The 112,423-nt window shown below is 68.8% G+C and carries 94 protein-coding genes, 27 pseudogenes and 1 riboswitch (2 of these 122 only partly in view); of the genes and pseudogenes, 65 read left to right on the top strand and 56 right to left on the bottom strand.

Going from position 1 to position 112,423, the window contains the following annotated elements; all coding sequences use genetic code 11:
- Positions 1-346: the 3' portion of a lactoylglutathione lyase gene (gene gloA, locus ACFJGX_RS12180; protein WP_382321056.1), read on the top strand. Its footprint begins 65 nt before the window's first position; only the last 346 of its 411 coding nucleotides appear in the window; the start codon falls outside the window, past its left edge; its stop codon occupies positions 344-346.
- Between the two features lie 66 nt (positions 347-412).
- Here gloA and ACFJGX_RS12175 read toward each other — a convergent pair.
- Positions 413-938: pseudogene (locus tag ACFJGX_RS12175) on the bottom strand (OmpA family protein).
- Between the two features lie 51 nt (positions 939-989).
- On the opposite strand from ACFJGX_RS12175, the gene ACFJGX_RS12170 reads away from it, so the two are divergent.
- Together ACFJGX_RS12170 and pdxH are read left to right on the top strand one after the other, a co-directional pair.
- Positions 990-1,610 (top strand): gamma-glutamylcyclotransferase, encoded by a 621-nt coding sequence (locus ACFJGX_RS12170; protein ID WP_382321060.1) that lies wholly within the window; start codon positions 990-992, stop codon positions 1,608-1,610.
- 44 nt (positions 1,611-1,654) lie between these two features.
- Positions 1,655-2,290, top strand: coding sequence for a pyridoxamine 5'-phosphate oxidase (gene pdxH / locus ACFJGX_RS12165; protein WP_382328465.1), 636 nt, complete (start codon positions 1,655-1,657; stop codon positions 2,288-2,290).
- Positions 2,291-2,302: 12 nt separating this feature from the next.
- Here pdxH and ACFJGX_RS12160 read toward each other — a convergent pair whose 3' ends face one another.
- The 7 genes and pseudogenes from ACFJGX_RS12160 to ACFJGX_RS12130 form a co-directional block, all read right to left on the bottom strand.
- Positions 2,303-2,845, bottom strand: a complete 543-nt coding sequence (locus ACFJGX_RS12160; RefSeq protein ID WP_382321063.1) for an RNA polymerase sigma factor — start codon at positions 2,843-2,845, stop codon at positions 2,303-2,305.
- 2 nt (positions 2,846-2,847) lie between these two features.
- Positions 2,848-3,057 (bottom strand): DUF2892 domain-containing protein, encoded by a 210-nt coding sequence (locus tag ACFJGX_RS12155; RefSeq protein ID WP_382328463.1) that lies wholly within the window; start codon positions 3,055-3,057, stop codon positions 2,848-2,850.
- Between the two features lie 109 nt (positions 3,058-3,166).
- Positions 3,167-3,667, bottom strand: a complete 501-nt coding sequence (gene folK, locus ACFJGX_RS12150; RefSeq protein ID WP_382325685.1) for a 2-amino-4-hydroxy-6-hydroxymethyldihydropteridine diphosphokinase — start codon at positions 3,665-3,667, stop codon at positions 3,167-3,169.
- A 20-nt stretch (positions 3,668-3,687) separates the two neighbouring features.
- Entirely contained in the window at positions 3,688-5,337 is a 1,650-nt protein-coding gene (gene pcnB, locus ACFJGX_RS12145) for a polynucleotide adenylyltransferase PcnB (RefSeq protein WP_382321067.1), read from the bottom strand.
- Positions 5,334-6,003: pseudogene (locus ACFJGX_RS12140) on the bottom strand (HAD family hydrolase). The gene pcnB and the pseudogene ACFJGX_RS12140 overlap by 4 nt, the downstream one beginning before the upstream one ends.
- Entirely contained in the window at positions 6,000-6,686 is a 687-nt protein-coding gene (hda, locus tag ACFJGX_RS12135) for a DnaA regulatory inactivator Hda (protein WP_382163911.1), read from the bottom strand. The pseudogene ACFJGX_RS12140 and the gene hda overlap by 4 nt, the downstream one beginning before the upstream one ends.
- Positions 6,687-6,709: 23 nt before the next feature.
- On the bottom strand, positions 6,710-7,807 hold the full coding sequence (locus ACFJGX_RS12130) for an AI-2E family transporter (protein WP_382321069.1): 1,098 nt from the start codon (positions 7,805-7,807) through the stop codon (positions 6,710-6,712).
- 159 nt (positions 7,808-7,966) lie between these two features.
- Between ACFJGX_RS12130 and purM the strand changes: the two genes are divergently transcribed.
- Positions 7,967-9,004, top strand: a complete 1,038-nt coding sequence (gene purM, locus ACFJGX_RS12125) for a phosphoribosylformylglycinamidine cyclo-ligase (RefSeq protein ID WP_382321071.1) — start codon at positions 7,967-7,969, stop codon at positions 9,002-9,004.
- Positions 9,005-9,103: 99 nt separating this feature from the next.
- Here the strand turns inward: purM and ACFJGX_RS12120 are convergent, their stop codons facing one another.
- The 10 genes and pseudogenes from ACFJGX_RS12120 to murJ form a co-directional block, all read right to left on the bottom strand.
- The gene (locus tag ACFJGX_RS12120; RefSeq protein ID WP_382321073.1) at positions 9,104-9,877 is read right to left on the bottom strand and encodes an ABC transporter ATP-binding protein; all 774 of its coding nucleotides are present in this window, start codon (positions 9,875-9,877) and stop codon (positions 9,104-9,106) included.
- The gene (locus ACFJGX_RS12115; RefSeq protein ID WP_382321075.1) at positions 9,877-10,632 is read right to left on the bottom strand and encodes an ABC transporter permease; all 756 of its coding nucleotides are present in this window, start codon (positions 10,630-10,632) and stop codon (positions 9,877-9,879) included. The genes ACFJGX_RS12120 and ACFJGX_RS12115 overlap by 1 nt, the downstream gene beginning before the upstream one ends.
- The gene (locus tag ACFJGX_RS12110; protein WP_382321077.1) at positions 10,625-11,470 is read right to left on the bottom strand and encodes an ABC transporter permease; all 846 of its coding nucleotides are present in this window, start codon (positions 11,468-11,470) and stop codon (positions 10,625-10,627) included. The genes ACFJGX_RS12115 and ACFJGX_RS12110 overlap by 8 nt, the downstream gene beginning before the upstream one ends.
- Positions 11,471-11,479: 9 nt before the next feature.
- On the bottom strand, positions 11,480-12,529 hold the full coding sequence (locus ACFJGX_RS12105) for an ABC transporter substrate-binding protein (RefSeq protein ID WP_382328461.1): 1,050 nt from the start codon (positions 12,527-12,529) through the stop codon (positions 11,480-11,482).
- 27 nt (positions 12,530-12,556) lie between these two features.
- Positions 12,557-12,886 (bottom strand): 4Fe-4S binding protein, encoded by a 330-nt coding sequence (locus ACFJGX_RS12100; RefSeq protein ID WP_382156127.1) that lies wholly within the window; start codon positions 12,884-12,886, stop codon positions 12,557-12,559.
- A 12-nt stretch (positions 12,887-12,898) separates the two neighbouring features.
- Positions 12,899-13,708, bottom strand: coding sequence for a hypothetical protein (locus ACFJGX_RS12095; protein WP_382328459.1), 810 nt, complete (start codon positions 13,706-13,708; stop codon positions 12,899-12,901).
- Between the two features lie 187 nt (positions 13,709-13,895).
- Positions 13,896-14,375, bottom strand: a pseudogene (locus tag ACFJGX_RS12090) (FAD-binding protein); the annotation flags it as partial.
- 267 nt (positions 14,376-14,642) lie between these two features.
- Entirely contained in the window at positions 14,643-15,275 is a 633-nt protein-coding gene (locus tag ACFJGX_RS12085; protein WP_382321081.1) for an NAD-dependent epimerase/dehydratase family protein, read from the bottom strand.
- Between the two features lie 120 nt (positions 15,276-15,395).
- Positions 15,396-16,253 carry a SirB1 family protein gene (locus ACFJGX_RS12080; protein ID WP_291120952.1) on the bottom strand — a complete coding sequence of 286 codons (858 nt, stop codon included), beginning with the start codon at positions 16,251-16,253 and terminating at the stop codon, positions 15,396-15,398.
- 29 nt (positions 16,254-16,282) lie between these two features.
- Positions 16,283-17,843, bottom strand: a pseudogene (murJ, locus tag ACFJGX_RS12075) (murein biosynthesis integral membrane protein MurJ).
- 126 nt (positions 17,844-17,969) lie between these two features.
- Here murJ and rpsT point away from each other — a divergent pair.
- Complete coding sequence (gene rpsT / locus ACFJGX_RS12070) at positions 17,970-18,269, top strand: 30S ribosomal protein S20 (protein ID WP_291120948.1); 300 nt, start codon at positions 17,970-17,972, stop codon at positions 18,267-18,269.
- A 137-nt stretch (positions 18,270-18,406) separates the two neighbouring features.
- Here the strand turns inward: rpsT and ACFJGX_RS12065 are convergent, their stop codons facing one another.
- Complete coding sequence (locus ACFJGX_RS12065; protein WP_382156119.1) at positions 18,407-18,727, bottom strand: DUF3579 domain-containing protein; 321 nt, start codon at positions 18,725-18,727, stop codon at positions 18,407-18,409.
- Between the two features lie 268 nt (positions 18,728-18,995).
- Between ACFJGX_RS12065 and ACFJGX_RS12060 the strand changes: the two are divergent.
- The 7 genes and pseudogenes from ACFJGX_RS12060 to kynA all read left to right on the top strand — a co-directional run bounded on the left by ACFJGX_RS12060 (position 18,996) and on the right by kynA (position 25,221).
- Positions 18,996-20,196: pseudogene (locus ACFJGX_RS12060) on the top strand (aspartate aminotransferase family protein).
- Positions 20,193-21,134: an ornithine carbamoyltransferase gene (gene argF, locus ACFJGX_RS12055; RefSeq protein ID WP_382328457.1), complete on the top strand. Its 942-nt coding sequence runs from the start codon at positions 20,193-20,195 to the stop codon at positions 21,132-21,134. Before ACFJGX_RS12060 ends, argF begins: the two are co-directional and overlap by 4 nt.
- Positions 21,134-22,063 carry a class I SAM-dependent methyltransferase gene (locus ACFJGX_RS12050; protein WP_382328455.1) on the top strand — a complete coding sequence of 310 codons (930 nt, stop codon included), beginning with the start codon at positions 21,134-21,136 and terminating at the stop codon, positions 22,061-22,063. Before argF ends, ACFJGX_RS12050 begins: the two co-directional genes overlap by 1 nt.
- Positions 22,060-22,365 carry a YkgJ family cysteine cluster protein gene (locus ACFJGX_RS12045; RefSeq protein ID WP_382321089.1) on the top strand — a complete coding sequence of 102 codons (306 nt, stop codon included), beginning with the start codon at positions 22,060-22,062 and terminating at the stop codon, positions 22,363-22,365. The genes ACFJGX_RS12050 and ACFJGX_RS12045 overlap by 4 nt, the downstream gene beginning before the upstream one ends.
- A gap of 80 nt (positions 22,366-22,445) precedes the next feature.
- Positions 22,446-23,075, top strand: coding sequence for an arylformamidase (kynB, locus tag ACFJGX_RS12040; RefSeq protein WP_382321091.1), 630 nt, complete (start codon positions 22,446-22,448; stop codon positions 23,073-23,075).
- Entirely contained in the window at positions 23,072-24,355 is a 1,284-nt protein-coding gene (gene kynU, locus ACFJGX_RS12035; protein ID WP_382328453.1) for a kynureninase, read from the top strand. Before kynB ends, kynU begins: the two co-directional genes overlap by 4 nt.
- 2 nt (positions 24,356-24,357) lie before the next feature.
- The gene (gene kynA, locus ACFJGX_RS12030; RefSeq protein ID WP_382321093.1) at positions 24,358-25,221 is read left to right on the top strand and encodes a tryptophan 2,3-dioxygenase; all 864 of its coding nucleotides are present in this window, start codon (positions 24,358-24,360) and stop codon (positions 25,219-25,221) included.
- 10 nt (positions 25,222-25,231) lie between these two features.
- Here kynA and ACFJGX_RS12025 read toward each other — a convergent pair whose 3' ends face one another.
- The 5 genes and pseudogenes from ACFJGX_RS12025 to ACFJGX_RS12005 all read right to left on the bottom strand — a co-directional run.
- Positions 25,232-26,341, bottom strand: coding sequence for a Rieske 2Fe-2S domain-containing protein (locus ACFJGX_RS12025; protein WP_382328451.1), 1,110 nt, complete (start codon positions 26,339-26,341; stop codon positions 25,232-25,234).
- Positions 26,342-26,359: 18 nt separating this feature from the next.
- Complete coding sequence (locus ACFJGX_RS12020; protein ID WP_382321096.1) at positions 26,360-27,337, bottom strand: PDR/VanB family oxidoreductase; 978 nt, start codon at positions 27,335-27,337, stop codon at positions 26,360-26,362.
- A 10-nt stretch (positions 27,338-27,347) separates the two neighbouring features.
- Positions 27,348-27,494, bottom strand: coding sequence for a hypothetical protein (locus ACFJGX_RS12015; RefSeq protein WP_382328678.1), 147 nt, complete (start codon positions 27,492-27,494; stop codon positions 27,348-27,350).
- A 118-nt stretch (positions 27,495-27,612) separates the two neighbouring features.
- A pseudogene (locus tag ACFJGX_RS12010) lies at positions 27,613-27,690 on the bottom strand (hypothetical protein); the annotation flags it as partial.
- Positions 27,691-27,905: 215 nt separating this feature from the next.
- Positions 27,906-28,334 (bottom strand): annotated as a pseudogene (locus ACFJGX_RS12005) (Bug family tripartite tricarboxylate transporter substrate binding protein); the annotation flags it as partial.
- 101 nt (positions 28,335-28,435) lie between these two features.
- Between ACFJGX_RS12005 and ACFJGX_RS12000 the strand changes: the two are divergent.
- Positions 28,436-28,603 carry a LysR family transcriptional regulator gene (locus ACFJGX_RS12000; protein WP_382328449.1) on the top strand — a complete coding sequence of 56 codons (168 nt, stop codon included), beginning with the start codon at positions 28,436-28,438 and terminating at the stop codon, positions 28,601-28,603.
- Positions 28,543-29,322, top strand: a complete 780-nt coding sequence (locus tag ACFJGX_RS11995) for a LysR family transcriptional regulator (RefSeq protein ID WP_382328676.1) — start codon at positions 28,543-28,545, stop codon at positions 29,320-29,322. The genes ACFJGX_RS12000 and ACFJGX_RS11995 overlap by 61 nt, the downstream gene beginning before the upstream one ends.
- On the opposite strand, the gene ACFJGX_RS11990 is transcribed toward ACFJGX_RS11995, so the two are convergent.
- Together ACFJGX_RS11990 and ACFJGX_RS11985 are read right to left on the bottom strand one after the other, a co-directional pair.
- On the bottom strand, positions 29,292-29,849 hold the full coding sequence (locus ACFJGX_RS11990; RefSeq protein ID WP_382321100.1) for an NYN domain-containing protein: 558 nt from the start codon (positions 29,847-29,849) through the stop codon (positions 29,292-29,294). The two genes, ACFJGX_RS11995 and ACFJGX_RS11990, sit on opposite strands and share 31 nt — an antisense overlap.
- A 228-nt stretch (positions 29,850-30,077) precedes the next feature.
- Complete coding sequence (locus ACFJGX_RS11985; protein ID WP_382328447.1) at positions 30,078-31,112, bottom strand: AraC family transcriptional regulator ligand-binding domain-containing protein; 1,035 nt, start codon at positions 31,110-31,112, stop codon at positions 30,078-30,080.
- Positions 31,113-31,220: 108 nt separating this feature from the next.
- Here ACFJGX_RS11985 and ACFJGX_RS11980 point away from each other — a divergent pair.
- The 19 genes and pseudogenes from ACFJGX_RS11980 to ACFJGX_RS11890 all read left to right on the top strand — a co-directional run bounded on the left by ACFJGX_RS11980 (position 31,221) and on the right by ACFJGX_RS11890 (position 48,614).
- Positions 31,221-32,412: pseudogene (locus ACFJGX_RS11980) on the top strand (lipid-transfer protein).
- The gene (locus ACFJGX_RS11975; protein WP_382321106.1) at positions 32,409-32,849 is read left to right on the top strand and encodes a MaoC family dehydratase N-terminal domain-containing protein; all 441 of its coding nucleotides are present in this window, start codon (positions 32,409-32,411) and stop codon (positions 32,847-32,849) included. The pseudogene ACFJGX_RS11980 and the gene ACFJGX_RS11975 overlap by 4 nt, the downstream one beginning before the upstream one ends.
- 16 nt (positions 32,850-32,865) lie before the next feature.
- Positions 32,866-33,273, top strand: a complete 408-nt coding sequence (locus tag ACFJGX_RS11970) for a MaoC family dehydratase (RefSeq protein ID WP_297397169.1) — start codon at positions 32,866-32,868, stop codon at positions 33,271-33,273.
- A gap of 35 nt (positions 33,274-33,308) precedes the next feature.
- The gene (locus tag ACFJGX_RS11965) at positions 33,309-34,139 is read left to right on the top strand and encodes an SDR family NAD(P)-dependent oxidoreductase (RefSeq protein WP_382321109.1); all 831 of its coding nucleotides are present in this window, start codon (positions 33,309-33,311) and stop codon (positions 34,137-34,139) included.
- Positions 34,140-34,141: 2 nt separating this feature from the next.
- Positions 34,142-35,293: an acyl-CoA dehydrogenase family protein gene (locus ACFJGX_RS11960; protein WP_382321111.1), complete on the top strand. Its 1,152-nt coding sequence runs from the start codon at positions 34,142-34,144 to the stop codon at positions 35,291-35,293.
- Complete coding sequence (locus tag ACFJGX_RS11955) at positions 35,293-36,345, top strand: CaiB/BaiF CoA transferase family protein (RefSeq protein WP_382328445.1); 1,053 nt, start codon at positions 35,293-35,295, stop codon at positions 36,343-36,345. Before ACFJGX_RS11960 ends, ACFJGX_RS11955 begins: the two co-directional genes overlap by 1 nt.
- On the top strand, positions 36,338-37,126 hold the full coding sequence (locus ACFJGX_RS11950) for an ABC transporter ATP-binding protein (protein WP_382321113.1): 789 nt from the start codon (positions 36,338-36,340) through the stop codon (positions 37,124-37,126). The genes ACFJGX_RS11955 and ACFJGX_RS11950 overlap by 8 nt, the downstream gene beginning before the upstream one ends.
- Positions 37,123-39,063, top strand: coding sequence for an AMP-dependent synthetase/ligase (locus tag ACFJGX_RS11945; protein ID WP_382321115.1), 1,941 nt, complete (start codon positions 37,123-37,125; stop codon positions 39,061-39,063). Before ACFJGX_RS11950 ends, ACFJGX_RS11945 begins: the two co-directional genes overlap by 4 nt.
- A gap of 4 nt (positions 39,064-39,067) precedes the next feature.
- The gene (locus ACFJGX_RS11940; protein ID WP_382321118.1) at positions 39,068-39,952 is read left to right on the top strand and encodes a branched-chain amino acid ABC transporter permease; all 885 of its coding nucleotides are present in this window, start codon (positions 39,068-39,070) and stop codon (positions 39,950-39,952) included.
- A 168-nt stretch (positions 39,953-40,120) separates the two neighbouring features.
- Positions 40,121-41,002, top strand: a complete 882-nt coding sequence (locus ACFJGX_RS11935) for a branched-chain amino acid ABC transporter permease (protein ID WP_382321120.1) — start codon at positions 40,121-40,123, stop codon at positions 41,000-41,002.
- Positions 41,003-41,042: 40 nt separating this feature from the next.
- Positions 41,043-42,077, top strand: a complete 1,035-nt coding sequence (locus ACFJGX_RS11930; RefSeq protein ID WP_382328443.1) for an ABC transporter substrate-binding protein — start codon at positions 41,043-41,045, stop codon at positions 42,075-42,077.
- Positions 42,001-42,318, top strand: coding sequence for a hypothetical protein (locus ACFJGX_RS11925; protein ID WP_382328441.1), 318 nt, complete (start codon positions 42,001-42,003; stop codon positions 42,316-42,318). The genes ACFJGX_RS11930 and ACFJGX_RS11925 overlap by 77 nt, the downstream gene beginning before the upstream one ends.
- Positions 42,315-43,547 (top strand): ABC transporter substrate-binding protein, encoded by a 1,233-nt coding sequence (locus ACFJGX_RS11920; protein WP_382328439.1) that lies wholly within the window; start codon positions 42,315-42,317, stop codon positions 43,545-43,547. The genes ACFJGX_RS11925 and ACFJGX_RS11920 overlap by 4 nt, the downstream gene beginning before the upstream one ends.
- A complete protein-coding gene (locus ACFJGX_RS11915; RefSeq protein ID WP_382321127.1) occupies positions 43,544-44,365 on the top strand; it encodes an ABC transporter ATP-binding protein in 822 nt (273 codons plus the stop codon). Before ACFJGX_RS11920 ends, ACFJGX_RS11915 begins: the two co-directional genes overlap by 4 nt.
- A gap of 144 nt (positions 44,366-44,509) precedes the next feature.
- Positions 44,510-45,460 carry an enoyl-CoA hydratase-related protein gene (locus tag ACFJGX_RS11910; protein ID WP_382328437.1) on the top strand — a complete coding sequence of 317 codons (951 nt, stop codon included), beginning with the start codon at positions 44,510-44,512 and terminating at the stop codon, positions 45,458-45,460.
- 215 nt (positions 45,461-45,675) lie between these two features.
- Entirely contained in the window at positions 45,676-46,287 is a 612-nt protein-coding gene (locus tag ACFJGX_RS11905) for an NAD(P)H-dependent flavin oxidoreductase (RefSeq protein WP_382328435.1), read from the top strand.
- Between the two features lie 9 nt (positions 46,288-46,296).
- Positions 46,297-47,145, top strand: a pseudogene (locus ACFJGX_RS11900) (class I adenylate-forming enzyme family protein); the annotation flags it as partial.
- Between the two features lie 82 nt (positions 47,146-47,227).
- On the top strand, positions 47,228-47,770 hold the full coding sequence (locus ACFJGX_RS11895) for an AMP-binding protein (RefSeq protein WP_382328433.1): 543 nt from the start codon (positions 47,228-47,230) through the stop codon (positions 47,768-47,770).
- A gap of 115 nt (positions 47,771-47,885) precedes the next feature.
- Positions 47,886-48,614 (top strand): sulfite exporter TauE/SafE family protein, encoded by a 729-nt coding sequence (locus tag ACFJGX_RS11890; protein WP_382328674.1) that lies wholly within the window; start codon positions 47,886-47,888, stop codon positions 48,612-48,614.
- Between the two features lie 7 nt (positions 48,615-48,621).
- Here the strand turns inward: ACFJGX_RS11890 and ACFJGX_RS11885 are convergent, their stop codons facing one another.
- Entirely contained in the window at positions 48,622-49,515 is an 894-nt protein-coding gene (locus tag ACFJGX_RS11885; RefSeq protein WP_382321136.1) for a LysR substrate-binding domain-containing protein, read from the bottom strand.
- Between the two features lie 114 nt (positions 49,516-49,629).
- Here ACFJGX_RS11885 and phnA point away from each other — a divergent pair, with 114 nt between their 5' ends.
- From phnA to ACFJGX_RS11850, 7 genes and pseudogenes are all read left to right on the top strand, one after another.
- Positions 49,630-50,853: a phosphonoacetate hydrolase gene (gene phnA, locus ACFJGX_RS11880; protein ID WP_382321138.1), complete on the top strand. Its 1,224-nt coding sequence runs from the start codon at positions 49,630-49,632 to the stop codon at positions 50,851-50,853.
- Between the two features lie 50 nt (positions 50,854-50,903).
- A complete protein-coding gene (locus tag ACFJGX_RS11875; RefSeq protein WP_382328432.1) occupies positions 50,904-51,869 on the top strand; it encodes a Bug family tripartite tricarboxylate transporter substrate binding protein in 966 nt (321 codons plus the stop codon).
- 20 nt (positions 51,870-51,889) lie between these two features.
- Positions 51,890-53,586: pseudogene (locus ACFJGX_RS11870) on the top strand (Na/Pi cotransporter family protein).
- A gap of 30 nt (positions 53,587-53,616) precedes the next feature.
- Positions 53,617-53,886: riboswitch (cobalamin riboswitch) on the top strand.
- 136 nt (positions 53,887-54,022) lie between these two features.
- Positions 54,023-55,567: pseudogene (locus ACFJGX_RS11865) on the top strand (TonB-dependent siderophore receptor); the annotation flags it as partial.
- A gap of 76 nt (positions 55,568-55,643) precedes the next feature.
- Positions 55,644-56,198, top strand: a complete 555-nt coding sequence (locus tag ACFJGX_RS11860) for a TonB-dependent siderophore receptor (RefSeq protein WP_382328430.1) — start codon at positions 55,644-55,646, stop codon at positions 56,196-56,198.
- A 6-nt stretch (positions 56,199-56,204) separates the two neighbouring features.
- Complete coding sequence (gene fhuF, locus ACFJGX_RS11855) at positions 56,205-56,951, top strand: siderophore-iron reductase FhuF (RefSeq protein WP_382321144.1); 747 nt, start codon at positions 56,205-56,207, stop codon at positions 56,949-56,951.
- The gene (locus ACFJGX_RS11850) at positions 56,948-58,663 is read left to right on the top strand and encodes an ABC transporter ATP-binding protein/permease (protein ID WP_382328428.1); all 1,716 of its coding nucleotides are present in this window, start codon (positions 56,948-56,950) and stop codon (positions 58,661-58,663) included. The genes fhuF and ACFJGX_RS11850 overlap by 4 nt, the downstream gene beginning before the upstream one ends.
- Here ACFJGX_RS11850 and ACFJGX_RS11845 read toward each other — a convergent pair.
- A pseudogene (locus ACFJGX_RS11845) lies at positions 58,632-59,521 on the bottom strand (LysR family transcriptional regulator). The gene ACFJGX_RS11850 and the pseudogene ACFJGX_RS11845 sit on opposite strands and share 32 nt — an antisense overlap.
- 110 nt (positions 59,522-59,631) lie before the next feature.
- Between ACFJGX_RS11845 and metE the strand changes: the two are divergent.
- Positions 59,632-61,924: pseudogene (metE, locus tag ACFJGX_RS11840) on the top strand (5-methyltetrahydropteroyltriglutamate--homocysteine S-methyltransferase).
- Positions 61,925-61,944: 20 nt separating this feature from the next.
- On the opposite strand, the gene ACFJGX_RS11835 reads toward metE, so the two are convergent.
- From ACFJGX_RS11835 to ACFJGX_RS11825, 3 genes and pseudogenes are all read right to left on the bottom strand, one after another.
- Positions 61,945-63,120, bottom strand: coding sequence for an acyltransferase family protein (locus ACFJGX_RS11835; RefSeq protein WP_382156041.1), 1,176 nt, complete (start codon positions 63,118-63,120; stop codon positions 61,945-61,947).
- Between the two features lie 77 nt (positions 63,121-63,197).
- A pseudogene (locus ACFJGX_RS11830) lies at positions 63,198-64,189 on the bottom strand (Bug family tripartite tricarboxylate transporter substrate binding protein).
- Between the two features lie 191 nt (positions 64,190-64,380).
- A pseudogene (locus tag ACFJGX_RS11825) lies at positions 64,381-65,582 on the bottom strand (FAD-dependent monooxygenase).
- Positions 65,583-65,685: 103 nt separating this feature from the next.
- On the opposite strand from ACFJGX_RS11825, the gene ACFJGX_RS11820 reads away from it, so the two are divergent.
- Entirely contained in the window at positions 65,686-66,393 is a 708-nt protein-coding gene (locus ACFJGX_RS11820; protein WP_382321154.1) for a DUF899 family protein, read from the top strand.
- 27 nt (positions 66,394-66,420) lie between these two features.
- On the opposite strand, the gene ACFJGX_RS11815 is transcribed toward ACFJGX_RS11820, so the two are convergent.
- From ACFJGX_RS11815 to ACFJGX_RS11735, 17 genes and pseudogenes are all read right to left on the bottom strand, one after another.
- The gene (locus ACFJGX_RS11815; RefSeq protein ID WP_382321157.1) at positions 66,421-66,945 is read right to left on the bottom strand and encodes a DNA-binding protein; all 525 of its coding nucleotides are present in this window, start codon (positions 66,943-66,945) and stop codon (positions 66,421-66,423) included.
- A gap of 15 nt (positions 66,946-66,960) precedes the next feature.
- On the bottom strand, positions 66,961-67,287 hold the full coding sequence (locus tag ACFJGX_RS11810) for a hypothetical protein (protein ID WP_382321159.1): 327 nt from the start codon (positions 67,285-67,287) through the stop codon (positions 66,961-66,963).
- A 15-nt stretch (positions 67,288-67,302) separates the two neighbouring features.
- Positions 67,303-67,983, bottom strand: a complete 681-nt coding sequence (locus ACFJGX_RS11805; protein ID WP_382328426.1) for an orotate phosphoribosyltransferase — start codon at positions 67,981-67,983, stop codon at positions 67,303-67,305.
- The gene (locus ACFJGX_RS11800; RefSeq protein ID WP_382321165.1) at positions 67,983-68,903 is read right to left on the bottom strand and encodes a helix-turn-helix domain-containing protein; all 921 of its coding nucleotides are present in this window, start codon (positions 68,901-68,903) and stop codon (positions 67,983-67,985) included. The genes ACFJGX_RS11805 and ACFJGX_RS11800 overlap by 1 nt, the downstream gene beginning before the upstream one ends.
- Before the next feature lie 7 nt (positions 68,904-68,910).
- Positions 68,911-69,048, bottom strand: a complete 138-nt coding sequence (locus ACFJGX_RS11795) for a hypothetical protein (RefSeq protein WP_382328424.1) — start codon at positions 69,046-69,048, stop codon at positions 68,911-68,913.
- Positions 69,049-69,095: 47 nt separating this feature from the next.
- Positions 69,096-70,146, bottom strand: a pseudogene (gene pyrC, locus ACFJGX_RS11790) (dihydroorotase).
- A gap of 11 nt (positions 70,147-70,157) precedes the next feature.
- The gene (locus ACFJGX_RS11785) at positions 70,158-71,414 is read right to left on the bottom strand and encodes a hydantoinase/carbamoylase family amidase (protein WP_382328422.1); all 1,257 of its coding nucleotides are present in this window, start codon (positions 71,412-71,414) and stop codon (positions 70,158-70,160) included.
- A 21-nt stretch (positions 71,415-71,435) separates the two neighbouring features.
- Positions 71,436-72,387 (bottom strand): annotated as a pseudogene (locus tag ACFJGX_RS11780) (dihydroorotate dehydrogenase).
- Positions 72,380-73,279: a dihydroorotate dehydrogenase electron transfer subunit gene (locus ACFJGX_RS11775; protein ID WP_382321176.1), complete on the bottom strand. Its 900-nt coding sequence runs from the start codon at positions 73,277-73,279 to the stop codon at positions 72,380-72,382. Before ACFJGX_RS11775 ends, ACFJGX_RS11780 begins: the two are co-directional and overlap by 8 nt.
- Positions 73,276-74,487, bottom strand: a complete 1,212-nt coding sequence (locus ACFJGX_RS11770) for an MFS transporter (protein ID WP_382321178.1) — start codon at positions 74,485-74,487, stop codon at positions 73,276-73,278. The genes ACFJGX_RS11775 and ACFJGX_RS11770 overlap by 4 nt, the downstream gene beginning before the upstream one ends.
- A gap of 348 nt (positions 74,488-74,835) precedes the next feature.
- Entirely contained in the window at positions 74,836-75,903 is a 1,068-nt protein-coding gene (locus ACFJGX_RS11765) for a VWA domain-containing protein (protein ID WP_382156004.1), read from the bottom strand.
- Positions 75,900-76,970, bottom strand: a complete 1,071-nt coding sequence (locus tag ACFJGX_RS11760) for a DUF58 domain-containing protein (RefSeq protein ID WP_382321181.1) — start codon at positions 76,968-76,970, stop codon at positions 75,900-75,902. Before ACFJGX_RS11760 ends, ACFJGX_RS11765 begins: the two co-directional genes overlap by 4 nt.
- Position 76,971: 1 nt before the next feature.
- Positions 76,972-77,974, bottom strand: a pseudogene (locus tag ACFJGX_RS11755) (AAA family ATPase).
- Positions 77,975-78,001: 27 nt separating this feature from the next.
- Positions 78,002-78,931: a S1C family serine protease gene (locus tag ACFJGX_RS11750; protein ID WP_382321184.1), complete on the bottom strand. Its 930-nt coding sequence runs from the start codon at positions 78,929-78,931 to the stop codon at positions 78,002-78,004.
- Positions 78,932-78,986: 55 nt separating this feature from the next.
- Positions 78,987-81,853 (bottom strand): annotated as a pseudogene (locus ACFJGX_RS11745) (aconitate hydratase).
- Between the two features lie 82 nt (positions 81,854-81,935).
- Positions 81,936-82,094 carry a DUF3309 family protein gene (locus ACFJGX_RS11740; RefSeq protein WP_297403479.1) on the bottom strand — a complete coding sequence of 53 codons (159 nt, stop codon included), beginning with the start codon at positions 82,092-82,094 and terminating at the stop codon, positions 81,936-81,938.
- A gap of 115 nt (positions 82,095-82,209) precedes the next feature.
- Positions 82,210-82,623, bottom strand: a complete 414-nt coding sequence (locus ACFJGX_RS11735; RefSeq protein WP_382321185.1) for a hypothetical protein — start codon at positions 82,621-82,623, stop codon at positions 82,210-82,212.
- A 134-nt stretch (positions 82,624-82,757) separates the two neighbouring features.
- Between ACFJGX_RS11735 and ACFJGX_RS11730 the strand changes: the two genes are divergently transcribed.
- Positions 82,758-83,564: a helix-turn-helix domain-containing protein gene (locus ACFJGX_RS11730; RefSeq protein WP_382321187.1), complete on the top strand. Its 807-nt coding sequence runs from the start codon at positions 82,758-82,760 to the stop codon at positions 83,562-83,564.
- Positions 83,565-83,681: 117 nt separating this feature from the next.
- Here the strand turns inward: ACFJGX_RS11730 and acnB are convergent.
- The 3 genes and pseudogenes from acnB to ACFJGX_RS11715 form a co-directional block, all read right to left on the bottom strand.
- Positions 83,682-86,284 (bottom strand): annotated as a pseudogene (gene acnB, locus ACFJGX_RS11725) (bifunctional aconitate hydratase 2/2-methylisocitrate dehydratase).
- A 67-nt stretch (positions 86,285-86,351) separates the two neighbouring features.
- Positions 86,352-87,356 (bottom strand): HpcH/HpaI aldolase/citrate lyase family protein, encoded by a 1,005-nt coding sequence (locus tag ACFJGX_RS11720; RefSeq protein WP_382321189.1) that lies wholly within the window; start codon positions 87,354-87,356, stop codon positions 86,352-86,354.
- 18 nt (positions 87,357-87,374) lie between these two features.
- Entirely contained in the window at positions 87,375-88,361 is a 987-nt protein-coding gene (locus tag ACFJGX_RS11715) for a malate dehydrogenase (protein WP_297403047.1), read from the bottom strand.
- 139 nt (positions 88,362-88,500) lie between these two features.
- Between ACFJGX_RS11715 and ACFJGX_RS11710 the strand changes: the two genes are divergently transcribed.
- From ACFJGX_RS11710 to ACFJGX_RS11605, 22 genes and pseudogenes are all read left to right on the top strand, one after another.
- Positions 88,501-89,331 (top strand): GntR family transcriptional regulator, encoded by an 831-nt coding sequence (locus ACFJGX_RS11710; RefSeq protein ID WP_382328420.1) that lies wholly within the window; start codon positions 88,501-88,503, stop codon positions 89,329-89,331.
- A gap of 154 nt (positions 89,332-89,485) precedes the next feature.
- Complete coding sequence (sdhC, locus tag ACFJGX_RS11705; RefSeq protein ID WP_382321192.1) at positions 89,486-89,917, top strand: succinate dehydrogenase, cytochrome b556 subunit; 432 nt, start codon at positions 89,486-89,488, stop codon at positions 89,915-89,917.
- Positions 89,918-89,937: 20 nt separating this feature from the next.
- Positions 89,938-90,303 carry a succinate dehydrogenase, hydrophobic membrane anchor protein gene (gene sdhD, locus ACFJGX_RS11700; protein ID WP_291119976.1) on the top strand — a complete coding sequence of 122 codons (366 nt, stop codon included), beginning with the start codon at positions 89,938-89,940 and terminating at the stop codon, positions 90,301-90,303.
- 4 nt (positions 90,304-90,307) lie between these two features.
- Positions 90,308-91,472, top strand: a pseudogene (locus ACFJGX_RS11695) (FAD-dependent oxidoreductase); the annotation flags it as partial.
- Positions 91,473-91,715: 243 nt separating this feature from the next.
- Positions 91,716-92,114, top strand: coding sequence for a hypothetical protein (locus ACFJGX_RS11690; protein ID WP_382328672.1), 399 nt, complete (start codon positions 91,716-91,718; stop codon positions 92,112-92,114).
- 40 nt (positions 92,115-92,154) lie between these two features.
- A complete protein-coding gene (locus tag ACFJGX_RS11685) occupies positions 92,155-92,859 on the top strand; it encodes a succinate dehydrogenase iron-sulfur subunit (RefSeq protein ID WP_291119971.1) in 705 nt (234 codons plus the stop codon).
- 19 nt (positions 92,860-92,878) lie between these two features.
- On the top strand, positions 92,879-93,190 hold the full coding sequence (locus ACFJGX_RS11680; protein ID WP_291119968.1) for a succinate dehydrogenase assembly factor 2: 312 nt from the start codon (positions 92,879-92,881) through the stop codon (positions 93,188-93,190).
- Complete coding sequence (locus ACFJGX_RS11675) at positions 93,187-94,497, top strand: citrate synthase (RefSeq protein WP_382328418.1); 1,311 nt, start codon at positions 93,187-93,189, stop codon at positions 94,495-94,497. Before ACFJGX_RS11680 ends, ACFJGX_RS11675 begins: the two co-directional genes overlap by 4 nt.
- 159 nt (positions 94,498-94,656) lie before the next feature.
- Positions 94,657-95,584 (top strand): annotated as a pseudogene (locus ACFJGX_RS11670) (LysR family transcriptional regulator).
- Between the two features lie 29 nt (positions 95,585-95,613).
- A pseudogene (leuC, locus tag ACFJGX_RS11665) lies at positions 95,614-97,036 on the top strand (3-isopropylmalate dehydratase large subunit).
- A gap of 40 nt (positions 97,037-97,076) precedes the next feature.
- Positions 97,077-97,238 (top strand): entericidin EcnAB, encoded by a 162-nt coding sequence (locus tag ACFJGX_RS11660; protein ID WP_291114172.1) that lies wholly within the window; start codon positions 97,077-97,079, stop codon positions 97,236-97,238.
- A 15-nt stretch (positions 97,239-97,253) separates the two neighbouring features.
- Entirely contained in the window at positions 97,254-97,904 is a 651-nt protein-coding gene (gene leuD, locus ACFJGX_RS11655) for a 3-isopropylmalate dehydratase small subunit (protein ID WP_382321201.1), read from the top strand.
- A gap of 30 nt (positions 97,905-97,934) precedes the next feature.
- The gene (leuB, locus tag ACFJGX_RS11650; protein ID WP_382155946.1) at positions 97,935-99,023 is read left to right on the top strand and encodes a 3-isopropylmalate dehydrogenase; all 1,089 of its coding nucleotides are present in this window, start codon (positions 97,935-97,937) and stop codon (positions 99,021-99,023) included.
- 77 nt (positions 99,024-99,100) lie between these two features.
- On the top strand, positions 99,101-100,228 hold the full coding sequence (gene asd / locus ACFJGX_RS11645) for an aspartate-semialdehyde dehydrogenase (RefSeq protein WP_382321203.1): 1,128 nt from the start codon (positions 99,101-99,103) through the stop codon (positions 100,226-100,228).
- 614 nt (positions 100,229-100,842) lie between these two features.
- Positions 100,843-101,292 (top strand): annotated as a pseudogene (locus tag ACFJGX_RS11640) (FimV/HubP family polar landmark protein); the annotation flags it as partial.
- A 1,039-nt stretch (positions 101,293-102,331) separates the two neighbouring features.
- Positions 102,332-103,162: a FimV/HubP family polar landmark protein gene (locus ACFJGX_RS11635; RefSeq protein WP_382325691.1), complete on the top strand. Its 831-nt coding sequence runs from the start codon at positions 102,332-102,334 to the stop codon at positions 103,160-103,162.
- 20 nt (positions 103,163-103,182) lie between these two features.
- Complete coding sequence (truA, locus tag ACFJGX_RS11630; RefSeq protein ID WP_382325693.1) at positions 103,183-104,001, top strand: tRNA pseudouridine(38-40) synthase TruA; 819 nt, start codon at positions 103,183-103,185, stop codon at positions 103,999-104,001.
- Entirely contained in the window at positions 103,998-104,678 is a 681-nt protein-coding gene (locus tag ACFJGX_RS11625) for a phosphoribosylanthranilate isomerase (protein ID WP_382321205.1), read from the top strand. Before truA ends, ACFJGX_RS11625 begins: the two co-directional genes overlap by 4 nt.
- Positions 104,679-104,721: 43 nt before the next feature.
- The gene (gene trpB, locus ACFJGX_RS11620) at positions 104,722-105,993 is read left to right on the top strand and encodes a tryptophan synthase subunit beta (RefSeq protein ID WP_382328416.1); all 1,272 of its coding nucleotides are present in this window, start codon (positions 104,722-104,724) and stop codon (positions 105,991-105,993) included.
- Positions 105,990-106,799 carry a tryptophan synthase subunit alpha gene (gene trpA / locus ACFJGX_RS11615; protein WP_382328414.1) on the top strand — a complete coding sequence of 270 codons (810 nt, stop codon included), beginning with the start codon at positions 105,990-105,992 and terminating at the stop codon, positions 106,797-106,799. The genes trpB and trpA overlap by 4 nt, the downstream gene beginning before the upstream one ends.
- Before the next feature lie 139 nt (positions 106,800-106,938).
- Positions 106,939-107,816 (top strand): annotated as a pseudogene (gene accD / locus ACFJGX_RS11610) (acetyl-CoA carboxylase, carboxyltransferase subunit beta).
- Positions 107,813-108,497: pseudogene (locus tag ACFJGX_RS11605) on the top strand (LON peptidase substrate-binding domain-containing protein). Before accD ends, ACFJGX_RS11605 begins: the two co-directional pseudogenes overlap by 4 nt.
- Here the strand turns inward: ACFJGX_RS11605 and nagZ are convergent.
- From nagZ to era, 5 genes and pseudogenes are all read right to left on the bottom strand, one after another.
- Positions 108,498-109,594 (bottom strand): annotated as a pseudogene (nagZ, locus tag ACFJGX_RS11600) (beta-N-acetylhexosaminidase). It abuts the pseudogene before it with no gap.
- Between the two features lie 19 nt (positions 109,595-109,613).
- Positions 109,614-110,006 (bottom strand): holo-ACP synthase, encoded by a 393-nt coding sequence (gene acpS, locus ACFJGX_RS11595; RefSeq protein WP_382328412.1) that lies wholly within the window; start codon positions 110,004-110,006, stop codon positions 109,614-109,616.
- On the bottom strand, positions 110,003-110,776 hold the full coding sequence (locus ACFJGX_RS11590) for a pyridoxine 5'-phosphate synthase (RefSeq protein WP_382321212.1): 774 nt from the start codon (positions 110,774-110,776) through the stop codon (positions 110,003-110,005). Before ACFJGX_RS11590 ends, acpS begins: the two co-directional genes overlap by 4 nt.
- On the bottom strand, positions 110,773-111,585 hold the full coding sequence (gene recO / locus ACFJGX_RS11585; RefSeq protein ID WP_382328410.1) for a DNA repair protein RecO: 813 nt from the start codon (positions 111,583-111,585) through the stop codon (positions 110,773-110,775). The genes ACFJGX_RS11590 and recO overlap by 4 nt, the downstream gene beginning before the upstream one ends.
- A 45-nt stretch (positions 111,586-111,630) precedes the next feature.
- Positions 111,631-112,423: the 3' portion of a GTPase Era gene (gene era / locus ACFJGX_RS11580; RefSeq protein WP_382321214.1), read on the bottom strand. The gene runs 236 nt beyond the window's last position; 793 of the gene's 1,029 nt are visible here — the last part of the coding sequence; the start codon falls outside the window, past its right edge; its stop codon occupies positions 111,631-111,633.

Here is a 112,423-nt window from a genome sequence, read left to right as displayed (position 1 = left end):
GGTGCTGGGCATGCAATTGCTGCGCACCTCCGAGAACCCCGAGTACAAGTACTCGCTGGCCTTCGTGGGCTACGAAGGCAACCCGGCCCAGGCCGAGATCGAACTCACCTACAACTGGGGCACCGAGAGCTACGAACTCGACACGGCCTACGGCCACATCGCCCTGGGCGTGCCCGACGCCTACGCGGCCTGCGAGAAGATCAAGGCGGCCGGCGGCAACGTGACGCGCGAGGCCGGCCCGGTCAAGGGCGGCACCACGGTGATCGCTTTCGTGACCGACCCCGACGGCTACAAGATCGAGCTGATCCAGCGCGCGGAGAAGGAAGCGGGCCAGGGCCTGCGTTGAACGCCTGCCGGGCGTGGACGAAAAAAGCCCGGCATGCCGGGCTTTTTTGTGGGCGCTCAGGCCAGCTCAACGCACGATCAGCACTTCCACACGGCGCGCTTCGGCGTTGTTGCCGGTGCCGGCGGTCTGCTCGGGCTTCTTCAGCTCCACCGCGCCTTCGGCCACGCCCGCGCCCACCAGGGCACTGCGCACGGCGATGGCGCGCTGCTTTGGCCAGCTCGGCGTTGAAAGCCGGGTCGCCGGTCAGGTCGTGAAAGCCCGACAGCACCAGCTTCTTGCCGGCCTTGGCCGCGGCGATCGCTTCGCCCAGCGCATCGAGCGCGCCGGCGGCCAGGTCGGCCTTGCCAGACGCGAAGTAGAACTTGACCACGCCGTTTTCCACCACCACGCTGGCGTCGTCGCCCACCGGAGTGACCGTGGTCACAGCCACAACGGCCGCGACCGGAACCACTGCCGCCGGGCCGGCACTGGGCGCGGACTGGCGCGACTTGTAAATGCCCATGCCCAAGGCAAGGCCTACCGCCAACAGGATCGCGCTGATCAGCACCACCGCCACAACGCGGTACTCGGGTTCGTCATCCTGAGAGGACATGGGGAAACACTCCGTGAAGAATAATGGGAAAGAACTCGACAAAGATTGTAAATGGCCGACCGTGACACCCCGAGGACGCGCGCGCTCCACGACCCTGCCCTGAGAAACGGCGCGCAGATGATGGCCCATACGCTGGCGCAATGGCGCGCGCAGGGGCCGCGTCCAGACCTCTGGGTGTTCGCCTACGCCTCGCTGGTCTGGCGCCCCGAGTTCGAGGCCGCCGAGCAGCGCCCGGCGCGCGTGCGCGGCTACCACCGCTGCCTGCAGATGTGGAGCCGCGTCAACCGGGGCACGTATGAATGCCCGGGCCTGGTGTTCGCGCTGATGCCCGGCGGCAGCTGCGCCGGCCTGGCGCTGCGCGTGCCGCACGAGCAGGTGGAAGCCCTCATGCCGGTGCTGTGGGCGCGCGAGATGCCCAACCCGGTCTACGACCCGAGGTGGCTACATTGCGACACGCCCCAGGGCCCGGTGCGCGCGCTGGCCTTCACGCTCTCGCGCCAGAGCCCCAGCTACACCGGCACGCTGAGCGACGAGCGCTACCGCGAGATCTTTGCCCGCTCCTGCGGGCGCTATGGCACCACGCTGGACTACGCGCGCCAGACCTTCGAGGGCCTGCTGCACCACGGCATCCACGACCGGGCACTGCAGAAGCTGCTGGCGCTCGCCGATTGACCCGACACAAGGCCCCGCCGGGGCCTCGCTCCTATACTGCCCGCATGAACATCGCCGACCTGCGCAAGAGCTACGAAAAGGCCGAACTCAGCGAGTCCGCCTCGCACGCCGACCCGCTGCAACAGTTCGACCAGTGGCTCAACGAAGCCATCCGTGGTGAGGTACCTGAACCCAACGCCATGACGCTGCGCACCGTGGGCTCGGACCTGCGCCCGAGCACGCGCATCGTGCTCATCAAGGGCTGCGACGAACGCGGCATCGTCTGGTACACCAACTACCAGAGCCGCAAGGGCCGCGAGCTCGCGGGCAACCCGTTCGCCGCGCTGCAGTTCCACTGGGTCGAGCTCGAGCGCGTGGTGCGCATCGAGGGCACGGTGGAAAAGGTGAGCGACGAAGAGAGCGACGCGTACTTCCACAGCCGCCCGCTGGACAGCCGCATCGGCGCCTGGGCCAGCCCGCAGAGCGAGGTGATCGAGAGCCGCACGGTGCTCGTGACCAACGCCGCGAAGTACGGCGCGCAGTTCCTGCTGAAACCGCCGCGCCCGCCGCACTGGGGCGGCTACCGACTCAAGCCCGACACCTGGCAGTTCTGGCAGGGCCGCAAGAGCCGCCTGCACGACCGGCTGCGCTACACCGCGCAGGCCGACGGCGGCTGGCTGCGCGAGCGGCTCGCCCCCTGAGGCCCGGCACGCTCAGCTTTTGGCGGGCGCGTCAGCGCCGAGCAGGTACTCGCGCACCAGTTCGCGGGCGCGGTGCAGGCGGCTCTTGACCGCGCCGGGCGGCTCGCTCAACCGTTGAGCCATCTCCGCGATGGTCAGTTCCTCGAAATCGCGCAGCAGCACCACCTCGAGGTAGTGGGCTGGCAGCGACTCCAGGGCATGGGCCAGGTCGATCCGCAGCGCACCATCCGGTCGGTCCAGCATCTGCGCTTCGGCGATGTCGTCGGTCAAGGGTTCATACCGGAACAGGCTGCGCGACAGTTTGCGGCACTCGCGCTGGATCACCGTGAACAGCCACGACGAGAACGCCGCGGCCGCCCGGAGACTTTGGACCTTTCGCGAGACCACCAGCAAGGATTCCTGGACCGCATCATCGACGTCGCTGGCGTGGCAGTGCTTGTGGGCATAGCGGCGCGCATCCGTCTGGCACAGGGCCAGCAGGCGGGCGATGGCGGCCGGGTCGCCGGTCTGTGCCACCAGGATGAGGTGGTCGCGGTCCGCCACGCTGTCCGCCATGCTCAGGCCCTCTTGTCGAGCTGGCGGCCCAACATCGCGCACATCGGGCAGAAGCCGACCAGGCCGCTCAGGGCCAGCACGGCGCCCATGACGCCGGCCCCCACGGCGACGTTCGAGACGCCCCAGTTGACCACCGCGAAAGCGATGGCAATGGCGCCCATGACCACCCGCACCACGCGCTCCCAGTTCGGGACATTCTTGACATAGATCACCATGCACTCCTTGTTGGCCGAGGAAGACCCTCAAACCCTAAGAGGCGGCAACGGAGGCAAACGGTTCGCGCCGGTGGCAAAAAAAACGCGCCATCGGGCCCCGGCTCCTTCAAGGCCGGACGCCCACCTCGATCGGCCCCGCGCGCTCGATGCGCTGGCCCGCCACCGCCCGCAGCGCGGCGGCGCTCACGAGTTGCGGCGCGATCTCCGCCAGAGGCACCTGCACGAAGGCGCGCTCGCCCATGCGGGGATGCGGCACGGTGAGCCGCGTTGAGTGAATGCGGGCCTCGCCGTACAGCAGCAGATCCAGGTCCAGCGTGCGCGGCGCGTTGCGGTAGGGCCGCTCGCGGCCTGCCGCCTGCTCGATGGCCTGCAGCGCGTCGAGCAAGGCGGGCGCGGTGAGCGTGGTGGCGACCTCGGCCACGGCGTTGAGGTAGTCCGGCCCGCTGGAATCCACCGGTGCCGTGCGGTACAGGCTGGAGGCGCGCTGCACCCGCACACCAGGAACGGCATCCAGGGCCGCAAGCGCCTCGCGCAAGGCCTTCCCGGCGTCCCCGAGGTTGGCGCCCAGGGCCACATGGGCCGTGACCTCGGCGCGCGGCGCGGCCATCACGGTGGTGTCAGCAGACCTCAGCCGCCGGCCTCGTCCGAGCCACCACCGCCACCTTCGACCGGTCCCGCGCCGTTGGGCTTGCGGCGGCGACGGCGGCGCTTCTTGGCCGGTGCCGAACCCTCGTCCAGCGGGGTGTCGTCCGACGGCGCATCCCCACCCTCGTCGCCTTCGACGGGGCGGAAACGCGGATCGACTTCGTTCGGTTCGGCAGCGGCCGCCGCCGGGTGGTCCGCGTCCGTGCGCTTGACGCGCCGGGCCTTGCTGGCGCCCGGCTTCGCCAGGTTCTCGCGGCGCTGCGCGTCCACCATGTCCTCGCGCATGGCGTCGCTCGCCGTGCTGAAGGTTTCCCACCAGTGCGCGAGTTCTTCCTCGACCTCACCGACCTGCCCGCGCAGGCGCAGGAAGTCGAAGCCAGCACGGAAACGCGGCTGCTCGACCAGGCTGAACGGGGAGGTGCCCACGCGCTTGTCGAAGCGCGGCTGCATCATCCAGATCTCGCGCATGTCCGCGCCGAGCTTGCCGCGGCCCGACACGTCGCCGATGCGGGCCTCGAAGGCGTCGTCCACCGCCGCCTGCAGGGCCGCGAAGGGCGCGGGCGGGCGCTGGTTCGGGCGCGGCGTGAGGTGCTGGTTCCAGGCCTTGCGCACGTCGGCCCAGAGCACGCAGGCCAACAGGAAGCTCGGCGCCACCGGCTTGCCTTCGCTCACGCGGCGGTCAGTGTCCTGCAGGGCCAGCTTCACGAAGTCGTCGTCGGCGCGCTGCACGACGATGTCGAGCAAGGGGTAGATGCCCGTGCCCAGGCCCACGGCCTTGAGCTGCTCGATGCTGGCCAGCGCGTGGCCGGTCTGCAGCAGCTTGAGCATTTCGTCGAACAGGCGGCTCTGAGGCACATCGGCCAGCAGCGTGTGCGACGAGGCCAGCGGCGCCAGCGTCTTGGCGTCGAAGGTGAAACCCAGGCCGCTGAGCTTGGCGGCGAAACGCACGGCGCGGATGATGCGCACCGGGTCTTCGCGGTAGCGCGTGGCGGCGTCGCCGATCATGCGCAGCGTGCGCTTCTTGGCGTCGCGGATGCCGTGGTGGAAGTCGACCACGGTCTGCGTCTCCGGGTCGTAGTACATCGCGTTGATGCTGAAGTCGCGCCGGGCCGCGTCCTGCTCGATCGGGCCCCAGACGTTGTCGCGCAGCACGCGCCCGCTGGCGTCCACCGCGTGCTTCATGCCCGCGAGTTCGCCCTTGCTGGTGCGTTCGTTGCCCGCCACCTGCTCGGCCGCGGCGTTGTCCATGTAGGCGCGGAAGGTCGAGACCTCGATGACCTCGTGCTCGCGCCCCCGGCCGTAGATCACGTGCACGATGCGGAAGCGCCGGCCGATGATGAAGGCGCGGCGGAACAGGCCCTTGACCTGCTCGGGCGTGGCGCTGGTGGCGACGTCGAAGTCCTTGGGCCGCAGGCCCAGCAGCAGGTCGCGCACCGCGCCGCCCACCAGGTAGGCCTCGAAACCGGCCTGCTTGAGGGTGTGCACCACGTCCAGCGCGCGCTGGTCCACCAGCGAACGGTCGATGCCGTGCACGCTGGCCGGCACGTCTTCGCGCTTGCCGAAGGGGTTGGCACGGCGGCCGGCAGGGGCGCTGGACTTGCCCAGCAGCCGATCGATGAATTTCTTGATCATTCGAATAGGTTCAGTGTGCGCCAGCCCCGCTCGAGGGCAATGGCGCGGAGCCGGGCATCCGGGTTGGTTGCGCACGGGCTCGTTGACTTTTTCCAGCAGCGGCAGGTCGTTGATGGAGTCGCTGTAGAAAGTGCTGTGCTGCACGCGCGACCAGTCCAGTCCCCGTGCGGCCAGCCATTGTTCCACACGGGCGATCTTGCCCTCGCGGAACGACGGCGTGCCCCGGATGGCCCCGGTGGGTTCGCCGCGCGCGTCGCGCTCGAGTTCGATCGCGATCAGTTCGTCCACCCCGAAGGCCCGGGCGATCGGGCGGGTGACGAATTCGTTGGTGGCGGTGACGATGACCACCGTGTCGCCGGCGGCCTGGTGGCGCCGCAGCAGCGCGCGCGCGGGCTCGTGCATGGCGGGCTCGATCACCTCGCGCATGAAGCGCTCGTGCGCCTTCTGCGACACCGCCATGCCGTGCTCGCGCACCGCCTCGATGGCGAAGCGCACGTAGTGGTGGATGTCGAGCGTGCCGGCCTTGTAGTCGGCGTAGAAGCCGGCGTTGGCCTGGGAGAAACCTTGGGCATCGCGCCAGCCAAGCGAGACGGTGAACTCGCCCCAGGCGTAATCGGAATCGAGCGGGATCAGGGTGTGATCCAGGTCGAAGAGAGCCAATCTCATTCGTTTTCCAGCATGGATTTGATCAGGGGAATGGTGATGGCGCGCTGCGTGCGCAGCGCATAGGCGTCGAGCTGGTCGAGCAGCATCATCAGGCTGGAGAGATCGCGCGAGAAGCGGCGCAGCATGAAGTCCATCACCTCGTCGCTCAGGAACACGCCGCGGTCGTCCGCCGCGCGGCGCAGCACGGCGCGGCGTTCGGTTTCGCTCAGCGCCTGCAGCTGGAACACGTGGCCCCAGCCCAGGCGGGTGCGCAGGTCCTCGCGCAGGCGCAGGTCGGCCGGCGGGCAGGTCGCCGCCGCCAGCACCCAGCGCGAGGCGCCGTGCGCCGGGCTCTGCGCGTTGACGAACCAGTTGAAGGCCGCGGCCTGCTGGGCCGCGGTGTAGAGGTGGCAATCGTCGAGCAGCACCGCGTCCCACTGGTCGTCGAACTCGGTCGGGTCCAGCACGGTGGCGTCCAGCCAGCCCACGCGGCCGCCTTGCTCGCGCAGCGCCTCGCGCACCGCGCGCAGCAGGTGCGTCTTGCCGCTGCCGCTCTCGCCCCACAGGAAGGTGGGCACCGGCGAGCGCAGGGGGTTGTTGGTCCACAGGCGCAGGTGCTCGATGGCGGCCTCGTTGCCGGCCCCCACGAAGTTGGTCAGGGTGGGCAGCGGCGCGAAGCCGATGTCCAGCGCCATCTGGCGCATGGGGGGTGTGGGTCCGGCGGTGCTCATGCCTCGGGGCTTTCCGGCACCGCCGCGCGCGGGCCTTCCAGGTACAGCGCGCTGGCCATGTAGCTGCGGCGCAGGCGGCGGATCGCCACCAGCAGCACCGCGCTGGCGGGCAGCGCGATCAGCACGCCCACGAAGCCGAACAGGTGGCGAAAGGCCAGCAGCGCGAAGATGACGGCGATCGGGTGCAGGCCGATGCGCTCGCCCAACAGGCGCGGCGTGAGGTAGAGGCTTTCCACCACCTGGCCTACGCCGTACACGGCGGCCACCAGGGCCACGCCCAGCACGGTCTGGAATTCGAGCAGCGCGGCCAGCAGGGCCAGCACCAGGCCCAGGCCGAAGCCCAGGTAGGGCACGAACACGGCCAGGCCGGTGAACACGCCGATGGGCAGCGCCAGGTCGAGGCCCACGAGCGCCAGTGCCACGGTGTAGAACACCGCCAGCACGCCCATCACCAGCAGTTGCCCGCGCAGGTACTGGCCCAGCACCGCATCGGTCTCGTCCAGGAAGCTCTGCACGCTGGCGCGCCAGCGCGGCGGGATCAGCGACTTGGTGCGCTCGACCAGGTTGTCCCAGTCCAGCAGCAGGTAGTAGGCCACGATGGGCATGAGAAACAGGTTGCCGAACACAGCGGCCAGCGCGCTGCCGCCGATGCGCAGGGACGCCAGCAGGCTCTCCAGGATCTCGCCTTCGTGACCGGACACCAGCTTGGTCAGCCAGCCGCGCACCAGGCTCACGTCCACCGACAGGCTCACGCCAAAGCGCCCGGCCAGCGGCGTGAGCCAGGCGTTGAGCCGGTTGAGCAGCTCGGGCACCTGCTCGCGCAGCAGCGGCACCTGCTTGGTGATGACGGGCACGATCAGCAGCAGCACCGCCAGCAGCACCAGCATCAGCAGGGTGATCGCCAGCCCCGCGCCCAGCCAGCGCGGCACGCCCTTGCCGTGCAGGCGCTCCACCAGCGGGTGCAGCGCATAGGCCAGCACCGCGGCCAGCAGAAAGGGCATCAGCACGGGGGCCAGCAGCGAAAGCAGCAGCCAGATGACGACCGCGATCGAGGCCCACAGCAGGGCTCGGATCTGGTTGGAGGTCAGGGGCATGGGGCGGGGGTTGGGCGGGGTGGGCAAGGGATGCGGGAGAGCAAACCCTTAAAATCAGGGGCAAATTCTATCGGGCCACCCCCCAGGGTACCCGAAAGTCCCCTCCCACCCGCGTCCAGCCCATCGACCCGCCCCGCCCTGCGCCGGGGCCGACCGCCCATGACCACCCCCTCCACCCCTCTTTCGTACAAAGACGCCGGCGTTGACATCGACGCGGGCGACGCCCTGGTCGAGCGCATCAAGCCGCTGGCCAAGAAGACCATGCGCGAAGGCGTGCTGGCCGGCATCGGCGGTTTCGGCGCCCTGTTCGAGGTGCCCAAGCGTTACAAGGAACCGGTGCTGGTCTCCGGCACCGACGGCGTGGGCACCAAGCTCAAGCTGGCGTTCGAATGGAACATGCACGACACCGTGGGCATCGACCTGGTCGGCATGAGCGTGAACGACGTGCTGGTGCAAGGCGCCGAACCCCTGTTTTTCCTGGACTACTTCGCCTGCGGCAAGCTCGACGTGGACACGGCCGCGGCCGTGGTCGGTGGCATCGCCAAGGGCTGCGAGCTCAGCGGCTGCGCGCTGATCGGCGGTGAAACCGCCGAAATGCCCGGCATGTACCCGGCCGGCGAGTACGACCTGGCCGGTTTCTGCGTGGGCGCGGTCGAAAAATCCAAGATCCTCACCGGCCAGAGCGTGCAAGCCGGCGACGTGGTGCTCGGCCTGGCCTCGCACGGCGTGCATTCCAACGGCTTCTCGCTGGTGCGCAAGTGCCTGGAGCGCGCGGGCGCGAACCTGCCCGCCACGCTGGACGGCCAGCCGTTCCGCGAAGCGATCATGAAGCCGACCCGGCTCTACGTGAAGAACGTGCTGGCCGCGCTGGCCGCGCACCCCATCAAGGCGCTGGCCCACATCACCGGCGGCGGCCTGCTGGAGAACATCCCCCGCGTGTTGCCCGAAGGCACGGCCGCCCACCTGGTAAAGGGCAGCTGGCCGCAGACCGAGCTGTTCGCCTGGCTGCAGAAGACCGCCGGCATCGACGACATCGAGATGAACCGCACCTTCAACAACGGCATCGGCATGGTGGTGGTGATCGCCGCCGACCAGGCCGCCGCCTGCGCCGCCACGCTGCGCGGCCTCGGTGAAACCGTGCACGAGATCGGCAAGATCGCGGCACGCGGCGAAGGCGCCGCCGTGGTCGTGGCCTGAGTCCCGCCTTCCAGAGACACCGAGGGTCCGGCTTCGCCGGCCCAAGGTGTCGCCCCCCTTCAGGGGGGAGCGGCGAAGCCGCGCAGGGGGTGCTCCGTTTCAGCGCTTGAGCTGCCCGAGCACGCGCTGCTTGATCTGATTGAAGGCCGTGCCCGTGCGCTCGCGCGGGCGTGGCAGGTCCACCTCGATCACGCTCTGCACCCGGCCCGGCCGGGGCTCCATCACCGCCACGCGGTCGCCCAGGAACACAGCCTCGTCCACGTCGTGCGTGACGATCACCACGGTGATGCGCCGCTCGCGCCAGATGCGCAGCAGTTCTTCCTGCATGTGAGCCCGGGTGATCGAATCGAGCGCACCGAAGGGCTCGTCCATCAGCAGGATGTCCGGCCGCGAGACCAGCGCGCGAGCGATGGCCGCGCGCTGCGCCATGCCGCCCGAGAGCTGGTGCGGCCAGGCTTGCGCGAACCCCGTGAGGCCCACGAGTTCGAGCTGTTCGCGGATGCGCGCCTCGCGCTCGCGCCGGCTCAGGTCCAGGCTGTCGAGCCCCAGGCCGATGTTGTCCGTGACGTTGAGCCAGGGAAACAGGCGGTGGTCCTGGAACACCAGGCTGCGCTCCACGCCCGGCCCGGCCACCGGTTCGCCATCGATCAGGATGTCGCCATCGAAGCGGTCGTCCAGCCCCGCGATCAGGCGCAGCAGCGTGGACTTGCCACAGCCCGAGGCACCGACGATGCCCAGGAACTCGCCGCGCGCGATCTCCAGGCCGATGCGCTGCAGCACCGGCAGGTCCTGCCCCTCGATCCGGTAGGTCTTGCCCACGTTGCGCAGGCTCAGGGCGGTGGGGGCGACCGCCTCCAGGGTGGGGGTGCTCATCAGCGGGTTCTCCAGGGAATGAGGCGCAGGAAAAGAAGCTGCGCGACGCGGCTCAGGCCGTAACCCACCAGGGCCATCACCAGCACACCGATCAGCACCAGGTCCATGCGGAACACGTCGCGCGCGGTGGCGAGGTAGGCGCCGATGCCCCGGCCGGTGCCGATCGCGTATTCGGAACCCACGGTGCCGATCCAGGCCGTCAGCAGCGCGAGCTCCACGCCGGTCAGCACCGAGGGCAGGATCGCGGGCAGCACCAGCCGGCGCAGCCGCAGCCAGGGCCCAAGCCGCACGATCGCGGCCACCTCGCGGTAGGCCGGCGCGATGCCGCGCACGCCCTGCTCGGTGTTGAGGAAGACCGGGAAGAAGGTGGAGATCGAGATGAACACGATCTTCACCAGATCGCCGTTGCCGAACCAGGCGGTGAGCAAGGGAATCCAGGCGAACAGCGCGACCTGGCGCAGGCCGTGCACGGTGGGCGCGACGGCCAGTTGCGCCGGTCGCGACAGACCGACGGCCACGCCCACGGCGATGCCCAGGCTGGCGCCGATGAGAAAGCCCAGTGCCACGCGCACCAGGCTGCTGGCGGCGGCCGACCAGATCTGGCGGCCCTGTTCGTCGAAAAACGGCGCGGCCAGCACCTCGTGCAGCGGCACCATCAGCGGGTGGGCAATGGCACCGGTGTCGACCAGCAGCAGCCAGGCCGCGCCGATGGCAAGCGGCAGCCAGGCGCCCGGGGGGATGCGGGTCTCAGCCATGGCCGGGCGCCCAGCGGCTCAGGCCGCGTTCGAGCCGGCGCAGCAGCAGGTCCAGCGCATAGCCCGCCACCCCCACGACCACGATGCCGACGATCACGATGTCGAGCTGGAACAGCTTGCGGCCCCAGACCATCATGTAGCCGATGCCTTCGGTGGCCGCGAGCATCTCCACCACGATGAGCGCGATGAAGGCATGGCTCAGGCCCAAGCGGAAACCGCTGAACACGGTGGGCAGGCAGGCCGGCAGCGTGAGGCGGGTCAGGCGCGTCCAGGGCCGCAGGCGCAGCACGCGCGCGGCTTCGAGGTAGGCCACCGGAATGTTCCGGATGCCGCGCGAGGTGTTGAGCACCACGGGCACCATCACGGCCTTGGCGATCACGATGACCTTGAGCGCCTCGTCGATGCCGAAGATCAGGATGAGGATGGGAATCCAGCCCAGCGTGGGCACGGCGAACAGCGCGCGCAGCGTGGGCTCCAGGTGGCTGCGCGCGCGCGCCGACACGCCCAGCCAGATGCCCAGCGCCAGCCCCAGCGGCCCGCCGAGGGCCAGGCCCGAGCCGATGCGCTGCAGGCTGATGAGGAAGCCGTCGAGCAGTTCACCGCCGCGCGCCAGTTCCAGGAAGGTGTCCCAGACCAGCGCGGGCGCCGGCAGGATCTGTGGCGGCACCCAGCCCCGCACCGCCGCCCACTGCCAGAGCGCGACGATGGCGGCCGGCAGGGCCAGCGCCAGCAGCAGGCGCCGCAGCGGGGCCGGCAACGCGGTGCGCCAGGGCCAAGCCGCGGTGCGCGGCAGCGGCGAGGCGCCGACCCCGTCGGCCAGGTGTTCGAGGGCCGCCATGGATCGGCCTCAGCGGCGCGCCACGAGGGCAGCGCGGTTCGTCCAGTAGGTCTGCAGGCCCTGGGCGCGCAGCGCGTTCTCCACGTACTGCGGTGCGGCCCACTTCGCCACGTCGATGTCGTTGCGGATCAGCTTGTTGTCCTTGGTGAAGTCGATCGCGTCGTCGTACTGGCTGAGCAGGAAGGCGTCCACGCGCGGGTTGAAGGCTTCCTTGAGCGAGACGCCGTCGTAGTCGTCCTTGAAGGCCTGGTAGGGCATGCCCGAGAGCGTCCAGATGCGGTAGGCCTCGTCGCGGTTGGCCTCCTGGCCCAGCCAGTGGGCGGCTTTCACCAGGCCGTTGGCGATGCGCTGCGTGGCGTCGGGGTACTGCTTCTCGAAGGTCTCGCTCACCAGGATGCCGCCGAAGCCCGAGGCTTTCGCGCCCTGGTCCTTGGACGAATAGAACACCTTGCCCACGCCCTTGTCGCGCAGGGTCAGCAGGCTGCTGGAGCCCACCGCCGCGTCCACGCTGCCGGCGCTCAGGGCCGCGAGCTGGTCGGCGGTCTTGAGGTCGACCAGCTGGATGTCGCGCAGCGTCAGGCCGTTGTCCTGCAGGGCCTTGAGCAGCGCCCAGTGCAGCACCGTGCCCTTGGCCACCGCCACCTTGCGGCCCTTGAGGTCCTTGAACGAGTTGACCTCCAGGTCCTTGCGGGCCAGCCCGAAGACGGTGGTGTAGCCGTAGGACGCGAGGATGCGCGTGGGCAGGCCGCCGGCCTTGCCGATGATGTTGGGCAGCGAGCCGTACTGCGCGACGTCGAGCCGGTTGTTGGCGATGGCCTCGTTGATCGCAGGACCGGTGCCGGTGAAATACTCGAAGCTGAGCTTCACGGGCGTGCCCTTGAACTCGTCGGCGATGAAGCCCTTGCCCTGCGCGATGGCGAGCAAGGCCACGCCGTGGGGCTGGCCGAAGCCCTGGCCGAAACCGCCGAAGCGGATGGTCTCGGGCTGGGCCTGCGCGTGGGCGCCGAAAGCGGCGGTGGCGGCGAGCGCGAAGGCCGCCAGGTGTTTCCAGAAAGTCATGGTGGGTTCTCGTGGGATAGGGAAGATTCAGTGCGCGCGCCGCAGCAGTTCAAAACTCGCATCGAGCGCGGCGGTGGGCTGGCGGTCCTTGCCCCAGCCGACGGCGCGGCGGTAGCTGCCGATCCATTGCCGCACCTCGGTGCCCTCCTCGGCCACGGTGACGGCGTGGTCCGCCACCGGCGCGACGTACAGCGCATCGGTCGGGCAGTACAGCTCGCACATGAAGCAGGTCTGGCAGTCCGACTGGCGCGCGATGCGCGGGATGCCGCCGGGCACCGCCTCGAACACCTGCGTGGGGCAGGCGCTCACACAGATGTTGCAGCCGGTGCAGCGTTCGGGGCTGACGATTTCGATCATGCGGCGAGCCTTTCAAGGTCCAGATTGACCGGTTGGCGAACGGTTTGCGGGCGCACCCAGACCTCGTCCAGGCCGCCGCTGACGAGACGGTGCCGCTGGCCCAGGTCCAGGCCGGCGTGGTCCTGCCGGCGGGCCATGCCGCGCGTCTCGGTGCGCTGCAGGGCGCTGCGGTACATCCAGCGCGAGGTGCGCAGCATTGCGCACGGCCTCGCGTGCGCGCACCGCCTGCTGCAGGCTCGGCGCGCTGGCGTGGCGCACGCGCGCCCACTGGGCGTCGAGCCGCTGCAGCGAGTCTTCCAGCAGGTCGGCGCGGCGCGTCCAGTTGCGTTCGTAGGGGAACACCTCGGCCTGCACCGCGCGCACCAGTTCTTCCGGGTCCCAGGCCGGGGCCCCGCCTTCCTGGATACCGGCGGTGCCCGCACGGTGCAGGCGGCGCCTGGCCAGGCTGCGCGCGCCATGGCTGAAATCGGCCGCGCCCGCGCCGGCCCAGAAACCGGACGACATGGCCCAGGCCGCGTTGTGGCTGCCGCCGCCGGTGAAGGCGCCGCAGATCAGCTCGCGAGTGGCGGCGTCGCCGGCCGCGTACAGGCCGGGCACCGAGGTCGCGCAGTCGTCGCCGATCACGTGCAGGCCGCCGGTGCCGCGCACCGTGCCTTCCAGCCGCAGGGCCACCGGAAAGTGGTCCTTGAACGGGTCGATGCCCTGGCGGTCGAAGGACACGAAGAAATTGGGCTGCGCGTGGCGCATCCAGGCGCGGATCTCGGCGTCGGCCCGGTCCAGACAGGCGAACACCGGCTGCGTCTGCAGCGTGCGCGCGATCACGCTGCGGCCGCGCGACGAGCCCGCGCCCTCGATGCGCAGCGCCGTCGCGGTCGTAAAAGGTGGCCCAGTTGTAGAACAGGGACTTGGTGACGGAGGAGAACGAAGGCCCCAGACCGTAGGCGTTGGAGAACTCCATGCCCGAGAGCTCGGCGCCGACTTCGGCGCCCATCAGGTAACCGTCGCCGGTGAGCACGTTGCAGCCCAGCGCCCGGCTCAGGAAGGCGCAGCCGCCGGTGGTGATCACCACCGCGCCGGCCCGCGCCACCCAGGTCTCACCCGTGGTGCGCGTGAGGCCGGTGGCGCCGGCCACATCGCCGTTCTCGTCGGTCAGCAGCTCCAGCGCCGGGCTGTGGTCGAGGACGCGGGCACCCGACTCCTTCACCTTCTTGCGCATCAGGCGCATGTACTCCGGCCCCTGCAGCGAGGTGCGCTGCAGCTGGCCTTCGGTGTCGATCGGGAAGGGGTAGCCCCATTCCGTGAGCGTCTCGGTGTTGAGCCAGGTTTGTTCGAGCACACGGTCCATCCAGGCGTGCTCGGCCAGTTCACCGCCCATGGCGTAGCGGCTGGCCTTGGCCTTCTCGCGCGCGGCCGCGTCGCGCGGCACGTGCCACAGGCCGGTGCCCGAGGGCGCGGTGGCGCCGGAGGTGCCGCAGAAGCCCTTCTCCACCAGGGTCACGCTGGCGCCGCGCGCGGGCGGCCGCGATGGCCGCCCAGGCGCCCGCCGGCCCGCCCCCGATCACCAGGACATCGGTCTCGATCTGCTGCTGCCCGGCGGCATCGCTCAACAGCGGGGGAAGAAAGGCCACGTTGCGCCATCGTCTGCTCTCCAACAAATGTGTTCAGAGGAGGCAGTCTAGGAACGGGTCAGCGCATCAACAACGATCGATTCCGAGTTTCCATATGCGAAAAAAAGCAGCCGCGCCGCGGCCGCCGCTCAGATCAGCGCTTCGGACGGCAGCACGTGCACGCCCGGCGCCGCCGCCAGCGCGGCCTGCAGCAGGTGGTGCGCGATGCGCTCGGCCGGCACCACGCGGTAGCGCCGCGGCAGCAGGGGCTGCACGCCACGCGAGACCAGCACCGCCAGCCGCTCCAGAGGCCGGCTCTGCGCCCGCTGGCCGTCGATCAGACCCGGGCGCACCAGCGTGAGCGAGGGGTAGCCCACGGCCTGCAGGTCGCGCTCGACCTCGCCCTTGGTGCGCGAATAGAACACGCGCGAACGCGCATCGGCCCCCAGCGCGGAGTTCAGGGCGAAGGCCCGCGCGCCATGGCGGCGCGCGAGGTAGGCCACCTCCAGCGGGTGGTCGTGGTCCACCTTGTAGAAAGCGGCCTGCGAGCCCGCCGCGCGGATGGTGGTGCCCAGGGTGCAGATCACCGCATCCACCCGCCACCACTCGGCGTCTTCGGGCAGGCGCTCGAAGTCCACCACGGGGTTGAGCAGTTTGGGGTGTGGGGCCAGCGGCTGGCGGGTCGGCGCGACCACGCGTTCCACGGCGGGGTCGGCCAGGGCCTGTCGCAGCACATGGCTGCCCACCAGACCGGTGGCGCCCACCAGCATCAGTTGTTTCATACCGTCGTTTTTCTTGTCGCCGGATCGGCGGGGGTTGGCGCGCATGGTCCCTGCGCGGCCCGCTCGCGTCAAACGGAATTACATGGCGACACATCCCCGCCCCCGCGGGCGGGCGGCGGCTCAGTTGAGCGCGCGGCGCAGTTCCTGCAGGCGCTGGGCGATGGCGTCGCGGTCCAGCGTGTCGTCGGCGTGTTCCACGTAGGTTTCCAGGTCGCCCACGGCCAGGCGCACGTCGCCCATCTCGGCCCAGGCCAGGCCCCGGTCGCGGTACTCGATCCAGGCGTCGGGCAACAGGATGAGCAGGCGGTCCAGCACGGCGATCAGGCGCAGCCAGTCTTCCTGCGTGCGGTGGATTTCCTTGAGGTTGCGCAGCAGGCGCGCCAGGATCTCGCGCGGCGTGGCGGCCTGCAGGTACAGGCCCACCGGCACGTCGAAGTCGTCCACCAGGCCGTTGCGGCGCTTGTAGGGCTCCAGCCGTTCCGAGAGGTCCTCGCGGCTGAGCGACTGGCCGGTGAAGGGGTCGATCACCACCTGGCCATTGGGCAGGTTGACCTTGACCATGAAGTGGCCGGGAAAGTTGACGCCACGCGCCTTCAGGCCCAGGCCCTGGGCCAGCTCCAGCCAGAGCACGGCCAGCGTGATGGGAATGCCCCGGCGCGTGCGCAGCACGGCGTTGAGAAAGCTGTTGTCGGGGTCGTAGTAGTTGTTGACGTTACCGCCGAACCCCATGTCGCGGAAGAAGAACTGGTTGAGCGTGCGCAGCCGCTGCAGCGGCCCGGCGTCGGCGGCGCAGCGCCGGCGCACGCGCGCGAGCATCTGATCCACATCGCCCAGCACCTGCTGCACGTCGAGGTCGGGGTATTCGTCCTGGGCCACGGCCGTGGCCGCCTCGAACAGGGGCAAAGCCTCGTCGTCGCCCACCAGGGCGGCAAAGTAGCCCAGGGGGGTCGGCGCGGGGTATTCGTACGCGGTCGGCATGGTGGGGAATCCGGTTTCCGCAGATTACGTCATTTTCTGACGAACTGCCTCAGGTTCAACCCCGCCAGCAGCAGCGTGAGGAAATAGACCAACATCCCCGCCCAGCACGCACAGCGTGAGCAGGCCCACGCGCTGCAGGGCCTGGCCTTCGAAGCCCAGCCAGTTGAAGCGCGCCGCCACCCACATCAGGAACACCGCCAGCAAGGCGCTGGCCGCCAGCACCTGCATGCCGAAGCGGGCCCAGCCCGGTGACGGTTTGTAAGCGCCCCGGCGGATCAGCCCCACCAGCAGGAACAGGGCATTGACCATGGCGCCGATGCCGATCGCCAGCGCCAGCCCGGCGTGGGCCAGCCGGGGCACCAGCAGGACGTTGAGCACCTGGGTGAGCACCAGCACGCCAATGGCGATCTTCACCGGCGTGCGGATGTCCTGCCGCGCGTAGAAGCCCGGCGCCAGCACCTTGATCGCGACCAGGCCGATCAGGCCGGCGCCGTAGCCCATCAGGGCGGTGGCGGTGCGCTGCACGTCGGCACCGGTGAACGCCCCGTAGTGGTACAGCACGGCCACCAGGGGGTGGGCGAAGGTGAGCAGCGCCACCGCGCAGGGCACGGCCAGCAGCACCACCAGGCGCAGGCCCCAGTCGAGCAGGCCGCTGTAGCGGTCCGCGTCGTCGGACGCCTTGGCCGCCGCCAGCTGCGGCAGCAGCACCACGCCCAGCGCCACGCCCAGCATGGCGGTGGGGAATTCCATCAGGCGGTCGGCGTAGGTCAGCCAGCTCACGCTGCCGGCGCCCAGGTGCGAGGCGATCTGGGTGTTGATCAGCAGGGAGATCTGCGCCACGCTCACGCCCAGCAGCGCCGGCAGCATGAGGGTGGTCACCCGGCGGGTGCCGGGGTGGTGCCAGGCGGTTTTCAGCGCCGACCAGCGCAGGCTCACGCGCGGCAGCAGGCCCAGCCGGCGCAACGCCGGGATCTGCGCGCCCAGCTGCAGGGTGCCGCCCAGCAGCACGCCCCCGGCCATGGCGTAGATGGGCTCGATGCCCAGCGAAGCGAACCAGGGCGCGCCCCAGCCGGCGGCGGCGATCATGGCCACGTTGAGCAGCACCGGCGTGGCCGCCGGCACCGCGAAACGTTTCCAGGTGTTCAGAATGCCGGCCGACAGCGCCACGAAGGACATGAAGGCGATGTAGGGGAACATCCAGCGCGTCATGAACACGGCGGCGTCGAAGCCGGGGTCGTCCAGGCCGCTGGCCATGGCCCAGACCAGCACCGGCGCGCCCACCACGCCCAGCACGCAAGTGGCGGTGAGCGCCCAGGCCAGCACGGTGGCGATCTGGTTCACCAGCACCCGGGTGGCGTCGTCGCCCTCTTTTTCCCGCACGCCGGCCAGCACCGGCACGAACGCCTGGCTGAACGCGCCCTCGGCGAACAGCCGGCGCAGCAGGTTGGGGATGCGGAAAGCGACGTTGAAGGCGTCGGTCAGCGCGCTGGCGCCGAAGGTCGCCGCCATCAGCAGTTCGCGCACCAGGCCGGTGATGCGGGACGCCAGCGTGAGCAGCGAAACGAGGGAGGCGGACTTGAAAAGGGTCACGCGGCGAGTGTAACGACCGGGATCGCCCCCTCCCCCCGCCCGGCCGGCCACCCTTGCCAGCCCGGCAGGCCGTGCTAAAATCGCGGGCTTTGCTGGCATCATCCCCAAACACCGAAGGAACTCACCATGGCAACCAAGCCGAAGAAAAAGAACCCCCGCCTGGCGTCTGGCCGCAAACGCGTGCGCCAGGACGTCAAGATCAATGCAGCCAACACCTCGCTGCGCTCCAAATACCGCACCGCCGTCAAGAACGTTGAAAAAGCCGTTCTGACCGGTGACAAAGCCAAGGCGACCGAACTGTTCGCCAAGATGCAGAAAGTCGTCGACATCGTCGCCGACAAGGGCATCTTCCACAAGAACAAGGCCGCGCGCGACAAGAGCCGCCTGTCGGCCAAAGTCAAGGGTCTCGCAGCAGCCGCTGCCTGAACCCGCCCCGGTCTGGCCCCGCCAGACCACCAGCCCGGGCCCCCAAGGCCTGCCGTTTGAAACGGGTGCGCTGCCAGCAAAAGCAAAAAAGCCGTCGCAAGACGGCTTTTTTGTTGCCCGCGCCAAAAGCGGGGGGATCAGGTCTTGGACGGGGGATCGGGGAGGAGGCAGGCCTCGACCACCTGCAGGCCGTTGTCGCGCGCGAAGTTCATGCAGAAGTCCCAGGCCATGGGCTCGGCCTCGCGCAGGTCCGCATGCACCACCACGCACTTGATGCCGTTGATGTTGTTGGGCACGCACCAGGGGGAGTAGCTCAGGTGGCTGCCGGGGGTGGCGCCCCCGGGGCGGAACGAGCTCATCACCCCGGCCAGGCGCTCGGCCCAGTCACTGGGTCGGAACGTGCGGCCGTCCTTCGTGACACCCTGGATGAAAACTTGTTTGGCTGTCGGTGAAACCATCGGGGGGAGAGGCCTTCGGATGGAGGGCTCGACTGGAAGAATGCCGCCGCCGGACCGAGGATCGCTCGCCGGGGCAGGAGGCAGGTATTCTATCTTATATAAGACTTGGAACGAGGGATAACCCGGACCCGCTAGCGTACACCGGGCGCATTTCAGCGATGCCCAACAAGCAATGATGATGCCCGCCCGCTGCCCCTAAAATCGCGCTTCAACGGCTCAACCTTCGTTGAGCCGCTTTCTTTTTGGCCCTTCCCACCGGAGTCCCTGCATGAACGCCGCCCTCAAGCCCGTCGCCTCGCCCCACGTGATGAACACCTACGGCCGCCTGCCGATCGCGATGTCACACGGCCGAGGCGTGCGCCTGTGGGACACCAACGGCAAGGAGTACCTGGACGCGCTGGGCGGCATCGCCGTCAACACCCTGGGCCACGGCCACCCCAAACTGGTGCCCGCTCTGCAGGACCAGATCGCCAAGCTGATCCACTCCAGCAACTACTACCACGTGCCTGACCAGGAACACCTCGCGCAGATGCTGGTGGAGCGCTCGGGCATGACCAACGTGTTCTTCTGCAGCACCGGCCTGGAAGCCAACGAGGCCGCGCTCAAGCTGGCGCGCAAGTACGGCCACGACAAGGGCATCGAGCGCCCCGAGATCGTGGTCTACGAGAAAGCCTTCCACGGCCGTTCCATCGCCACCCTCTCGGCCACCGGCAACCCCAAGGTGCAGGCCGGCTTCGGCCCGCTGGTCGAAGGCTTCATCCGCGTGCCGCTCAACGACATCGAGTCGCTGAAGAAGGCCACCGCCGGCAACCCCAACGTGGTCGCCGTGTTCTTCGAGACCATCCAGGGCGAAGGCGGCGTGAACCCGATGCGCTCGCAGTACCTGAAGGACGTGCGCGCCCTGTGCGACGCCAACGACTGGCTGCTGATGATCGACGAAGTGCAGTGCGGCATGGGCCGCACCGGCAAGTGGTTCGCCCACCAGTGGGCCGGCATCGTGCCCGACGTGATGCCGCTGGCCAAGGGCCTGGGCTCGGGCGTGCCGATCGGCGCGGTCGTGGCCGGCCCCAAGGCCGCCAACATCTTCCAGCCCGGCAACCACGGCACCACCTTCGGTGGCAACCCGCCTGGCCATGCGCGCCGGGGTCGAGACCATCCGCATCATGGAAGAGGAAGGCCTGCTGGAGAACGCCGCCCGCGTGGGCCAGCACCTGCGCACCGTGCTGGAAAAGGACCTGATCGGCAAGGCCGGCGTGAAGGAGATCCGCGGCCAGGGCCTGATGATCGGCATCGAGCTCACCAAGCCCTGCGGCGTGATCACCCAGCGCGCCGCCGACGCCGGCCTGCTGCTCTCGGTCACGGCCGACAGCGTGATCCGCATGGTGCCCCCGCTGATCATGACCACGGCCGAGGCCGACGAGGTGGCCGCCATCCTGCTGCCGCTGATCCACGCCTTCCTGGCCGAATGAGCGCCGCCCCCGCCATGACGATCCCGCACTACCTGCAGTTCAAGGACCTCGACGCCGCCACCTACGCCTACCTGTTCGAGCGCGCGGCCTTCATCAAGCGCAAGTTCAAGGCGGTCGAGAAGTACCAGCCCTTCGCCGACCCCGACCGCACCCTGGCCATGATCTTCGAGAAGGCCAGCACGCGCACCCGCGTGAGCTTCGAGGCCGGCATGTACCAGATGGGCGGCTCGGTGGTGCACCTGACCACCGGCGACAGCCAGCTCGGCCGCGCCGAGCCCATCGAGGACAGCGCGCGCGTGATCAGCCGCATGGTCGACATCGTGATGATCCGCACCTTCGAGCAGAGCAAGATCGAAGCCTTCGCGGCGCACTCGCGCGTGCCGGTCATCAACGGCCTGACCAACGAGTTCCACCCCTGCCAGATCCTGGCCGACATCTTCACGTTCATCGAGCGGCGCGGCTCCATCCAGGGCAAGGTCGTGGCCTGGGTCGGTGACGGCAACAACATCGCCAACACCTGGCTGCAGGCCGCCGAATTGCTGGGCTTCACGGTGCACGTGAGCACCCCCAGCGGCTACGAGGTGGACCCGGTGCTCGCCGGCATCCGCAACCCGGACTGCTACAAGGTTTTCAAGGACCCGCTCGAAGCCTGCGCGGGCGCCCACCTCGTCACCACCGACGTGTGGACCAGCATGGGCTTCGAGGCCGAAAACGAGGTGCGGCGCGCCGCCTTCAAGCGCTGGTGCGTGGACGAAGCCATGATGCGCACCGCCCAGCCCGACGCCCTCTTCATGCACTGCCTGCCCGCGCACCGGGGCGAAGAGGTCAGCGCCGAGGTGATCGACGGCCCGCAGTCCGTCGTCTGGGACGAGGCCGAGAACCGCATGCACGTCCAGAAGGCCCTGATGGAGTACCTGCTGCTCGGCCGCCTGGCCTGATGCAAGCCCTGCTCGACGCCATCGCGCGCCTCGAACCCGCCGCCGAGGCGCGGCGGGTCTTCCACGGCCGGGGCGGCCTGCACCCGGGCTGCGAGCAGTGGGCGCTGGACGCCTTTCCCCCGGTCTGGGTGCTGACCAGCTTCCAACCCGTGAACGAGGCCACGCTGGCCGTGTTGCACACCGCGCTGACCGAACGTTGGACCCAGGTGGCGCCCGGCGAACCGCTGAACTGGGTCTTCCAGTGCCGGCACGACAGCCAGACCGAAACCCGCCTGATGGCCGGCGCCGTGCCCGAACCCCACGTGGTGAGCGAGCGCGGCGCGCGCTTCCTGGTGCACGTGCTCAAGGGCCAGAACCACGGCCTGTTCCTGGACATGGCCGAAGGCCGCCAATGGGTGCGCGAGCATGCCGACAAACAAAAGGTGCTGAACCTGTTCGCCTACACCTGCGCCTTCTCGGTGGTGGCGCTGCAGGGCGGCGCGAAACAGGTGGTCAACGTGGACATGAGCGGCGGCGCCATCGCCATCGGCCAGCAGAACCACCCGCTCAACGGCCTCGCGGGCGGCGCCAGCTTCCTCGCGCACGACATCTTCAAGACCTGGGGCAAGATCACCCGCGGCGGCCCCTACGGCCTGGTCATCGTCGACCCGCCGAGCTTCCAGAAGGGCAGCTTCGTCGCCACCAAGGACTACCAGCGCCTGATGCGCCGCCTGCCCGACCTGCTGCTGCCCGGCGGCCGGGTGCTGCTCTGCCTCAACGCGCCCGAGCTCGACACCGCCTTCCTGCGGCAGCAGATGCAGGAAGCCGCGCCCGAGCTGGTGTTCGAACAGCGCCTGCCCAACCCCGAGGCCTTTGCCGACGCCTCGCCCGAGCGCGCGCTCAAGGTGCTGGTCTACCGCGCGCCGGCGCTCGCGCCTCGGGTTCCATGAGCGCCTGCACCAGTTGCGGCGCCTGCTGCGCCTGTTTCCGGGTCGATTTCTCCGTTCACGAGCTGGACGAGATGGGCGGCTGCGTGCCTGGCGGGCTGGCGGTCGAGGTCACCGAGCACACCGCCCGCCTGCGCGGCACCGACCATTCGCCGCCCCGCTGCGCCGCCCTCACCGGCAAGGTGGGCCAGAAGGCGGTCTGCGGCATCTACGAATGGCGGCCTTCGCCTTGCCGCGAGTTCGAGGAAGGCAGCGACGCCTGCGCGCGCGCCCGCCAGCGCCACGGCCTGCCGGCGCTTATTTGATTCAAGCCTCAACTATTTTCCGGGTCTGTTGGCAATAACCGACACCACGGAATTTTTCAGGGTGCTACCTTCCATGCACCATGAAACAGCTCTGGGACATCTCTCCGCCGGTGCACGCCGGCGCCCCGGTTTTTCCGGGTGACACCGCCTACACCCAGGAGTGGGCCGCCACCATCGGCCCGGGCTGCCCGGTCAACGTCAGCGCCATCACGCTCTCGCCCCACGTGGGCGCGCACGCCGACGCGCCGCTGCACTACGACGCCGACGGCGCCGCCATCGGCCATGTGCCGCTCGACGCCTTCCTCGGCCCTTGCCGCGTGATCCATGCCATCGGCTGCGGCCCGCTGGTCAGGCCCGAACACATCGCGCACGCGCTCACCGACCTTCCCCAGCGCGTGCTCGTGCGCGTGTACGAACACCAGCCGCAGGACCGCTTCGACGACGCCCTGCCCGCCTTCGCGCCCGACACCGTGGAACAACTCGCCGACCTCGGCGTGCTGCTCATCGGCATCGACAGCGCCAGCATCGACCCCGCCAGCAGCAAGACGCTCGACAGCCACCAGACCATCCGCCGGCGCGGCCTGCGCGTGCTGGAAAACCTGCTGCTCGACGGCGTGCCCGAAGGCGACTACGAACTCATCGCCCTGCCCCTCAAACTCACCACCGCCGACGCCAGCCCCGTGCGCGCCGTGCTGCGCCAACTGCCATGAACAACGCCCCCACCCTCGCCGACTGCCGCGCGCTCGACGCGCAAGACCCGCTGCGCGCCCTGCGCGACCTCTTCTTCATTCCCGAGGGCACCATCTACCTCGACGGCAACTCGCTCGGCGTGATGCCGCGCAGCGCCCCCGCGCGCGTGGCCGAGGTGGTGACGCAGGAATGGGGCACCGACCTCATCCAGAGCTGGAACAAGCACGGCTGGTTCGCCCAGCCGAAGAAGGTGGGCGACAAGATCGCGCGCCTCATCGGCGCCGAGCCCGGCACCGTGGTCGCCACCGACAGCACCTCGGTCAACCTCTTCAAGGTGCTCTCGGCCGCGATGGACCTCGCCAGCGTCGACCACCCCAAGCGCCGGCGCATCGTGAGCGAGCGCAGCAACTTCCCCACCGACCTCTACATCGCCGAAGCCCTGTGCCAGCAGCACGGTTTCGAGCTGATGCTGGTGGAGCCCGAAGAAATCCCCGCCGCCCTCACGCCCGAGGTGGCCGTGCTCATGCTCACCCACGTGAACTACCGCACCGGCGCCATGCACGACATGCCCGCCATCACCGCCGCCGCGCACGCCACCGGCGCGCTCATGCTGTGGGACCTCGCGCACAGCGCGGGCGCCGTGCCAGTGGACCTGACCGGCGCGGGCGCCGACTACGCCGTGGGTTGCGGCTACAAGTACCTCAACGGCGGCCCGGGCGCGCCGGCCTTCGTGTGGGTCAACCCGCGCCACGCCGACCGCTTCTGGCAGCCCCTGGCCGGCTGGTGGGGCCACGCCACGCCCTTCGAGTTCACGCCCGACTACCGGCCCGCGCCCGGCATCACGCGCTACCAGTGCGGCACCCAGCCCATGATCAGCCTGGCCGCGCTCGAATGCGGCGTGGACACCCTGCTCGCCGCCGAAGCCCATGGCGGCATGGCCGCGCTGCGCACCAAGTCGCTCGCGCTCACCGACCTCTTCATCGAACTCGTGGACGAACGCTGCCAGGGCCACGGCATCGGCCTGGCGACGCCGCTCGACCCGGCCGAGCGCGGCTCGCAGGTCTGCCTCACGAAGGACGAAGGCGCCTACGCCATCGTGCAGGCCCTCATCGCGCGCGGCGTGGTGGGCGACTTCCGCGCGGGCGATGGCCAGCGCCACAAAGACATCCTGCGCTTCGGCTTCACGCCCCTCTACATCGGCTTCGAAGACGTGTGGAACGCCGCCGACGAGCTGCGCCAGGTGCTGGAGACCGGCGAGTGGCGGCGCGCCGAATTCAACACCAAACACGCGGTGACCTGAGCATGTGCCCGCACCACACCGATCCGGCCTCGAAGCCCGAAGACATCGTGCACGAGGAAGGCGCGCAACTCGACTTCAGCCGCGACATGAGCTACGGCGACTACCTGCAGCTCGACGCCATCCTCAACGCGCAGAAACCGCTCTCGCCCGCGCACGACGAAATGCTCTTCATCGTGCAGCACCAGACCAGCGAACTCTGGATGAAGCTCATGCTGCACGAGCTGCGCGCCGCCATTCACAGCATCGCGAAAGACGAGCTGCAACCTGCTTTCAAGATGCTCGCGCGCACCTCGAAGATCATGGAACAGCTGGTGCACGCCTGGGACGTGCTCGCCACCATGACCCCGCCCGAATACAGCGCGCTGCGGCCCTACCTCGCGCAGTCCAGCGGCTTCCAGAGCCACCAGTACCGCTGCATCGAATTCGCCATGGGCAACAAGAACGCGGCCATGCTCAAGCCGCACGCCCACAGCCCCGAGCGCATGGCCGTCGTGCAGGCCGCCTACGAAGCGCCATCGCTCTACGACGAAGCCCTGCGCCTGCTCGCGCGGCGCGGCCTGGCCGTGCCCGCCAGCCACACGCAGCGCGACTGGACCCAGCCCTACGAAGCCAGCGACGCCGTCGAGCAGGCCTGGTTGCAGGTGTACCGCAACCCCAAGGACCATTGGGACCTGTACCAGCTCGGCGAAAAACTCACCGACCTGGAAGACGCCTTCCGCCTCTGGCGCTTCCGGCACGTGACCACGGTGGAACGCGTGATCGGTTTCAAGCGCGGCACCGGTGGCACCGGCGGCGTGAGCTACCTGCGCAAGATGCTGGACGTGGTGCTGTTCCCAGAGATCTGGCGTTTGCGCACCGACCTCTGAAACGCGTCCCTCACGCCTTCGCGCCCGCTTCGGCCGCGGCCAGGCGGTACAGGATCTGCCGCATCATCAGCCCCGGTTTGTCCGGCGCGAAGTTCAGGTCGAACTGCGGCTCGCTGTCGTTGCGCACCACATCCATGATCCACTCCAGCGCGTCCACGTCTTCCTGGTAGGCCTTGGTCGACGCGCTGTGCAGGTGTTCGTCGATGGCGGTGTCGTCCAGCTGGAAGTTGCGGCTGCAGAACCACCAGTAGTGGATCGAGTGGTTCGTCTCGGGCGTGAAGATGTGGCTGATGTTGAAGCGGTAGGTGCGCGGCTGCCCGCTCGGGTCGCGGTTGTCCACGATGCGCGCGTACGCCGTGTGCAGCGCGGGCGAGACGAAGCGCGCGTCCGAGAACCGGTCCACCGGCTGGCCCGTCAGGCCCGTGGGCATCGCGTACACGCCGGGCGGCGGTGAGTCGCGCAGCTCGCGGTCGATGATCACCATGCCGCCCTCCTCGCGCACCTTCAGCCGCGAGCGCGCGTACTCCGGCGTGCCGATGGCGCCCGGGTGCAGGAACGGGAAATGCGTCTGGTCCAGCAGGTTCTCGTGCATGCGCACGTAGTCGGATTTCAGGTGGAAGCCGCCGCTGACCGTCTTCCACTCGGGACTGCCCAGCCAGCCGGTGTCGGGCACCAGGGACTCGTCCGCGTGGTCGGCGTCGCCCATCCAGATCCAGATCAGCGTGCCGCGCTCCACCGTGGGAAAACTGCGCACGTTGGCGTTCGTCGGCACGATGGGCATGGCCGGCATGTGCACGCAGCGGCCCGAGGGGTCGAACCGCATGCCGTGGTAGCCGCACATGAGCACGTCGCCCACCAGCTGGCCCTTGGCCAGCGGAAACGAGCGGTGCGGGCAGCGGTTGCGCACCGCCACCGGCTCACCGGCCAGCGTGCGGTACAGCGCCACGTCCACCCCCAGCAGGCGGCGGCTGATGATCTCGCGCGTCACCTCGCTGGCCAGCGCGGCCACGTACCAGCAGTTGCGCACCAGCGGCGTGGTGTGGTCGGCGAAGCCGCCCGGCACGAACTCGCGCGAGGGTTCCACTTCGAACTCGGCGGGGCGTTCAACGATCATGTCCATGGGATGTCTTTCCAGCGTTCAGGCGTCCAGCACGAGCGACGGGCCGCGCGCGCGCGACACGCAGATGCACAGCGATTCGTCGGCGGCCTTCTCTTCGGGGGTGAGGTAGTGGTCGTGGTGTTCGATGCCGCCCTCGGCTTTCACCACCGGCAAGGGGCACAGGCCACATTCGCCGCGCCGGCAGTCCCACAACACGGGCACGCCCTCGGCCAGCAGGGCATCGAGGATGCTCACGTCGCTGCCCACCTGCACGGTCTTGCCCGTGCGCTGCAGGTGCACGCTGAAGGGCCGGGCGTCGCCCGAGATCGCGGCGGTGAAGCGCTCGCTGCGCACCCGCTCCGGTGCCCAGCCGAGCGCGGCAGCCGCTTCATGTGTGGCATCGATCATCGGCTTGGGGCCGCACACGTACACGGCGGTGCCCGCCGGCTGGGCCCGCAGCAGCGCCTGCAGGTCTGGCGTGCCCTGCGCGTCGCTGTGGTGGAAGCGCACGCGCTCGCCCGCGAGTTGCGCCAGTTCGCCGCGGTAGGCCATGCCGGCGGCCTCGCGGCCGGCGTAGAACACGCGGTAGTCGCAGCGGCGGCGGGCCAGGCTGCGCACCATCGAGAAGATGGGCGTGATGCCGATGCCGCCCGCGATCAGCAACACGTTCTGGTCGCGCCGGTCGAGCGGGAAGTTGTTCACCGGCGGCCCGACCCGCAGGCGCGTGCCCACCTCGAACGTGGCATGGATGTGCGCCGAGCCCCGGGCATGGTCCTCGCGCTGCACCGCGATGCGGTAGGTGTGGCGCGCATCGTCGTCCAGCGTCGCGCCGCCCACCAGCGAGTAGTGGCGCACGATCAGCCCGCGCTCGGGCGAGACCGTGTGCAGCGCGATGTGCGACCCGGCGGCATACGACGGCAGCGGGCTGCCGTCCACCCGGGTCAACTGGAACTCGCGCACCCGGTCGGTCAGCTGCCGCACGGCGCTGACCTGCACGTCGAAGTTGGGCCGTGCCATGGTCCAAGCCTCAGTCGAGCTTGATGCCGGACTTCTGGATCAACGGGCCCCAGGCCGCCACCTCCTGCTCCATCAGCTTGCCCATCTCGGCGGGCGACATGGTGTAAGGCTCGTAGGTGAACAGCGTCAGCTTGCTGCGCATGTCCGGCGTCTGCATCACCTTGGCGATGGCCTCGTTGAGCTTGCGCAGCGATGTCCCTGGGTGTGCCCTTGGGCGCGAGCAGGCCGTTCCACCCGCCCACCGCCCACGGCGCGGGCGCGCCGGTTTCGGCGGCGGTCGGCACCTTGTCGTAACCCGCGATGCGCGTGGGCGCGGCGGCGGCCAGGAAACGCACCTTGCCCGCCTGCAGCATCGCGCCGGCCGAGGCTGCCGAGCCGATCGCCCAGTCCAGCTCGCCATTCGGCGACGCCGGTGTAGAGCTGCGAAGACTCCTTGTACGGCACGTGCGTCATGCGCGTGCCCGTGGCCGACTCCAGCATCAGGCCGCCCAGGTGCGCCGGGCTGCGCCACGCCCCAGGAGCCATACGTCACGCCATCGGGCTTGGCCTTGGCGCTGGCGATCAGGTCGCCCATGCTCTGCCACTTGGAGGCCGTGGGCACCACGACGAAAAAGTAGTTGCGCACCAGCGGCGTGACGGGCTCGAAGTCTTGCGTGGCGCTGTAGGGCAGCTTGTTGAACAGGTGCGGCTGCGTGCCGATGTGAAAGCTGTCCATGTGCACCAGCGTGTAGCCGTCCGCCGGCGCCAGGCGCGCTGCCTGGAAGGCCACGAAACCGCTCGCGCCCGGCTTGTTCTCGATCAGCACCGGCTGCCCCAGCACCGGCCCCAATTTCTCGGCCAGGTTGCGCAAGAGCACGTCCGGCCCCTGGCCCGCCGGGAACGGCGTGACGATCCGGATCGGCCGGGCCGGGTAGCCGCTCTGCGCCAGCGCGGCACCGGGCAGCAGGTGGACGGCGGCGCCCGCCAGCAACGCGCCGAGGAACTGGTGTCTCTTCATGTCTGTCTCCTGGGATTCGAATGGGGCAGGCGAATTTTATTGATCTGAATCAAAGATAATTGAACTCAATTTTGGTTATCACTTGACTCTTTAAAGAACAAATGGACACCACCACCCACATCCGCACCTTCGTCGAGGTCGTGCGCTGCGGCGGCTTCTCCGAAGCCGCGCGGCAGCTCGGTGTGGTGCCCTCGGTGGTCGCGAACGCATCGCCCAGCTGGAGGCCGAACTGCAGGCCCGGCTGTTCGAGCGCACCACGCGCAAGGTGACGCTGACCGAAGCCGGCGAAAGGCTGCACCTGCGCGCGGCCGGCGTGGTGGCCGAGTTCGAGGACCTGCTGCACGCCGTGCGGCGCGACGAAGGCAAACCCGAAGGCCACCTGCGCGTGATGGCCCCCACCACACTCACCATGGAGCAGCTCGGCGACGTGTTCTGCGCCTTCCTCGCCACGCACCCGCGCATCACGCTGGAGCTGTCGCTGGTCGACCGCTCCACCAACCCGGCCGAAGCCGGCTTCGACCTCGCCATCAGCGGGCGCGCCGCCAGCTACGAAGGCGTGGTGGACGTGCCGCTGTGCCCCGTGCAACCAGTGCTGTGCGCGGCGCCGGCGTACCTGAAAGAACGCGGCACCCCCACGCACCCGCGCGACCTCGCAGACCATGCCTGCATCGCCTTCGCGCCTACCGGCACCAGCTGGGCCTTTCAGAGCGCGCGCGGCGTGGTGACGGTCGACGTGCACCCGCGCCTGCTCGCCGACGACAACCGCACCGTGCTGCGCGCCACGCTGCAAGGCCTGGGCGTGGCGCTGCTGCCGCGCTACATCGCGGGGGCCGAGCTGGCGAAAGGCACGCTGGTGCCCTTGTTGCCCAAACACGAGCCGCAGGAAAACTGGTTCAAGGCCTATGTGCCGCGCCGCAAGATGGGCACGGCGCGGGTGAAGGCGCTGCTGGAATTTCTTCAGGAGAACTGGGCGGGCGGGTCGCTGTAGCTCGCACTGGGCGAGCGAGCGGCATCGTGTCTGTCATCGGCCCCGTGATCCAGAAACGCAAACCCATTGCAAGCCGCCACAAAACTCTTCGCGGCATCTTGCCGGCCAAAGCCATAGACCGGCACATCGGCTTCACGGGCGCGGGTGACCACGCCCGTGTAGTCGCTGTCCGATGACACGATGCAGAAACCATCCACCTTGCGTTGTGGGGCGAGCAGCATTTCCATCATGTCCATGATCAACGCGGAGTCGCTGGCGTTCTTGCCGTGGCGGTAGTGGAACTGTTGCACCGGCCGGATCACGTTGGCCTCCAGCACCTTGCGCCAGGAAGCGACGTGCGGGTTGGTCCAGTCGGCGTACGCGCGGCGGATGAGCAGGTGGCCGCGTTCGGCCGCCAGCTTCATCACGGGTTCGCAGCATGTCCAGCTCATGTTCTCGGCGTCGATCAGCAACGCGAGTCGGAGCGGTCGGGGGAAAAAGAACGGTGCTTGCTTCATGGGCCTTCCTGTTGCGATGAGTTCCACCACCACCCTTTTGAGGTGGCGGTGGCCCGAACAGGTTGGCGTACCGAGACAGCTTGCACCATCGGCGAGACTTGCGTCTCCCCATCCGGGCCACCATAAACAGGAAAGCACAGACGAAGAAGATGATGGCCGCAACGCCGAAACATTGCAGCCATCTCAAAACGCAAGCTGTCAGCAGGACGCCAATCCTGATCGCACTTTTGTACGACGAAAGAAGTATAGCTTCGGCGTTCAGCGCCGCCGATACGCCCCGCAGTGTTTTCCCGTCCACTTCTTGAACGCGCGCTGAAAGGTCGGGCTGTCGCTGAAGCCGAGCTCGCTCGCCAGCTGCACCAGCGACACGCGCGATGACGACAGGCGCGAGATCGCGAGGTCGCGCCGCAGGTCGTCCTTGAGCCATTGCAGCGAGGTGTGTTCGGCCGAGAGGTGCCGCTGCAGGCTCGATGGTGAGGTGTGCAGGTGTTCGGCCACGGCCTCCAGCGAGGGCCATTGCGGGTAGCTGCGCATGAGGTGGTTGCGCACCCGCTGCGCCACGGCCCCGAAGTCGCGCGGCGGCGAAATGACCTGCGTGTACGCGTCGGTGAGGAACACGCGCAGGGCCGGCTCGTCGCGGCTCACCGGGGTGTCCAGTTCCTTGGCCTTGAACCAGAAACCGAAAGCCGCCTGCCCGTAGCGCCGGGGCGCGGGGAACACGAGGTTGTAGCCCTCCTGGCCGTCGGGCTCGGGGTAGCTGAAGTCGAAGTGCGTGATGGGCAGCGGCGCGTTCAGCAGCCAGGCGGCCAGGCGCCAGAGCACGCGCACCATGGTCTCCTGCGCGAACACGGGCGTGGCGTGGTCGGGGGCGATGGTCTGCATGTGCAGGCCGGCTTCGTCGCCGTTGACCTGCAGCGAGAAAAAGATGTCGTCCTGCAGCAGGTTGAGCGCCGCGCTCATGCGCTTGAGCGCGCGCCGCAGGTCGTGCGCGGACAGGCCTTCGCGCGCCGTCAGCGCGAAGCTGCCGGGCTTGAACGGGCGCGAGAACAGGCCCATGCATTCGTCCTTCATGTCGTTGAGCAGCGCATAAAAAAGCGCGACGTACTGCATGGGCGTGACGCCCTGGTGGCCGGGTTGGCGCAGGGCATGCGGGTCCACCCCGACTTGACGTAGATAGCCATCCATGTTCATGCCCCGGCTTTCCGGCCCGGAGAGCATGCCGAACACGAAAACAGGGGCAATGAAGGCCCCCGGGTTTTCCCGAGGTTTTCGCTGTTTGAGGTCTTTTGCCATGGTTTCAGGGTGTTCGGCTATCGCTAGGAAATGGGTCGAAGCCTAGCATCTGCCCCGTCTTCCAACCAATTTTTCGGGGCCGCCGCCCCGCCGCACAAAGGACCGTTCATGAAGCAAGACGTGTATGTCGTGGGGGTCGGCATGGTGCCGTTCACCAAACCCGGGGCGAGCGAGCCCTATCCGCAGATGGCGGCCAAGGCGGTGAACGCCGCGCTGCGCGACGCGGGCCTGGACTACGCCAAGGTGCAGCAGGCCTATGTGGGCTATGTGTACGGCGACTCCACCGCCGGCCAGCGCGCGCTGTACGAGGTGGGCATGACGGGCATTCCCGTCGTGAACGTGAACAACAACTGCTCCACCGGTTCCACCGCGCTCTTTCTCGCGCGCCAGGCGGTGATGAGCGGCGCGGCCGACTGCGTGCTGGCGCTGGGCTTCGAGCAGATGAACCCGGGCGCCCTCGGCTCGGTGTTCAAGGACCGCGCGAGCGCCTTCGAGCGTTTCGACGACGCCACGGAAGAACTGGTGGGCCATGGCGAGATTCCGCTGGCGCTGCGCTACTTCGGCGGCGCGGGCCTGGCCCACATGCAGGAGTTCGGCACGCCGCTGAACACCTTCGCCAAGATCCGCGCCAAGGCGAGCCGCCACGCGTCGAACAACCCGCTGGCGCTGTTCCGCACCGTGGTGACGGAAGAAGAGGTGATGAACGCGCCGGTGATGTGGCCGGGTGTGATGACGCGCCTGATGGCCTGCCCGCCCACCTGCGGTTCGGCGGCGGCCATCGTCTGCTCGGAGGCCTTCGCAAAGAAGCATGGCCTGAACACGGCCGTGCGCATCCGCGCTCAGGCCATGACGACGGACGGCCCCGCCACTTTCGGCGCGAAGGACATGCGCGAAGTGGTGGGCTTCAGCATGGCCAAGGCCTGCGCCGAGCAGGTGTACGCCGAAGCCGGCCTGGGCCCGCGCGACGTGCAGGTGGTGGAACTGCACGACTGCTTCGCGCACAACGAGCTGCTGAGCTACGAGGCCCTGGGCCTGTGCGAACGCGGCGGCGCGCAGAAGTTCGTGGAAGACGGCGACAACACCTACGGCGGCCAGGTGGTCACCAACCCCTCGGGCGGTCTGCTCTCCAAGGGCCATCCACTGGGTGCGACCGGTCTGGCGCAGTGCACCGAGCTCGTGCAGCAACTGCGTTGGCCAGGCCGAGAAGCGCCAGGTGGAAGGCGCGCGCATCGCGCTGCAGCACAACCTGGGCCTGGGTGGCGCCTGCGTGGTGACGATGTACGAAAAGGTGGCCGCATGATCGACAAGAAATTCATCGGCTATCAGCTCAAGCCTTCGGTGCTCACGGTGGACCGCACGCGCCTGCAGTTCTTCGCCAAGGCGATTGGCGAGAAGAACCCGGTCTACGTGGACCCGGCCGCCGCGAAGGCCGCCGGCTACGCCGACGTGCCGGCACCGCCCACCTTCCTGTTCGCGGCCGAGCTGGACAGCGGGGCCAACGACCAGCTGCTGGCCGACCTGGACATTCCGCTGGCCAAGCTGCTGCACGGCGAGCAGTCGTTCCGCTACCTCCGGCCGGTGTGCGCGGGCGACACGGTGACCGTGCAATCGACCATCACCGACATCTACGACAAGAAGGGCGGCAAGCTGGAATTCGCCGTCAAGGACTCCAGGGTGACCAACCAGCGCGAGGAACTCGTCGCCGAGCTGCGCACCGTGCTCGTGGTCCGCCACTGAAAGGGAAGAGAACACCATGACCGCATCGATCAAGGTCGGCGACCGCCTGCCCGCCCTGCAACTCCCGCCGGTGGACCGCGCCACGCTCGCGCTCTTCGGCGGCGCCTCGGGCGACCACAACCCCATCCACATCGACCTGGACTTCGCGCGCCGCTCGGGCATGCCCGACGTGTTCGCGCAGGGCATGTTGGGCATGGCCTGGGTGGGCCGGCTCATCACGCAATGGGCGCCGCAGTCGCGCCTGCGCCGGTACGACGCGCGCTTCGCCGGCATCACCCACCTGGGCAACGCCATCACCTGCAGCGGCGAGGTGGTGGAGCTGATGGACCTCGACGGCGAGGCCTGCGCGCGCGTGGCCGTGAGCTCTTCCAACCAATACGGCCAGAACAAGATCGTCGGCGAGGCCATCGTCGCGCTCGCCTGAACAACGCATTCAAGACAGCAAGAGGAAACAACGCAATGACGAAGAAACTCGACGGCAAGGTGGCCCTGATCACGGGCTCGGGGCGCGGCATCGGCCGTGAAATCGCCCTCAAGCTCGCCCAGGACGGCGCGCGCCTGGTGATCAACGACCTCGACGCCGATCCGGCGCAGGAGACCGTGGAGGCCATCAAGGCCCTGGGCGGCGAGGCCGTGGCCTGCGTGGGCAGCGTGACCGCGCCCGATTTTTCGGAGCGCTTCATCGGCACCGCCGTGGAGAACTTCAAGGGCCTGGACATCATCGTCAACAACGCCGGCTACACCTGGGACAACGTGATCCAGAAGATGACCGACGAGCAGTGGTACGCCATCATGGACTGCCACCTCACCGCGCCCTTCCGCATCCTGCGCGCGGCGCAGCCGGTGATCCGCGCCCTCTCCAAGGCCGAGACGGACAGCGGCGTGCGCAAGGTGCGCAAGGTGGTGAACATCTCGTCCATGGCCGGTGTGTTCGGCAACGTGGGCCAGACCAACTACTCGGCGGCCAAGGCCGGCATCATGGGCCTGACGCAGGCGCTGGCCAAGGAATGGGGCCGCATGAACGTGACGGTGAACTGCGTGGCCTTCGGCCTCATCAAGACGCGGCTGACCGGCAGCACCGCCGACGGCGCCACCACGAACATCGACGGGCGCGACATCAAGGTGGGCGTGAACCCCGGCCTGCTGTCGATGATGGAGCAGACCATTCCCCTGGGCCGGGGCGGCACACCGGAAGAAGCCGCGGGCTCGGTGTACCTGTTCTGCATCCCCGAGTCGGACTACGTCAGCGGCCAGACGCTGATCTGCTCCGGCGGCCTCACGGGCATGTGAGCATGCTGCCGCGCCTGCACCAGCATCCCTGGATGGATGCCGACATCGAGGCCTTTCGCGAGCAGGTCCGCCGCTGCGTGGCGGACAAGCTCGCACCCAAGCTCGATGCCTGGCGCCGCCAGGGTTTCATTCCCCGCGAGTCCTGGCGCGCCCTGGGCGAGCTGGGCTTCCTGTTGCCCGAAATGCCCGAGGCCTATGGCGGCCCGGGCGCGAGCATCGCCTACCAGCTGGTGGTGCAGGACGAGCTCTCCAAGCAGGAGATCCCGGCCAACACCGGCGTGCACTCCATCGCCTCGCACTACATCCTGGACTACGGCACCGAAGCACAGAAGCAGCGCTGGCTGCCCAGGCTCGTCAGCGGCGAGATGCTGGCCGGCATCGCCATGACCGAACCCGGCGCGGGCTCGGACCTGAAGGCCATCCGCACCAAGGCCCGGCTCGATGGCGACCACTACGTGGTGGACGGCGCCAAGACCTTCATCACCAACGGCTTCACCGCCAACCTGCTGGTGGTGGTGGTGCGCACGGGTGAGGCCGGTGCCAAGGGTGTGTCCCTGATCGTGATGGAAACCGAGAACCTGCCCGGCTTCAGCGTGGGCCGGCGGCTGGAGAAGCTGGGCCAGCACGCGTCGGACACCGCCGAACTCTCGTTCGACGGCGTGCGCGTGCCGGCTTCGCAACTGCTCGGCGGCAAGGAAGGCGAAGGCTTCAAGCAGCTGATGAGCCAGCTCACCTACGAGCGCCTGCTGCTCGCGGTGAACGCGGCGGCGGTGATCGAGCGCGCGGTGGAGCTCACGGTGGACTACACCAAGCAGCGCAAGGCCTTCGGCCAGGCGCTGGCCGACTTCCAGAACACGCGCTTCAAGCTGGCCGAGTGCGCCACGATGGCGCACGTGGTGCGCACCTTCGTGAACGACTGCATCCAGCGCCAGCTGGACGGCACGCTGGACAACGAGGCCGCCTACATGGCCAAGTGGTGGTGCTCGGAGCAGCAGGGCAAGGTGACGGACGAATGCCTGCAGCTCTTCGGCGGCTACGGCTACATGGCCGAGTACCCGATCGCCCGGCTCTACGCCGACTCGCGCGTGCAGCGCATCTACGGCGGCGCCAACGAGATCATGAAAGACCTGATCGCGCGCAAGGTGCTCGGCTGATGCAACCGCTGAACCACCTCCATGTGATCGAGTTCGAGGGCATCGGCCCCGGCCCGCTGTGCGGCCGGGTGCTGGCGGACCTGGGCGCGCGCGTCACCGTGATCGCGCGGCCGGGCACCTCCTCCGTGGTCGACAAGCTCTCGGGCGGCGGGCAAGCGCCGCTGCGCGAAGGCAAGACCGTGGTCGAACTCAACCTCAAGCACCCCGACGACGTGGCCCAGGCCCTGGGCCTGGTGGCCAGCGCGGACGCGCTGATCGAAGGCAACCGCCCGGGCGTGATGGAGCGCCTGGGCCTGGGCCCTGCCGCCTGCGCGGCGGTGAACCCGAAGCTGGTCTACGGCCGCATGACGGGCTGGGGCCAGCAAGGCCCGCTGGCGCAGGCGGCCGGGCACGACATCAACTACGTGGCGCTCAGCGGCATGCTTTCGCTGTCGGCGGTGCACGGCCAGCTGCCGGTCTCGCCGCCCACGGTGCTGGGCGATGCCGGCGGCGCGCTCGGCCTGGCGCTGGGCATCGTGAGCGGCGTGCTGCAGGCGCGCCAGAGCGGCCAGGGCTGCGTGGTGGATGCCGCCATCGTGGACGTGGTCGCCATGCTGGGCGGCCTGGCGCAATGGATCGCCGGCACCGGCGGCCTGGGCGGCCAAGGCAACGACCGGCCCAGCGTGTTCCACGACTCGCCGTTCTACGACGTCTACCGCTGCGCGGACGGCGGCTTCGTCACGTTGGGCGCGATCGAGCCGCAGTTCTACGCGCTGCTGGTGCAGAAGCTCGGCCTCACCGACGTGGACCCGGCCGCGCAGTTCGACACCACCGCCTGGCCGGCCCTGAAAGCGCGCCTGCGCGCCCTCTTCCTCACGCAGCCGCGCCAGCACTGGTGCGATCTGCTCGAAGGCACGGACGCCTGCTTCGCCCCGGTGCTCACGCTGGACGAGGCCGCCCGCCACCCGCACAACGTGGTGCGCGGCCTGTACGCGCGGACGCCTTCGGGCGAACGCCGCACCGGCGCCGCGCCCCGCTTCACCCCCTTGCCAAAGGCCCACACCCATGACTGAAGCCCGGCGCAACGGCGCCGCCATGCTGGAGGCGCGCGACCTCACGCTGAAGTTCGGCGGCGTCACTGCCCTGTCCGAGATTTCGGTGGACATCGGCCACCAGGAGCTGGTGGCCCTCATCGGCCCCAACGGCGCGGGCAAGAGCTCGCTGCTCAACGTGCTCTCGGGCTTCTACCGCCCGAGCACCGGCACCGTGCGGTTCGAAGGCCAGGACATCGGCCGCTGGCCGGTGCACCGCGTGGCCCAGGCCGGCCTGGCGCGCACCTTCCAGGGCACGCACCTGCTGCCGCACATGAGCGTGCTCGACAACATCCTGGTCGGCCGCTACATGCACATGAAGAGCACGCTGACCACGGCCTTCCTCTACTACCCCTTCGCGCACCGCGAAGAGGTGGCGCACCGCGCCGTGGCCGAGGAGATCCTGGGCTTTCTCGAACTCGAGCACCTGCGCCACCACACCGTGGGCACGCTGGGCTACGGCATGCGCAAGCGCGTGGACCTGGGCCGCGCGCTGGCCATGGAGCCGCGCATGCTGCTGCTGGACGAGCCCATGGCCGGCATGAACAGCGAAGAGAAGGAGGACCTGGCGCGCTTCATCCTGGACATCCGCGAATCGAGGCAGATCCCGGTGGTGCTGGTGGAGCACGACATGGGTGTGGTGATGGACATCGCCGACCGTGTGATCGTGCTGAACTTCGGCCGCAAGATCGCCGACGCCTCGCCCGCCGTCGTGCAAAAGGACGAAAACGTGATCTCGGCCTACCTGGGGGCCCACGCATGAGCGCGACCCTGAACAAGACCCCGCAGACCCTGCCTCAATGGCTGCTGCACAACGCCGCCACGCGCGGCAGCGAGGTGGCTCAACGCCACAAGCGCGACGGCGTGTGGCACGAATTCAGCTGGGCCGACGTGCGCGACGAAGTGCGCGCCCTGGCCCTGGGCCTTCGCGCCCGCGGCGTGCAGCGCGGCCAGACCGTGGTGCTGCTGAGCGAGAACCGGCCCGAGCTGTACTGGGCCGAGTGGGCCGCGATGGCGGTGGGCGCCAAGGTGGTGGCGCTGTACCCCGACGCGGCGGAAGCCGAGGTGGACTACATCGTGGCCGACGCGCAGGCGGTCTGCGTGTTCGCCGAAGACCAGGAGCAGGTGGACAAGGTGCTGCCCGTGATGGCGCGCCACGGCGGCCTGCACACCGTGGTGTGGTGGGAGTCGGGCGGCCTGTGGTCGTACCGGCACGAAGGCCTGCTGGGCTGGGACGCGTTCCGCGCGCCGGCCGAGGACGCGGCCTGGTTCGAGCAGTCGGTGATGCAGGGCCAGGCCAGCGACATCGCCGTGTTGTCCTACACCTCGGGCACCACCGGCGCGCCCAAGGGTGTGATCACCACGCACGCCTCGCTGATGCACAACGCCGAGCTGATCGGCCAGACCATGCAGGTGCCCGAAGGCGGCGAGTACCTGTCGTACATCCCGCTCTCGTGGGCCACCGAGCAGTGGGTGGGCGTGACCATGGGCCTGATGCGCCCGCTGCGCGTGAACTTCGCCGAGCGGCCGGACCAGATCCAGGAAGCGATCCGCGAGCTGGCCTGCGAGATGGTGTTCTTCGGCCCGCGCCAGTGGGAAAGCCTGGCCGCGCGCGTGCACGCCCGCATGCTCGACGCCGCGCCCTGGCGCCAGAAGGTGGTGGACTGGGGCCTGCGCATCGGCAAGCTGGCGCGCGCGGACCAGATGGACACCCGCGCGCGCTCGTGGTGGGTGCGCGCCCAGCTGCCGCTGGCCGACGCGCTGGTGCTGCGCCCGCTGCGCGAGCAGCTGGGCCTGAAACGCGCGCGCATCGCCTTCACCGGCGGCGCGGCGGTGGCGCCCGACATCTTCCGCCTGTTCGCGGCCATGGGCGTGATGCTGCGCAACGTGTACGGCTGCAGCGAGTTCGGCCTGATCACGGTGCACCAGGGCGAGCGCGTCAACGCCGAGACCATCGGCGAGACCGTGGCCATGGCCAGCCCCTGGGGCGTGCCCATGGAGTGGCGCGTGACCGACGGCGGCGGGCTCGAAGTGCGCGGCGGCGCGGGCTTCTCGGGCTACTGGGGCAAGCCCGAGAAGAGCGCCGAGAAGATGAACGAAGGCTGGTTCCAGACCGGCGACGCGGTGGGCCAGGGCCCCAGCGGCAACGAACTCATCTACTACGACCGCGTGGAGCACATGAACCGGCTGCAGGGCGGCCACCTGTTCTCCAAGCAGTTCATCGAGGTGCGGCTGCGCTTCTCACCCTACATCCGCGAGGTGATGGTGGTGGGCGACCCGACGCGCTCGCACGTGACGGCGCTGGTGAACATCGACGGCGACGTGTTCGGCCGCTGGGCCGAGCGCAACGGCGTGTCGTTCACCACCTTCACCGACCTGTCGCAGCGCCCCGAGGTGCTGGCGCAGGTGGCGAAGGAGATCGCGGGCGTGAACCAGGCCCTGCCGGAGGCCGCACGCCTGAAGCACTTCGTGAACCTGCCCAAGGAGCTGGACGCCGACGAGGGCGAGCTCACCCGCACCCGCAAGCTCAAGCGCGACTTCATCGAGCAGCGCTACGGCGCGCTGATCGACGCGATGTACGACAACCGGCCCGGCACGACCATCGAAATCCCCGTGCGCTACCAGGACGGCCGCGCCGGCGTGCTGCGCGCCGATGTGACCACCGGCCATGTGCCGGCCTCGCGCGCCCAGGAGACCTGACCCCATGATCGACTTCTTCAACTACCTCTTCAACGGCTTCCTGCAAGGCCAGATCTACGCCCTGCTGGCGCTGGGCTTCATGGTGATCTACCGCGCCAGCAAGGTGTTCAACTTCGCGCAGGGCGAGCTGATGATGCTCGGCGCCTACGCGGTGTGGACGCTCACGCTGGGCGCCAACCTCCCGCCCTGGCTGGCCATTCCGCTGGCCTTCGTCTGCGCGCTGGTCTACGGCTGGCTGATCGAGCGGCTGTTCTTCGAGCGGCTGGTGGGCGAGTCGGTGTTCTCCATGGTGATGGTGACCATCGGCCTGGTGATCCTGATCCGCGGCATCGTGCTGGTGGTGTGGGGCGCAGCGGACCGCCAGTTCCCGGTGCTGCTGCCGCCCACGCCCTTCATCGTCGGCGACATGATCTTCCCCTCGTCGCTGGTGATCGGCGCCATCCTCACGCTGGTGGTCACGGTGGGCATGTCGTGGTTCTTCAACCGCACCCGCGCCGGCCTCACGCTGACCGCCGTGGCGGAAGAGCCGACCACGGCGATCTCGCTCGGCATCTCGGTCAAGCGCGCCGTCACCCTGGCCTGGATGATGGGCTCGGTGATCGCCACGGCCGGCGCCATCGTGCTGCTCAGCGGCCGCTCGCTCACGGTGGGCACGGCCGACGTGGCGCTCGCCGCGCTGCCGGTGGCGCTGCTCGCCGGCCTGGAATCCATCGGCGGGCTGATCCTGGCCGGTGCCATCGTCGGCATCGTGCAGGCCCTGGTGGCGGCCTATGTGGACCCTGCGATCGGCGGCTCGGCCTCGTCCATCGTGCCCTTTGTTTTCATGCTGCTGATCCTGCTGGTGCGCCCCACCGGCCTGTTCGGCTGGCGCCATGTGGAGCGTGTGTGATGGACCCGTCCGGCATTTTCTTTACCAGCCACGCGGGCGACCGCTCCCTGATCCGCACGCGCGCGCAGTGGGTGGGCCTGCTGGCCCTGCTGCTCGTGCTGCGCAGCGCTGCCCTGGTGGGCCTCGGACCGCTGGGTCAGCATCGGCTACACCACCTTCATCACCGCCGTGGCCGTGATCGGCCTGCAGATCTGCACCGGCTACGCGGGGCAGATCAACCTGGGGCAGTCGGCCTTCATGGGCGTGGGCGCCTACGGCGCGGCGCTGGCGATGTCGGCCGGGTGGGACGCGCTCGCGGCGCTGCTCATCGGCGGCGCGGGCGCGGCCCTCTTCGGCGTGATGTTCGGCCTGACGGCGGCGCGCATCAAGGGCTTCTACCTCGCGCTCACCACCATCGCGGCGCAGGCGCTGTTCCACTTCCTGGTGCTCAACCTGCCGCAGGCCTGGCTGGGCGGCGCGGGCGGCCTGCACGTGGAGTCGGCCACCGCCCTGGGCATCTCGCTGAACAACGACCGCGCGATCTACGGTTTCTCGTTCATCGTGCTGGTGGTCATGACCATCGGGGCCTTCGGCATCGTGCGCTCGCGCCACGGCCGCAGCTTCGAGGCGGTGCGCGACGACGACGTGGCCGCCGGCATGATGGGCATCCCCGTGGCCGCCACCAAGGCGCGCGCCTTCCTGGTCAGCGCCTTCTACGCCGGCGTGGCCGGCGGCCTGTGGGTGGTGGCGCTGCGCCACGTGTCGGTGGAGCAGTTCACGCTGTTCAACGCCATCTGGATGATCGCCATGATGATCGTCGGCGGCCTGGGCTCCATCGTCGGCGCGCTGATCGGCACCGTGCTGATCCAGCTGGCGCGCGAGGGCGTGACCAGCCTGGGCCCGAGCGTCATCCAGTGGGTGCCCGCCGTGGGGCAGGACTTCGTCTTCGCCGCCATGAACGTGCTGCTGGGCACCGTGATCATTCTGTTCCTGCTCTTCGAGCCCAAGGGCGTGATGCACCGCGTGCAGATCACCAAGCAGGCGTACCGACTCTGGCCGTTCCCGTACTGACCGCCAGGGGGCGGCACCCATCACGACAACAGGAGACAACATGCAAACACTCAAGAGCTGGGCGGCCCGCACCGCCACCGTGGCCGGGCTGTGTCTGTCGGCGGCCCTGCCGGCCACGGCGCAGACCGTGTACCAGGTGCCCGCGATGTCCGATTTCTCCGGGCCGTTCTCGTCCATCATGCCGATGATGGCCGGCGGCCGCGAGGCGGTGGCGACCTGGTGGAACGCCGAGGTGGGCGCGAAGATGGGCGTGAAGATCGAGGTGAAGAGCTACGACACGCGCTACGACGCGGCGCAGACCGCCAGCCTGTGGCCCGGCGTGCTGGCCACCAAACCGCTGGTGGGCCTCTCGGCCGGCGGGCCCGACACCGCCGCGCTGCAGCAGCGCCTGCCCACCGACAAGGTGGTGATGATCTCGGGCTCGGCGGCCAACGGCTCGGGCTGGCGCCCCAACCAGTGGGTGCTCACGCCCCGGCCCACCTTCGTGCACGAGATCACCGGCTTCATCGAGTGGTACCAGAAGACCAAGACCCCGGGCCGCCCGGTGAAGGTGGCGATGTTCACCACCGAGGCCTCGCCCAGCTTCGCCGACATCGCCAAGGGCGTGTCGGCCTACGCCAAGGCCAGCCCCAACCTGGTGAACCTGGTGGAGATGGTCTTCGTGGACGTGCAGCCCACCGACGTGACGCTGCAGTTGCGCCGCGTGCTCAACGCCGGCGCCGAAGTGATCCTGGTGCCGACCAACATCCAGCAGGCGGTGGCGGTGAAGCGCGCCATGCAGGCCCTGGGCAAGAACGTGCCCATCGTGCACGGCCTGCAGAACTCACCCGGCATGCTGCAGAAGCTGGTGGGCAGCATGGCCGCGATGGAAGGCGACTACGAGGTGCACGGCGGCGTGATCACCAGCGAGGAGGACACCGAAGCCAAGCGCTTCTACGACCTGCTGGTGCGCCAGGCACGGCATGAAGGTGCCGTGGCACGCCATCACCTCGCTCGGCATGACGCAGACGCTGCTGGCCGTGCGCGCCATCGAGGTGGCCGCGAAGAAGCACGGCCCCGACAAGCTCAGCGGTGAACTGATCTACACCACGCTGCTCGAGACCACCTTCCCCGCGAAGGACTTCTTCGGCCTCACCGGCGGCGACCTCGACTTCTCGGTGGAGGCGCCCTTCCCCACCAAGGACCCGCGCATCAACATCGGCCAGGTGGTGGGTGGCAAGTTGACCACCGTGCGCCAAGGGCGTGCCCGTGCCCAGGCTGGGCAAGTGGTGAGCCCCTTTTCCGCCAACCTTCATTCCAACCAGGAGACGTCATGAAAGCACTGAAACACTGGGCCGCGCAAGCCGCCCTGCTGGCGGGCATCACCGCCTCGGCCATCGCGCCCGCGAGCGCGCAGACCGTGTACCAGATCCCCGCGCTGTCCGACTACTCGGGCCCGTTCGCGGCCATCATGCCCATGGTGGGCCCGGGCCGCGAAGGGGTGGTGAACTGGTGGAACGCGGAGGTGGGCAACAAGCTGGGCGTGAAGCTCGAGCTCAAGACCTACGACACGCGCTACGACACCGCGCAGACCGCCAGCCTGTGGCCCGGCGTGCTGGCCACCAAGCCGGTGATCGGCCTGTCGCTCGGCGGACCCGACACCTCGGCCCTGCAGCAGCGCCTGCCCACCGACAAGGTGCCCATGATCCTGGGCTCGGCGGCCAACGGCTTCGGCTGGCGCCCCAACCAGTGGGTGCTGGCCACGCGGCCGACCTTCGTGCATGAAGTCTCCGGCTTCATCGACTGGTTCCAGAAAACCAAGACCCCGGGCCGCCCGGTCAAGGTGGCGATGTTCACCACCGAGGCCTCGCCCACCTTCGCCGACATGGGCAAGGGCATCATCGCCTACGCCAAGGCCAACCCCAACGTGGTGACCCTGGTCGAGATGGTGTACGTGGAGCCCCAGCCGGCCGACGTGACGCTGCAGCTGCGCCGCGTGCTCAACGCCGGTGCCGAGGTGGTGCTGGTGCCGTCGAACATCCAGCAGGCGGTGGCGGTGAAGCGCGCCATGCAGACCCTGGGCAAGAACGTGCCCATCGTCTACAGCCTGCAGAACTCGCCCGCCATGCTGCAGAAGCTGCTCGGAAGCCTGTCGGCCATGGACGGGGACTACGAGGTGCACGCCGGCGTGATCGCCACCGACGAGGACACCGAGGCCAAGAAGTTCTACGACATGCTGGTGGCGAAGTACGGCGTGAAGGCGCCCTGGCACTCGATCACCACCATCGGCATCAACCAGACCCTGGTGCTGGTGCGTGCGGTGGAGGCGGCGGCGAAGAAGAACGGCGGCGACAAGCTCACCGGCGAGATGCTCTACAACACGCTGATCGAGACCCACTTCCCGGCCAAGGACTTCTTCGGCTTCACCGGCGGTGGCGACATCGACTTCTCGGTCGAAGCCCCCTTCCCCATCAAGGACCCGCGCGTCAACATCGGCCAGGTGGTGGGCGGCAAGCTGACCACCGTGGCCCGGGGCGTGCCGGTGCCCAAGCTGGCGAAGTGGTGAGCGAGAGCAGCGCCGTGTCGGAACCGCTGATCGCCCTGAACAACGTCGAGGTGCTCTACGCCGACGTGATCCTTTCGCTCAAAGGCATCACGCTGGCCGTGGCCTCGGGGGGTTGCACCGTGCTGCTCGGCCCCAACGGAGCCGGCAAGAGCACCACCCTCAAGACCATCTCCGGCATGCTGGACGTGGAGGAAGGCCGCGTCGCCTCGGGCAACGTGCGCATGCTGGGCCAGGACATCACCGGCGCGTCCGCCGAGCGGATGGTGGCCGACGGCGTGGTGCACGTGGTCGAAGGCCGCAAGGTGCTGCGCCACATGACCGCCGAGCAGAACCTGGTGGTGGGCGGGCACCGGCTCACGCGCATGGCCGATGTGAAGGACGGCCTGGAACGGGTCTACGGCCTGATCCCGCGCCTGGCCGAGCTGCGCACGCGCACCGCCGGTTACCTCTCGGGCGGCGAACAGCAGCTGCTGCTGATCGGCCGCGCCATGATGGCCCAACCCAAGCTGCTGATGATCGACGAGCCCTCGCTGGGCCTGGCGCCCATGATGGTGAGCGAGATCTTCGGCCTGCTGGCCAAGCTGCGCGCCGAGGGCGTGTCGCTGCTGATCGTGGAGCAGCACGCCCAGGCCGCGCTGGAGCTGGCCGACCACGGCTACATCCTGGAAAACGGCCGCGTGGTGCTCGAAGGCACGGCCGCCGAGCTGCGCGCCAACGAGGACATCCAGGAGTTCTACCTGGGCCACCAGGCCAGCGGCGAGCGGCGCAATTACCGCGAAGTCAAACACTACCGCCGGAGAAAGAGATGGCTGGGCTGACGCCCACCCCCCGCGCCGCCTTCGGCGTCACCCCCTGGGGGCGATGCCTGCCGACTGGCGAAGCCAGATCGGCGGCATCTCTGGAGGGGGCATTTCAAGCGTTGCGTGTCGTGCTTCGATGCGCTGGACAAACGGAACAACACCATGACAGAGATGAATGGCATCGAGTGGAACGTGGACAGCCAGGGCGTGGGGCGCATCGTGCTCAACCGGCCCGAACACAACAACGCGCTGGGCCCGTCGAACGCGCCCGCGCTGGTGCGCGCCATCGACGAGGTGCTCGCGGGGCAACCGCGCGCCGTGGTGATCGAGGCGCGCGGGCCGATCTTCTGCGCGGGTGGCGACATCCGCGAATTCGTGAAGGCGGGCGACCGGCTCGATGAGCTGGTGGACGAGATCCTCGACGAGCTGCTGCCGGGTTACCTCAAGCTCGCGCAGGCCACCTGCCCCATCGTCACGGTGGTGGGCGGCCCGGTGGGCGGCGCGGGCGTGGGCCTGGCGCTGTGCGGCGACTTCGTGCTCGCCAGCGACACCATGAAGCTGCGCACGGGGTACGCGGCGATCGGTCTCTCACCCGACGTGGGCGCCTCCTACTTCCTGGCGCGGCGCGTGGGCCCGGTGCGCGCGCAGCAGTGGCTGATGCTCAGCGACCCCATCGACGCCGCGCAATGCCTGGCCGCCGGGGCGGTGGACCAGGTGTTTCCCGCCGCCGAACTGGAGGCCGCCGCGCAGGCTTTGGTGCAGCGCCTGTGCGCCTCGGCGCCGGCCTCGCTCGCGGCCATGAAGCGGCTCTCGCTCGAAGGCCCCGCGCTCTCGCTGCAGGCCTACCTCTCGCTGGAGCAGCAGCTGCTCAAGGCCTGTGCCCGCACCGCCGACGCGCGCGAAGGCACCTCGGCCTTCGTGCGCCAAGCGCGCGCCCACGTTCACCGGCCGCTGAGTCGCCATGGCCTTGCCCGCCGAATGGCGCACGCGCCTGCGGCTGCCGCTGATCGCGGCGCCCATGCTGCACGTGTCCGGGCCAGCGCTGGTGGCGGCCGCCTGCCGTGCGGGCGTGATCGGGGCCTTCCCGGCCGCCAACTGCCGCCGGCACGGTGAACTGGCGGCGTGGATCGCCAGCATCCGCGAGGCCATCGGCGACACCACGAAGGCCGCGCCCTTCGCCGTCAACCTCATCGTGCGCAGCGCCACGCTCGCCGACGACCTGGCCTGCGTGCTGCGCGAGAAGGTGGAACTCGTGATCACCAGCGTGGGCTCGCCGGCCGCGCTGGTGGAGCCGCTGCACGGTGCGGGCTGCCGCGTGTTCGCCGACGTTGCGCACGCTCGCGCACGCCGAGAAGGCGCTGGCCGCCGGCGTGGACGGCCTGGTGCTGCTGTGCGCGGGCGCGGGCGGGCAGACCGGCTGGGTCAGCCCCTTCGCCGGCGTGCGCTCGCTGCGCGCGCTGTTCGACGGCCCGCTGGTGATCGCCGGCGGCCTGAGCGACGGCCACGCGCTGTGGGCCGCGCAGGCCCTGGGCGCCGACCTCGGCTACATGGGCACGCGCTTCATCGCCACGCCCGAGAGCCTGGCCAGCGAGGCCCACCGGCGCATGCTGGTGGACGCGGGCTGGGACGACATCGTGCCGTCCAGCGCGTTCACCGGGCTGCCGGTGAACTGGCTGCGCGCCTCCCTCGTCGATGCGGGCCTCGACCCCGATGCGCTCGATGCCAGCGCCTTGAAAGCCGACGCCGCCGAGCTGTACGGCACCCGCGACACCCAGCAACGCCCCCGGCGCTGGACCGAACTCTTCAGCGCCGGCCACTCGGTGGCCGGCGTGCACGGCGTGTTGCCCGTCGCCGCGCTGGTGGACGAACTCGCCGGCCAATTCGATGCCGCGCGCCAGCGCGGCCTGGGCTTCGCACCCGCCGGCCCCTCCCGTTTTTAGGATGACGCCATGACCTCCGCCCTGCCCACGCTGATCGACCTGCTCGCGCACAACGCCGTGGCCCACGCCGACCGCCCCGCCGTGATCGACGACGGCGCGCCGCAGTCCCACACCATGCTCTACGAGGCCGTGCAGCGGCAGGCCGCCGCGCTGTCGGCCCTGGGTGTCGGCCAGGGCGACCGCGTGGTGCTGATCGCCGGCAACCGCGCCGAGGTGCTGGTGATGCTGGGCGCGGTGGCCTGGCTGGGCGCGATGCTGGTGCCGCTGAATCTGCGGCTCTCGCCGGCCGAAATGGCCCAGCAGGCGCGCGACGCCGCGCCGGTGCTGGCCGTGGTGGACGCCGCCTGCGCGCCCCTGTGGCAGGCGGCCTGGCCCGAGGGCATGCCCGGCGTGCCCACGGCGGTGCTCGGCGCGGCCAACTGGCCTTCGCTCGCCGTCGCCGGCCCGCCCACCGCGCCCCCGGTGGCACGGCGGGACGCGCCGGAACTCGGCGCGGTCATGCTGTTCACCGCCGCCGTGGAAGGCCACGCGCGCGGCGCGGTGCTGGCGCAGTCGCAGCTCACCGCCTCGGCCCGGCAGATCGGCGAGGTGTGGTCACTCGGTGTGGACGACCGCTGGCTCGGTGTGCTGCCGCTGTTCCACGCGGCCGGCATCGGCCTCTCGCTCGCGTTGCTGGCCGCGGGTGGCACCTGCGTGCTGCTGCCGCGCTTCGACCCGGCCGCCGCCGTGGCGGCGGTGGAACAACACCAGGTCACCGTGAGCGCCACCTTCGCACCCATGCTCGGCGCCATGCTCGACGCGGCCCAGGCCAGCGGCGCTTCGCTGGCCAGCCTGCGCATCGGCATGGGCCTGGAACCCCCGGCCACGCTGGAGCGCCTGGCCGCGCTGTGCCCGGGCGCCGGCTTCTGGTCGGCCTATGCGCCAGGCCGAGGTGTCGAGCATGGTGTGCCTGGGCCTGCAGAGCGAGCGCCCCGGCGCCGCCGGCCGCGCCGTGCCGCCTTCGCAGATCCGCATCCAGGACGCGGCCGGCCAGCCCGTGGCCGCCGGCGTGGAAGGCGAGATCGCGGTGCGCGGCCCCACGGTGTTCCTGGGCTACTGGGACGTGGCGCAGCAACGCCCCTTCAAGCCCGCCGACCCCTGGCACCGCACCGGCGACCTGGGCCGCCTCGATGGGGACGGCTGGCTGTGGTTCACCGGCCGCGCGGCGCACAAGCAACTCATCAAGAGCGGCGGTGAAAACGTCTACCCGGCCGAGGTGGAGCAGGTGCTGCTCGAACATCCGGCCGTGGCCGAGGCCTTCGTGTTCGGCCGGGCGGATGAGAAATGGGGCGAGGCCGTGCACGCGGCCTGCGCGCTCAAGCCCGGCGCGACGGCCACCGAGGCCGAGCTGATCGGTTTCGTGGAACAGCGGCTGGCGCGCTACAAGCGGCCGCAGCGCGTGAGCTTCGGGCCCGCGCCACTGGAACGCGTGGCGCGGACCTGAGCAGCGCCTGCCGGTGCTTCGAGGGCTCGCCGGGGTCGGGCCACCCTGCGGCGCGCGGAAGCTGGTTACAGTTCTGCCCAGCCCGACAACCCTCATTCATTCAGATCCCATGTCCATGGACTTCACGCTGGTGCTCGTGCTCGGGCTGGTGGCCGGCACGGTGGGCGGCGTCGTCGGCTTCGGCACCTCCATCATGTTGATGCCGGCCCTGGTGCTGGTGTTCGGGCCGCGCGAGGCCGTGCCCATCATGGCAATCGCTTCGATGATGGCGAACGCCTCGCGGGTCGCCGCCTGGTGGCGGGAGGTGGACTGGCGCGTGGTCGGCGTCTACAGCGCGACCGGCATGCCCGCCGCGGCACTCGGCGCGGCGACGCTGCTGGTCCTGCCAGGCCGGATCGTGGAGGCGGTGATGGGCCTGTTTTTCCTCGCCATGATCCCCTTGCGCCGCTGGATGGCGCGCCAGGCCCTGGTGCTCCGGCTCTGGCATCTGGCCCTGGTCGGCCTGGGCATCGGCTTCCTGACAGGCATCGTCGTCAGCACCGGTCCCATCAACGCGCCCTTCTTTCTGGCGCACGGACTGGTCAAAGGGGCGTACCTGGGCACGGAGGCGATGAGCTCACTGGGTGTCTATGCCGCCAAGACGCTGGCCTTTGGCACGCTGGGCGGGCTGCCCCTGGCGTCCGTGGCGAAGGGCCTGGTGATCGGATCGTCGTTGATGGCCGGCGCGTTCATCGCGAAGCGCTACGTCCGCCAGCTCGACGCGGAGAGATTCCGGCTGCTCATGGATGGCCTGTTGCTGGTGGCGGGCGGCACCATGCTCTGGAGCGCCGTGGCCAACCACTAGGCCGCGGCTACTGCGCGGCACGCTCGCTGGCGGCGTGCAGCCATGCGAGGAACTCGCGCAGGTGCTTGGGTTTGTCGGAGTCCAGTGGCACCAGCACGAAGTAGGCGCTGCCCGGCACCTGCCACCGCGGGAACGGCGTGACCAGCCGGCCGAGCTCCACGTCGGCCGCCAGTGTGGGGAAGGTGCCGATGCCGAACCCCATGCCGTCGACCACGGCCTGCAGCGTGACGAAGAAGTGGTCGAAGCGCAGCGTCTGCATCGGGCGCAGGTCCGCGCAACCCGCCGCGCCGAGCCAGTTCTCCCAGTCGCCAGGCCGGGACTCGGTGGACAGCAGCACCGCCTTCTCCAGATGCCGCGGCGTTTTCAGCGCGCGCCCCCGGAGCAGCGTTGCGCTGGCAATGACGGTCGTGTTTTCGGTGAACAGCGGCGCCACCTCGAACTGCGTCTGGTCGCCGGGCGCCCGGCGAATGGCGACATCGAAGCTGCCCTTGAGGACCGGGTCGTGGCTGAAGGCCGTGGAAATGCGCACTTCGGTGGCGGGATGGCGCGCGCGGAACTCCGCCAGCTGCGGGATCAGCCAGCGCATCGCCAGCGTGGCCGGGGCGTTGACGCGGATCACCTTGCTCGCGGCGTTCTTGCCATAGCGCCGGGACGCGTCGCTGATGTGGTCGAACGCGGCACTGATCTCGCGCGCGAAGGCTTTGGCATGTCCCGTCGCCACCATGCGCTGGCCTTCCTTGCGGAACAGGGGCTGGCCCAGCGAGTGCTCCAGCAGCTGGATCTGCCGGCTCACCGCACCGTGGGTGAGGTTCAGTTCTTTCGCGGCCTCGGTGTAGCTGCCGGCGCGTGCCGTCACTTCGAAGATGCGCAAGGCGTTGAGGGGCGGGAGCTGGTGGGGCATGGTGGGCGGGCCAGGTGGGTGGGGACGGAAACCATTTGATCCGTGATTTTTACTCACGGCAAGACGATTATTTATCGATGGTGTCAGTTTATCTATCCAAATAAGCTTCGACCCATGAACACAGCCACCCTCACCGTCAACCAGCGCACCTACAACACCCCTGGCACACCGACCGTCATCGTCTGCATCGACGGTTGTGAGCAGGAGTACATCAACCAGGCCGTGCAGGCGGGGCATGCGCCCTTCTTCGCCCGGCTGTCACAAGGGGGCACCGTGCTGTCGGGCGACTGCGTGATGCCCTCCTTCACGAACCCGAACAACCTGTCGATCGTCACCGGCGCGCCGCCCAGCGTGCACGGCATCTGCGGCAACTACTTCTTCGATCCCGAGCAGAACGCCGAGGTGCTGATGAACGATGCGCGCTACCTTCGCGCGCCGACCATCCTGGCGCAGCTCGCGCAGGCCGGGGGGACGGTGGCGGTCGTCACGGCCAAGGACAAGCTTCGCAGCCTGCTCGGCCACGGGCTCCAGGGCATCTGCTTCTCCGCGGAGAAGGCCGACCAGGCCACCCTGAAAGACAACGGCATCGAGGACGTGCTGGCCAAGGTCGGCCTGCCCTTGCCGTCGGTGTACAGCGCGGACCTCTCGGAGTTCGTGTTCGCGGCGGGGGTGATGCTGCTGCGCACCGAGCGGCCGGACCTCATGTACCTGTCGACCACCGACTACGTGCAGCACAAGTTCGCGCCGGGCACCGAAGGCGCGAACAGCTTCTACGCCATGATGGACCGCTACCTGCAGGAGCTGGACCGGCTCGGGGCGGTGATCGGCATCACCGCGGACCATGGCATGAACGCGAAGAGCGATGCGCTGGGCAAGCCCAACATCGTGTTCCTGCAGGACCTGCTGGACCGCACCGCCGGCCTGGGCAAGGCCCGCGTGCTGCTGCCGATCACCGACCCGTACGTGGTGCATCACGGCGCCCTGGGTTCGTATGCCACGGTCTATGTGTCGAACCCGGCGGACATCCCCGCGATCCAGCAACAGCTGCTGCGGATCCCCGAGGTGGAAGACGTGCTGGACCGGGCGAGCGCCGCCGCCCGCTTCGAGCTGCCGCCCGACCGCATCGGGGATCTGGTGGTGCTGAGCCACCGGCTGTCGGTGCTGGGCACCTCGAGCAGCCAGCACGACCTGTCGGGGCTCACGGTGCCGCTGCGCTCCCACGGCGGGCTGTCCGAGCAACGCGTTCCCCTTCTCTTCAACCGCGTGCTCACGGGCGTGCCGCAACGGCGGCTGCGGAATTTTGACGTCATTGACCTGGCGCTGAACCACACAGCCTAGGCCACTGGCCATCGGTGCGTTCGAAAACTTCAACAAAGGAGACATCCCCCATGATCAGCTGGAAGCAAAAAGGAATCCTGGTTTGCCTTGGACTCTGGGCGGCGGGATCCGCCACCGCCCAGGCCTTCCCGAACAAACCGGTCCGCATCGTGGTGGGGTTCGCCGCCGGAGGGTCCACCGACAAGCTCGCCCGTGTGCTGGCCCAGCGCATGACCGAACTGCTGGGCCAGTCGGTGATCGTGGACAACCGGCCCGGCGCGGCCGGCAACCTCGCGGCCGAGATGGTGGCCGCGGCGCCGCCGGACGGCTACACCGTCTTCATGGCGACGCTCAGCAGCCAGGCGATCAACCCCCATCTCTACAAGCTCAAGTTCGATCCGATCAAATCGTTCGAGCCCATCGCGCTGGTGCGCAAGTACCCCTTGCTGCTCGTCGTGCCGCCCCAGCTGCGCGTGAACTCCGTGCCCGAACTCATCGCCCATGCGAAGGCCAACCCGGGCACGTTCTACGCCTCGTCGGGCAACGGCTCGCCGGCCCACCTCGCAGGGGAGATCTTCAAGAGCGCCACCGGCACCGACGTGCAGCACATCCCCTACAAGGGCGGCGGCCCTGCCATGGTCGCGCTGATGTCGAACGAGGCGCAGTTCGGCTTCGAGACCATGCCCAGCGCCATCGGCCACGCGCGCGGCGGCAAGCTCAAGGGCCTGGCCGTGACCTCCGACCGGCGCTCCACCGCCGCCCCCGAGCTGCCGACGATGCAGGAGGCGGGCGTGAAGGACTTCTCGGTGACCTCATGGGCCGGCCTGCTCGCGCCCGCCGGCACACCGAAGCCGGTGCTCGAGCGCCTGACCCAGGCGGCGCAGAACGCGATCGGCAGCCCCACCGTCAACGCGGCCCTGGCCAGCGATGGCGCCGAACCCGGCACGGGCGGCGGCGCCGAATTCAAGCGCTTCATGGACGACGAGCTCCAGGCCTGGGGCAAGGTGGTGCGGGCATCGGGGGCGAAGGTCGACTGAGCTTGCGATCGGCTGCCGACATGAAACACCTGTTGAATCTTCTGGCGGCGATCGCCCTGCTCGTCTGGTCCACCCAGCTTGTGCGCACCGGCATCCTGCGCGTGTTCGGTGCCAACCTGAGGCAGGTCCTGGCGCGCAGCATCGGCAACCGCTTCACCGCGGCCCTCTCGGGCCTGGGCGTCACGGCCCTGGTGCAGTCGAGCACGGCGACCGCGCTCATCGTGTCGTCCTTCGTCGGGCAGGGGCTGCTGAGCCTGCCGGTGGCCCTCGCGGTGATGCTGGGTGCCGACATCGGCACCAGCCTGATGACGGTGGTGTTCTCTTTCGACCTGTCCTGGCTGTCGCCGCTGCTCATTCTCGGTGGGGTGGTGATGTTCATCTCCCGCCAGCAAACGGCCGTCGGCCGTGTGGGCCGGGTGCTGATCGGCCTGGGGCTGATGCTGCTGGCGCTGCGCCTGGTGTCGCAGTCCACCGAGGTGCTGACCCAGTCGCCCGTGGTGAAGGCGCTGCTGGTCTCCGTCAACAGCGATCTGCTGCTGGAGATCACGGTGGGCGCCGCGCTGGCCCTCATGGCCTATTCCAGCCTGGCCATCGTGCCTGCTGACCGCCACCCTCGCGGCGTCCGGTGTCGTGCCCACGGACATGGCCCTGGGCATGGTGCTGGGCGCCAACCTGGGCAGCGGTCTGCTGGCCGTGGTGACCACGGCGCGTTCGGCCATCGAGGTGCGCCAGGTGCCGCTGGGCAACCTGATGTTCAAGGCCTTGGGCGTGCTGCTGGCGGCGCCGCTGGCGCCGGAATGGCTGCACGGCATGCAGCCCTATGTGGCGGACCCGGCGACGCTGGTGGTGCTGTTCCACCTGAGCTTCAACATCGCCGTCGCCCTCCTGTTCATCGGCGTCACCCAGATCGTGGCGCGCTGGGTCGAGCGCCTGCTGCCCAAGCCCGACAAGAACCGGGTGGCCGGGCGGCCGCACCACCTGGACCCGTCGGCGCTGGCCAGCGCCCTCGCTGGCGATCTCCTGCGCGGCGCGCGAGGCCATGCACCAGGCCGACGTGGTCGAGACCATGATGGTCGGCATGCTGGCCGTGATCAAGAACAACGACCTGCGCCTGGCCGAGGAGTTGCGCAAGCTCGATGACTCGGTCGACGAGCTGTACTCGGCCATCAAGTACTACCTGACCAAGATCTCCCGCGAGGCGCTGGCCGAAGAAGAAAGCCGGCGCTGGGCCGACATCATCAGCTTCACCATCAACATGGAGCAGATCGGCGACACCGTCGAGCGCGTGCTGCTGGACATCGAGGACAAGAAGATCAAGATGGGGCGCAATTTCTCGGACGCCGGCATGGCCGAGATCTGCGAGCTGCACGCCCGGCTCATCGACAACCTGCGCCTGGGCATGAGCGTGTTCCTCAACGGCAACGTGCGCGACGCGCAAAAGCTGCTGGAGGAAAAGGCGCGCTTCCGGGACCTGGAGCGCGCCTACGCCACCAGCCACCTCGTGCGCCTGACCGACAACACCGTGCAAAGCATCGAGACCAGCTCGCTGCACATCGACCTGATCAGCGATCTCAAGCGCATCAATTCGCACATCTGCTCGATCGCCTACCCCATCCTGGATTGCGCGGGCGCGCTCGCGCCGAACCGCCTGCGGGCGAGCCAGGGCCTGGCGGAACACGGCCTCCGAACCGAGGCGATACCCCTGCGGGTTCTATAATCGCCGGCCGGTTCGACCCTTCCATCGGGTCGAACCGCACGGTTCGAAGGTGCCCCGCCGCCAGCCATGGCGATGGGGTTAAACGGGAAACAGGTGACGGCGTCTTTCACGGCGCAACAAGCCTGTGCTGCCCCCGCAACGGTCAGCGGATTCGGGAACGCTCACGCGATGCCACGGCATCGGCAGCCACTGCGCCTCCAGGCGTGGGAAGGCGAGAAGTTCCTGTCGCGAGCATGCCCACAACGCCTGCACGACGACGCTCCGCGAGCCCGGATACCGGCCTTCGCATCGCCTTCGGACGCTGCGGGAGTGCGTGGTCCGGGCCAAGCCGAGCTGCGTCCGCCAGCGCCGGCGCCGCCCCACCATCACGTTCCCTCCCCACGCGTTTTTCTGTCGTTGGGCCTGCGGGGACGCGGGCCGTTGGAGGAGAGTTCTCATGCGTCATTCATTGCCCGCGCGTCAGCGCCAGGGCCGGGCCTTTCGCGGCCACCGTTCATCCGTTTGCACCGTGGCCCTGATGGGCGCGCTGTCCTCGGCCGCCCTGGCGGCGCAGGACGCGGGGACGCTGGCACCGGTCGAGGTGCGCACCGAAGGCCTGCGCGCCAGCGAGGCGGCCACGGCCACCAAGAGCGCCACCCCCATCGAGCGCCTGCCGCGCTCGGTGAGCGCCGTCACCGACACCGAGATGAAGGCGCGCGACGCGCAGTCCGTCATGGAAGCGCTGGAGCACGCGCCGGGTCTGTACGGCGGTGGTTATTCGAGCGGTGCGCTCACGCGCGAGTACCCCATGGTGCGCGGCTTCCTGGTCTACCAGTACCTCGATGGCCTCAAGCTGCACGACAGCAACTGGGCCGAGGAGCCTTACGGGCTCGAACGCGTCGAGCTGCTGCGCGGCCCCGCGTCGGCGCTCTACGGCCAGGGCAGCCCCGGCGGCCTGATCGACCTGCGCACCAAGCGCCCCACGGCCGAGACCGTGCGCGAGGTGGGCCTGCGCGTGGGCAGCCATGGGCTGCGCCAGGGCCAGTTCGACCTGGGCGGCGCGCTGAACGCCGACGCCACCTGGCAGTACCGCCTCACGGGCCTGGTGCGCAAGGGCGATGGCGAGATCGACCACACCCAGTCCGATCGCCGCTACTTCGCCGGCGCCCTCACCTGGAAGCCCGACGCCGCCACCCGGCTCACGCTGATGGCCAACCGCCAGGAAGACCCGAGCCTCACCGTGCACCAGCCGCTGCCGCGCGTGGGCACCATCGTGCCGGGCGCCAACGGGCGCTTCATCTCGCGCGGCCTGTTCCTCGGTGAACCGGCGCGCCACGACTCGGACAAGGACGCCTGGCGCGTGGGCTATGCGTTCTCGCACCGCTTCAACGAGGTCTGGTCCATCGAGCAGAACGCCGCCTACAAGAAGGTGGACATCCATGTGGACGAGATGCAGGCCACGGGTGTGGCGGCGGGCGCCACCGGCTGGACGCGGCGGCTGTTCGCGGCCGACTACACCATCGTGACCAAGCAGGTCGATACGCGCGTGGTGGCGCGGTTCGATGCCGTCGGCACGAAGCACCGCGTGATGCTGGGCCTGGACGCGGCGCGCGTGCCCAACTACCAGGGCACCGGCACCCGCGCGGCCCCGGCCTTCGCGCTGGACCTCTACAACCCGGTGTACGGCCAGGCCTTGCCGGCCAACCCCATCACGTCCAAGCGCGAGCAGCGCCTGCGCCAGACCGCGCTCTACGTGCAGGACCAGATCGACTGGGGGCGGCTGTCGGTGCTGGTCGGGCTGCGCCGCGACAAGGCCACGCTGGACCAGAAGACCGCCGTGCTCAACACCGTCACCGGGCACTTCAGCGATCCTTCGTACACCCCCAAGCGCGACCTGGCCACCACCGGCCAGCTGGGCGCCAGCTACGACCTGGGCGGTGGCTGGTCGCCGTTCGTGAACTACGCGGAGTCGTTCTCGCCCGTCACCGGCACCAGCGCGGCAGGCCGCCCGTTCGAGCCGCACACCGGCAAGCAGATCGAGGCCGGGGTCAAGTGGGTGCCGCCGGGCCGCGCCCTGCGTGGCCACGGCCTCGGTCTACGAACTCAAGCAGCGCAACGTGCTCACCAACGACCTGGCGAACCCGGGCTTCGCCACGCAGACGGGCGGGGTGCGCTCGCGCGGGGGCGAGATCGAGCTCAAGGCCGGGCTCGCGCGCGGCCTGGACGCCATGCTCTCGTACTCGGCGACCGACGCGGTCGTCACCGCGACCAACACCGTCAACGGGGTGGGCAAGCACCCGGTGGGCGTGCCCGAACAACAGGCCTCGGCCTGGCTGTCGTACCGCGTCGGCGCGGGCGCGCTCCAGGGCCTGAGGTTCTCGGTCGGCCTGCGCCACGTGGGCGAGTCGGCCGGCGACGCGCTCAACACCTTCGAGGTGCCGTCCGCCACGCTGTTCGACCTGGGCGTGCAGTGGAGCCTGGTGAACCTCTCGCCCTCGCTCAAGGGTTGGGAGACCTCGCTGGTGGTGAAGAACCTGGCCGACCGCCGCTACGTGGCGAACTGCGACAACGCCACGAACTGCTACTACGGCACGGGCCGCCGCGTGGCCCTGACCGCCTCGAAGTCGTTCTGAGCGGCCATGATGGCCTCGCCCTGGGACGGTGCCGAGCTCGACGCCGCGTTCGGCGGCCCCATGGCGCCGTTCCGGGGCCGGCTCGGCATCGGGCCACCGCCGGACGGACAGCACACCGTCGGCGTGCAGGCGCTGATGACGCCGGCGCACCTGGCCCGGGTGCGCCGGTTTTTCGATGCCGCGCACGGCGCGACCGACGCGCGCGTGGTGGCGTCGATCTGGTCGAAATGGCACTTCGCCATCGTGATGCCGGCCTGGTTCATCGGCCGCGTGCTGATGGGCCGGCGCCTGCCCACCGCGCTCGATGGCGTGAGCTTCGACCAGGACGCGCAAGGCCGCACGCTCTGCCTGCGCCTGCCCGCGCCGGGCGAACCCGACGGCGAGGCCGGCGACCCCGACACGTCCTGGCACGAATTCCTGCACCAGCACCTCGTGCCCTTTGTCGAACAGATGGCCGAGCGCACCGGCGTCACGCGCCGCGTGCTGTGGAGCAACGCGGGCAACCTGTTCGAGGCCTTCATCCGCCGACTGGATGAGACCCACCCCGGCTTGCGCGGCCTGGCGCCCGCGCGCGAGTGGCTGGAGATGCCCACCCCCCTGCACCGCCCGGTGATCTACCTGCCGCGCGCCGAGGGCGTGCACCGCATGCGGCGCATCTGCTGCATGCGTTACCTGGTGCCGGACCGCGTGTTCTGCACCACCTGTCCGAGTCCCCTGCTCAACGCGTCCAACAGCGCGTGCCGACCCCCATGACCACCCCATCGAAACGCAGCCTGTGGCGCTCCCTGAAGGACGGCATCCGCCTGGCGCGGCCGTACTTCGGTTCATCGGAGCGGGCCATGGCCCGCGCCCTGTTCATCGGCGTGATCGCGCTCCAGCTGGCCATGGTCGGCATCGACGTCGCCATCAACCACTGGCGCGGCGCCTTCTTCGAGGCGCTGCAGCAGCGCAACGGCGGCGAGTTCATGCGGCAGATGTGGATCTACTGCGGGATCGGCGTCGGCTTCGTGCTGGTGAACACCTTCCAGACCTACGTGACGCAATGGCTGTCGATCCGCTGGCGCCGCTGGATGAGCGACGGGCTGGCCGCGCGCTGGCTGGACGGGCCGGTGCACTACCGCCTGCAGGTCATGGGCGACGGGCCGGACAACCCGGACCAGCGCATCGCCGAGGACGTGCGCTCGTTCGTGCGCCTGGCGATCTCGCTCACCGTCGGCCTGATCGGCGCGCTGGTCTCGCTGGCGTCCTTCGTGTTCATCCTGTGGGAGCTGTCGGCGAAGGCGCCACTCACCTCGCTCGGTCTGTCGTGGGACCTGCCGGGCTACCTGGTGTGGGCCGCGCTCGCCTACGCGATCGTCGGCACGGTGATCACGCACCTCGTCGGCCGCCCGCTGATTCCGCTGGAGGTGGAGCAGGAGCGGCGCGAGGCGGACTACCGCTACGCGCTGGTGCACGTGCGCGACGACGGCGAGGCCATTGCCCTGGCCCGCGGCGAAGCGTGGGAACGCGCCGGGCTGGCGCGCCGGTTCGAGGCGCTGATGCGCAACACCTTCGCGCTGATGCGCCGGCAGCGCTCGCTCTCGTTCTTCACCATGAGCTACCGCCACGCCTCGCTGGTCTTCCCCTACATGATCATGAGCCCGCTGTACTTCGCCGGCAAGATGACGCTGGGCGTGCTGATGCAGGCGGGCTCGGCCTTCGCGCACGTGCGCACCGCGCTGTCGTACCTGATCACCTCGTACACCACGATCGCGGAAGCCGCCGCGGTGATCCAGCGGCTCACCGAGTTCGAGGCGGCGATCGAGCAGCGCCGCCAGGCGCGCACGGCCTTGCCGATCGCCCCCACCGCCGCGGAGGGTCTGTCGGTGCGGGGGTTGAGCGTGGGCGCGCCCGGCCACGGAGCGCCCATCGCCCAGGTCGATGCGCTGCAGGTGCGGGCCGGTGAACAGCTGCTGATCGTGGGCGCGCCGGGCGCGGGCAAGACCAGCGTGATGCGCGCCGTGATGGGCGCCTGGCCACTGGCCTCGGGCGAGGCGGCCAGCGGCTTCCTGCGGCCCTGGGTGGTGCAGCAGCAGAGCTACCTGCCCCTGGGCGGCAGCCTGCGCGAGGACCTGCTGTACCCGATGGACGCGGCCGAGGTCCCGCTCGCGTCGGCGGCGGCCGCGCTGGAGGCGGTCGGGCTGCAGCGGCTCGTCGAGCCGCTGTCGACCGACGCGCCGTGGAACGAAGCGCTCTCCGCCGGCGAACGCCAGCGCCTGGGCATCGCGCGGGCCCTGCTCGTGCGCCCCGATGTGCTGTGGCTGGACGAGGCCTTCAGCTCGCTGCCGGCCGATGAAGGACGGCGGCTCTACGGGCTGCTGCGGCGCGAGCTGCCGGCCATGGCCATCGTGGCCCTGGCTCACGAGGCACCGGCGTGGCTGAGCCCGACCCGGGTCATTGCGCTCGCCGGCGCGCCAGTTCGATGAAGGCCTGCAGGTAGTCGGTCTGCAGATCGGCCTCACGCGCGCCGAGAAAGATCTGCTTGGCGATGCCGCGCGGCCCCAGGCGCACGGGCACCACGTCGACCTTGGCCGCGTACTCCTCCACCAGCCAGCGCGGCAGGGCCGCGACGCCCCGGCCGCTGCGCCAGCCATCTGCAGCATGATGTCCGTGGTCTCGATGGTCTTGTGGCGCCGCGGCGTGATGCCGGCGGGCTGCAGGAACTGGTTGTAGATGTCCAGGCGGTCGGTCTCCACCGGGTAGGTGATCAGCACCTCCTGCGTGAGCTGCCGGGGCTTCACGTAGGGCAGCCCGGCCAGCGCATGGCCCCGCGCGACCACCAGCACCTGTTCGTAATCGAACACCGGCTCGTAGCGCAGCCCGGGCTTGTAGAGCGGGTCGGGCGTGACCAGCAGGTCGATCTCGTGGCCGAACAGCGCGCCGATGCCGCCGAACTGGAATTTCTGCTTCACGTCCACGTCCACGTCGGGCCAGGCCGCGAGGTAGGGCGAGACGACTTTCAACAGCCACTGGTAACACGGGTGGCATTCCATGCCGATGCGCAGGCTGCCGCGTTCGCCTTTCGCGAACTGGCGCAGCTGGTCTTCCGCCTGGTCCAGCTGCGGCAGCACGCGCCCGGCCACGGCCAGCAGGTACTGCCCGGCCTGCGTGAGGCGCAGGCTGCGGCCTTCGCGCAGCCAGATGTCGGTGCCCAGCTGCTGCTCCAGCTTCTTCATGCTGTGACTCAGCGCCGATTGCGTGACGCACAGCACCTCGGCCGCCGCCGTCAGCGAGCCCTGTTTCTCGACTTCCTGCACCACGGCGAGATGGATGCGTTCCAGCATGATGAATGAGTGAAATTCATGAATACGTGAGATAAGACCATTTTACTTCATCGATCCATTTGCCTACCATCCGCCGCTCTTTCCTTTCAATTTCCACCTCAGAGCGGCCCATGACCACCCTCCACAACCTCGGCTTTCCCCGCATCGGCGCCCGGCGCGAACTCAAGTTCGCGCTCGAGTCCTACTGGAAGGGCGAGTCCTCGCGCGACGCCCTGAAGGCGCTCGGCGCGCAATTGCGCCAGCGCCACTGGGCCGACCAGGCCGGCCTGGACTTCGTGCCCGTGGGCGACTTCTCGTTCTACGACCAGGTGCTGGACATGAGCTTCACGCTGGGCAACCTGCCCCAGCGCGTGAGCGGTTTCCATGGTGATGCGCTGGACAACCTGTTCCGCGTGGCCCGGGGCCGCTCGGCCCAGGCCGTGGAAGAGCACGGTGCCTGCTGCGGCGGCGTGGCCGCGGGCGAGATGACCAAGTGGTTCGACACCAACTACCACTACATCGTCCCCGAGTTCACGGCCACCACCGACTTCCAGCTCGACGCCTCGCGCCTGCTCGCGCAGCTCGCCGAAGCCCAGGCCCAGGGCGTGAAGGCCAAGCCGGTCATCGTGGGCCCGGTGACCTACCTGGCGCTGGGCAAGGCCAAGGACGGCAGCGACAAACTCGCGCTGCTGCCGCGCCTGCTGCCGGTCTACACGCAGCTGCTGGACGCGCTGGCCGCGCAGGGCGTGGAGTGGGTGCAGATCGACGAACCGCTGCTCGTCACCGAACTCGACGCCGAGTGGCAGCACGCGTTCAACACCGCCTACCACCACCTGAAAATCTGCCGCACCAAGCTGCTGCTGCGCAGCCTACTTCGGCCCCCTGCTGGAGAACAAGTACCTGGCCGCGAACCTGCCGGTGGCCGGGCTGCACATCGACACCCTGGACGCGCGCGACGACGTGCTGCCCCTGATCCACCTGATGCCCGCGCACAAGGTGCTGTCGCTGGGCGTCGTCAGCGGGCGCAACATCTGGAAGACCGACCTCACGGAACTGCTGGACTGGCTGGAGCCGCTCGCGCAGCGCCTGGGTGAGCGGCTGTGGATCGCGCCCTCGTGCTCCCTGCTGCACGTGCCGGTGGACCTGGGCAGCGAACAGAAGCTGGACGCCGAGGTGAAGTCCTGGCTGGCCTTCGCGCTGCAGAAGCTCGATGAACTGAAATTGCTGGGGCGCGCGCTGAACGAAGGCCGCGACGCCGTGCGCGACGAACTCGCCGCCAACCGCGCGGCGCTGGCGGCGCGCCGGGCGTCGGCGCGCGTGCACAAGCCGGCGGTGCAGGCCGAGGTCGCGGCGATCGACGCGCGCCTCGGCCAGCGCCAGAGCCCCTATGCCGAGCGCGCGCCGCGGCAGGCCGCGCTGCTGAAGCTGCCGGCCTACCCCACCACCACCATCGGCTCGTTCCCGCAGACGGCGGAGATCCGCCACGCGCGCAGCGAGTTCAAGGCCGGGCGCCTCGACGCGGCGGGCTACCGCGCGGCCATGCAGGCCGAGATCGCGCGCAGCGTGCGCGAGCAGGAAGCGCTGGGCCTGGACGTGCTGGTGCACGGCGAGGCCGAGCGCAACGACATGGTGGAGTACTTCGGCGAGCAGCTCGACGGCTATGCGTTCAGCCAGTTCGGCTGGGTGCAGTCCTACGGTTCGCGCTGCGTGAAACCGCCCATCCTGTTCGGCGACATCGCCCGGCCCCGCCCGATGACGGTGGAATGGATCACCTACGCGCAGTCGCTCACGGACAAACCCATGAAGGGCATGCTCACCGGGCCGGTCACGATCCTGAACTGGTCCTTCGTGCGCGACGACCAGCCGCGCTCGGTCTCCTGCCAGCAGCTCGCGCTGGCGATCCGCCAGGAAGTGCTGGACCTGGAACAGGCCGGCGTGCGGGTGATCCAGATCGACGAGGCGGCGCTGCGCGAAGGCCTGCCGCTGCGCCGCTCGTCATGGCAGGACTACCTGGGCTGGGCGGTGGAATCGTTCCGCCTCACCGCCAACGGCGTGCGCGACGAGACGCAGATCCACACCCACATGTGTTATTCGGAGTTCAACGACATCCTCGCCTCGATCGCCGACATGGACGCCGACGTGATCACCATCGAGACCTCGCGCTCGGACATGGAGCTGCTCGACGCGTTCGACCACTTCAACTACCCGAATCAGATCGGCCCGGGCGTCTACGACATCCACTCGCCCAACATCCCCACGCAGGACCACATCGTGCAGCTGATGAAGAAGGCGGCGCGGCGCATCCCCGCCGAGCGCCTGTGGGTGAACCCGGACTGCGGGCTCAAGACCCGCCAGTGGCCCGAGGTCATCCCGGCGCTGGGCAACATGGTGGCCGCGGCGCGGGCCTTGCGCGCATCGGCCTGAGGCCAGCCCCCCGGCCGGGATCAGGCCAGGCCGCCGGCCGCGCCGGGCAGGTCGCGCCGGGGCCGGGGGTGGCGCTTGCCATTGAGCAGCTGGCTGATCCAGGTGTGGCGCACGAAGAGCTGGTAGCTGCCCAGGCAGACCAGCGTGGTGGCCGTGATGTTGATGGCGATCTTGAGCAGGGCGGGCAGTGGCAGCTGGTACAGCAGCGCGCCGAACAGGATGGTGAACGGGAAGTGCACCAGGTAGACCCAGTAGGCGCTCTCCGCGAGGTAACCCAGCACCCTGTGGCGCGACTGCAGGAAGCGCAAGGCCAGGCCGATCGACGCGAAGGCCCAGAGCCAGGCCGCGCAATGGAAGCTGTAGGCGCCCAGCAGCATGGGGCCGTGGCGCTGCGTCACCAGGCCGGACAGCAGGTAGAACCCCAGGCCGAGTGCCGCGAAAAGCCCCCAGCGGCGCTGGAACTGCGCGAACAGCACCGCCTGCTGCCCATGCAGCATCAGCCCGAAGCCGAAGTACACGCCGTAGTGCACCCACTCGTTCCACGGCGGCAGGAAGGAGCCCGAGTTCACGATGAAGCCACGCGGGTAGCCGGCGGTGGCGGCCAGCAGCGGCAGCGCCAGCAGCGCGAAGCCCCAGGGCCGGCGCGCCACCCAGGCGAGCACCGCGCCAGCGGGCGCGAACCAGCGCCGGGGCAGGCGCATCAGCCCGGCGGTGATCACGCAGAACCACAGCAGCAGCCACAGGAACCACATGTGCATGGTGCTGATGCCGCGGTCGGGCACGTTCGCGGCCACGGCCAGGTCGAACCCCCATTGGTTGAGCGCCAGCCGGTTCAGGAACAGCAGCGCCGCCAGGCTGGTGAGCACCCACAGGATGGGCCAGAAGATCGCGAACGGCAGGGCCAGGCGCGCGAGCCGGTTGCGCAGCAGGCCGCCCGGGCCGCGCGATTCGGCCAGCAGCGCCGCGAAAAAACCCGCCAGGATGAAGAAGGCGGGCATGCGGAACACGTGGATGAAGCTCACCAGGGCATCGGCGAAGGCCGTGCGCTGCTCGTCGAGCCAGACGTTGGGCATGGGGTGCGTCGTGTAGACCGCGGCCACATGCAACACGATGCCCAGCCACATGAGAATGGCGCGCAGGTTGTCCAGCGCGTGGAGGCGGACCCCAACGGGCGCGGGCGCAGCGTGTTCACTCATGAGAGCGCGACATTAGCAGTTCGTGGGCGTTCGCGCCACCACCCGCGAGACCCCGCCAGCCGGCGGGGAGCAGCCGCTCAGCCCGGGCGGATGTGGTTGCGCTGGATGACCTCGGCCATGGCGGCCGTGTCGCTCTTGATGCGGCGCGCCAGGCCTTCGGGGCCGGTGCCGGCGACCTGCCAACCCTGGCCGAAGATCTTCTGGCGGATGTCCTCGCGGCGCACGATCTCGGTCAGCAGGGTGCCAGGCGGTTCACGTGCGCCTTGGGCAGGCTGTTGGGCGCGGCCACGGCGTTCCAGATCTCGAGCTGGAAGTCGCGCACGCCGGCCTCGCTCAGGCTGGGCACGCCGGGCACCAGGCTGCTGCGGCCGGTCGACGTGACGCCGATGGCCTTGAGCTTGCCCGCCGTCACCTGCGGCATCGCCAGGCCCGGGGGCAGCAGCGACATCTGCACCTGGCCCCCCAGCATGGCGGTGATGACCTGCGGGTTGCCCGGGTACGGCACGTGCACCGGCGCGATGCCGGCGCGGCTCTTGAGCAGCTCCATGCCCAGGTGGGCCACGGTGCCCACGCCGGGCGTGCCGTAGTTCCACTTGTCGCCGGAGGCGCGCGCGGCGGCGATGTAGGCCGCGCCGCTCTCGGCCACGCTGGCGGGCACGCTGAGCACCAGGGGCGCGACGGCGATCAGCGAGACGGGGGCCAGCTCGGTGATCGGGTCGTAGGTGGTGTCGGGGTTGAGGATCTTGGCGATCGTCATGTTGCCGTTGATCATCAGGCCGATGGTGTGGTCGTCGGTGGCGCGGGCCACCGCCGCGGCGGCGATGTTGCCGCCGGCTCCGGGCCGGTTCTCGATCACCACCGGCTGGCCCAGGGCCTGCTGCAGCGGCTCGGCGAGGAGGCGCGCGGTGAGGTCGGGCGAGGAACCGCCGGGGAAACCCACGATGATCTTCAGCGGCCGGCTGGGCCAGGCGGCCTGGGCGTGCGCGCTGGGCAGCACGGTGGAAGCGGCCACGGCGGCGGCGGTGGCCAGGGCATGGCGGCGGGTGACGGGGGTGTTCTGGAAGTTCATGTCTGCCTCTGGTTTCGGGATGGATGCACAAGGATTCTCACTGCTCCGGAGCGCGAGCCGCAACGAAAGAAGTGCACCCTCCAGAGGCATCAAGGGTCCGGCTGCGCCGGCCCGAGATGCCGTCCCCCTCGAAGCGCCGGAGGCGCGCCACGGAGGGGGGAAGCCGCGCAGCGGCGCAGGGGGGTGTCTCATCATCTCATCGGCTCGGGCGGTCCGTCGTAGAGCCACGTATTGTCCAGCAATCGTTCGCCCAGCATGCTCATGGCGGAGTCCCGCGCCCAACGCAGCATGCCCTGGGCGTGGAAGACCACGCCGTTGCGCTGCGAGAGCTTCTGCACGCGCGCGTTGCGCTGCCAGCGGGTCCGGGCGTAGCGCGACAGCCGCAGCGCCCAGTCGCTGCCGGCCTCGCGGTCCTGCACCAGGCGCCCGAGCGTCCAGGCGTCCTCGATGCCATGGCCGCGCCCTGCGCGAAATAGGGCCGCATGGGGTGGGCCGCGTCGCCCAGCAGGGCCACGCGGCCGCGCGCCTGTTCGTGCGGGCCGCGCAAGGCGGGCCGGTCGTTCAGCGGCCACAGCGTCCAGTCGGGCACGGCCGCGACCATGGCCATCAGCTCGCCGCAGGCCGGGCCCAGGGCGCGCCGCAGGTCGCTGGCGTGGGCCTCGTGCGTCCAGCCCTGGGGGTCGTCGCCGGGCGGCAGCTGGCCTTGCACCACCGCCACGAGGTTGAACCAGTCGCCCTGCTTCACCGGGTAGTGCACCACGTGCAGGCGCGGCGCCAGCCAGGCCGTGACCAGGTTGGCGCGCAGGGGCGTGGGCAGGTCCACCGAGCGCACCATGCCCCGGTAGGCCAGGTGGCCGGTGGCGCGCACGGGCGGCCCGCCGAGCAGGCCGGCGCGCACCCGGCTCCACAGGCCATCGCAGCCGATCAGCGCCTCGCCCGACAGCGTCTCGCCCTCCTCCAGCGCCACCTGCACGCCCTCGCCTTCTTCCGTCCAGCTCGCCAGCCGCGCGCCCAGGCGCAGCTGCACCTCGGGCCGGCGCTGCACCGCGCTCAGCAGCAGGCCGTGCAGGTCGGCGCGGTGCAGGGTGGCGTAGTGCTGCCCGTGGCGCGCCAGCGCCAGGGCGCCCAGGCGCAGGTGGCCGAGCTGGTTGGCCCGGTGCGCGTCGCGCACGCGCAGCGCCTCCGGCAACGCGGCGCAGGACTGCAGGGCGTCCATCAGGCCCCACTCGGCCAGCACGCGCACCGCGTTCGGCCCGAGCTGCAGGCCCGCCCCCACCTCGCCAAAGGCCTCGGCCTGTTCCAGCACCACCGAGCGCACGCCCGCGCGGGCCAGCGCGAGGGCGCAAGCCAGTCCACCAATGCCACCGCCCGCCACGATCACTTGTTGGTTCATGCGCGCGATTGTGCCGCCCCGGCCGGGCTGCGTGAGGTAGCGCACCAACAAGGCTGGGGGAACGCGATAGGCTGGCACTTCGATCACCCGGAAAGGACCTCCGATGACCGCCTCGCTCCAGCCCGCCACCGAACTGGCCCGGGCGGCCAGCCAGCCCTACCCCAACGACAGCAGCGAGTACCGCACGGCGCGCACGGCGCTGCTGGCCGAAGAGATCGAACTGCGGCGCCACATCGAGCGCGTGGCCGCGCAGCGGCGCGCGTTGCCGCCGGGCGGCGTGGCGGCCGATTACGAGTTCCGCGACGAGAACGGCAAGACGGTGGGCTGGAAGGCGCTGTTCGGCGCGCACGACACGCTGGTGACCTACTTCTGGATGTACGGGCCGCAACGCGAGCGGCCCTGCCCGATGTGCACCGCGTTCATCGGCTCGCTCGACATTCCCGCGCGCGACCTCTCGCAGCGCGTGGCGCTGGCGGTGATCGGCCGCTCGCCGGTGGAGCGGCAACTGGCCTTCGCGCGCGAGCGGGGCTGGAAGAACCTGAAGTTCTACGCGACGGTGGGCGACCGCTTCGCGCGCGACTACCGGGGCCTGGCACCCAATGGCGAGGAGTGGCCCGCGCTCGATGTCTGGGTGCGGCGCGACGGCCAGGTGCGGCACTTCTGGGGCTCCGAGCTCGGCGGCACGGCCGACCCGGGCCAGGACCCGCGCGGCGCGCCCGACCCCACGCCGCTGTGGAACATCCTGGACCTCACGCCGGGCGGGCGCGGCACGGACTGGTACCCCAGACTGGACTATGGCAACGGCGCCTGAACGCGCGCTTGCCGAGGGGCGAAGGGATCAGGCTTTCAGCCGGTCTTCGATGAACGCGACGACGCGCTCGAGGCGCTGCACGACCAACAGCTCGCCCGGCATGTCCGCGAACTGCGCCCGCGGCCCGAAGGCGATGACGGGTTTGTGGAACGCCAGGCACAGGCGCACCTCATCGCGGGTGCCGTGCGCACCCGGCAAGGCCACGACGACGTCGCTGCTCAGCACGTTTACGTGGTTGCGCGTGTGCAGCTCGGGTGGATCGGATGCGGCGCGGCGCGGGAGCGGCGTGACGATCCGGATGTCGACATGCGCGTTGGGGTAGCCCTCCAGCGGCCGAAAACCGTGCTCGGGGTCGGCCAGGGTGGGCAGCACCCCGATGGCGCAACCGCGCCGGCCGGGGTGTTCGTGAAACGCCTTGCCCACGCTCGCCATCACGCCCTGGCCACCGCCTGTGAGCAGGTGGTGGCCGGCCTCGGCGATCCACGCGCCCAGTGGTCTGGCGAGCCGGTTCCAGGGTCGGGAGCCCGAACCCATGACGCCGATGACGGCCATGGCACCCGGGGACGTTCAGAACGCCTGGACGTTCCACTCGTAGTCGAGCGCCACGGCGCTCACCGCGGCCAGGCGCTCCTCGGGCGACTGGGACAGCGACGCCAGCAAGCGCGCATTGAACGCGTCGAGCGTCGCCTTGGCCTGGTCCGCCTGCGCGGGGTCCACCGCCTGGTCTTCGAACTTCTGCACATAGGAGTGGGCCGCGACGCCCACCACGAAATACAGCGCGGCGTTGTCCGGATCCGTCTTCATGAGGGCGAACGCGCCTTTGTAGAACGCCTTGAACTGGTCGGTTCCCGCCAGGCCCTGCGCAAACGTCTGCGCGATGTGTTGAAAAGTCATGCCGGAGGTTCTCCTTTAAGCGGGGACAGGGGACACGGGGGAGGATGCGATGCCACCATGGGCCTCGGACCACGCCCCCGGGGTTCGAAGAAATGCGGCCCATTCCGCGAGGGCCGATGGGTCGAACCCATCGCGCCCGCGCGCGGCATCCAGCACGTCCTGCCAGGTGCACAGGGCATGGACCCGCATCTGGTGCGCGTGCAGCATCGCGGTGGCATCGAAGGTGCCGTAGTCGAAGACCACGAAGACGTCGCGGACCACGGCACCCCGCGCGCGCAGTGCCTGGCAGAAGGTGAGCTTGGACAGGCCCGCGGCCATCAGGTCGTCCACCAGCAGCACCGCCGAGCCGGGCGCCACCACCCCTTCCACCTGCGCCTGGCCCACGGCCCGCTTGCGAACGTATTGCAGGGGCAGGTTCAAGGCATCCGCCATCCAGGCCGCGAAAGCGATGCCGCTGGACTCTCCTCCCGCCACGGCGGCCAGGCCCTCCAGGGCGCCGGCGGCGCGAAGCCGGGCCAGGGCCTGCTCCAGCAGCACCTGCCGCGTCCGCGGAAACGAAATCAGTCGCCGGCAATCCATGTACACCGGGCTGGCCCAGCCCGATGGCAAGCGGAAAGGCTCATCGGTTCGGCAGCTGACGCAGCCCGCCTCGATCAGCAGCTCGGCCACCGCGTGGGCGGAGGATGGGTTGGGCATCATGGCGACTCCGTCAATGGGTCCACCCGCTCCAGCAGGCGCCGCAAGCGCTGCGCGCCCGTGCGGCCCTTGTAGGCGCTCTTCCAGAGGCGGCCGATCATGTCCTCGTACAGGCGCACGGCTTCGGGTGAGGCGGTCACGGTGGCAATGCCGTTGCGCACGTTGGGCAACTCGCCCAGCCGGAAAGGGCTCACCGCCAGCACGGTGCGCTGGTTCCCGGAGAACAGCTGGAAGGTCGACGAGGGCATGGCATCGTCGATCAGGCCGATCTGCACATTCAGCGGCTCGCTCTCCATCAGATCGGCAATGCGCACCACTTCGTTGCGCGCGGCCCGCACGCGCTGCATCCGGACCTCGTGCGGGAGATCGACCCGCCCGACCAGCCCCGTCAGCACGAAGCGCTCCAGCTCGCGCATGCCGATCAGGCTCACGATGCTCATGCGGCGCTGCTCGAAGAACCGCCGACGCTCGGCCAGGATGGTCAGCATGTCCTCCACTTCGCCCTGGCGCGCTTTGCCCTGGGACTTCGGCGAGGCCTCGAGCAGCATTTCCCGCAGGTGCGTGAGGTACTCGTCGGAGGTCAGCAGCAAGGAAATGGGTTCGAAGTGGGCCAGGATGCGGTCGGATGTCTGCTCGAGCTGGCGCATGCGTTCGAACAGACCCAGGGCGTTCGAGTAGTACTCGACCTCCACCCCCAGCAAGGAGGCCAGCGACGTGTTCAGCAGCTGGGCCAGCCTTTCCAGGGTCTCGATCTTGACGATCTCGCCCTTCTCCATGCGGTACACCACCGCGCGCGACACGCCGAGCTGCTCGGCCACATCCTCGGCCTGCAGCGACGCGCCGATGCGATAGGCCTTGAGCCGGTTGCCCAGGTCCGCATAGTCAATCGAGGAAGCTGGCGGCAAGACGGGTGTGCTCATCTCTTTTTCACTCGGTCGAATCAAAAAAGAGAATATAGGGCACCTGCTGGAAAAGACATACCGGCATCGGGCGGGTGAGCCAGTCCCCGCCGCGCACCGTTCGGCGGCGCACCCGCATGCCAGGGGGAAGAACGGACGAATTCATGGGCAGGCTCCGGGCCGTGGGTGCTCGATGGGAAAAGGGGGTCGTGCTCATGGCGCCGGGCGCACCTGCCAGGGCACGGTGCTCCCGCCCAGGAAAGGGTGGATCGCCGCGCCGCCGGGCAGCGCCACGTTGTCGGGCACCGCTTGCGGCGCGCGCAGCAGGGTGAGGGTGTCCTCGTTGGGAGAGAGGCCGTAGAACCGGGGCCCGTTGAGGCTTGCAAAGGCCTCCAGGCGATCGAGCGCGCCGGCCTGATCGAAGACCGTGGCGTAGGCCGCCAGGGCGGTGGGCGCATTGAAGATCCCGGCGCAGCCGCAGGCGGATTCCTTGAACGCGCGCGCGTGGGGCGCCGAGTCGGTGCCCAGGAAAAAGCGCGCGTCGCCCGAGGTCGCCACCTGGATCAGGGCCAGCCGGTGGCGCTCCCGCTTCAGGATCGGCAGGCAGTAGAAGTGCGGCCGGATGCCCTGGGTGAAGATGGCATTGCGGTTGAACAGGAGGTGCTGCGGCGTGATGGTCGCGCCCAGGCGCCCGCTGTGATCGGACCGCACCACCTGCGCCGCCTCTTCGGTGGTGATGTGCTCCAGCACCACCTTCAGCGCGGGGAAGTCGCGCAGCAGCGGCTGCAGCGTGCGCTCGAGAAACACCGCCTCGCGATCGAACACGTCCACCGCCGGGTCCGTGCTCTCACCGTGCAGCAGCAGCGGCATGCCGATGGCCTGCATGCACTCCAGCGCCGGCGCCACCTTGGCCATGTCCGTCACGCCAAATTCCGAATGCGTGGTGGCGCCCGACGGGTACAGCTTGACGGCGCTGAACACGCCCTCTTCGTGGCCGCGGCGCAATTCGTCGGGCGGCGTATGGTCGCAGAGGTAGGCGGTCATCAGGGGCATGAAGCGATCGCCCGCGGGCACCGCGGCCAGGATGCGCTCGCGGTAGGCGCGGGCCGCCTCCACCGTGGTCACCGGCGGCTGGAGGTTGGGCATGACCATCGCCCGGCCGAACGACCCTGAGGTGTAGGGCAACACGGTTGGCCAGCACGTCGCCATCGCGAAGATGCAGGTGCCAGTCGTCGGGGCGTCGGATCGTGATCAGGTCGGTCATGGTCGGCCTCTTCAGGCGATGCGGCTGGCCGCGACGGAGAGCGCCTGCACGCCCAGCATGAAATCGTCGAGGTCCATGGACTCGTGCGGGTTGTGCGAGCCGTTCTGGTTGCGGATGAACAGCATCGCGCTGGGAATGCCCGCGTTGGCGAACAGCGCGGCGTCGTGCCCGGCGCCGCTGGGCAGGACTTCGTAGGCCGCCCCCTGGTCCGCGCAAGCCTGCGACAACAGGGCGCACAGGCGCTCGTCCATGGTGGCGGGCTCGCTCAACAGGCGGCGGTCGAAGCGGAAGCTCACGCCCCGCTCACGGGCAATCGCGCTCACCTCGGCCTGCACCAGCTGGTAGAAGGCTTCGAGCGTGTCCGTGCTTTTGCTGCGCGCCTCCAGGCTGAAGCCCACCTGGCCGGGAATGCGCGATATGGAGTGTTCCGCCGGGTCCGTCTGCAGGACGCCCACCGTCACCACCAGGTCGGTGCCGCGTTCCAGCAAGGCCCGCCAGTGGGCGTCCAGCCGCATGACGAGATCGGAGACGGCGAAGACGGCGTCATGGCGGAGCCAGCGCGGCACCACGCCGGAATGCTGGGCATCGCCCAGGCACTCGATGCGGTTGTGCCGGACGTTGCCACGGATGCCCGAGACCACGGCCAGTGGCAGCTGGCGCGCCACCATCACCGGCCCCTGCTCGATGTGGAGTTCGATATAGGCCTTGACCGCCGCCTTGTCGATGAGCACGTCCTGCGCGCGGACCGCCTCGATGTCGGCGCCGCTGTGCTTCATGCAATCGGCCAGGCACTCGCCGGTGCTGCGCTGGCGCAGCGCCAGGTCCTCGGCGCCCAGCTTGCCGAACAGGGCGCCGGAGCCCATGTAGGCCTTGCCGAACCAGGCGCTCTCCTCGCCCCGGAAGGCGATGGTCTGGATGGGCACCGCGGGACTGACGCCCTGGCGCCGCAGGGCCACCTGGCACAGCAGGCCCGCCACGACCCCGGCCAGACCGTCGAAGTTGCCGCCTTGCGGCACCGAGTCGATGTGCGAACCGATCCAGACCGAAGGCCGGTCCACCGGCGCGTCCGGCAGCGAGAACACCACGTTGGCGGCCCGGTCCGAGGTCGCGACCAGCCCCTCCGAGCGCGCGAAGTCCCGCAGGTAGTCCGCCGTGGCGGTTTCGCCCGGGCCGTAGCTTTCCCGCGTCACGCCCACCCCGTCGAACGAGAGTTCACGGACGTCGGCAAAGAGTTTTTCGGCCAGGGGCCGAAGTTCAACAAGGTTCATGGCAGTCGCCGGCGGTGGGCATCAACCCGATTGCTGGGCAAAGCGCAACCAGCGGTCGGACAGCTGCCGATCCAGCCGGACCTGGCCGGTCAACTCGCGGACGTGGGTCACGCCGGTCTCGTCGCAGAAGGCGTGAAGCCCATCGATGATCTTCTGCATCGCACCGGGATCGATGAACGACGCGGTGCCGACTTGGACGGCACTGGCACCGGCCAGCATGAACTCGACCGCGTCCTCGGCGTTGGAGATGCCGCCGCAACCGATGACCGGGATGCGCACGCTGCGGTAGCACTGGTGCACCATGCGCAAGGCAATCGGCTTGATGGCGGGCCCGGACAAGCCGCCCATCACATTGCCCAGCTTGGGCTTGCGGGTGCGGACGTCGATGGACATGCCCAGCACCGTGTTGCCCATCACCAGGGCGTCCGCCCCGGCTTCCTCGGCGGCTTTCGCCACGGCGGCAATGTGCGATGCGTTGGGGGTGAGCTTGACCCAGAACGGGTGCTGGGTTCGTCGCCGGATGGCGCTCACCACCTTGTAGGTGGTTTCGGGCGTCATCGCGAAGGCCATGCCATCGGCCTCCAGGTTGGGGCACGAGATGTTCGCCTCGATCACGGCGACCTCCGGCAGCGACATCTCCTCGATGGCCTGCGCGAACTCGTCCACCGTGTCGGCCGAGATGGACACGACGACCGGCGTGTCGAACCGCGTGTAGGGCGGCAGCACCTCGCGCCGGTAGTGTTCCAGGCCTTTGCTCGGGATGCCGATGGAGTTCATCATCCCGCCGTGGGTTTTCGGTCACCCGCGGCGTGGGGTTGCCCGCGCGGGGTTTCGGCGAGACGCTCTTGATCACCAGCGCGCCCAAGCGGTTGAAGTCCAGCGCTTCGGCGTATTCGATCGCGAAGCAGCCGGAGGCGGGCATGACGGGGTTGCGCAGCGCGACGTCGCCCACTTTGACATTGAGATCAGCCAAACTCCACCTCCCCCACCACCTGATCGATCGAGAACACCGGGCCTTCGCGGCAGACGCGCAGGAACCGCTTGTCGCCGCCGTGATCGAACAGCCGCACACAGGAGAGGCAGACCCCCATGCCACAGGCCATCCGCTGTTCCATGGCGACTTCACCGCGCGTCTGCGGATAGTCCTTCAGCACCTGCTGCAGCAACATGAGCAGGCGGTGCGATCCACAGGTGTAGACCACGTCGTGGTGCTGCGCGTCCATCAGCCGGCGCACCAGGGCCTCGACCGCCTCGACCGACGAGCTGCCATCGCTGTCATGGACCACGTGCACATCGGCCTGCGCACCGCGCAGGAATTCGTCGCGCATCAGGTCCTGGGGTGCGCGTGCCGACATCACCGCCGTGATGGCGATGCCCGAGCGCGCCGCCAGTTGCAGCAAGGGCGCCATGGTGGCCAGGCCGACGCCCCGCGCCACCACCAGGATGCGCCGGACACTGGCGTCCAGCACGAAGGTGTTGCCCAGCGGGCCGACGATGTCCATCTGCCCCCCCACGGCCAGCGTCGCCAGGGCCTTCGTGCCCAGGCCGGTCACGTTGTAGAGGAATTCGATCGTGCCGGGTGCGGGGCCGACGCCATAGACGCTCATCGGCCGCAGCAGGAAGGGCTTCATGTCGTCGGTCGACGGGCACTTGAGCTGGTAGAACTGCCCGGGCCGGGTGATGGCCGCGAGATCCACCTCGGCGGTGAGCCGGAGGTACTTGTAGCGGTCGTTGACCCAGCGGTGCTCCACCACCTCGCAGCGGTGCGAGGCCACCGCCTCGGCATTGCGCTGGAAGCAGGCGCGCTCGGTCAAGGTGGCGCAGGCTCGCGGTGCGGCCGGGAGACGCTGGAGCGCTTCGGTCATTCCAGCTCCTTGCCCTTGAGTTCGGGAATGAGGAACACCGTGCGCACCATGTCCAGCAGGTAGATGGCGGCCAGCAAGGCGATGGCGATCTGGAACGAATAGGCACTGACCAGCGCCCCCACGACCACGGGCCCGAACCCACCCACGCCGCGGCCGATGTTGAACAGCACGTTCTGCGCCGTGGCACGGGCCTCCGTCGGGTAGGCCTCCGACATCAGCGCACCGTAACCACCCAGCATGCCGTTGACGAACATGCCCAGCACGGCACCCGCCCACAACATCTGGATGGGGTCGGTCAGTTGAGAATAGAACAGCACCATCGCCACGGCGCCCGCCTGGAACAACAGGAAGCTGGGCTTGCGGCCGATGCGATCGGCCAGCTGGCCGAAGATGAAGATGCCGGCCATCATCCCGAGGATGGTCACCGAGGTCCACAGGGCCGATTTGGTGAGGTTGAATCCGAGCTGCTTCGCCAGAAAGCTGGGCATCCAGATCATGATTCCGTAGTAGCCGAAGTTCTGCACCGAGCACAGCACCACGATGCCCGCGCTGATCTTCGTGGTCGCCTTGTCCTTCACCAGCAGCCTGAAGGCCTGCCCCTTCGACGCCGGCCTGGCGGCCTGGCGCACGAACACCTCGGGTTCATGCAGCTTGTTGCGGATCACCCAGGCCACCAGGGCGGGCAGCACCCCCACCAGGAACATGCCACGCCAGCCGATGACGGGCAGGAGCAAGGGCGTCAGCAAGGCGGCGCCGAGCACGCCACATTGCCAGCCCAGCGCCACGTACGAGGACACCCGCGCGCGGTGTTTGGCGGGCCAGGCCTCGGCCGCCAGCGCCATGCCGATGCCGAACTCCCCGCCCAGGCCGATGCCCGCGATCGTGCGGTAGATCAGCAAGTCCCAGTAGCCCTGCGCGAACGCGCACAGGCCGGTGAAGACGGCGAACAGCACGATGGTCCAGGTGAGCACCCGGATGCGCCCGTACCGATCGCTCAGTGCCCCGAAGACGATGCCGCCGAAGACCGCGCCCACCAGGGTCCAGGTCACCAGGGACCCGGCCTGGCTGGGCGTCAGTTGCAGCTCGGCCGAGATCGCGCTGAGCATGAAGCCCAGGATCAGCAGGTCGAATCCATCCATCGCATAGCCCACCGCCGAGCCCGCCAGGGCTTTCCAGCTGTAGCCATCCACCGCATCTTTCTTGCTCATTTGAGTCTCCACCCCACAGGGCTTTCGTTGCACGGGACATCGCCGCAAGGCTTCGGCGAGGTTCGACATCTCTTCTATGTTTTGATACTAGTATCTTTTTTGATACTTGTCTCGTTCATGAGATAAGTGTTTTCCCGGATGCGACGGCCGGTGATGCGGCGTCAAGGCGCGCGCAGAGGCCCGCGCCTCATGGCCGAGGGCGCGGTGCGATGGTGGTGAAATGGGAGGCGCTCAGCACCGGTTCTGCAGGCGCAGCCGGTGGGCCGGAACGGTTCGCCGTTCAGGCCTTTTTCGTGGCGCGCCGACGCACGGGCCGCTGCACGACGTGCCGGCGCGTGCCCTCGGCGTTCAGAGGATGCGGTTGAACCAGAGCACCGACAGGCCTGCCGACAGCAGCGCGAGCAGCGAGGCGGCCAGGGCCAGCAGACCGGAGATTTCGGTTTCCTTCTTCTCCACCGTCAGCCGCGAGCTCAGGGTCTCGTAGACCTTCTTGAGGTTCTCGGCGGTGCCGGCGTAGTAGTACTCGGCCTGCGTGGCGCGCGCCACTTCCTTGAGGCTTTCCTCGTCGAGCCGCACGCGCATGGACCAGCCTTCGAAGCCGATGATCTCGCCGTCCACCGTGCCCACGCCCACGGTGTAGACGCGCACCCCGCGCTCGGCCGCCATCTTCGCGGCCTCGGCGGTGTCCACGCCGGTGGTGCGCTGGCCGTCGGTGAGCAGGATGATCGCGGCCGAGGTGTAGGAGCCCGGCGCCACAGGCGTGAAGGTCTTCTCGTCGGGCTTGGGCTGGTCGAGCGAGCGGCCCTTGGGCGCGAACGGATCGGTGTTGCGGCTGTAGGTCATGTCGCCGAGGTTGATGCGCTGCTCGGGGAACAGCTCGGAGAGCGAGACCACGATGGCGCTGCCGATGGCGGTGGCGCGCTGCAGCTGGAACTTGTCGATCGCGGTGACCAGGTCTTCGCGGCTGAGCGTGACGGGCTGCACCACCTGCGCCGAGCCCGCGAAAGCGACGATGCCGACCTTCACATGGCGCGGCAGTTCGGCCAGGAAGGCCTTGGCCGCGTTCTGCGAGGCCACCAGGCGGTTGGGCTTGACGTCTTCGGCGCGCATGCTGCCCGAGACGTCCATCGCCAGGATGATGGTCTGCTGGGTCGAGGGCAGCACGATGGTGGCCATGGGCCGCGCCGAGGCCAGCAGCATGATGCCGATGGCCAGCAGCAGCAGCACCGGGGGCACGTGGCGGCGCCAGCCCGGGCCTTTGCCCATGGCCTCGCGCACGATGGACAGGCTGGCATAACGCAGCGCGGTCTGCTTGCGCCTTCGCAGCAGCCACACGTAGAGCAGCACCAGCAGCGGCAGCGCGAGCAGCAACCACAGCAACTGCGGCCAGAGAAAGGTGACGGGCCAGTTGTTCATGATGGACGGGCTCCTTCGCGTGGGACGCCGCTGAAGCTGCGGCGGTCCCGGGTAGGCAACTGGGTGGGCACAGGGCGTGCGCCGGTGCCGTTGCGCGTCTCGCGCAGGCGGCGCTTGCGCAGGTCGATGAAACGCAGCACGGCCTCGGCCAGGTCGTCGTCGGTGGACAGCTCCAGGGTGTCGACGCCGGCGCGGCCCAGGCTTTCACGCAGCTGCGCCTCGCGCTGCGCGGCGATGCGCGCGAAGCGCTGGCGAAAGCCCGAGTCGTGCGTGTCGACCAGGAGCTGTTCGCCGGTCTCGGCGTCCCGGATCGGGATCAGGCCGAGGTCGGGCAAGTCGAGTTCGAGCGGGTCGAGCAGGCGCACGGCGACCACGTCGTGGCGGCGCGCGAGTTCGCCCAGGGGTTTCTCCCAGCCGGGCTCGCTGATGAAGTCGGACACCACGAACACGGTGCCGCGCTGGCGCACGGTGTGCACAGCGGCCTTGAGGAGGTCGGCGAGCTGGGTCACGCCGTTCTTCGCGTTGGCGTGCACCGGCGGCTGCAGCACCATCTGCATGAGCCGCAGCACCTGGGTGCGGCCGCCGCGCGCGGGCAGCACCGCGTCCACCACGGGCTGGCCGCGCGAGCCGTAGAGCACGGCGCCCACGCGGTTGCCGTGGCGCCCGATCAGGCGCGCGAGCACGGCGGTGAAGTCCAGCAGCACCTGGCTCTTGCGCTGCTCGCCCGAGCCGAAGTCCACCGAGGGGCTGAGGTCGAGCAGAAACCAGGCGGCCATCTCGCGGTCTTCGGTGAACACGCGCACGTGCGGCGTCTGCAGGCGCGCGGTCACGTTCCAGTCGATGTGGCGCACGTCGTCGTGGTGCTGGTACTCGCGCAGGTCGGCGAGGTCGAGGCCGGAGCCGCGCATGAGGGTGCGGTAGTCGCCCTGCAGCAGGCCGTCGAGCCGGCGCAGCACGGTCCATTCGAGCCGGCGCAGCAGCGCCTCGGCCCGGCGCGCGACCGGCGTGGCGGCGGCCGCGGCGTTCGCCGGCGCTCCGCCTTTCCTGCCGAACAGCCGCCCAAGCATGTCAAGCCACCTTTTTCTCGTGTTCCAACGGCCGGGCCGGCGCGGGAATGTGTTTCATGATGCGGCCGATCAGGGTTTCGCTGGTCAGGCCTTCGGACAGGCCCTCGTAGGACAGCACCACGCGGTGGCGCAGCACGTCGGGCACGAGATCGGTCATGTCTTCGGGCAGGGCGTAGTTGCGCCCGCGCAGCATGGCCAGGGCGCGCGCGCCTTCCACCAGGCCGATGGTGGCGCGCGGGCTGGCGCCGAAGGTGATGAGGTGCGCCATGTCCTTGATGCCGTGTTTCTCGGGCGTGCGCGTGGCCGAGACCAGCTTGACCGCGTACTGCACGAGCGAAGGATCCACGTACACCTGCCGGCATTGCGCCTGCAGCGCGGCGAGCTGGTCGGTGGTGCGCACCGCGTTGACGTTGACGGCCGGGCCGGTGACGCGCTCGACGATGACGAACTCCTCTTCGTCGCTCGGGTAGTCCACCATCACCTTCATCATGAAGCGGTCGACCTGCGCCTCGGGCAGCGGGTAGGTGCCTTCGGTCTCGATCGGGTTCTGCGTTGGCCATCACCAGGAAGGGGTTGGGCACCTTGTGCGTTTCGCCGGCGATGGTCACCTGGCGTTCCTGCATCACCTCCAGCAGCGCGCTCTGCACCTTGGCCGGCGCGCGGTTGATCTCGTCGGCCAGCAGCAGGTTGGCGAACACGGGGCCCAGCGAGGTGCTGAAGTCGCCGGTCTTCTGGTTGTAGATGCGCGTGCCCACGAGGTCGGCGGGCACCAGGTCGGGTGTGAACTGGATGCGCTTGAAGCGGCCCTGCACGACGCTGGCCAGCGTCTTCACGGTAAGGGTCTTGGCCAGGCCGGGCACGCCCTCGACCAGCAGGTGGCCCTGGGCCAGCATGGCGACCATGACACGTTCGAGGAACCGGTCCTGCCCGACCACCACGCGCTTGACCTCGTACAGGATCTGCTCCATGAGCTGGGCGGTGTCGGGGGCGGTGCTTTGGTCCATGGAACGCTCCTGTGAAGAAAGGAAGAACTAGAACGGGGGCAGACCGGCGGCGCTGGCGGCGCTCTCGATCGGCACAGCAAAACCGATGCCAAGGAAGGTGCGGTGGCTGGTCGGGTTGAGGATGCCGGTGACGATGCCGACGACCTCGCCGTCCATGGTGACCAGCGGGCCGCCCGAGTTGCCGGGGTTGGCCGCGGCATCGAACTGGATCAGGTTGCCGATCTCCTGCTCGCCCTCGGGCGACTTGAAGGCGCGGTCGAAACCGGAGATGACGCCCGACGAGGTGGAGGGGCCGATGCCGAAGGGAAAGCCCACCGCGACCACCTCGTCGCCGGGCACGAGGTCGCCGGTGGATCGCATGGTGGCGGCGATCAGGTCGTCCGGGATGGTGTGGGCCTGCAGCACGGCCAGGTCGTTCTGGGCCTGCACGCCGGTGATGCTGGCGCCGGATTCGGTGCCGTCGGCGAACATCAGCTTGATGGTCTGCGCGTGCTGCACCACGTGCAGGTTGGTCAGAATGATGCCCTTGTCCACGATCACCACGCCCGTGCCCACCCCCATTTCCTGCTCCTCGCCCTTCTTGTCCTTGCCGTAGGACATGACGCGCACCACGGCGGGGCGGATCTTCTCCGCCGCGCGCGCGGCCTTGGACGGGATGTTCTGGGTGGTGAGGGTGCGCAGCACGGCCGCGTCGATGTCCTTCTGCGTCAGCGCCTTGGGCCCGTTCGCGCTGCCCTGCCAGGCGCTGGCCGCCAGCAGGGCCGCGAGCAGGGCCAGGGCCGACCACATGACGCGCGGGCTGGCCGCCCAGCGGGCGACGGCGGCCCGCCAGCGGCGCCGGCGCGGGATGGGTGCCACCGGGGCGTCGGCCTGTGCAGCGGCCGGCCCGGCGCCTTGCGCGCCCGCCTTCGGCACCCCGGGGCGGGTGGACGGGCTGTACAAGGCAGGCTTTCGCATGGCGACTCCCGAAGGGCAGAACGAAAACACATCATGCCGCGTTGCGGCATCGGGCTCAAGCGCTCAACAATTGCCTGAGGACGTAGGGGAGGATTCCGCCGTCGCGGTAATAGTTCACCTCCACCGGCGTGTCGATGCGCAGAATGACGTTCACCTCGCGGCGCTCGCCGTTGGCGCGGGTGATGACCAGCCGGGCCTCGCTCTGCGGCAGCAGGTCGGGGTGCGGGACCACGTCGATGGTTTCGTCACCGGCCAGGCCCAGGCTTTCCCAGGAGTCACCGGCCTTGAATTGCAATGGCAACACACCCATGCCGACCAGGTTGGAGCGGTGGATGCGCTCGAAGCTGCGCGCCACCACGGCCTTGATGCCCAGCAGCTGGGTGCCCTTGGCGGCCCAGTCGCGGCTGGAGCCGGTGCCGTACTCCTCGCCCGCGAACACCACGGTGGGCACGCCGGCGGCCTGGTAGCGCATGGCGGCGTCGAAGATGCTCATCTTCTGGCCCTGGCCCACGCCGTCGAGCTGGTAGATCGTCCAGCCGCCCTCCTCGCGCGATCCGCCGGGCAAGGGGGCCAGCATCAGGTTCTTGATGCGCACGTTGGCGAAGGTGCCGCGCATCATCACCTCGTGGTGGCCCCGGCGCGCGCCATAGCTGTTGAAATCGGCCTTGAGCACGCCATGCGCCAGCAGCCACTGGCCAGCCGGCGAGTTCTCGGCGATGTTGCCGGCCGGCGAGATGTGGTCGGTGGTGATGGAATCGCCGAACAGCGCCATGACGCGCGCGCCACGCACCGCCGGCGGCTCGGCGGACGCCGTGGCCGCGAGCTGGAAGGTTTCGAAGAACGGCGGCTCGGCGATGTAGGTGCTCTTGGGCCAGGTGTAGGCGTTGCCCGAGACGCCCTTGATGTGCTCCCACAGCTTGCCGGGCTCGCTGCGCCGCGCGCGCGTAGTTCTCGCGGTAGGCCTTGCCGTTCATGGCGAACTTCATGAGCTGGTAGATCTCGTCGCTGCTGGGCCAGATGTCGCCCAGGAACACCGGCTTGCCGCCCTTGCCCTTGCCCACCGGCTCGGTCATGAGGTCTTTCATGACGTTGCCGGCGATGGCGTAGGCCACCACCAGCGGCGGGCTGGCGAGGAAGTTGGCCTTGAGGTTGGGGTGGATGCGGGCCTCGAAGTTGCGGTTGCCCGAGAGCACCGCGGCGCAGATGAGGTCGTTCTGCGTGATGACGGCGTTGAGCTCGGGCGCGAGGTCGCCCGCGTTGCCGATGCAGGTGGTGCAGCCATAGCCGGCGAGCGCGAAGCCGAGCTTTTCCAGGTAGGGCAGCAGGCCGGTCTGGGTGAGGTATTCGGTGACGATGCGCGAGCCGGGGGCCAGCGAGGTCTTGATGTGCGGCTGCACCTTGAGGCCGGCTTCCACCGCCTTCTTGGCCAGCAGGCCGGCGGCCAGCAGCACGCCGGGGTTGCTGGTGTTGGTGCAGCTGGTGATGGCGGCGATCAGCACGTCGCCGTTGCCGATGGTGAGGTCGCCACGCGGTTCCTTGACCGGCGCGCTGGCACGCACCGGCCGGTTGCGCCACCATCTCCACCTCGAAGCGCGGCGCGCCTTCGGGCGTGGGCTTGGCCGAGGGCACGGCCACGGGCGCCATCTCGTTGTCGATCGCGTGGTAGCGCGTGTGCAGCAGCTCGGCCGGGCGGTTGAAGCCGTTCTGGTCGTTGGGCTTGCTGAACAGGTCGCAGAACTGGCGCGCCACCTGGCCGAGTTCGATGCGGTCCTGCGGGCGCTTGGGGCCGGCCAGGCTCGGCGTGACCAGGCCGAGGTCCAGTTTGACGACCTTGGAGTAGTCGATCTCGCCGCTGGCCGGCACGCCGAACAGGCCCTGGGCCCGGAAGTAGGCCTCGAAGGCCTCGATCTCGGCCGCGCTGCGGCCGGTGCCGCGGAAGTAGGCCAGCGTCTTCTCGTCCACCGGGAAGAAGCCCATGGTGGCGCCGTACTCGGGCGCCATGTTGGCGATGGTGGCGCGGTCGGGCAGCGCGAGCGAAGCCGTGCCTTCGCCGAAGAACTCGACGAACTTGCCCACCACCTTGTGCTGGCGCAGGATCTCGGTGACGGTGAGCACCAGGTCGGTGGCGGTCACGCCTTCGCGCAGGCGGCCGGTGAGCTCGAAGCCCACCACGTCGGGCGTGAGGAAGTACACCGGCTGGCCCAGCATGGCGGCCTCGGCCTCGATGCCGCCCACGCCCCAGGCCACCACGCCGATGCCGTTGATCATGGTGGTGTGGCTGTCGGTGCCCACCAGGGTGTCGGGGTAGTACATGCCGCCCTTCATGTGCACGCCGCGCGCCAGGTACTCCAGGTTCACCTGGTGCACGATGCCGAAGCCCGGAGGCACCACGCCGAAGGTGTCGAAGGCCTGCATGCCCCATTTCATGAACTGGTAGCGCTCGTTGTTGCGCTGGAATTCCAGCTTCATGTTGAGGTCGAGCGCCTGCTTGGTGCCGTAGTGGTCGACCATCACCGAGTGGTCCACCACCAGGTCCACCGGCACCAGCGGCTCGATCTTCTTCGGGTCCTGGCCCAGGCGCTGGGCCACGCTGCGCATGGCGGCCAGGTCGGCCAGCAGGGGCACGCCGGTGAAGTCCTGCAGCACCACGCGCGCCACGGTGAAGGGGATTTCGTCGGTGCGCGCGGTGTTGGGCTGCCATTGCGCGAGCTGCGCCACGTGGTCGGGCGTCACGCGCTCGCCATCGCAATGGCGCAGCACGCTCTCCAGCACGATGCGCAGCGACACCGGCAGGCGCTTCACAGAGGGGTACTGTCTGGCCAGCGCCGGCAGGGAATAGAAGCGGCCGCTCTTGCCCGAGGCGGTCTTGAAGGTCTTGACGGTGGAGGCGAAGGGATGGGCGAAATGGCTGGTCGTGGGCATGTGGGGCTCCTGACGGAATCGGTGAAACACCGGTCCATTCTGTCAGGAGCCCGCTAATCCGTGCTGACGGCCATGAATTGCGTCACAAACGGCCGGTGAGCAGCAGCACGATCACGATGATGAGCACCACCCCGAGCACCCCGCTGGGCCCATACCCCCAGCCGCGGCTGTGAGGCCAGGTGGGAAAGACGCCGAGCAGGATCAGGATGAGGATGATCAGGAGGATGGTTCCAAGCGTCATGGTTGTTTTCCTTGTTCAAAAAGACCGATGGGCGCCCGCGACGGCCGGTCCGTCGCGGGCGCCCATCCAGCGTAGGCGCTCGGTGCGCGCACATCTGTGCGCTGGCGCACACGCCTCAGGCCAGGGCGGCCGGCCGCTGGCGACGCAGCGCCATCCATTGCAGCTCGGCCAGCACCAGCACCGCCACCGCCTGCACCACCAGGTAGGCCTGGCCCAGCGGCGTGGGCGAGACCAGGCCGCCGAACAGCAGCGCGAGGCAGGCAGCCATCCAGGCGAAGTTGCCGAGCACCAGCACGCCCAGCAGCGCGCGCGACGGCGTGGCCTGCAGGGCCAGCGTGCCGGCCAGGGCGACGTAGAGCAGCAGCAGGATGCCCGAGGCGCTGAGCAGCGCGCCGGGCAGGCCCAGCAAGGTGGACAGCGAGCCGGTCAGGGCCAGGTGCAGCACGGCGGTGCCGGAGCCGGACAGGGCATCGGCCCAGAGCACGCGGCGCAGGCCGACCGGGGAGGTGAGGGAAGCGATGAGGGACATGGTGCACTCCTTGATGAGGTGAGGACGGATGGAATTCAGGGCATCCGAGGTGCATGGTCGGCCGGCGGGTGCTCGGCGTCCATGACGTGGCAGGTCATGGCCGGGCGGCGCCCGGGTGCCCTACCATGCCGCCCATGAACGCCCTGACCACCCCCTCCCCGTTCGGCGAACGCCTGCGCCACTGGCGCCAGCGGCGCCGCCTGAGCCAGCTCGACCTGGCGCACGTGGCCGATGTGTCCACCCGGCACCTGAGCTACGTGGAGACCGGCCGCGCCAGCCCCAGCCGCGACATGGTGCTGCGCCTGGTCGACCGCCTCGAGGTGCCGCTGCGCGAACGCAACGCGCTGCTGGAAGCCGCCGGGTACGCGCCGATGTACCGCGAGCGCCCGCTGGACGCGCCCGACATGGCCTCGGCGCGCGCGGCGGTCAAGCGCATCCTGGACTGCCACGAACCCTGGCCCGCGCTGGCGATGGACCGGCACTGGAACCTGGTGATGGCCAACCGCCTGGTGCCGCTGCTGATGGTGGGGGCCTCGCCCCGGCTGCTGGAGGGCCCCGTCAACGTGCTGCGCCTGAGCCTGCACCCCGAGGGGCTGGCGCCGCGCATCGCCAACCTGCGGCAATGGCGCGAGCACCTGTTCGAGCGCCTGCGCCAGCAGATCCACGCCACCGGCGATGAGGCGCTGGCCGCGCTGCTGGCCGAACTCAAGGGCTACCCGGCATCGTTCGGCAACGACGCCGGCACGCTGCCGGGCGAACACCATGGCGTGCTGATGCCTTTCCAGTTCAACACCGGCCATGGCGCGCTGAACCTCGTGAGCACGACCACGGTGTTCGGCTCGCCGGTGGACATCACCCTGCAGGAGCTGGCGCTGGAGACCTTCTTTCCAGGCGATGAAGCGTCTGCAGAGTTGCTCAGGCAACTCGCCGCGCAGGCGTAAAAAAAGCCGCTGCAACCGCAGCGGCTTTTTTGATCCAGGGCGCCGAGGGTCCGGCTCCACCGGCCCTCCAGCGCCGCCCCCGGGGGGTGACGCCGAAGGCGGCGCGGGGGGTCCCTTTTACGCCGTCACACCCTTCGCGGCCTCGGCGTACTCCTCGATCTGGTCGAAGTTCATGTACTGGTAGATCGCCGCGCCGTCCTTGTTCACCACGCCCATGGCTTCGTGGTACTCGGCCACGGTGGGGATGTGGCCCAGCTTGGAGGCGATGGCCGCGAGTTCGGCCGAGGCCAGGTACACGTTGGTGTTCTTGCCCAGGCGGTTCGGGAAGTTGCGGGTGGAGGTGGACACCACGGTCGCGCCTTCGCGCACCTGCGCCTGGTTGCCCATGCACAGCGAGCAGCCGGGCATTTCGGTGCGGGCACCGGCGGTGCCGAACGCCGAGTAGTGGCCTTCCTTGATCAGCTCGCTCTCGTCCATCTTGGTCGGCGGCGCGACCCACAGCTTGACGGGGATGTCGCGCTGGCCGCCCAGCAGCTTGGCCGCGGCACGGAAGTGGCCGATGTTGGTCATGCACGAACCGATGAAGGCTTCATCGATCTTGGTGCCGGCCACGTCGGACAGGGTCTTGGCGTCATCGGGGTCGTTCGGGCAGCAGAGGATGGGTTCCTTGATGTCGGCCAAGTCGATCTCGATCACGGCGGCGTACTCGGCGTCCTTGTCGGCTTCGAGCAGGCTGGGGTTGCGCCAGCCAGGCTTCCACCTTCTCGATGCGGCGCTTCAGGCTGCGGGCATCGGCGTAGCCCTGGGCGATCATGTTCTTCATCAGCACCACGTTGCTGGTGAGGTATTCCTTCACCGGCTCGGGGTTGAGCTTGATGGTGCAACCGGCGGCCGAGCGCTCGGCCGAAGCGTCGCTCAGCTCGAAGGCCTGTTCGACCTTCAGATCCGGCAGGCCTTCGATTTCCAGGATGCGGCCCGAGAAGATGTTGATCTTGCCGGCCTTGCGCCACGGTCAGCAGACCGGCCTTGATCGCGTACAGCGGGATCGCGTGCACCAGGTCGCGCAGGGTCACGCCGGGCTGCATCTGGCCCTTGAAGCGCACCAGCACGGATTCGGGCATGTCCAGCGGCATCACGCCGGTGGCGGCGCCGAAGGCCACCAGGCCGGAGCCGGCGGGGAAGCTGATGCCGATCGGGAAACGGGTGTGCGAGTCACCGCCGGTGCCCACGGTGTCGGGCAGCAGCAGGCGGTTGAGCCAGCTGTGGATCACGCCGTCGCCCGGGCGCAGGGCCACGCCGCCGCGGTTGCTGATGAAGGCGGGCAGCTCGCGGTGGGTCTTCACGTCCACCGGCTTGGGGTAGGCGGCGGTGTGGCAGAAGGACTGCATCACCATGTCGGCGCTGAAGCCCAGGCAGGCCAGGTCCTTCAGTTCGTCGCGCGTCATCGGGCCGGTGGTGTCCTGCGAACCGACGGTGGTCATCTTGGGTTCGCAGTAGGTGCCGGGGCGCACGCCGAAGCCTTCGGGCAGGCCGACCGCGCGCCCCACCATCTTCTGGGCCAGGGTGAAGCCGGCCTTGGTTTCGGCGGGTGCCTGCGGCAGGCGGAACACCGTGCTGGCGGGCAGGCCCAGGAACTCACGCGCCTTGGCGGTGAGCGAGCGGCCGATGATCAGGTTGATGCGGCCGCCGGCGCGCACTTCGTCGAACAGCACGTCGCTGCGCAGCTGGAATTCGACCAGCGTGGCGCCACCCTTGGTGATCTTGCCGTCGTAGGGGTGGATGTCGATCACGTCGCCCATTTCGAGCTTGCTCACGTCCACTTCGATCGGCAGCGCGCCCGAGTCTTCCTGGGTGTTGAAGAAGATGGGGGCGATCTTGCCGCCCAGCGTGACGCCACCGAAGCGCTTGTTGGGCACGAAGGGGATGTCCTGGCCGGTGGCCCAGATCACGCTGTTGGTGGCCGACTTGCGGCTGGAGCCGGTGCCCACCACATCGCCCACGTAGGCCACGAGGTGGCCCTTCTTCTTCAGGTCGTCGATGAACTGCATCGGGCCGCGCTTGCCGTCTTCCTCGGGCTTGAAGGCCGCGCCTTCGCGCGTGTTCTTCAGCATGGCGAGGTAGTGCAGCGGGATGTCCGGGCGGCTCCAGGCGTCGGGTGCGGGCGAGAGGTCGTCGGTGTTGGTTTCGCCGGGCACCTTGAACACGGTCACGGTGATGGTCTTGTCGACTTCGGGGCGGCTGGTGAACCACTCGGCGTCGGCCCAGCTCTGCATCACCTGGCGGGCCTTGAGGTTGCCAGCCTTGGCCTTCTCGGCCACGTCGTTGAAGAAGTCGAACATCAGCAGCGTCTTCTTCAGGCCCTCGGCCGCCACGCTGGCCACTTCCTCGTCGTCCAGCAGTTCGATCAGCGGGTGCACGTTGTAGCCGCCCACCATGGTGCCCAGCAGCTCGGTGGCCTTGGACTTGGAGATCAGGCTCACCTTCACGTCGCCATGCGCCACGGCGGCCAGGAAGCTGGCCTTGACCTTGGCCGCGTCGTCCACGCCGGGCGGCACGCGGTGCGTGATGAGGTCCAGCAGGAAGGCGTCCTCACCGGCCGGCGGTGCCTTGATCAGCTCGATCAGGTCGGCGACCTGCTTGGCGTCCAGCGGCAGCGGAGGAATGCCCAGCGCGGCGCGTTCGGCGGCGTGGGCGCGGTAGTCGGTGAGGAAGGTGGACATGGGGTTCTCCAGTGGGGATGTGAAATTCGTGGGGCAGAAAACAGGTGGGGACGGTTGCCAAGCAAGCTCAATGCCGCAGGGCGGCGGGTTCGGCGAAGTGGGCTTGCACCGTGTCGGGCAATGGCAGGCCGGTCTGGTGCGCGCGCTCCAGCACTTGCCAGAAGTAGCGGTAGCTCGCCCGGTCGTGCAGGCGGCCTTCGAACTGCACCGGCGCCCAGTCGGCGGCCAGGGCGCGCTCGATGAGGGCGGCGGCGGTGTGGACCTCGCTCGCCTGGGGCGCGAACGCGGCCAGGATGGGGCGGATCTGATCAGGGTGGATGCTCCACATGCGCGTGTAACCGAGCTCGCGGGCGGCCTGGCGGGCGGCCTGCTGCAGGGCATCCAGGTGCTTGAACTCGGTCACCACGCAGTGCGAGGGCACCTTGCCGTGCGCATGGCAGGCCGAGGCGATCTCCAGCTTGGCGCGCAGCACCAGCGGGTGCGAGAACTGGCCGGCGGCGCTCATGCCGTCGGCCGGGATGGCGCCGCCGTGCGCCGAGACGAAGTCCATCAGGCCGAAGCTGATGCTCTGCACCCGGGGGTGGGCGGCGATGTCGAACGCGCGGTGCACCGCCGCGGGGGACTCGACGAGCACGTGCAGGGGCAAGGCCCGGGCGCCAGCGGCGTCGAGCGCGTCCGCTGCGCGCTGCACGTCGGCGACCGATTCGACCTTGGGCACCATGAGGTGCGCGAGGCGATGGCCGGCGCGCGCCGCGATGGTGGCCACGTCGGCGTCGAACGCCGGGTGGTCCACCGGGTGCACGCGCACCGCCACGCGCGCCTCGGGCGCCGCGGCCAGGGCCAGTTCGGTCACCAGCGCGGCGTGCTCGGCCTCACCGCCCACGGGCGCGCCGTCCTCGCAATCCAGCGTGACGTCGAAGACGCAGGTGCCGAACTCCTCGGCCATCTCGGCCTGCAGCGCCAGGCTCTTGCGCATCCGGGCTTCCACCCCGCTGTAGTGGTCGCAGACCGGCAGCGCGAACGCGCCGGCCTGGGCACCGAGCAGGATGTGGCGAGGATGGATCGGAGCCAAGGCGCGGTTACCAGCCGATTACAGGAGGTGCTTGACGCCGTCCTGCTCACCCTTGAGCTCGTCCAGCGTCTTGTTGATGCGCTCTTGCGAGAAGGCGTCGATTTCCAGGCCTTCAATGATCTTGTACTTGCCGCCTTCGGTGGTGACGGGGAAGCCGAAGATCACGTCCTTGGGGATGCCGTATTCGCCGTTGGAGGGCACGCCCATGGTGACCCACTTGCCGTTGGAGCCCAGGGCCCAGTCGCGCATGTGGTCGATGGCGGCGTTGGCGGCCGAAGCGGCCGACGACAGGCCACGCGCCTCGATGATGGCGGCGCCGCGCTTGCCCACGGTGGGCAGGAAGGTGTCGGCGTTCCAGACCTGGTCGTTGATCGCATCCTTCACGCTCTTGCCGCCGATCGTGGCGAAGCGGTAGTCGGCGTACATGGTGGGCGAGTGGTTGCCCCAGACGGTGAGCTTCTCGATCTCGCCGACCTTGCCACCGGTCTTGGCGGCGATCTGGCTGGCGGCGCGGTTGTGGTCCAGGCGCAGCATGGCGGTGAAGTTCTCGCGCGGCAGGCTGGGCGCGCTTTTCATGGCGATGTAGGCGTTGGTGTTGGCGGGGTTGCCGACCACCAGCACCTTGACGTCGCGGCTGGCGACCTTGTCCAGCGCCTTGCCCTGGGCGGTGAAGATCTGGGCGTTGGCGGCCAGCAGGTCGGCGCGCTCCATGCCGGGGCCGCGCGGACGGGCACCCACCAGCAGGGCGTAGTCGGTGTCCTTGAAGGCGGTCATGGGGTCGCTGTGGGCTTCCATGCCGGCCAGCAGCGGGAACGCGCAGTCTTCCAGCTCCATCATCACGCCCTTGAGCGCCTTCTGGGCCTTCTCGTCCGGAATTTCCAGCAGCTGCAGGATCACGGGCTGGTCCTTGCCCAGCATCTCGCCGGAGGCGATGCGAAACAGCAGGGCGTAACCGATCTGGCCAGCGGCGCCGGTGACGGCAACGCGAACGGGCTTCTTGTTCATGGTGAAAACTCCGGAAAAGGACGTTGGGGAAGAGAGAAATGACGAGGCGGGCGAACCCCCTGGACAGCCCGTGAGTGTACCCTCGCAAACCCTGATACGTCAATTTGTCTTATGTCTTATATAAGATATGATTGAAGCCATGAGCGCCCTCCCGATGGCGCCCGCAAACGCATGCGCAGCCTCACCCCAGAATCCCACCGACGCGGCACCTGCAGAGGCCGGCGCCCCCGTGTTCGAGAACACCGCGCCGGCCTTCAGCCCGCTGTACCAGCAGATCAAGACCCTGATCCTGCGCAGCCTGCAGGCGGGCGAGTGGAAGCCGGGCGACATGATCCCGAGCGAATTCGACCTGGCCGCGCGCTTTCGCGTGAGCCAGGGCACCGTGCGCAAGGCGATCGACGAACTCGCCACCGACAACCTGCTGGTGCGCCGCCAAGGCAAAGGCACCTTCGTGCGCACCCACGCCGAGCAACACATCCAGTACCGCTTCCTGCGCCTGCTGCCCGACACCGGCACGCTGGAAGACCAGGGGCCGGCCGAGCGCCGCATCGTCGAATGCCGCCGCCTGCGCGCGCCGGCCGAGGTGGCGCGCCAGCTGGCCCTGCGCACGGGCGACGCTGTGCTGCAGGTCAAGCGCGTGCTGGCGTTCGCCGGCATCCCCGCCATCGTGGAAGAACTCTGGCTGCCGGGCGGCCCCTTCAAAGGCCTGACGATCGAGGCGCTGTCGGAAGACAAGGGCCCGATGTACGCCCTGTTCGAAACGCAGTTCGGCGTGCGCATGGTGCGCGCGGTGGAAAAGATCAAGGCGGTCAGCGCCGACGAAGACACCGCCACCCTGCTGGGCGTCGCGCCCGGGCACCCGCTGCTGAGCGTGGAACGCCTGGCCTACACCTACAACGACGAACCCATGGAGTTGCGCCGCGGCTACTACCGCACCGACGCACGCCATTACCGCAACGAGCTGAGCTGATGGCGCACCCAGCCGGAGCCCCGGATATCGGGGAGCGTCCGAGTGCCGGACTGCGGTTTGGTGCATTGCAATAGAATTTGACGCGCCTTGGCAATAGTTACCAACGAGTTACCAAGCCGCGACGACCCCTCCCTCCCCGGAAGAAAGCCCCACCATGACCGAGTTGACCAAGAAGCGGCCCGAGTTCCGCAACATCAACGCCTTCAAGGATCTCACCACCTACCGCCTGCCTCCGGCCGGCTGGGTGTCGATCCTGCACCGCGCCAGCGGCGGCCTGATGTTCATCCTGCTCCCCCTGATCGTCTGGCTGTTCGACACCTCCGTGTCGTCCGAGCTGTCCTTCGAACGTTTCAGCTCGGCGTTTTCCGCCGGCATCGGCTTCGTGCCGGGCTGGTTCTTCAAGCTCGTGGTGCTGTCCATCATCTGGGCCTACCTGCACCACCTGATCGCCGGCGTCCGCCACCTGTACATGGACGCCTGCCATGCGGTGAGCAAGGAATTCGGCCGCTCTTCCGCCATCGTCACGCTGGTGCTGAGCATCGGCCTCACGCTGGTGCTGGGCGCCAAGCTGTTCGGCCTGTACTGATAGCGACGAGGAAACTGAACATGTCCGTCAACTACGGTTCCAAGCGCGTCGTCACCGGCGCCCACTACGGCCTGCGCGACTGGCTCGCCCAGCGCATCACCGCCGCCCTCATGGCGATCTTCACGCTGATCGTGCTGCTGCAGGTGCTGTTCATCAGCGGCCCCATCGGCTACGAGAGCTGGGCCGGCATCTTCGCCCAACAGTGGATGAAGGCGCTGACCTTCGCCGTCTTCCTGGCCCTGGCCTACCACGTGTGGGTCGGCATGCGCGACATCTGGATGGACTACGTCAAGCCCGCCGGCATCCGCCTCGTGCTGCACGTCTTCACCATCGTCTGGCTCCTGTCCTGCCTGGGCTGGGCCGTTCAAGTTCTCTGGAGGCTCTGAAGCCATGACCGCATCCGCATCCCTTCCCAAGCGTCAGTTCGACGTGGTCATCGTCGGCGCCGGCGGCTCCGGCATGCGCGCCTCGCTGCAGCTCGCGCGCGCCGGCCTCAAGGTGGCCGTGCTCTCCAAGGTGTTCCCCACGCGCTCGCACACCGTGGCGGCCCAGGGCGGCATCGGCGCCTCGCTCGGTAACATGAACGAGGACAACTGGCACTACCACTTCTACGACACCATCAAGGGCTCCGACTGGCTGGGCGACCAGGACGCCATCGAGTTCATGTGCCGTGAAGCCCCCAAGGTCGTCTACGAGCTCGAACACTTCGGCATGCCGTTCGACCGCAACCCCGACGGCACGATCTACCAGCGCCCGTTCGGCGGCCACACCGCCAACTACGGTGAGAAGCCGGTGCAGCGCGCCTGCGCCGCGGCCGACCGCACCGGCCACGCCATGCTGCACACCCTGTACCAGCAGAACGTGCAGGCCCGCACCACCTTCTTCGTCGAATGGATGGCGCTGGACCTGATCCGCGACGCCAGCGGCGACGTGGTCGGCGTGACCGCGCTGGAGATGGAAACCGGCGAGACCTACATCCTCGAAGCCAAGACCACGCTGCTGCGCCACCGGCGGCGCCGGTCGCATCTTCGCGGCTTCCACCAACGCGTTCATCAACACCGGTGACGGCCTGGGCATGGCGGCGCGCGCCGGCATCCCGCTGCAGGACATGGAGTTCTGGCAGTTCCACCCCACCGGCGTGGCCGGCGCGGGCGTGCTGCTGACCGAAGGCTGCCGCGGCGAAGGCGCCATCCTGCGCAACGTCAACGGCGATCGTTTCATGGAGCGTTACGCGCCCACGCTGAAAGACCTGGCACCGCGCGACTTCGTCTCGCGCTGCATGGACCAGGAAATCAAGGAAGGACGCGGCTGCGGTCCGAACAAGGACTACATCCACCTCGACATGACGCACATCGGCGTCAACGACATCATGAAGCGCCTGCCCTCGGTCTACGAGATCGGGCACAACTTCGCCAACGTCGACATCACCAAGGACCCCATCCCCGTGGTGCCCACCATCCACTACCAGATGGGCGGCATCCCGACCAACATCCACGGTCAGGTGGTGACTCCGGACGGCCAGGGCAACCAGAAGGTGGTCAACGGTCTCTACGCCGTGGGCGAATGCTCCTGCGTGAGCGTGCACGGCGCCAACCGCCTGGGCACCAACTCGCTGCTCGACCTGCTCGTGTTCGGCAAGGCGGCTGGTGACCACATCGTCCAGTACAACAACAAGAACAAGATCCACAAGCCCCTGCCTGCCGACGCGGCGGACAAGACGCTGGCCCGCCTGGCCCGCCTGGACAACGCCACCGATGGCGAGTATTCGCAGGACGTCGCGAACGACCTGCGCACCGCCATGCAGCAGCACGCCGGCGTGTTCCGCACACAGGCCAGCATGGACGAAGGCGTGGTCAAGATCAACGCGATGCGCGCACGCGTCGCCGCCATCACGCTCAAGGACAAGTCCAAGGTGTTCAACACCGCGCGCATCGAAGCGCTGGAAGTGGAGAACCTGATCGAATGCGCCCAGGCCACCATGACCTCGGCCGCCGCGCGCCGCGAGTGCCGCGGCGCCCACACGGTGAACGACTACGAGCGCCCGGCCGACGACGCGCAGTTCCCCCTGGGCCGCAACGACGCGGAGTGGATGAAGCACACGCTGTGGCACAGCGCCGACAACAGCCTGACTTACAAGCCTGTCAACCTCAAGCCCCTGACCGTGGAGTCGGTGCCCCCGAAGGTCCGCACCTTCTGAGCCCCTTCACCCAGCACCCACGACGCACGGAGAACAAACCATGGCAAAACGCACCTTCAAGATCTACCGCTACGACCCGGACAAGGACGCCAAGCCCTACATGCAGAGCATCGAAGTCGAACTCGATGGCCATGAGCGCATGCTGCTCGATGCCCTGATGAAGCTCAAGGCGGTGGATCCCTCCATCTCGTTCCGCCGCTCGTGCCGTGAAGGCGTGTGCGGCTCGGACGCCATGAACATCAACGGCAAGAACGGTCTGGCCTGCCTGACCAACATGAACACGCTCAAGGGCGACATCGTGCTCAAGCCGCTGCCCGGCCTGCCGGTGGTGCGCGACCTGATCGTGGACATGACGCTGTTCTTCAAGCAGTACAACAGCATCAAGCCCTACCTGATCAACGAAACCGTGGCGCCCGAGAAGGAGCGCCTGCAGAGCCCCGAAGAGCGCGAAGAGCTCAACGGCCTGTACGAGTGCATCCTGTGCGCCAGTTGCTCAACCAGCTGCCCGAGCTTCTGGTGGAACCCGGACAAGTTCGTCGGCCCCGCAGGCCTGCTGCAGGCCTACCGCTTCATCGCCGACAGCCGCGACCAGGCCACCAGTGAGCGCCTGGACAACCTGGAAGACCCGTACCGCCTGTTCCGCTGCCACACCATCATGAACTGCGTGGACGTCTGCCCCAAGGGCCTGAACCCCACAAAGGCCATCGGCAAGATCAAGGAAATGATGGTGCTGCGCTCGGTCTGAGCGCCCACCCCCGAACCCCATGACCGACACCCCCCTGCAGGATGCCTTGCTGGACGAGCGCGCGCTGAGCAAGCTGCGCTGGCGGTGTCGTCGTGGCCTGCTCGAGAACGATCTGTTCATCGAGCGATTCTTCGCCAGGCACGAATCTGGCTTAACCGTGCGCCAAGCCGATGCACTCGGGCTCTTGATGGACTTGTCCGACAACGACCTGCTGGATCTGCTGCTCGGTCGAAAGCCCCTCCAAGGCGATCTCGAACGCGCGGACGTGACGCAAGTGCTTGCACTGCTGCGCGGCCTGCGACCTCTCTCATCATCCGAGGAACCTGCATGAAACTCGTAGACAACAAAGCCACCCTGTCGTTCTCCAACGGCAGCCCCAGCGTCGACCTGCCGGTCTACGCCGGCAACATCGGTCCGGACGTGATCGACATCCGAAAGCTCTACGCGCAGACCGGCATGTTCACCTACGACCCGGGCTTCCTGTCCACGGCCTCGTGCCAGTCGGCCATCACCTACATCGATGGCGACAAGGGCGAGCTGCTGTACCGCGGCTACCCCATCGAACAGCTGGCGACGCAGTGCGACTACCTCGACACCTGCTACCTGCTGCTCAACGGCGAGCTGCCGAACGAATCGCAGCGGGGCGACTTCCACAAGCTCGTGACCAACCACACCATGGTCAACGAGCAGATGCAGTTTTTCCTGCGCGGCTTCCGCCGTGACGCCCACCCCATGGCCGTGCTCACCGGCCTGGTCGGCGGCCTGTCGGCCTTCTATCACGACAGCACGGACATCAACAACCCGAAGCACCGTGAGATCGCCGCGATCCGACTGATCGCCAAGATGCCCACGCTGGTGGCGATGGCCTACAAGTACGGCATCGGCCAGCCCTACATGTACCCGAAGAACGACCTGAGCTACTCGGGCAACTTCCTGCGCATGATGTTCGGCACGCCCTGCGAGGAGTACCAGGTCAACCCGGTGCTCGAGCGCGCGCTGGACCGCATCTTCATCCTGCACGCCGACCACGAGCAGAACGCCTCCACCTCCACCGTGCGCCTGTGCGGCTCGTCGGGCACCAACCCGTTCGCCGCCATCGCGGCCGGCGTGGCCTGCCTGTGGGGCCCGGCCCACGGCGGCGCCAACGAGGCCTGCCTGAACATGCTGGAAGACATCCAGCGCAACGGCGGCGTCTCCAAGGTTGGCGAGTTCATGGAGAAGGTCAAGGACAAGAACTCCGGCGTCAAGCTCATGGGCTTCGGTCACCGCGTGTACAAGAACTACGACCCGCGCGCCAAGCTGATGCAGGAAACCTGCAACGAAGTGCTGCAGGAACTGGGCCTGGAAAACGACCCCCTGTTCAAGCTGGCCAAGGAACTCGAGAAGATCGCGCTGGAAGACGAGTACTTCGTCTCGCGCAAGCTCTACCCGAACGTGGACTTCTACTCCGGCATCGTGCAGCGCGCCATCGGCATCCCGGTCAACCTGTTCACCGGCATCTTCGCGCTGGCGCGCACCGTCGGCTGGATCGCCCAGCTCAACGAGATGATCAGCGACCCTGAGTACAAGATCGGCCGTCCGCGCCAGCTGTTCACCGGCTCGGTGCGCCGCGACGTCAAGCCGCTGGCCAACCGCTGATCGGCGTCCGCCCCCCTGAAAGCCCGCCGCCCGGCGGGCTTTTTTTCGCCTCCGGCCTGCGCAGAGCAGCAAGCCACCCATCGTCCTTGACGATGTCATGGACTCACTATCTGAGGGAAAATCCTTTTTCGACCTCTCCAAACGAGAAGCCAACGCCCCATGCTCTCGGAACGCAATTTCGCCCGCCAGATCGACCTCACCTCGCTGCAGCTCTTCGTGGCCGTGTGCGAGCTGGGCAGCATCGGCCGCGCGGCGGAGCGGGAGTTCATCGCCGCCTCGGCGATCAGCAAGCGCCTGTCGGACCTGGAAAGCGCGCTGGGCACCACACTGCTGCACCGCCATGCGCGGGGCGTGCGGCTCACGCCCGCGGGCGAGGGCCTGCTGCACCACGCGCGCACCGTGCTGTTCGGCCTGGAGAAGATGCAGATCGAACTGGCCGAGTACGCCGATGGCGTGCGCGGGCATGTGCGCGTGCACGCCAGCATCTCGGCCATCGTGCAGTTCCTGCCCGAAGACCTGGGCGCCTTCGCGCGCCAACACCCCCAGATCAAGATCGATCTGGAGGAGCACCTCAGCCCCGAGGTGTTGCGCGCGGTAAAGGAGGGCGCCACCGACCTCGGCCTGTGCAACGGCGCCATGGGCACCGTTGGCCTGCAAAGCCTGCCCTACCGGCGCGACAGCCTGGCGCTCGTGGTGCCACGCGGGCACCCGCTGGCCAGCGGCGGCCCCGCGCCCTTCGAAGCCACCCTGCCCTTCGACCATGTGGGCCTGCACGCCAACAGCTCCATCCACCTGGCGCACGCACCAGGCTGCCACCCAGGCCGGCACCACCGTACGCGTGCGCATCCGCGTAACTGGGCTGGACGCCATGTGCCGCATGATCGCCAACGGCCTGGGCGTGGGCGTGATGCCCGAGCGCGCCTTCCAGTTGCTGAGCACCGGCGATGCGCTGCAGGCCGTGCCCTTGACCGATCCCTGGGCCCAGCGCCAGCTGGTGCTGGTGGCCCGCGATTTCTCCAGCCTGCCCGCCAGCGCACGCCTGCTGGTGGATCACCTCAGTGCCGCCGATGTCCGTCAGGCGGCCTAAAATCCTTCCTCCACGACAAGACCCACGCCATGCCACGCACGCTCTACGACAAGATCTGGGACGAACACGTTGTCCACACCGAAGAGGACGGCACGTCCGTGCTCTACATCGACCGGCACCTGGTGCACGAAGTCACCAGCCCCCAGGCCTATGAAGGCCTGCGCCAGGCTGGCCGCAAGGTCTGGCGCGTGAGTTCGGTGGTCGCGACCGCCGACCACAACACGCCCACCAACGGCTGGGAACTCGGCTACGACGGCATCACCGACCCGGTCAGCAAGGAACAGATCACCACGCTGGACAGCAACATCGCCGAATTCGGCGCGGCCGCGTTCTTCCCCTTCATGTCCAAGCGCCAGGGCATCGTGCACGTGATCGGCCCGGAAAACGGCGCGACCCTGCCGGGCATGACCGTGGTCTGCGGCGACAGCCACACCTCCACCCACGGGGCGTTCGGCGCCCTGGCCCACGGCATCGGCACCAGCGAGGTCGAGCACGTGCTGCGCGGCGCAGACCCTGCTGGCCAAGAAAGCCAAGAACATGCTGGTGCGCGTGGACGGCCAGCTCGCCAAGGGCTGCACCGCCAAGGACATCGTGCTGGCCATCATCGGCAAGATCGGCACGGCCGGCGGCACGGGCTACACCATCGAGTTCGGCGGCGCGGCGATCCGCGCGCTGAGCATGGAAGGCCGCATGACGGTGTGCAACATGGCCATCGAAGGCGGCGCGCGCGCCGGCCTCGTGGCGGTGGACGACAAGACCATCGAATACGTCAAGGGCCGCCCGCTCTCGCCCACCGGCGTGGAATGGGACCAGGCCGTGGCCTACTGGAAGACCCTGCAGTCCGACACCGACGCGACGTTCGACGCCGTGGTCGAACTCGACGCCTCGCAGATCGTGCCGCAGGTCACCTGGGGCACCTCGCCCGAGATGGTGCTCGGCATCGACGGCTCGGTGCCCGACCCCGACCGCGAAAAGGACGCCAACAAGCGCGGCGCCATCGAACGCGCGCTGACCTACATGGACCTGTCGCCCGGCAAGCCGCTCAACGACATCTTCGTCGACAAGGTCTTCATCGGTTCCTGCACCAACAGCCGCATCGAAGACATGCGCGAAGCCGCCGCCGTGGTGAAGAAGCTCGGCCAGAAGGTGCGCAAGAACGTCAAGCTGGCGCTGGTCGTGCCGGGCTCCGGCCTGGTGAAGGCCCAGGCCGAGCGCGAAGGCCTGCACGAGATCTTCAAGGCGGCGGGCTTCGAGTGGCGCGAGCCCGGTTGCTCGATGTGCCTGGCCATGAACGCCGACCGGCTGGAGCCGGGCGAGCGCTGCGCCTCCACCAGCAACCGCAACTTCGAAGGCCGCCAGGGCGCTGGTGGCCGCACCCACCTGGTGTCCCCCGCCATGGCCGCCGCGGCCGCGGTGCACGGCCACTTCGTGGACGTGCGCACCTTCGCTTGACCCTTCCTCCTTCCCCCGCAACCACCCTCAGGAGATTCACATGAAACGCATTGCATGGATCGCAGCCGCCTTCGCCCTCTCGCTGACGCTGGCCGCGTGCAACACCTGGACCGGCGTCAAGCAGGACGCCAAGCAAGCCGGCCAGGCGGCCGGCAAGGGCATTGAAAAAGCCGGCGAGAAGGTCCAGGACATCGCCAAATAACAGGCACACATCACCATGCAGAAATTCACCCTCCACAAGGGCCTCGTGGCCCCGATGGACCGCGAGAACGTCGACACCGACGCCATCATCCCCAAGCAGTTCCTGAAGTCGATCCGCAAGACCGGCTTCGGCGAGAACCTGTTCGACGAGTGGCGCTACCTCGACAAGGGCGAACCGGGCCAGGACCCGGCCAGCCGCAAGCCCAACCCCGACTTCGTGCTCAACCAGCCGCGCTACGCCGGTGCGTCCGTGCTGCTGGCGCGCAAGAACTTCGGCTGCGGCTCCAGCCGCGAGCACGCGCCCTGGGCCATCGACCAGTACGGTTTTCGCGCCATCATCGCGCCCAGCTACGCCGACATCTTCTTCAACAACTGCTTCAAGAACGGCCTGCTGCCCATCCAGTTGCCCGAGGCGCAGGTGGCCCAGCTGTTCGATGAAGTCGCGGCCTTCCCCGGCTACCAGCTCACCATCGACCTGGAGCGCCAGGTGATCGTCAAGCCGCAGGGCGAGGAAATCCCCTTCGACGTGCAGGCGTTCCGCAAGTACTGCCTGCTCAACGGGCTGGACGACATCGGCCTCACGCTGCGCTACAAGGACAAGATCGCGGCCTTCGAAGCCGAGCGCCTGGCGACCAAGCCCTGGCTCGCGCACACGATGGCGGCCTGAGCATTTCTCTCGACTCCAACTTCACATCACATGAAAATCGCAGTTCTTCCGGGTGACGGCATCGGCACCGAAATCGTGGCCGAAGCGGTCAGGGTCCTTCAGGCACTCGAGCTGCCGATCGAAATGGAGTCCGCCCTGGTGGGTGGCGCGGCCTACGAGGCCCACGGCCACCCGCTGCCCGAGTCCACCCTGAAACTGGCGATGGACGCCGACGCGGTGCTCTTCGGTGCCGTGGGCGACTGGAAGTACGACAAGCTGGACCGCCCGCTGCGCCCGGAACAAGCCATCCTGGGCCTGCGCAAGCACCTTGGCCTGTTTGCCAACTTCCGCCCGGCCATCTGCTATCCCGAGCTGGTGGGCGCCTCCAGCCTCAAGCCCGAACTGATCTCCGGCCTGGACATCCTCATCATCCGCGAGCTGACCGGCGACATCTACTTCGGCCAGCCCCGTGGCCGGCGCACCGCCACCGACGGGCACTTCCCCGGCGCGGAGGAAGCCTTCGACACCATGCGCTACAGCAAGCCCGAGATCGAGCGCATCGCCCACGTGGCCTTCCAGGCCGCACGCAAGCGCAACAAGAAGGTGACCAGCGTCGACAAGGCCAACGTGCTCGAAACCTTTCAGTTCTGGAAGGACGTGGTGACCGAGGTGCACGCCCAGTACCCCGACGTGGAGCTGGAGCACATGTACGTGGACAACGCCGCCATGCAGCTGGTGCGCGCGCCCAAGAAGTTCGACGTGGTCGTCACCGGCAACATGTTCGGTGACATCCTGTCCGACGAGGCGTCCATGCTCACCGGATCCATCGGCATGCTGCCCTCGGCCTCGCTCAACACGAAGAACCAGGGCCTGTACGAACCCAGCCACGGCAGCGCGCCGGACATCGCCGGCAAGAACCTGGCCAATCCTCTGGCTACAATACTGTCCGCTGCCATGATGCTCAGATTCACGTTCAACCAGACCGAAGCCGCCGACCGCATTGAAACTGCGGTCAGCAGCGTGCTCGCGTCCGGCCTGCGCACCACGGACATCTGGTCGGAGGGCACGACCAAGGTGAGCACCCGCGGCATGGGCGATGCCGTCGTGGCCGCCATCACCAAAACCATTACCAAGGGCTGATACAGCTCCGGTTCGTCACGCCCCTCCCCGGCCAGACGAGCCGGGGCAAAACGGTTTTTTAACTGAAGGGCGTTGACATGAAACTCGTAGGACTCGTTGGCTGGCGCGGCATGGTCGGTTCCGTGCTGATGGACCGCATGGTCGCGGAGAGCGACTTTGACCTGATCGAACCGCTGTTTTTCTCCACCTCCAACGCGGGCGGCAAAGCCCCTGCGATGGCGAAAAACGAAACCCAGCTGCAGGACGCGCACGACATCGCGGCCCTCAAGCGCTGCGACATCGTCATCACCGCCCAGGGCGGCGACTACACCAGCGAGGTCTACCCCAAGCTGCGCGCGGCGGGCTGGAACGGCCACTGGATCGACGCCGCGTCCACGCTGCGCATGGACAAGAACGCCGTCATCGTCCTGGACCCGGTCAACCTGCCCGTCATCCAGAACGCCCTGGCCCAGGGCGGCAAGGACTGGATCGGTGGCAACTGCACCGTGAGCTGCATGCTCATGGGTGTGGGCGCGCTCTACAAGGCGGGCCTGGTGGAGTGGATGAGCACGCAAACCTACCAGGCGGCTTCCGGCGGTGGTGCCCAGCACATGCGCGAGTTGCTCACGCAGTACGGCACGCTCAACGCCGAGGTCAAGGCCCTGTTGGACGACCCCAAGAGCGCCATCCTGGAGATCGATCGCAAGGTGATCGCCAAGCAGCGCTCGCTCTCGGGCGCTGAGACCGCCAACTTCGGCGTGCCACTGGGCGGCTCGCTCATCCCCTGGATCGACAAGGACCTGGGCAATGGCATGTCCAAGGAAGAGTGGAAGGGCATGGCCGAGACCAACAAGATCCTCGGCATGGGTGAAGGCTTCAATATCCCGGCCATCCCGGTGGACGGCTTCTGCGTGCGCGTGGGCGCCATGCGCTGCCACAGCCAGGCCCTCACCTTCAAGCTCAAGAAGGACGTGCCCGTGGCCGATATCGAAGCCATGATCGCGGCCGACAACGCCTGGGTGAAAGTGGTGCCGAACACGCGCGAAGCGACGATCCAGGACCTGACCCCGGTGACCGTGACGGGCACCATGACGATCCCGGTGGGCCGTGTTCGCAAGCTGGCCATGGGCCCGGAGTACGTGGGCGCCTTCACCATCGGCGATCAACTGCTCTGGGGCGCGGCAGAACCCCTGCGCCGCATGCTGCGCATCCTGCTCGAGGCCTGACCCACCCGGGGATGGCATCGATGGATGAAGGGTGTGGTTGTTCACGTTGCGCCACTGCAACGCAACAACCCGCCCCGCGACGACAGAGGGTCGACGAAGAAACTCAAGCGGATTCTCAGCTTGTCACTGTAATCCGTTGATGTTAAGGTCAATTCTCGGTTTTTTACGTCGAGGTCAAAGTGCCATCCATCTCCCGCCACACCCCATCCCAACAGACCCGCCCAGTGCCTCCCGGCACGGGTTTACGAGGTCTCGCGCGGTTGCATGCGGTCGCTGCGGCGGCGGTGCTGTGTGCGGGCCTCGTGCACCACAGCGATGCCGAGGCCTTGGCGCTCGGTCGTGTGGTGGTGCAGTCGGCCCTGGGCGAACCGCTACGGGCCGAGATCGACGTGCCGGACATCAATGCGGAAGAAGCCGCCAGCCTGCGGGTGGGCCTGGCTTCCGGCGATACCTTCCGGGCGGCGGGCGTGGACGTCAACGCCGCGCTGGCGACCCTGCAGATCAGCCTGCAACGGCGCGCCGATGGCCGTGCCTACCTGCGCCTGACCAGTTCGCGCCCGGTCACCGAACCCTTTGTGGACCTCATCGTCGAGGCCAACTGGTCGTCCGGCCGCATGGTTCGCGACTACACCCTGCTCTTCGACCCACCGAACCTGCGCGCGGCCGCGCCTCAGCCGGTGCCCGTGGCGCCGGGCGTGTCTGCCCCCCCGGCCGCCTCAGCGCCACGCCCTGCGGCACCCGCGCCCAGCGTCGCCCAGCCTCAGGTGCAGCCACCCCGAGCCGCGACCCCGGCGCCGGCCGCCGCGGCACCCACACCTGCCCCGGCACCCGCACCGGTGGCTCGGCCCACGCCTGCACCGGCCGCTCCCAGCAGCGCGGGTGGAGGCCAGGTCCGCGTCAAAGCCGGTGACACCGCCGGCGGCATCGCGGCCGCCAACAAGCCAGCGGACGTGTCCCTGGACCAGATGCTCGTGGCGATGCTGCGACAGAACCCCAACGCCTTCATCTCGGGCAACGTCAACCGCATGAAGGCCGGCGTTGTGCTTGACCTGCCCAGCGCAGCGGAAGCCAGCGCCATCGCGCCGAGTGAGGCACGCCAGACCATCACGGCCCAGAGCCGCGATTTCAATGAATTCCGCCGCCGCCTCGCAGGCAGCGCGCCCGAGGCGGGTGTCGCCGCCGCCGATCGGCAGGCCGCCGGCCAGGTGCAGACCGAAGTCAAGGAAGCCAAGCCCGCCGCACCGGCCGCCGACAAGCTGACGCTGTCCAAGGAAGCCGCGCCAGGCCAGGCCGCCAACGAAGACAAGATCGCCAAGGAACGCCAGGCCAAGGAAGCGTCCTCGCGCGTGGCCGAGCTCTCGCGCAACATCGAGGAATTGTCCAAGCTGGGCGGCGGCAGCGCCCCTGCGCCCGCACCGGCGGCTCCCGCTGCCGCGCCTGCCCCTGCAGCGCCTGCAGCGGCGGCCCCTGCGGCCGCTCCGGCACCGGCTCCCACGGTGACCGTGCCCGCCGCACCCGCGCCGACCGAGGCAGCTCCCGCGCCCGCCGCGCCTGCGGCAGAAGCCCCGGCGCCGGCCGCACCGCCGGCCGAGGCCCCAGCGGCCGCCGCGCCTTCCACCACCCCAGCTCCGGTGAAGCCTCCGCTGCCGGTGCCCACGCCGCTGCCCGACGAACCTTCGTTCTTCGACCAGTTGCGCGACAACCCGCTGGCCCTGCCTGTGGCGGGCGGCCTGCTGGCCTTGCTGGCCGGCCTGGGCCTCTATCGCATCCGCCAGCGCAAGCACGGTTCGAGCGTCGACAGCTCCTTCCTGGAAAGCCGCCTGCAACCCGATTCGTTCTTCGGCTCCAGCGGTGGTCAGCGCATCGACACCGCGGAATCCGTGGCCTCCGGCTCGTCCATGGTGTACTCGCCCAGCCAGCTGGATGCGGCAGGTGATGTGGATCCGGTCGCCGAAGCCGACGTGTATCTCGCCTACGGTCGCGACCTGCAGGCCGAGGAAATCCTCAAGGAAGCGATGCGCAGCACGCCCACGCGCGTGGCGCATCCACAACAAGCTGCTGGAAATCTACGCCAAGCGCCGCGATGCGCGCGCGTTCGAGGTGGTGGCTACGGAGGCCTACAACCTCACGCAAGGCCAGGGCCCGGAATGGGAACACGCCTGCGAACTTGGCAAGGACCTGGATCCCTCCAACCCCCTGTACCAACCCGGCGGCAGCCCGGCCGTGAAGGTCGCGGCCACGGCGGGCATCGCGGGTGCCGGCCTGAACACCATGCCCTTTGGCGCCAGCACGCTGAACGAGCCCGGCAAGCAAGCCCCGCCGTCCGGCCTGGGCGATCTCGACCTCGATCTGGACTTTTCGCTCGACGAACCCTCGGACGCCGCACCGCTGGCCGCCCGGGAGGCGGGCATGTCCAGCATGGACGACCTCAAGATGACCGAGGCGCTGACCAATGCCCCCGCGGACGCGAAGGATGGCCCGCCCTCGTCCATGTCGATGGACTTCGACTTGGACTTCCCGTCCGGCCCCGCCCCGCTGCAGGAGCATGCGCCCGAGCCGGTGCAAGCCATGGACCGCACCCCGGCACCCAGCATCGACTCGCTGTCGTTCGACGACGGCCCGATCCTCGACCTGGACACCCCGCACGCGGCGGACCACCGCCCCCAGACCCCGCCCCCGGCGGCGGCCGACATGCTGTCGTTCGACCTGAACCACCTCAACCTCGATCTGAGCGCGCCGCCCGTGGAAGACGACGCCACCTCGGCCGGCCGCCTGACGGAAGAAAATCCGCTGGAGACCAAGCTGTCGCTGGCGGAGGAATTCCGCGCCATTGGCGACTTCGAGGGTGCGCGTTCGCTGGCGGAGGAAGTGCTGGCCGAAGCCTCGGGTTCGCTCAAGGCCAAGGCAGGGACTTTCCTGGCCGATCTGGCCTGACGCGCCCTCGGTTTTCGCTTTTGCTCCCACCGCCCCAGGAGCCCAGCCGCACCCGCGTCGCACTGGGCGTGAGCTACAACGGTCGCGCCTACGACGGCTGGCAAAGCCAGCCGGGCGGACGCACCGTGCAAGACCATCTCGAGCAGGCGCTAACGCGCTTCAGCGCCCAGGACGACACGGTGAAAACGCTCTGCGCGGGCCGCACCGATGCGGGGGTGCACGGCTTGATGCAGGTGGTGCATTTCGATACGCCACTCGACCGGCCCGAGAACGCCTGGGTCCGTGGCACCAACAGCTTTCTGCCCGACAACATCGCCGTGCAGTGGGCGCGGCACGTGCCCCAGAGCTTCCACGCCCGGGCCAGCGCCCGCTCGCGCCGCTATGCCTATGTGTTGCTCGAATCGCCGGTGCGCCCGAGCGTGGACGCTGGCCAGGTCGGCTGGGTGTTTCGCCCGCTTGCGCTGGATCCCATGGTGCAGGCGGCGCAAGCCCTGCTGGGCGAACACGATTTCACCTCGTTCCGAGCGGCACAGTGCCAGGCCCACTCGCCCGTCAAGGATCTGATGAGGATGGACATCGCGCGCCGCGGAAGCTACTGGCGCTTCGAGTTCGAGGCCTCGGCCTTCCTGCACCACATGATCCGCAACATCATGGGTTGCCTGATCGCCATTGGCAGCGGCAACCGTCCTCCCTCCTGGATGGCCGAGGTGCTGCAGGCCCGCAGCCGCGACGCCGCCGCCCCGACCTTTTCCCCTGACGGCCTGTACTTTCTCGGACCGGTCTACGATGCCGGGCTGGGTCTGCCCGAGGGCACACCCGCTTTCGACTGGCTGCCATGACACCCCACCACCGCACGCGCATCAAGATTTGCGGCCTCACCCGCGAGGCGGACGTGGACACGGCCGTGCGCGCTGGCGCCGACGCCATTGGCTTCGTGCTGTACGCCCAGAGCCCTCGCCATGTGACGGCGCGGCGCGCCGGCGAACTCGCTCGCCGCCTGCCACCCTTCGTCACACCGGTGCTGCTGTTCGTCAACGCCACCCCTGACCAGATCCGCCAGGGCTGCGACGCCGTGCCCCAGGCCCTGCTGCAGTTCCACGGCGATGAGACGCCCGCCGAGTGCCAGGCCGCCGGCCGGCCCTACCTGCGCGCGGCGCGCATTCCCACCGGCCCCGCCGGGGCCGGCTTCGATCTTCTAAAATACGCCTCGGACCACTCGGCCGCCCAGGCCATCCTGCTCGACGCGCTCGTCGAGGGCTATGGCGGTGGTGGTCAATCCTTCGACTGGACAGCCTTCCCTTGGTCACATCCACTTCTAAACGCCAGCTCTCGCCTCGTTTTGTCTGGTGGACTCACGCCTGCAAACGTGACCGATGGCATCACGCGCGTGCGGCCCTGGGCCGTTGACGTGAGCTCCGGGGTCGAAGCCGCCAAAGGCATCAAGGACCCCGACAAGATGCTCGCCTTCGTGGCCGCCGTGCGGGCGGCCGATGCGCAGACCCCCTGCTCGACCTGACCCCTTTCATGGGGTCAGGCTGGCAGTCCCACCGAGACACCCCATGCAGACGACCTACCAACAACCCGACGCCCGCGGCCATTTCGGCATCTACGGCGGCAGCTTCGTGAGCGAGACGCTCACCCACGCGATCAACGAACTCAAGGCCGCGTACGCGAAATACCAGCACGACCCCGAGTTCCTGGCCGAGTTCGAGAGCGAGCTGGCCCATTTCGTGGGCCGCCCCAGCCCGGTCTACCACGCCGCGCGCATGAGCCGAGAGGCCGGCGGCGCGCAGATCTTCCTCAAGCGCGAAGACCTCAACCACACCGGCGCGCACAAGGTGAACAACACCATCGGCCAGGCCATGCTGGCGCGTCGCATGGGCAAGCCGCGCGTCATCGCCGAAACCGGGGCCGGCCAGCACGGCGTGCGCACCGCGACCATCTGCGCGCGCTACGGCCTGGAGTGCGTGGTCTACATGGGCAGCGAAGACGTGAAACGCCAGAGCCCCAACGTCTACCGCATGAAACTGCTGGGCGCCACCGTGGTGCCGGTGGAGTCGGGCAGCAAGACGCTCAAGGATGCGCTGAACGAGGCCATGCGCGACTGGGTCGCCAACGTCGACAACACCTTCTACATCATCGGCACCGTGGCCGGCCCGCACCCCTACCCGATGATGGTGCGCGACTTCCAGAGCGTGATCGGCAAGGAGTGCCTGGTGCAGGTGCCCGAGATGCTGGCCGCCGCCGGATGCCGCAGCGAACAGCCCGACGCGGTGATCGCCTGCGTGGGCGGCGGCAGCAATGCCATGGGCATCTTCCACCCCTACATCCCCTATGAAGCCACCCGCCTGATCGGCGTGGAAGCCGCTGGCGAAGGCCTGGAGAGTGGCAAACATTCGGCCTCGCTGCAGAAAGGCAGCCCGGGTGTGCTGCACGGCAACCGCACCTACGTGCTGCAGGACGACAACGGCCAGGTGACCGAAACCCACAGCATCAGCGCGGGCCTGGACTACCCCGGCGTGGGGCCGGAGCACGCCTTCCTGAAGGACGTCGGCCGCGCCGAGTACGTGGGCATCACCGACACCGAAGCGCTCGAAGCCTTCCACCACCTCTGCCGCACCGAGGGCATCATCCCCGCGCTGGAGTCCAGCCACGCCGTGGCCTACGCCCTCAAGCTGGCCAAGACCATGAAGCCCGACCAGTCCATCCTGGTCAACCTCTCGGGCCGGGGCGACAAGGACATCGGCACCGTGGCCGACCTCTCGGGCGTCGATTTTTACGACAGACCTTCCATGCGCGGGCTCACCGTGAAGGGGGGCAACGCCAAATGAGCCGCATCGAAAACACCCTCTCCCAGCTCAAGTCCCAGGGCCGCAAGGCCTTGATTCCCTACGTCACGGCCGGTTTTCCGTTCGCCGACATCACGCCGGACCTGATGCACGGTATGGCCGAGGCCGGCGCCGACATCATCGAGCTCGGCGTGCCGTTCTCCGACCCGTCGGCCGACGGCCCCGTGATCCAGAAAGCCGGCGATCGCGCGCTGGCGCTGGGCATCGGCATGACCCAGGTGCTCGCCATGGTGCGCAGTTTCCGCGAGCGCAACCACACCACGCCGGTGGTGCTCATGGGCTACGCCAACCCGGTGGAGCGCTACGACCAGAAGCATGGCGCGGGCGCCTTCGTGCGCGATGCCAGCCAGGCGGGCGTGGACGGCGTGCTGATCGTCGACTACCCGCCCGAGGAATGCGAGGAATTCGCCGCCTCGCTGCGCGAGCACGGCATGGACTTGATCTTCCTGCTGGCCCCCACCTCCACCGACGAGCGCATGGCGCAGGTGGCGCGCGTGGCCAGCGGCTATGTGTACTACGTGTCGCTCAAGGGCGTCACCGGCGCCGGCACGCTGGACATCGGCCAGGTCGAGGCCATGCTGCCCCGCATCCGCGCGCACGTGAGCGTGCCGGTGGGTGTGGGCTTCGGCATCCGCGATGCCGAAACGGCGCGCGCCATCGGCCAGACCGCCGACGCGGTGGTCATTGGCAGCAAGATCATCCAGTTGCTGGAGAACGAACCCCACGAAAAGGTGGTGGCGGTGGCGATCCAGTTCCTTCGCACCATCCGGAAAGCGCTCGACGCATAACCAGGCCCCCACGCTCCACCGCTGCGCGGGTCGCTGCCCCCCAAGGGGGCTGGGCCTGCCTTGGGGGCGGCCCGGCGGCTGGCCCGCGCCCAACCTCTCCCATGGTTTAATTCCCTTTGTCCCCCGCAAGGAGAGAAACATGTCCTGGCTCGAAAACTGCTCCCCCCCAAGATCACCCCCACCGACCCGACCGAGCGCCGCAGCGTGCCCGAGGGCCTGTGGATCAAGTGCCCGAGCTGCGAAGCCGTGCTCTACAAGAACGATCTGGAAAAGAACCAGAACGTCTGCCCGCATTGCAGCCACCACCACCGCATCGGTGCGCGCGCGCGCCTCAATGCGTTCCTGGACGCTGAAGGCCGCTACGAAATCGCCCAGGAAGTGCTGCCGGTGGACGCGCTCAAGTTCAAGGACAGCCGCAAGTACCCGGAGCGCCTGAAAGACGCGCTGGAAACCACCGGCGAGACCGACGCGCTGGTGGTCATGGGCGGCGCGGTGCACGGTGTCAGCCTGGTGGTCGCGTGTTTTGAATTCGACTTCATGGGCGGCTCCATGGGCTCGGTGGTCGGCGAGCGCTTCGTGCGCGGCGTCGAAGAAGCCATCGCGCAAAAGGTGCCTTTCATCTGCTTCACCGCCACGGGCGGCGCGCGCATGCAGGAAGGCCTGCTCTCGCTCATGCAAATGGCCAAGACCAACGCGGCCCTGACGCGCCTGGCCAAGAAGGGCCTGCCCTACATCAGCGTGCTGACCGACCCGACCATGGGCGGGGTGAGCGCGGGCTTTGCCTTCGTGGGCGACGTGGTGATCGCCGAACCCCGGGCGCTGATCGGCTTTGCCGGCCCGCGCGTGATCGAGAACACCGTGCGGGTGAAGCTGCCCGAAGGTTTCCAGCGCGCCGAGTTCCTGCAGACCAAGGGCGCGGTGGACTTCATCTGCGACCGGCGCGAACTGCGCGCCACCATCGCCAACACCCTGGCCATGCTGCAGCGCCAGAGCGCCGACGCGGTGGTCGACGATTGAGTCCCACCTCCGGGGTTGCCGAGGCGCTCACGCTGTCGCAGCTCCCGCTGTTCCCGTTGCAGACGGTTCTGTACCCCGGTGGCTGGCTTCCTCTGCGCATCTTCGAGGTGCGTTACCTCGACATGATCGGCCGCTGCCACAAGGCCGGCGCGCCCTTTGGCGTGGTCTGCCTGAGCGAGGGCAGCGAGGTGCGGCGCCTTGACCCCGAGGCGCCCCCCGGGGGCGACGGTTTTGCGAAAGAGGTGTTCCACCCCGTGGGCACGCTGGCGCAGATCGAAAGCCTGGAACGGCCACAACCCGGCCTGATGATGATCCGCTGCCGTGGCCTGCAGCGGTTCCACGTGCAGCGCCGCAGCCAGCTGCCCCATGGCCTGTGGGTGGCGGATGTGCGACTCGACGAGCCGGAGGTTGCGGTGCCCGTGCCGGAACACCTGGCCCACACCCGGGACGGCCTGCAGCACCTGCTGCAGAACCTGCAGGAGCGCGACCCGGACAGCCTGGAGCAGTTGCCGCTGCAGCCGCCCTACCAGTGGGATGACAGTGGCTGGGTCGCGCAACCGCTGGGCCGAACTGCTGCCCGCGCCGGCCGAGCTCAAACAGCGCCTGATGGCGCTGGACAACCCTTTGTTGCGCCTGGAGCTGGTGTCGGACCTGCTGGACAAGCTGGGCCTGAACCGCTGATCAGCCCGGCAGCAGCGACAGCGCCTGCATGTAGCGCTCGCTGACCATCAGCGTGTCCCAATCGGGGGGCGGCCATGCGGGGCAGCAACGCGAGCCGACGTTCTTCGCTCGCCGCGCTGGGCTGCCAGCGACTTTCCAGCACCGCCTGAGAGAGCGCGTCGATCGCCTCGTCGATCGGGGCGCCACCGTCCACCACCGACTGGTTGCAGAGCAGCACCATGTCCCCCCCGGCCGTGAGCGCGGCCAGCGCGGCTTCGGTGAAGCTCACTTCACGGCCACCGATCTGCCGCGCCGCGGCCATGCTGAGGTCGTCGCTGAAGATCGCACCGGTAAAGCCGAGGCGGCGCCGCAGGATGTCCTGCAGCCAGCGCGACGAGAAGCCGGCAGGGCGGTTGTCGACCTTGGGGTAGATCACGTGCGCGGGCATCACGGCCTGCAGGCTGGCCGAGAGCCAGCCGTAGGGCGCGGCGTCCTCGGCCAGGATGGCCTTGAGGCTGCGCCGGTCCACCGGGATCGCGAGGTGCGAGTCGGCCTTGACGAAACCATGGCCGGGGAAGTGTTTGCCGCAATGGCCCATGCCGCTCTGCAGCAGGCCGAGCATCAGGCCTTGCGCCAGCACCGTGACCAGGCGTGGATCGCGACCGAAGGCGCGGTCGCCAATCACCGAGCTCTCACCGTAATCCAGATCGAGCACCGGCGCAAAAGTAAGGTCCACGCCGCAGGCGCGCAGCTCGGCACCCAGCACAAAGCCGGCCGCGGTCGCGGCATTGCTCGCCTGCAGGGCCGCCGCGCCAGCGGGTTCGCCGGCCTTGGGGCCGCGCAGCCACATCTGGCCCAAGGTTGGCGATGGCGGGCAGGTGGGTGAAACCGTCGGTGCAGAAGCGCTGCACACGGCCACCTTCATGGTCCACGGCGATCAGCAGGTCGTGCCGCACAGCCTTGATCTGGCGGCACAGCGCGGTGAGCTGGGCCCGATCCTGCCAGTTGCGGCCGAACAGGATGACGCCGCCGACCAGGGGATGGGCCAGGCGCTGGCGGTCCACCGTGGTCAGGCTGTGGCCGGCCACGTCGATGATGAGGGGAGCGTGAGGGTTCATGGAAACAGTTTCGGAAAAGTCAGTCCCGCTCCACCACCACGAAGCTGGCGGCGTAGTCGGTTTCGTCGGTCACGGTCACGTGCGCGCGCAGGCCTTGTGCCTCGAACCAGGTCTTCAGATCCCCGTGCAGGACGATGACGGGCTGGCCGCTGGGCAGGTTGTTGATCTCGCAGCGCCGCCAGGTCATGGGCAGGCGCATGCCCATGCCCACTGCCTTGGAAAACGCCTCCTTGGCGGAGAAGCGGGTGCGCAGGTAACGCAGACCGCGTTGCGGCCAACGCGCGCTGCGCTTTTGCCAGACGGTGAATTCGGCGTCGGTCAGCACCTTGCGCACGAAGCGCTCGCCCTGGCGCTGCAACACGGCCTCGATGCGCCGGATGTCGCAGATGTCAGTGCCGATGCCGTAGATCATGGCGCGAAGGCGTCGGCGATGCAGCGGTGGTAGTCGGCGATGGTGGCGCTGTAGCCCAGTTCCAGCGCGTCCGCGATAAGGGCATGGCCAATGGACACCTCGCTCACCCCCGGCACCGTGCGCAGGAAGGCCGTGAGGTTTTCGCGGTTCAGATCGTGCCCGGCGTTCACCCCCAAACCGGCGTCCAGCGCAGCCTGGGCGGCCGCCTGGAAACGCTGCAATTGCGCCTCGCGCTGCGGCGTGTGCCAGGCGGCCGCATAGGGCTCCGTGTAAAGCTCCACACGGTCGGCGCCCACCGCCTTGGCACCGACCATCTGGTCAGGCTCGGCGTCCATGAACAGGCTCACGCGCACCCCCAGCGCCCGGGCTTCGTCGATCAACGGGCGCAGGCGTTCGGCATCGGCCGGGAAGCCCCAGCCATGGTCGCTGGTGAACTGGCCTTCGCTGTCGGGCACGAAGGTGACCTGCTGCGGCCGCAGTTCGCGCACGAAGCCCATGAGGTTGTGGAACGGGTTGCCTTCGATGTTGAATTCGCGGTCGGGCCAGGCCTTGAGCAGCTCGGCGAGCTCGTGCACGTCGTGCGTGCGGATGTGGCGCTCGTCGGGCCGCGGGTGCACGGTGATGCCGTGCGCGCCGGCCTGCAGGCACAGCGTGGCCGCGCGCGCGACCGAGGGAATGCCCAGGTGGCGGGTGTTGCGCACCAGGGCCACCTTGTTGAGGTTCACCGACAAGGCGGTGGTCGGATGCGGGGATCGGGAGGCCACGGTCATGGTGAGGTCGCGGTGGGGAAGTTCTCTGGGGAGGCGCCCGAATCCGACGGCGTTCGCGGCCGGGTCATGGCTTGCACGTCGAGCATCAGCTGGCGGGTCTTGAACACGCGCACACCGCAATGGTAGTGCAGCAGGTTGCGCAGGGGCACGCGCACCGCCTGCAGGCAGGCCGCGCAGGCGCGCAAGGTGGGAATGAATGGCGCGGGTTCGTCCATGGCGGCCTGCAGGTCCAGCCACTGCTCGCCGGTGAGGGCCTGGCCATCATCGTCCTGCGCGGGCACCAACCCACTCTCGGGCACCAGCACATAGCGGCGCAAGGGGTCCAGGTCGGTCAGCGTGCTGCTCTCCTGGGCCAGGTCGGGCAACAGACCCACATCGCGCAACAACAGCAGTTCAAATGCCCGCAGGATCAGCGGTTGCGCATCGCTTTTCTCCGCCAGCAGTTGCACCGCAGTGGTGAAGTGGTCGAACAAGCGCTCGTGCGGGTCGTCGCGTGCGAGCAGGCGCATGAGCAGCTCGTTCAGATAGCTGCCCGAAATCAGCGCCTCGCCCGTGGGCATGACGTGCCCGCCCTGCCAGTGCGCTGCCTTCAGCGTGCGCACCTCGGCGTCGCCGCTCCAGGACACATGCAGGGGCTGCAACGGCAGCAGCACGGGGCGGAACTGGGAGGTGGGCCGCTTCACGCCCTTCGCCACCAGGGCGATGCGGCCATGGTGGCGCGTGAAGACCTCGAGCACCAGGCTGGTCTCGCTCCAGTCGTAGCGGTGCAGCACGAAAGCGGGTTCGTCGGAGAAGCGTTTCAGGGCCATGCCGTGTGGCCTCGTGTGCCGGTCGGGTGTCCAGCAGCCGCTGGCTTACTCGTAGCCGAACGAGCGCACGCGAGCGTCGTCGTCCGCCCAACCCGAGCGCACCTTCACCCAGAGCTCCAGGAACACCTTGCAATCCCAGAGCTTCTCCAGTTCCTGCCGGGCCTCGGTGCCGATGCGCTTGAGCTTTTCGCCCTTCTCGCCGATCACCATGCCCTTGTGCCCCTCACGCTCGACCACGATGGTGGCGGCGATGCGCTTGAGCGTGCCCTCCTCCTCGAACTTGTCGATGATGACCGTGGAGGTGTAAGGCAACTCGTCGCCGGTCAGGCGGAACAGTTTTTCGCGCACCATCTCGCTCGCCATGAAGCGCTCGCTGCGGTCCGTCAAGTCGTCCGGATCGTGCATCCAGGGTTGCTGCGGCAGGTATTTTTCGCAGATCGAGAACAGGCGCTGGATGTCCTTGGGCGCCTTGGCCGACATGGGCACGAACTCGGCGAACGGATGGCGCTCCTGCATGGAGCGCAGCCAGGGCGCCAGATCACCGCGGCGGTGCACAAGGTCAAACTTGTTCGCCACCAGCATCACCGGCACGTTGGCGGGCAACAGCGAGAGCACCTTGGCATCGGCCAGGTTGAAATGCCCGGCTTCGACGACAAAGAGGATCAGGTCGACATCGTTCACCGCGCCCAGCACGGTCTTGTTCAGAGCGCGGTTGAGCGCGTTGCCGTGGCGGGTCTGGAAACCGGGTGTGTCCACGAACACGAACTGCGTGGGGCCGACGGTGCGCATGCCGGTGATGCGGTGGCGCGTGGTCTGCGCCTTGCGCGAAGTGATGCTC

Origin of the sequence: Hydrogenophaga sp. UC242_50 (assembly GCF_042697355.1) — a bacterium.
Lineage (GTDB): Bacteria > Pseudomonadota > Gammaproteobacteria > Burkholderiales > Burkholderiaceae_C > Hydrogenophaga.
Note: the sequence above shows the minus strand (reverse complement) of the source record. Positions and strands in the feature narration are given on the sequence as shown.

Coding starts and splice junctions, on each gene's coding strand:
- ACFJGX_RS12170 (WP_382321060.1), top strand. CDS start 990: ATGGCCGACCGTGACACCCCGAGGACGCGCGCGCTCCACGACCCTGCC.
- pdxH (WP_382328465.1), top strand. CDS start 1,655: ATGAACATCGCCGACCTGCGCAAGAGCTACGAAAAGGCCGAACTCAGC.
- ACFJGX_RS12160 (WP_382321063.1), bottom strand. CDS start 2,845: ATGGCGGACAGCGTGGCGGACCGCGACCACCTCATCCTGGTGGCACAG.
- folK (WP_382325685.1), bottom strand. CDS start 3,667: ATGGCCGCGCCGCGCGCCGAGGTCACGGCCCATGTGGCCCTGGGCGCC.
- pcnB (WP_382321067.1), bottom strand. CDS start 5,337: ATGATCAAGAAATTCATCGATCGGCTGCTGGGCAAGTCCAGCGCCCCT.
- hda (WP_382163911.1), bottom strand. CDS start 6,686: ATGCGCCAGATGGCGCTGGACATCGGCTTCGCGCCGCTGCCCACCCTG.
- ACFJGX_RS12130 (WP_382321069.1), bottom strand. CDS start 7,807: ATGCCCCTGACCTCCAACCAGATCCGAGCCCTGCTGTGGGCCTCGATC.
- purM (WP_382321071.1), top strand. CDS start 7,967: ATGACCACCCCCTCCACCCCTCTTTCGTACAAAGACGCCGGCGTTGAC.
- ACFJGX_RS12120 (WP_382321073.1), bottom strand. CDS start 9,877: ATGAGCACCCCCACCCTGGAGGCGGTCGCCCCCACCGCCCTGAGCCTG.
- ACFJGX_RS12115 (WP_382321075.1), bottom strand. CDS start 10,632: ATGGCTGAGACCCGCATCCCCCCGGGCGCCTGGCTGCCGCTTGCCATC.
- ACFJGX_RS12110 (WP_382321077.1), bottom strand. CDS start 11,470: ATGGCGGCCCTCGAACACCTGGCCGACGGGGTCGGCGCCTCGCCGCTG.
- ACFJGX_RS12105 (WP_382328461.1), bottom strand. CDS start 12,529: ATGACTTTCTGGAAACACCTGGCGGCCTTCGCGCTCGCCGCCACCGCC.
- ACFJGX_RS12100 (WP_382156127.1), bottom strand. CDS start 12,886: ATGATCGAAATCGTCAGCCCCGAACGCTGCACCGGCTGCAACATCTGT.
- ACFJGX_RS12085 (WP_382321081.1), bottom strand. CDS start 15,275: ATGAAACAACTGATGCTGGTGGGCGCCACCGGTCTGGTGGGCAGCCAT.
- ACFJGX_RS12080 (WP_291120952.1), bottom strand. CDS start 16,253: ATGCCGACCGCGTACGAATACCCCGCGCCGACCCCCCTGGGCTACTTT.
- rpsT (WP_291120948.1), top strand. CDS start 17,970: ATGGCAACCAAGCCGAAGAAAAAGAACCCCCGCCTGGCGTCTGGCCGC.
- ACFJGX_RS12065 (WP_382156119.1), bottom strand. CDS start 18,727: ATGGTTTCACCGACAGCCAAACAAGTTTTCATCCAGGGTGTCACGAAG.
- argF (WP_382328457.1), top strand. CDS start 20,193: ATGAGCGCCGCCCCCGCCATGACGATCCCGCACTACCTGCAGTTCAAG.
- ACFJGX_RS12050 (WP_382328455.1), top strand. CDS start 21,134: ATGCAAGCCCTGCTCGACGCCATCGCGCGCCTCGAACCCGCCGCCGAG.
- ACFJGX_RS12045 (WP_382321089.1), top strand. CDS start 22,060: ATGAGCGCCTGCACCAGTTGCGGCGCCTGCTGCGCCTGTTTCCGGGTC.
- kynB (WP_382321091.1), top strand. CDS start 22,446: ATGAAACAGCTCTGGGACATCTCTCCGCCGGTGCACGCCGGCGCCCCG.
- kynU (WP_382328453.1), top strand. CDS start 23,072: ATGAACAACGCCCCCACCCTCGCCGACTGCCGCGCGCTCGACGCGCAA.
- kynA (WP_382321093.1), top strand. CDS start 24,358: ATGTGCCCGCACCACACCGATCCGGCCTCGAAGCCCGAAGACATCGTG.
- ACFJGX_RS12025 (WP_382328451.1), bottom strand. CDS start 26,341: ATGGACATGATCGTTGAACGCCCCGCCGAGTTCGAAGTGGAACCCTCG.
- ACFJGX_RS12020 (WP_382321096.1), bottom strand. CDS start 27,337: ATGGCACGGCCCAACTTCGACGTGCAGGTCAGCGCCGTGCGGCAGCTG.
- ACFJGX_RS12015 (WP_382328678.1), bottom strand. CDS start 27,494: ATGCAGACGCCGGACATGCGCAGCAAGCTGACGCTGTTCACCTACGAG.
- ACFJGX_RS12000 (WP_382328449.1), top strand. CDS start 28,436: ATGGACACCACCACCCACATCCGCACCTTCGTCGAGGTCGTGCGCTGC.
- ACFJGX_RS11985 (WP_382328447.1), bottom strand. CDS start 31,112: ATGGCAAAAGACCTCAAACAGCGAAAACCTCGGGAAAACCCGGGGGCC.
- ACFJGX_RS11975 (WP_382321106.1), top strand. CDS start 32,409: ATGATCGACAAGAAATTCATCGGCTATCAGCTCAAGCCTTCGGTGCTC.
- ACFJGX_RS11970 (WP_297397169.1), top strand. CDS start 32,866: ATGACCGCATCGATCAAGGTCGGCGACCGCCTGCCCGCCCTGCAACTC.
- ACFJGX_RS11965 (WP_382321109.1), top strand. CDS start 33,309: ATGACGAAGAAACTCGACGGCAAGGTGGCCCTGATCACGGGCTCGGGG.
- ACFJGX_RS11960 (WP_382321111.1), top strand. CDS start 34,142: ATGCTGCCGCGCCTGCACCAGCATCCCTGGATGGATGCCGACATCGAG.
- ACFJGX_RS11955 (WP_382328445.1), top strand. CDS start 35,293: ATGCAACCGCTGAACCACCTCCATGTGATCGAGTTCGAGGGCATCGGC.
- ACFJGX_RS11950 (WP_382321113.1), top strand. CDS start 36,338: ATGACTGAAGCCCGGCGCAACGGCGCCGCCATGCTGGAGGCGCGCGAC.
- ACFJGX_RS11945 (WP_382321115.1), top strand. CDS start 37,123: ATGAGCGCGACCCTGAACAAGACCCCGCAGACCCTGCCTCAATGGCTG.
- ACFJGX_RS11940 (WP_382321118.1), top strand. CDS start 39,068: ATGATCGACTTCTTCAACTACCTCTTCAACGGCTTCCTGCAAGGCCAG.
- ACFJGX_RS11930 (WP_382328443.1), top strand. CDS start 41,043: ATGCAAACACTCAAGAGCTGGGCGGCCCGCACCGCCACCGTGGCCGGG.
- ACFJGX_RS11925 (WP_382328441.1), top strand. CDS start 42,001: ATGACGCAGACGCTGCTGGCCGTGCGCGCCATCGAGGTGGCCGCGAAG.
- ACFJGX_RS11920 (WP_382328439.1), top strand. CDS start 42,315: ATGAAAGCACTGAAACACTGGGCCGCGCAAGCCGCCCTGCTGGCGGGC.
- ACFJGX_RS11910 (WP_382328437.1), top strand. CDS start 44,510: ATGACAGAGATGAATGGCATCGAGTGGAACGTGGACAGCCAGGGCGTG.
- ACFJGX_RS11895 (WP_382328433.1), top strand. CDS start 47,228: ATGGTGTGCCTGGGCCTGCAGAGCGAGCGCCCCGGCGCCGCCGGCCGC.
- ACFJGX_RS11890 (WP_382328674.1), top strand. CDS start 47,886: ATGGACTTCACGCTGGTGCTCGTGCTCGGGCTGGTGGCCGGCACGGTG.
- ACFJGX_RS11885 (WP_382321136.1), bottom strand. CDS start 49,515: ATGCCCCACCAGCTCCCGCCCCTCAACGCCTTGCGCATCTTCGAAGTG.
- phnA (WP_382321138.1), top strand. CDS start 49,630: ATGAACACAGCCACCCTCACCGTCAACCAGCGCACCTACAACACCCCT.
- ACFJGX_RS11875 (WP_382328432.1), top strand. CDS start 50,904: ATGATCAGCTGGAAGCAAAAAGGAATCCTGGTTTGCCTTGGACTCTGG.
- fhuF (WP_382321144.1), top strand. CDS start 56,205: ATGATGGCCTCGCCCTGGGACGGTGCCGAGCTCGACGCCGCGTTCGGC.
- ACFJGX_RS11850 (WP_382328428.1), top strand. CDS start 56,948: ATGACCACCCCATCGAAACGCAGCCTGTGGCGCTCCCTGAAGGACGGC.
- ACFJGX_RS11835 (WP_382156041.1), bottom strand. CDS start 63,120: ATGAGTGAACACGCTGCGCCCGCGCCCGTTGGGGTCCGCCTCCACGCG.
- ACFJGX_RS11820 (WP_382321154.1), top strand. CDS start 65,686: ATGACCGCCTCGCTCCAGCCCGCCACCGAACTGGCCCGGGCGGCCAGC.
- ACFJGX_RS11815 (WP_382321157.1), bottom strand. CDS start 66,945: ATGGCCGTCATCGGCGTCATGGGTTCGGGCTCCCGACCCTGGAACCGG.
- ACFJGX_RS11810 (WP_382321159.1), bottom strand. CDS start 67,287: ATGACTTTTCAACACATCGCGCAGACGTTTGCGCAGGGCCTGGCGGGA.
- ACFJGX_RS11805 (WP_382328426.1), bottom strand. CDS start 67,983: ATGCCCAACCCATCCTCCGCCCACGCGGTGGCCGAGCTGCTGATCGAG.
- ACFJGX_RS11800 (WP_382321165.1), bottom strand. CDS start 68,903: ATGAGCACACCCGTCTTGCCGCCAGCTTCCTCGATTGACTATGCGGAC.
- ACFJGX_RS11795 (WP_382328424.1), bottom strand. CDS start 69,048: ATGAATTCGTCCGTTCTTCCCCCTGGCATGCGGGTGCGCCGCCGAACG.
- ACFJGX_RS11785 (WP_382328422.1), bottom strand. CDS start 71,414: ATGAACCTTGTTGAACTTCGGCCCCTGGCCGAAAAACTCTTTGCCGAC.
- ACFJGX_RS11775 (WP_382321176.1), bottom strand. CDS start 73,279: ATGACCGAAGCGCTCCAGCGTCTCCCGGCCGCACCGCGAGCCTGCGCC.
- ACFJGX_RS11770 (WP_382321178.1), bottom strand. CDS start 74,487: ATGAGCAAGAAAGATGCGGTGGATGGCTACAGCTGGAAAGCCCTGGCG.
- ACFJGX_RS11765 (WP_382156004.1), bottom strand. CDS start 75,903: ATGAACAACTGGCCCGTCACCTTTCTCTGGCCGCAGTTGCTGTGGTTG.
- ACFJGX_RS11760 (WP_382321181.1), bottom strand. CDS start 76,970: ATGCTTGGGCGGCTGTTCGGCAGGAAAGGCGGAGCGCCGGCGAACGCC.
- ACFJGX_RS11750 (WP_382321184.1), bottom strand. CDS start 78,931: ATGCGAAAGCCTGCCTTGTACAGCCCGTCCACCCGCCCCGGGGTGCCG.
- ACFJGX_RS11740 (WP_297403479.1), bottom strand. CDS start 82,094: ATGACGCTTGGAACCATCCTCCTGATCATCCTCATCCTGATCCTGCTC.
- ACFJGX_RS11735 (WP_382321185.1), bottom strand. CDS start 82,623: ATGTCCCTCATCGCTTCCCTCACCTCCCCGGTCGGCCTGCGCCGCGTG.
- ACFJGX_RS11730 (WP_382321187.1), top strand. CDS start 82,758: ATGAACGCCCTGACCACCCCCTCCCCGTTCGGCGAACGCCTGCGCCAC.
- ACFJGX_RS11715 (WP_297403047.1), bottom strand. CDS start 88,361: ATGAACAAGAAGCCCGTTCGCGTTGCCGTCACCGGCGCCGCTGGCCAG.
- ACFJGX_RS11710 (WP_382328420.1), top strand. CDS start 88,501: ATGAGCGCCCTCCCGATGGCGCCCGCAAACGCATGCGCAGCCTCACCC.
- sdhC (WP_382321192.1), top strand. CDS start 89,486: ATGACCGAGTTGACCAAGAAGCGGCCCGAGTTCCGCAACATCAACGCC.
- sdhD (WP_291119976.1), top strand. CDS start 89,938: ATGTCCGTCAACTACGGTTCCAAGCGCGTCGTCACCGGCGCCCACTAC.
- ACFJGX_RS11690 (WP_382328672.1), top strand. CDS start 91,716: ATGCAGCAGCACGCCGGCGTGTTCCGCACACAGGCCAGCATGGACGAA.
- ACFJGX_RS11685 (WP_291119971.1), top strand. CDS start 92,155: ATGGCAAAACGCACCTTCAAGATCTACCGCTACGACCCGGACAAGGAC.
- ACFJGX_RS11680 (WP_291119968.1), top strand. CDS start 92,879: ATGACCGACACCCCCCTGCAGGATGCCTTGCTGGACGAGCGCGCGCTG.
- ACFJGX_RS11675 (WP_382328418.1), top strand. CDS start 93,187: ATGAAACTCGTAGACAACAAAGCCACCCTGTCGTTCTCCAACGGCAGC.
- ACFJGX_RS11660 (WP_291114172.1), top strand. CDS start 97,077: ATGAAACGCATTGCATGGATCGCAGCCGCCTTCGCCCTCTCGCTGACG.
- leuD (WP_382321201.1), top strand. CDS start 97,254: ATGCAGAAATTCACCCTCCACAAGGGCCTCGTGGCCCCGATGGACCGC.
- leuB (WP_382155946.1), top strand. CDS start 97,935: ATGAAAATCGCAGTTCTTCCGGGTGACGGCATCGGCACCGAAATCGTG.
- asd (WP_382321203.1), top strand. CDS start 99,101: ATGAAACTCGTAGGACTCGTTGGCTGGCGCGGCATGGTCGGTTCCGTG.
- ACFJGX_RS11625 (WP_382321205.1), top strand. CDS start 103,998: ATGACACCCCACCACCGCACGCGCATCAAGATTTGCGGCCTCACCCGC.
- trpB (WP_382328416.1), top strand. CDS start 104,722: ATGCAGACGACCTACCAACAACCCGACGCCCGCGGCCATTTCGGCATC.
- trpA (WP_382328414.1), top strand. CDS start 105,990: ATGAGCCGCATCGAAAACACCCTCTCCCAGCTCAAGTCCCAGGGCCGC.
- acpS (WP_382328412.1), bottom strand. CDS start 110,006: ATGATCTACGGCATCGGCACTGACATCTGCGACATCCGGCGCATCGAG.
- ACFJGX_RS11590 (WP_382321212.1), bottom strand. CDS start 110,776: ATGACCGTGGCCTCCCGATCCCCGCATCCGACCACCGCCTTGTCGGTG.
- recO (WP_382328410.1), bottom strand. CDS start 111,585: ATGGCCCTGAAACGCTTCTCCGACGAACCCGCTTTCGTGCTGCACCGC.